Here is a 115,343-nt window from a genome sequence, read left to right as displayed (position 1 = left end):
CTCCTGTGATAGAAGGTTCTTTGGAGGGGAAAGATTTAAATAATTATTCGCTTAAATGGCAAGCAGTAGTGAAATCCGGTTCGGTGGATGGTGCGACAACCTTTGATTTGGACAGCAATCGGTTAGACTTGAAATATTTTGTGCAATTACCGGAAGCAAAATACACCGTTTATTTGCTGGTGGAAGATAAAACATCGGGAGTTACTTGGCGTCAAGGGTTTGATTTACAAGTGACCTCTGCCACCTATGAAGGTTGGTTGGTTTTGTCAGAGGATTCAGAAGGATTTTCGCATTTGGACATGATCTCGACCTCTACGCCTGAAGAAAAAATAATCAGAAACCTTTGGGCTGATAGTCCGTTGCGAGAATTTAAGGGACCGAAGTCGCTTCATTTGTTAGGAGGAATGTCTGCACCTCGTCCTGTTTATTTCCTTGCAGAAGAGGCGCAAGCAAAATTGGATGATGATGATTTCAGCTATGATTATGAAAATGATTTGATGTATGAGTTTGCAGAGTGGCGCGATGGTTTTGTTCCTACTTGTATAGTTGGAACTTATGGGGATTGTCGCCTTTGCATAGGAAAGGATGGTGTGTATGGAAAGGGGACAATAGCTGGAGCAATATACGGAATGCGCTTAAATAAACTTGATGGTGAGACGGACTATTTTGATGTTGCTCCAGCAATAGGAATGTCTGGTATTTATTACAACACTTATGGTGGTACTGCAATTTTATATGATGAGACAAATCAGCGTTTTGTACAGGTCACGAGTGATATGAATAAGGTGCAAAAGCCATCGGCAGAGGAAAAAGTATTTTCTTTTACTACAGGTAAAAGTTTTGTCCATATGTCTAACACGATGCATGGTAGTAAAGGGGAAACATATACAATATTGAAAGACAACGCCGGAAAGCTTTGGATATATGGAATAGAGGTTGGTAATTCTAATTACGTTGCTCAAGTGAGTGGGCATTATTATCAACTGGATGCTCCTGAGATCGAACGGGCAACAGCTTTTGCCGTACATCCGCGAGACTACGATTTGTATTATGCAGTTGATAACAAAATATATTGCTATAATATCAATTCAAAAGCATGCCGTTTGTTGCCCATTAAGATGGAGAGTGACGAAATTGTTACTCAGTTTTCAGGAGAGGAAATCACCATGTTGAAGTTCAATATTTTTGTAATGGGAGATTATTCGAAACCGGCAGGTAGTGGAGAAATGCAATATCGTTTAATTGTCGGTAGTAAGGAGACTATTGGTGATAATGCTTTGAAAGGTCATGTCCGTATGTTGGAATTACCTGTTACCTCTTCGCAGAATGCCTCTGTTTACCGTTCCTACGACGGATTCGGTATTGTGAAAGATGTCATATATCGTGAACGAAATTAGTACAACACAATAATGAAAATAATTCAATATATATTATTGGTCTGCAGTCTCTGTCTCTTTGATGAGATAGGGGCGCAGAACCGCTCCATCGAGTTCCGGGAAGGAAATTGGGAACAAATGCTAAAGATGGCAAAAAAAGAGAAGAAAATGATATTTGTCGACTGTTACACCTCTTGGTGTGGTCCTTGTAAAATGTTGGCAAAAAATATCTTCACACAAGATAGTGTAGCGGATTTCTATAACGTAAACTTTATCTGTTTTCAAATTGACATGGAAAAAGGTGAAGGTCCGGAATTGGCTCGGAAATATGGCGTTGCCGCTTTTCCCACTTTGTTGTATGTGGATAAAGACGGGATGTTGAAACATTGTGTAGTGGGCAACCAGCAAGCATCCGAATTTATTCAAAATGGTAAGAAAGCATTAAAAGGAGAACAAACTTTACTTGATTTCCAAATGCGCTATGACGCTGGTGACCGAGACCGTACTTTCGTAAAACAGTACATTGATGTGTTATTCAAGGCATATCGTCCACAGTTGCAAAAAAAGGTGGTTTCGGAGTATATCAATGGGCTTTCCGATACCGAGTTTTATACTCGTGAAACTTGGGATATTATTATTCGAAATCTTTCAGATCCTCTTTCTCCAATATTGAAAAAAGTGGCTGCAAATCGCTACCGTTTCTCTCATATTGTTTCTCGCGATACCATTGATATTTTTATGGATTACACTTTGAAAAGTGCCGTATCTAGTTTCGTTTGGTGGACGCCTGATAAAGGTGTATTCAATCAGCAACGCTATGACCAATTGCTTGCCTATCTTTTTACTCAGCCCCTGCCCAAAGTGCCCCAGTATGTGGCATCCCTCTATGCAGCGGCTTATTTGAAAACAGGAGACATTCGTGGTATGTTGGACGAAATGTATCGCTCCCTCCAATACGGTATTTTCTATACCCCGCAGGATAAGTTGGACTTTATTCGAAACTTCTTGCGTCATGTTGAGACTTGTGGAAATGAAACATTCATGAACGAGGCAAATGCTTGGTTGGATAAATTGATGGAATCAGCTCCTTCTGGTTATTACAAGTCTGAATACATGAAAGTGAAAGCTCGTATATTGAGAGTGCTGGGAGAGGTAGACGAAGCAAATGAATTAGAACAGCAGGCTCCGAAAGTAAGAATGTCATAATGAATCGTTTGTATTATCGAGGTGAAATATAAACTAAACGAGTAAAAAGGAGGTATCTCATAAAGAGATATCTCCTTTAAGTATCAATTTTTATGCGAATGAAGATATTCATCTATTTCATGTTCCAAGCTACCTAGTTGATGAAAGCCACTAGCGACGATAATCCCGTGCTGGTCCACCAGCACCTTGTGCGGTATTCCCCGGATAGCATACCAAAGGGCGACAGGATCTTTCCATCCTAACAGGTTGCTCCCGTCTATCCAAGGAATATTTTCTTCTTTATAAGCTTTTTCCCACGCCTCTTTATTGTCATCTAGCGACACGCTGACTACTTCGACGTCTTTTTCATGATAGACTTCATACATCTTTTTAATGGAGGGCATGGTTGCCCGACACGCCCCACACCAAGATGCCCAGAAATCAACAAGAACAAGCTTGTGTTTTTTATACACATCCGAGAATTTTATGGTTTCCCCGTTATGGCCTTTCATCTCGAAATCAATACATTGTTTGCCGGGGACATTTATTCTCGCGTACTTGATAAACTCGAAGTAACGTTGACAGGTTTCCGTTTTCTGTACCTTGGTTGAAAAACTTTTCAGTTCGGTTTCAAATTCATCTAAGGATAAGAAATTACGTACATAAATATCCAACACTTTCAAGAATCGTTCGTCATCTCTATTCTCTCGAATGGCGTTCTTGGCAAACTCGACCTTTTCTTTCACCAGTACTTGATGTTTTTTATAAATGCTGTCTTTGTAGCCTTGGGAAAAATCGTTTTCACCCCAAATTACTTTTCGATATTCATTCTCTTGTTTCTCGATGAGGGACATCTCCTTTCTGAACACCTCGTACTTGTCCTGTGCGAGTAGATTGGCGAGAGGGCAGAACGTTAAAATAATGATTATAAATATGTTCTTCATGATATTTCGGGATTAAATCATTCTTGTTTTTTAGCCACCGCTTGAAATTTACACTGGATCGTCGGGTAGATGGAAGATGATATTTTCACGTTCATAATTCCCCGTCGTCCGTCTTGGTTCTCGAAACCGATGACACTTCCGGTTGTCACTTCGACTTTATCCACGGCTTTCGAGAAGTCCATCCGTTCCAGTTCAGCGTCCCCAGCAAGGTCAAAATTGACAGCATCCAATGGGATGAACTTTGTCGTTCGCATGGTTGATGCATCATAATCCATTCCGTCTGCCACGAACAGGTTTTGCGTTTCCTTGTTGGCCGGGTTCAGGAAATAGTGTTTCCCGTCGCTTGCCGTGTAGGCCGCCACGTCGATCTCGTCCTTGTGTGTCCCGAAACTGCTATTCGAATAGGCCTTGTATTTTGCCGGATTAAAAAACATACTTCCTTGGGTTTTGCCGGCAAGTTTATACAACCATAACCAACTCGTGTTTCGAACATAGTTCACGATCTTGAACGAGGATTTTATACTTCCGGATTTTCCCTTGTCATTATACGCTTTGAAGGTCATGCTAAGCACTTCGCCCACGATGGCTTTGTCATTGGGTACGATAACGGGGTAAATCATCATCACGGTGGAAACGGGACGGGATAAATATCCCTCTTCGTCTACCGTCAGTTCCAGTGTTTCATCCACTAGAGCAAACCGGATAGAATCCTTCAATTCATTGAAATCATGGCTCTTTTCCACGATTTCAATGCGACGTAAAGTAGTCCCGTTGGTCGACGCTATGAACTTGGAACTTATCGTGTCTCCCGGCAGGGCTACCACCGTGTCAACCGTTTCCATTAACGCCATGCTTACTCCATCGGAGGGTTCCAACACGTCACCGAGTGAGCAGGCAACCATCAATGACATAATAATTAATGCTTGGAATCCGTTTTTTAATATATTCATTTTCATCATGTTGTCTGGTATTATAAAGGTTTTTGCTCTACTACGAAATTGTGTTCCAATTCGGCTTTCGGAATAGGGAAACATAATTGATCGTCATGCTCGAAGTTCGGGTTCATGTCCTTTAACTTTCGACGACCGCCCTCGGAATATCTCACGGCGAGGTAGAAAATGGCCCCGTTTTCCATCCCGATTTCCCGTACATTCTCCCGGAACACCTCTTCCAGCACGTCTGACAGGGAACTGTAATCGGCCGCCTCAAAAGTCGTGTTACCGGAACGAAGACGCAGGACATTCAGCACGTCCAGACAATCCTTTATGGAGGCATTCGTGCGAGCCATGGCCTCGGCCTTGATCAGGTACATCTGGGCTACCCGCATGTAGTACATCGGGCAATCGCCGGACGTGACGTAATGTTTCTTCCACACCTGCGTCTTTCGTGCAGCCGTCCCGTTGCCAAGCATCACGGAGTCGAAAGTCGCCTCATAACGCTTATCGTCTTGGGTCAGAATCTCGAAATACATCTCTGTCGGTTTATAGGTTGCACCACCGAACATTTTGAACAGGCTGCCCACGTTATCATCCATGCTAGGTGGAGTCTTGATATGTCTCGTGAACATCAACTCTTTTGAAGAATACCCGTTGGCAAAAATATCTCCGTATTTGTCTTCCAATCCGAACTCATCACTGGCAATCACTTCATTTGCCAATCGAATCGCTTCCGCATAGTCACCCTCTTCTCCGCGATTCATTAGAATATCCGCTTTAAAAGCTTTGGCCGTTGTCGCGCAGGAGCGGTATTTGGAATAAAACCGGGGACCGTGCAGTATCGCGTAGTCTAGGTCCTCGAATATTTTTTCATAACTCTCTTTCACGGAACTACGTCCCATGCTATTATTCGAGATGGATGAAGGTTCCAGACGGATGATCGGTCCGAGAGGGCTGTTTATATCCCAGAAATACCCGTATCTTCTTAGTAGGAACGCGTGGCCGAATGCTCGGGCAAATTTGGCCTCTGCCAGCATTTCCGTTTTCCGGTTCTCGCCAAATAGGTTCTCGGATAATTTTTCCACGTAATAGATGAAATTATTTGCCGCGTTTACCATCTTGTAAGCTAATTCCCAAGGATCGGCAACGTACGAGTATTCTTCAGTCAATTTGAAACCTAGCAGGCCGTCCGTCTCGAATGTTCCCCGGTAGGTCCCAGTTAATAATCCCGTGCGGTACTCGTTGTCGCAAATGTAATTTGCACTCATCGTCCCGTAACCCTGTAAATTCGAGAAGATGCCGTTTAACGCTGTTTCCGCGGAAGTCTCGTTCGTGATCGCATTTTCCCCGACTAATTCATGCGGGGGAAGTTCATCATCGAACATACTGTCACATCCCGTTATTGCAAAGAGAAACAATAAACTATATAAAAATATCTTGTTCATAATCAAATCATTTAATGGTTACTTTCACTCCGAAATTGAACGTTCTGGTTTTTGGGTAAGCCTCCGTGTCGACCGAGGCTCCTTGGATTGCATCACTGCTCCACGATTCGGGAGAGGGGCCGGGATAGGACGTGAAGGTATACACGTTATTTGCGGAGGCGAAAACACTGATGTTCCCGAATATCTTTGTCTTGTCCACGATATACTTGGGGAACCTGTATTCCAAGTTGACGTTTTGTATTTTAAGATACGAGGCGTTATAGACGGAGAAGTCTGTAAAATCATTGTTGTAGAAATCCAGCCGCACGCACGGGTAATTGCTATCCGGGTTTTCCGGGGTCCAGCGTTTCAGCGCAACGTCCAGCACGTTCGCTGTCCCCGTGGAGGCAAAACAGAATTGATTAGCCTCTGCCGTCCATGCCTTTTGCGCCCCGTAACTGAACGTTCCCTGCACGCTAAGGGTGAGGCCTTTCCAGCTTAAACGGGTGTTGAACCCTCCTTCGAAATCCGGGCGGGAACATCCTAACACGATTTTATCCTCGTGGTTCCCGTATACTTTATTTACCCGGCCGTCACCGTCCTGATCGACAAATTTCAAATCTCCGGGAATGGTTTTCCGGTAAGAATATTGCTCTTGATATTGATAGTCCGGGTTCAGTGATTCGTAGTAGTCAATTTCAGCTTGAGAACGGAATACCCCGTCAGTTTCAAATCCATAGATTAATCCCAGTGATTCTCCTTCCCGGATAACCGTGTTACTTAGGTAGGTCTGCCCGGGGGCAGAGATGTATTCCGCATCAAGTCCGGTAATTTTGTTTTTGTTCTTCCCGATATTGAAACCGAAAGACCAATTCCAATCCTTGTTTTGGATGATCGTGGCCGAGATGTCAAATTCTACTCCCTTGTTCTCGATGTTGGCGAAATTCACGCTGGTTGATTCCATCCCGGTACTCAATGCCATGGTGAAAGGGTATAGCAGGCCTTTCGTGGTCTTCTTGTAGAAACCTAAGGAACCTCTTATTCTCTGGTTCTTCAAAAAGCCGAAGTCTAACCCTAAATCATATTGTTTGGTCGACTCCCATTTCAATTCGTTATTCCCGATCTGGCTCGGTATCGTTGCCGGCATATTCTGATAATCGGTAGAGGAATACAAGGTTCTCCATCCGTATTCTCCGACCCAACCATTACCCGTTTTTCCCCATCCGGCACGGATTTTCAAAAAAGATAGTCCTTGGGAATCTTTCAAGAAGTTCTCCTCGGAAACGATCCACGCCGCCGCAAATGACGGGAAGGTTCCCCATCTGTATTTCGGGGAGAACTTGGATGAACCGTCCGAACGTATTGTCCCGGTCACGAGGTAACGATCCATGAATTTATACTCGATTCTTCCCACGAAAGATAATAGCACGGATCCGCTGGCACTACCGTTTACCGCCCCGTATTTATAGGGATTAGCTCCTTGCCATATTGCGTTCTGTACGTAGTCATCCGGGAAATCAGTCATGGATAGCGTGTAATACTCCTGTTCCTCGTCGTTATAATTACTTGCCAGCATGGCGGTTAATTTGTGATTCTCTCCAAAATCCTTCATGTAGGACAAGCGTATTTCGAGTTCTTTACTATCGGTTTTGCTATGTGTTTTTCTTCCGAAACCTTTTTGGTCTCCCCAGTAGCCGCTACCTGCCTGTGTGCGGCTGGACTGGTAAGCGTAACGTTCCCCCTTCCGGGTTTGGTACGTGTATTGGGTGATCAGGTTCAGTTCGGGTAAAATTCGAAATTCCAGATTTCCCGTGAGCCGTACGTTGTGATCTTCGCTCTCCGTGGTGTTTTCTTCCATTTCGATAATCGGGTTCACGACATAATAGGTGCGCCCTGAATAGAGATATGAATGTAAATACAAGGAACCGTCGTCATTGTAAGCCTTTATATCGGGACGGGCTTTCGCCGCGGTGGATAGGCCTGCATTATTGCTTAACCTGTCGGATAGAGTTCCGGAGACTTTCACGGTGGCCCGAATCCATTTATTAATATCGGCGTTGAAACCGATGTCATACGTGTATCTCTCGTAATTCGTTCCTTTCACTTGTCCCAGCTCATCCGTGTAGCCCAAAGAGGCGTTATACCCGAAGGAACTGCCGCCTCCCCGGATGGAAACTTTATGCTGCTGTTTGGAACCGTCCCGCATGATGTATTTCATCCACGGGGTATTAGCCTCCCCGAAGAAATCCGATGCGGCAAACGTTGCGTATTTGGAGTATTTGGTAATATCGTCATATCCTTCCGCTTTTGCTCCATTGCGGACGGCTTCCATGACTAGCATTTTGAACTCGTCCGTGGTCAACGTATTCACGTCGGAAACGAGGCTCGTTATGCTGTAATCATAGCTGTAATTGATTACCGGTTTCTGGTCTCGTCTGCCGCCTTTCGTCATGATCATGATGACCCCGGCTGCGGCTCTTGAACCATAAATGGCGGCGGAAGAGGCTCCTTTCAGTATGTCGATACTCTGAATATCATCCGGGTTCAACTCGTTGATGTCAAAATCACTTGTCATCGGGACGTTATCCACCACGATTAAAGGAGAGGTTGCCCCGCTTAGTGACGGGACGCCCCGGATCTCTAACCGGGCAGGGCTACCGGGCGCCCCGTCTCCTGCCAGAATACTCAGACCGGGAATCTGGCCTTGCATCATGTGGGCCACGCTTGTCGCTGTCGATTCTTCGATAATCTGGGAGTCAAAGCTTGCCACTGATCCGGTCAAATCTTTTTTGGTTGTTGTTCCGTAACCGATAACGACAACCTCTTCTACTTCGCTTACATCTTCTTCTAGCACGACATTCAACGTTTGTTGGCCGGTCCACTTTACCTCTTTCGTCTTCATCCCCACGAACGAGAATGATAGGACTAGAGAATCTCGTTTTTCCACGTTCATCACGTATTCACCTTTCACATCCGTGGACACTCCGACGGTTGAACCCTTTATCAAGATCGTCACTCCCGGTAGAGGGGTTCCCTCTTTGTCTTTCACGATTCCCCGGATGACGATGGTCTCTTTTTTCGTGTCATTTGTTGGACTTTCTGACATGGAAAGCTTGTTCATTTCCGGGTGATGCCTTGTGTAATTTGCGTTCGACAATAAGGGTAAACAGCATAAAAATGGTAATACGATAAGTCCCCATCCCTTTCGTCTTCGGGGAAATTTTGTTTTCACGAGTGCGAGTACTCTTTTTTGCCTCGCTTTTGTTTGTGGATTTTTTTTCATAATTTTGATTGTTAATTAATTTGAATTAGCGACGGGAAGATGTATTCGTGGCCTGAGAAACTTTGAATACTCTCCCGTTTTTATTTTCCTTTAAAACACCTTATAGGCTGTCATTGATGAGCTCCAAAATTATTCCTTTATAAAAATTAGAAATGATAAAGTCTGCAATAAATCAAGTAATTATCTATCGTAAAGAAAAAGATATTAGTCAAAAATATTTAACTGATTGCATGAATATAAGCTAGTCATTCATCTAAAAAATAGAAGATGGATCAACTAATAATGCCTATAGTCTTGATCATTTAAACATTATAGTAAAGATTTTAAAGTGCAAATTATGGGATTTAATGTCCCAAGGCTTACTATAAACCAATAGTAACACGTTTTTCAAATATAATTTTCCCATAGTTTCTTGATTTAGTTAATAATTTATAGTTCTATCAAATGTTGTTATTCATTCCGATATATTCAGGTTCAAAGGATTTTATCTGATCTCTTGAGCTTATATATCTATATAGTTAACATTAAGAAATCCCACAATATTAATAGTACAAAGGTAATACAGGGTAATAACCCCTGTAAATATTTTAATAAAAATATTTCCTTTACTATTAATTTTTTTCAAAATGATAACAACGGAAACTGAAAACAGAACAACCAAAACTGAGATCGAACTATACGTGATTAATAAAGTAAAAGAGTTGAGAAAAGCTGCAAATCTGAGCCAAGAAAAATTATCATTAGAGCTAAAATTAGACAGCTCTTTTGTTGGACATGCAGAGAGATTACAGCGAGAGGAAAAATATAATTTAAATCACATTAATGAAATCGCCAAATATTTTGATGTGCCTATTGCCAGCCTTTTTCCTCCTCAATATCTAAAAACAGATTGCATTGAAGAGTACTGGGAAAAGCATCCAAAACAAAGAAAAAAATATGATCCAAAACCGGAATAGTAGGCAGAACAAAAGAATAAGTTTGATACAAAAATGAAATAAAGAAATAATACTATCTTCTCCAATGCGATTCTTTAGTTGCATTTTCTAATTGAATCTACGATTTCCGGAATTGACAAAACATGGTTGATCAATTAATTTTTTTTGAAATGACACCAAAACAGGAAAATAAAGGAAAGATCAAGAACACGGAAATAGAACTTTATGTTATCAATAAAGTTAAAGAATATAGGATAGCTGCGAAAATGAGCCAAAGAAAACTTTGCATGGAATTGAGATTAAGTCCTACTTACGTATTTTATGCCGAGAGTCCCAAATATACTGCAAAATACAATTTAAATCAACTTAATGAACTTGCTAAGATTTTCAAATGCTCGATTGCAGATTTTATGCCTTCTCCTTACGTGGAAGTGGATACTATTGAAGAATACATGGATTTGCATCCCAAAGTAAGAATAAGAAATGAAAAGATGATAAAGGATGCAGAGGAAAAAGGACGGAAAAAGAGGGTGGAAAAGGAAAAGAAAGGCAAAGCGGAAAGGAAAAAGCAGTAATCTATTTGAACTGTTCGTGTCATTACCCTAATCCAACCCCAATAAAGCGGTAATTTAACCCAAATAATCTCGCTCCCTCAGAGATCATTCCATGCTTACTCAGAACTTAATCATTCCGTTATGTTTGAACTACGAAGAAGTTTCGAATGAGTTTCGAACAAGAGGGATTATTTCCCTAGGTTCTCCGTGGGATTTCCCCTAGTTCTGGCTTTATACCCTTGCTGCTACTTTCTTTCGCCCTACTATTACTTACATCCTATTATTATGTCTCCCTTATCTTTTCGTTATCTCTTCGTTTCTATAGCTATGCTTTAACAATCGGATAACGAATACATAACGGAGAGATACAAGAGAAAGTATTATGTATTAGAGTATTTGTTGAGATGCGTCTATTCTTGATCTGTAATTTTGTGATGAGAGGTTGGGGTGACTGAAATAGAGAGATGATTAGGAGCAAACTTTTTTAGGATAAGATATTAGAAACATATTCATATCTTATCTAGATTATATCTATTTGGGAGAGAAGATTTCTGATATTTTTCGTATGTTTATATATTATAAATTGATGCCTTATGACAAAAGAAAATGCGATCAAATTGTTTGAAGATAAAAAGATTCGAACCGTTTAGGATAATGAATCTGAAAAATGGTATATATCAATCATTGATGTTATTCAAGTTTTAACAGGGAATGAACGCCCTCGGAAATATTGGGGTGACCTTAAGCGTAAGCTAAAAAAGGAGGGGAGTCAGTTGTCCGATTTTTTCGGACAACTGAAAATGCAATCTTCTGATGGAAAATTTTACAAGACAGATGTGGCCGATGTCGAGCAACTTTTTCGTTTAATACAATCCATACCTTCTCCCAAAGCCGAGCCCTTTAAATTGTGGTTGGCAGAAATTGCACGGAAACGGCTGGAAGAGGTGGATGATCCGGAAAAAGGGATTGAACGGTTGATGGAATATTATCATCGTAAAGGTTATTCTGTCACTTGGATAAATCAACGTTTGAAAAGCATTGAGGTCGCAAAGGACTCGAACTCGTGGCACATTGATTAAGAGTCAATGGATCCACTTTTTGTCTGTGTTATCTTTTTTACTCCAATTCTCGTTTATATTGCTCAATTTTCTCTTTTAACGGTTGCAATTCGGTTTGTATGGTTGCCCATACCATTTCGTCGCTAATTTGATAATAACCGTGTACTAGGACATGACGCATTCCAATAATAATTTTCCATTCAATTTCGGGATGCTTTTCTTTAAATTCATTCGTGAGTAGATAGGCGGCTTCGCCAATAATTTCCAAGTTTTTGATTATAGCAAATCGGAGAATTTTATTGTTTTTATATTCTTCAAAACTGATATCTTTCGTGAACTCGAACAGATTGTCGATAGCCTCGATTATATGAGATAAACGATTAATATCTTTAGGCTTTTCTCTCATAGATTAATATTTTATCTTGTTCTGCCGAATCTTTCGCAAAATCTTTTAGTTGTCCCTCTTCCACGAGATCAATTTTCTTGCGGAGAAGGGATTGTAGAGCGTTCACGATGCTAATGTATTTAAAAAGAGTAACATTCGCACTCTTGTCAAAACGGACAAGTATATCAATATCACTTTCTTTTGATTCTTCCCCACGAGAGTAAGAGCCAAAAATCCATACCTTTTCCACGGGTTGTAGTGTGAAAAATTCTCTTAGTTTATTGATAATAGTCTGTTTCATACTATTGTTCTCTTTCTGCAAATATAGGCATTGTTGAGGACAAAACAAAAAGAAAACCACCTATGAAAATAGGTGGTTTCTTCGGTGACCTCGGTGGGACTCGAACCCACGGCCCATTGATTAAGAGTCAATTGCTCTACCAGCTGAGCTACGAAGTCTTCCTTGTTGCAAGGGCTTTTAACCGTTTTGCGGGTGCAAATATGCAACAATATTTTTTAATCTGCAAGAAAATTATTCTTTAATGTTGTGATAAACGTTAGTTACGTCATCATCTTCTTCTAATTTTTCCAGCAATTTGTCCACGGTTTCTCTTTGTTCGTCGGTTAATTCTTTTGTATCAAGAGGGATACGCTCGAATTCTCCGCTGACCATTTCATAGTGGTTATCTTCCAAATATTTTTGAATAGCTCCGAATGCTTCGAAAGAACCGTAGATGATCACGTGATTTTCTTCGTCCTCGAAGATTTCGTCGGCACCGTAGTCAATCATTTCCAATTCGAATTCTTCTAGGTCGAAGTTCTCCGGGCGGGTAATTTTGAACACGCATTTCCGGTCGAACAAGAAATCGAGGCTACCGGTTGTTCCTAAAGAACCGCCGTATTTATTGAAACAATGGCGTACGTTGGCAACGGTACGGGTGTTATTGTCGGTTGCGGTTTCTACCACGATGGCGATTCCGAAAGGACCGTATCCCTCGTAAACGATCTCCTTGTAATCAGAAGTATCTTTTGAAACGGCGCGTTTGATAGCTCTTTCGACGTTCTCCTTCGGCATATTTTCAGCCTTGGCGTTTTGGATAAGTATACGTAAACGCGTGTTATTCGCTGGGTCCGGACCACCGGCTTTTACGGCAATATCAATTTCTTTTCCTATTCTGGTAAACGTACGGGCCATATTGCCCCATCTCTTTAGCTTCCGTGCTTTACGGTATTCGAACGCTCTTCCCATATAATTGAATCTTATTTATATTACAATTTGAAACGCGAATTTAGTTTTTCTACTTAAAACAAAAAAGGAATTCAGCGATTTTGTGTTGAGAATGAGTTTCATTCCACGAGTTCTACACTGAAATCATCAATATATATTACTTCTTCGGGTGTGATCTCTTTACCATAGGTACGGATTTCTACCCGTAAAAGTTTGGCTCCTTCCGGGGCGGTGAATGATTTGCCGTTGAACACGTTGATCCAGCCGTTCGTTTGTTTTAGGTAACTTTGGGCTTGTATGGGTTTGTTGTGTTCTGCCGGGAGTGCAGTGCTTTTGGTTTTACGCCAGTAACAGTAATATTTCCACGGAAAAGAGGGAGAAGGGGCATTTACGTGCATTTTTATCTCGTAGCGTTTGCCGGTTTCAATTTCTACATCTTGGTACAGGTAAGTTTTACCTTGTAGGTAGGCCGCTTGTCCGGAACGGGCTTGGGTTCCCGTGATCTTGAGGGCGACACTGTCTTTCCCGTCTTTATAAAAATGCCAATGGTCGGGTTCTTTTTCCGGGTTACTCCATTCCTCGAAATCCCCGTTCCGTAATAAGCTTTCCCCGTTTCCTTGTATCCCGCCTTCGGTTAATTCCGGGAAATTACATTCCACGTGAATGGTTTGATTCGTGTCGATAGCTACCGAGAAGGGGATAATTTTTCGCTTTGGTGTGTTGTCTTCATCGTAGGTAACAGAAAGTGTGGTTTCCCCCTTTTTGGCGGGGAAGGTCCGAATCATTACTTTTCCTTGATGATCCACGGGTTTCGTGATCGTGCCGAAGGTGTTCGTGGTTGATCCGGAAAAACTGACCGAGGACGGGATGAAAGACAATTCTAGGTTTAGGTTGGATATTTCCTTTGGAATTGCGTGGAGAGAGACCTGTAATGTTCCTGTTCTCCGGAAGAGCCGGATCGGGGGAAGGGCATTTTTATTTTCTGTGATACTGACACATTGTAGAGCTGTGGAGATGTCACTGGCCTCTTGGTAAGTGTTTTCTTCATGTGGTAGGCAAAGGAACAAGTTTTCAAGTGTTTCTCCGGTTTCCGGAATAACCATGTTTCCCTTGGGAGCGTTGGCCACGAGGGCTAATCTGTATCTGCCCAGAGGGAGAGTAGCGTGAAGTGTGTTTTCATGAATGTCCGATGATGTAAACGTTTCATGACGGGCGATACGATTATCTCGGTCAATGGCAAACAGGTGCAAATGGTGTATGGAAAATTCCATGGAAGTGTTACATTCAAGCGGGATTCGTATCTCCTGCCCTTCCATGACTTTGCTTTTCTGACATGAAAAAAGTACAAACTGCGTTACCAGTAAAAATATTATTTTTCTCATTGTGTTTTTGAATTTGTAACTGGTAAACCTGCAACTTGTAACTTTTAGCAAGGTAAAGTCTTGTTAAAAAATGGAAATCCCGATGTTCGTGGTAAACCGTTCGAGTGTTTCGATTCCCATATACGAGTTCCCGTGTTCATTCAGTTCGGGACTCCACACGGCGATACTGAGTTTGCTCGGGATGATGGCTACCACGCCTCCTCCGACACCGCTTTTGCCCGGCATTCCTACACGGAAAGCGAACTCCCCGGATTCGTCGTAGAAACCGCAGGTCAGCATGAGTGCGCTAAGGCGTTTCGAGCGGCTCACGGTGAGGATATTCTCGTTGTTGTGTGGGTTGGTCCCGTGGTTGGCTAGGAACAGGAATGATTTTGCAAGATCCTCGCACGTCATGGCAATACTGCATTGATTGCAGTACACGTCGATCAGCGAGTCCACGTCGTTATCGATGTTACCGAAACTTTTCATGAAGTGTCCTAGGGCTTGATTCCGGCTAGCGTGTTCAAATTCGGACTGGGCCACCGTTTTATCATAGTAAATGTCGTCGTTTCCGGCCACGCTTCTCACGAATTGCAGGATGGCTTCTTTCGGTCGGTGGTAAAGATTCATCACTTTATCCGTAACCACGAGAGCCCCGGCGTTGATAAACGGATTACGCGGGATTCCCTGTTCGTGTTCCAACTGAACCAGCGAGTTAAACGGGGTTCCGGAAGGTTCCCGGCCCACGTATTTCCACAGGTCTCCCCCCATGTGGCGAACGACCATGGAGAGAGTAAAGACTTTCGAAATACTTTGGATGGAAAATTTGGTTTGGTAGTCTCCCGTGCCGACGATCTGACCGTCGAGAGTGGCTATGGCAATCCCGTATTGACGCGGGTTGATATTTGCCAAGGCAGGGATGTAATCAGCTACTTTACCTTGTCCGAAGAGGGGTTTTACCTCGTTATATATGTTGTCAATAACTTCCTTGTAATCCATTGCAAACGTTTTAAACGGGGGCAAAGATAAGAAAGTAAATGATTCATCGGTACGTGTTTATTTTATTTTTCGTACAATTTTGCCGGAATAGGTTTCCGTGAGATGTTCTTGAAAATATATGTTTTTGGGGACTTCGTAAGGAGATAAACAGGATTTGAGTCGGGATAGTAATTGCTGACATTCAGCCTCGTCCCAAGGGAGCGATTCTATGACAAGCACGGCTTTTTGTCCTAGCCGGCAGTCGTCTTCAGCCGTGATAAAGAAACGTTGGCTTAGAAAAGAGGCGATACGGGCTTCTATGCTTTCCGGAAATAGTTTTACTCCCCCGGAATTGATCACGTTATCATGGCGTCCCAACCATTCGAAATGAGTGGTGTCAACAAGCCGGACAATATCGTTCGTGATGAATCTCTGTTGTTGGAGATGCGGGGTGTTGATGATTAGGCAACCTCTTTCGTCCGTGGAGAAGGACACTTTTCCCAAGGCGAAATAGGCGGAGGATTTTCTTTCGCCATTGATTTCCCGTAGGGCAATATGCGAAACGGTTTCAGTCATGCCGTACGTGCCGTAACACCTTGTTGGTAGCTCTTGAAGGTGTTGTTCTAACGTGGGGGAGACGGCAGCCCCGCCAATGATCACTTGCTTGATGCGAGCGAATCGGGAACGAGTTTCCGGGTTGGCCAAGGTGGTTTCAACCTGCATGGGAACCATGGCGGCGAAGTCAATGTCGTCCTCGATGTTTTGCAGGGGAGAAGAGGTCGGTTTTATCGTGATCAGGTCGGCTCCCGAGAGGATGGTGCGGACGATCATCATTTTCCCTGCGATATAAGTCGGGGAGAGGCAAAGTAACAAGCGGGATTGAGGACCGATGTGGAAATATTCGTTTGTTAAGCTGGCGGATGCGATCATGTCTTTTTTCAATAACCGGATCTCCTTCGGTTTCCCCGTGGAACCGGAAGTATGCCCGATAACTTCTTCTTTTTCGTTGTACCATTCCTGCAAAAAGGCGATGACTTCCGGGTCAATATTGCCCGGAAGCATGTTTAAATCCGTGTACCGTTTACCGTTTAGTCTGATGTTCATGGCCTTTAAAAAGAGAGCGGGGATAAATTCCAGCTTGCCTGTGGGTTGTACCGGATGGTCGAGCCGGTTTGTTCCAAGGGTGAAGGGGTATTATTCGTGTAGAGTTGCCCCGTTCCCAAGCCTTGAGGTATGCCCGTGGGGTGACACTCCAAAATATAAGCTGTCCATTGTGCGATGGCATTCAACCCGATATTGGATTCCAGTGCGGAAGTAATCCACCAGCCGATGTTACGTTCTCGGGAACGGGCAATCCATTCCCATGAGCCTGAGAAACTGCCTAAAAGAGATGGTTTTATTACGACGTATTGGGGGCGAATAGTATCAAGTAGCTTGTCTTTGTTTAATCCTTCGATTCCGATCAATTCTTCATCTAGGGCAATCGGAATAGGGGTATTTCGGCATAGACGAGACATTTCTTCCCATTGTCCTTGACGGATGGGTTGTTCGATAGAGTGAATATCATATTGAGCCAATTGTTCCAGTTTCCGAGGTGCATCTTCCGGGGAGAAAGCTCCGTTGGCATCAACCCGGAGTTCTATTAGCTCTTTGCTGAATTGTGACCGAATCATGCGTAACAGGTCTAACTCTGCATCGAAATCGATAGCTCCTATCTTCAATTTAATGCAATGGAATCCGGCCTCCAACTTTTTGATAATCTGTTGGCGCATGGAATCTTTGGAACCCATCCAGATTAAACCGTTGATTTCGACATCTGTTTGTCCTTCGGTGAAAGGGGTGGGGTAAATGATGCGTTTACCTCCATTATTTAAATCCGCTATGGCGGTATCCAAGCCGAATTGGATAGAACTCCAATCTCGCAAGTAGCGGATGTCACGTAGGCTGCCGAAACCTTCGCAGGTTTCTTTTAATATTTTCTCGAATTCCGGGCGGTCGTCTGCACTTAATCCCCGAAACAAAGCACACTCTCCCAATCCGTATATTTCGGGTTGTTCTGACTCCCAGACTTTGACAAACCAAGTTTCTTTTTCCATGAGCACTCCCCGGGAAGTTCCCGCCGGTTGTTTGAAGTGCAGGTTATATTTTGAATAGGTTGCTTGTAACATGATGGATTGTGAAATTTGTAGGTCATGGGAATTTTGGGAATTTTTTGAAGTCCGGGTCTCGTTTCTCCAAGAAGGCGTTTTTACCCTCTTGTGCCTCTTCCATGAGATAGTACATCAGGGTGGCATCCCCGGCGAATTCCATTAATCCGTGTTGGCCGTCCAATTCGGCATTCAATGCCCGTTTGATCATGCGGATGGCCATCGGGCTGCGTTGCATGATGGTCTTGCACCAGTCCACGGTTTCATCTTCCAGTTGATCGAAGGGAACCACCTTGTTCACCATCCCCATCTCTTCGGCTTCTTTGGCGGTGTACTGGCGGCAAAGGAACCAGATTTCACGAGCTTTCTTCTGGCCCACGTGGCGGGCGAGATACGAGGAACCGAATCCCCCGTCGAAACTACCGACTTTAGGTCCTGTTTGTCCGAAACGGGCATTCTCGGAAGCGATCGTGAGGTCACACACGACATGAAGCACGTGGCCTCCACCTATGGCGTATCCGTTTACCATGGCGATGACGGGTTTCGGAAGAGAACGGATGGCTTTGTGCAGGTCGAGTACGTTGAGGCGGGGAACCCCGTTTTCATCAATGTAGCCTCCTATTCCTTTCACTTTCTGGTCTCCTCCGGAACAAAACGCTTTGTCCCCGGCCCCCGTGAGTACAACAACACCAATGTCACTCCGTTCCCGACAGATATTTATGGCATCCAGCATTTCGAAATTGGTTTGCGGGCGGAAAGCGTTATAAACCTCTTGGCGGTCAATGGTTATTTTAGCTATTCCTTCGAAGAATTCAAATCGAATGTCTTCATATTCTTTGATTGTAGTCCATTCTCTTTTTGACATATCCGGTATGTTATTTTTAGTTTTTACAAAGTGTAACGACAAATGTACATGATAATTTTTATTTTAACGTGGTTCGATATAAAGAATTCGCGTGATGGTACAGGGAAGAAAGTCATGGCTTTGTTCGTGGAAGGTCTATGTCTTCTTCGACGTTGGGCGGGATCATGAACATAGCATGAACATAGCATCTTCATAGCACGAACACTCGCCAGTGTTTTTGATGTGAAACTGATGTCAACGTGTTATATGGTTGGTGGTAAGGAACCCCGGAGGAAAGGTAGGATATTCCGGGCAATCCACCATACTATGATTAATATTAAGTACGTGTTGACGGCTATCGGGTGATGGCACATCCTTTTCAGCCGGGCCAATCTATTTCGGGGATCAAACCATTGCGTGATTACGAGAGCCATTAGATAAGGAAGAGAAAGAATAAGGAACGGGTTATACCCGAAAGCTCCTTTGATATTCAGGTGTAATAATTGATGAATTGCCCTTTGGCTACCACATGCCGGACAATCAAGTCCCGTGAACCAACGGAAGGGACATTTGGGTATAAATGCCGAATACTCGGGATCAATGAAGAACAGGATGATCCCGAGTAGTATAATTGATATGAGGCCTATTTTCTTAAAGTGTCCGAACGAATACATTCATTCGAATATTAATAATAACCTCCTCCCATCAGTACACTTGCTAATCCGCTGATGAACCCGATGATGACGGCGAGTACACCTCCACCTAATGCAAGGAAGAAAAATAATCTTGCCATGTTAGAAGCTTTTATCGCTTCCTCTTGCTGACCGGAATTCCAGAGGTTGTCCACTTTTGTGGCGTAGATGATAGATACAATCCCTAACGGTAAGCAACATAATACGGTCGATAGGATTGCCCAAATTAGCCAATTGTCCGGTTTGGAATTGTTGTTTACCGATGGTTGGGGCGGTGTGGGAGGAAATGGTGGGGGTGTGGAAGGCGTGGAGGTTGTGTTCGTGAACCATTTCGCGAGTTCGGGTACTTCTCCTGCCGGGAGCCATTGGGCCATACCGTTTTTCCACACGAGGGTGTTTCTCGTTACCCCGTTGCTAATTAATTCTTCGGGAGAAACCGGGCCTTTTTGTTCATTCTTTTCGTTCAGGTAAAAATAGTTTTCCATAGTTTAATAATTTACCATTTATATTCGCTTCGTAAATAATTTCCGTTAAAGTCGTAAATATCTTTGATATATCCCCCGTCGGCTTCGATGCGTTCAGAACCGGCGTAGGGTATGATGTCATTGTATTTGCAGGGAATAATGATTTTTCCTTTTTTATTGATTGCTCCCCAAACTCCATTCTGCACTTTACCGTCTTTCGTGAATCCACCGCGGTTGATCAGTGATATACCGTTTAATTCTTTACAGATGATAAATTGACAGGGTAATATCTCTTCTCCCTCTAGAGTATAGAGGCCTTCTTGGTCATCCATTTTCACGTGGAGGAGCGAGGTTTCCCGCCAGCGGGAAATTTTCGTGTACTCGCAAGGAACGATTACTTTTCCTCTTGGGGTATATAGTCCTTTTAGTTTCCCTGATTTAACCATGAAATTGTCGGTTGTGAGCCAAGTGTCAACATCATCGTATATACATGGGATAATTTCAGTTCCATCGAGGGCGAGTATCCCTTTTTGGTTGTTATACGTGGCCCGGTAGTAAGCGGGTGACCAGTAACTATTGGGTGCGATATTATCGTATATGTAGGGAACGATTTCCAAGCCGAATTTATCCATGACTCCGACTCCGGATCTTTTCTCTATGATGCAGCGATCGTACCGGAAACAATAGGCATGATTTAGTACTCCATAATAGAAAATGGAAAATAAGGAAGATAGTAAGAAGGGTAGAACTATCAGTGTTGTATTCAGTAGGTATTTTCTTTTTTTGTAAAACAGGGAAAAGATGATACCCAGTACCCCGATGATGAGGATGACAATACCCGGAACGTATGGGTAAATGTCAAACCACGAGGCGACAAACGCCGAAACAAATCTGCCAGCGAGTAAGAAGAGAATAGTGCCTAAGGTCGCGTATAAAATCAGGACAATCTGTACCACGCTGATTTGTGGTTTAGGAGGTGTGATACATTCATGTAATTCGGGAATATCCTTTGCCTGTACCCAGTTTGGCATACCTTCACGCCACACGGGTGTTTCTCGCGTGATTCCTTGTTGTTTAAGTTCATCTAACGAAAGCGGTCCGACCTGTTTGTGGGTCTTGTCCATGAAATAATAACTTATCCCCATAAATTAAGATAAAAAGAATAAACAAACGCTATCCCAAAAGTAGTAAATAAATGGATAAGTGTGCTGTTGGGGGAAGAAAAAATGAGATGGGGCTTTGGGCGGGGCTGTCCAAAAAGTTATTTTTCAAATTCCCTCCCCCCTTCGGGGTACTCCCCTTACTAATTTTAGATTTAATGATTTTAGATTTTAGATTTTAGATTTCCGCCACACAAAGCCGACGCTTCTAGATTTTCTACTTTCAACTTTTAGTTTTTATCTTTTAATCTTTATCTTTCTCTTGCAGAGGTAGAGTTGAAATACTCTCTGTCTTCGGAATGAATCACCAACCCCTCTTCTGTTTATAGAGAGAGTTAAAAATAGCTCTTCTGAGAAATTCTAGTTTCCCTTAGTTAATCCCTCAACGCTTGAAAATATCTTTTTAATATTTCTCCGTTTATTTTTCCGGGTGTGTGAACAACGAGAATGGCCGGTTGTTGTCCCGGTTGGTAGAATTCGGATAGTGCTGATTCTAACGAGGGTGCATCTGTTGCTCGGTACACCTTGAAACGATGAATTTCGGCAAGCCGTTCTATATCCACGTCGTGAGGGGTTTCAAAGAATTCTTCAACTTCTTCCAGACCGGAAGGACCTGCCAAAAAGCGGAATATGCCTCCTCCCCCGTTTTGGATAACGATGATTCGTAATGACGGGGGACAGTTTTTGATCCATAAAGCATTGGAGTCGTAAAGGAAACTGTTGTCTCCCACGATCAGCGTGGTGATCCCGTCGAATGTTGAGGCGGCACCCATGGCTGTCGAGGTACAACCATCAATACCACTTGTTCCCCGGTTGGCATCGGTACGGTCCACCTGCGTGTACCGGAAGAGTTGGGCGTAACGTATCGGGGTGCTGTTGCCTAGTTGTAAACGGCTCCCGGCAGGAAGTGCGGGAATGAGCATGGAGAAGGCTTTCAGATCACACCACGGGATACGTTTCAGGTAGTTATCGTGTATTTGTGTTGCTTTTTCTTCCCGTTGATGCCATTGGTGGGCATAACTGGACGGCAAACTGTTGGCTTTTATTTCCGCGGGTTGGAGTTGATCAAAGAACGTTCGGGTGTCCATGGGGACGTGGAGGGTCATGGACTTGTACGTGTCAGGCGGTGTCGACCGTTCATCAATATGCCAATGAGAATGTGGGGTATGTTCTCGGATGAAAGCCTTTATCATGCGGGAAACGATCGCTCCCCCGAACGTGATGAGTAGTTCAGGGGCGTAAGTCTCTACCTCTTCCGGTTGTATCGTGGAGATTACCCTGTCTATCGTGGAGATCACGAGGGGAATGGATAGATTTGTTACGCTTTCCGTTAAAACCACCACGTTGGGAAGGCTTGCCAGTAACTTGATATGTTGTTGTAAAACCGGGTCGGGTTCATGGAATCCGGCGATGATCATGACCTTGGGACAAAGGAAAAATTCCTCCCGCAGGTTTTGAGAGATTTCTGCGGTTAAGGAAGGGGTTTCTTTCAGAGTCTTGATCACCCGTTCTGAAGTTATGGATTCATGTTGAAAGCCGTACAGGGGTTCTCTCAAGGGAACATTGATATGCACGGGGCCTTTCCGGCCGTGTTGGGATAGATTGATAGCCTCGTTTACCAGACGATTGGTATGCCAGCGATCCTCGTTGCACGTGATGGCTGTCGGGAGCTGAAAGCTCTTTTTCACAAAGTTACATAATGCCCCTTGCTGTTGTATCGTTTGGCTATCGTCTTGATCTATCCATTCGGAGGGACGGTCTGCCGAGATCACGAGAAGGGGAATACCCTGGTAATAGGCTTCCGCCACGGCAGGGGAGTAATTCAATAAGGCGGTTCCCGACGTGCAGATGAGGGCAACGGTTTGTCCGGTTTGTTGTGCTATTCCCAGAGCGAAGAAGGCGGCCGAACGTTCATCCACGATGACATGATGTTTCAACCTTTTTTCCCGGGCAACAGACACGAGTAAAGGTGCATTCCGGGAACCGGGTGACAGAACGACTTCCTTGATCCCTTTTTGAACGAGTAGACTGATAAGAATTCGAACGTTTTCAATATCAGAATGTGATTTTTCCATAATTCATTTGACGTATGAGGTTTAGTAAAGTATCGGCTTTCTGACAAGTTTCCTGCCACTCGGTTTCCGGGTCGGAAAGAGGGGTAATGCCGCCTCCGACATACAACCGCAGGGCGTCATCGAATACTTCCATGGTACGCAGGTTGACAAACAAGTCAAATGCCCCGGAGGCTTGCAATGGTCCTAGGAATCCTGCATAATATCCCCGATCCCGTTTCTCGATCTCCGTGATGATTTGCATGGCTCTCTTTTTGGGTAGGCCGCAGACGGCCGGAGTCGGGTGAAGTTGTCCTACCAGTTCGTCAATCTGGTCGGCAGGGAGTTGTTCGTCACTTCTGAAAAAGGTACAGAGGTGAAAGACATTCCCGGCTTGTAACGTGATAGGTCCCTCGATTTCGAGATGGCGGGTAAAGAAATGTCTTAGCGTGTCTTGGATGTAGTCGGTCACGATTTGCTGTTCCTCGATGTCCTTGTCTCCCCATTCAGGTGGATTTTTTGCTGTTGCCACGGGTTGAGTTCCTGCCAGTGACATGGTGAAGAATCCGTTTCTGTCGTATTTGAGGAAAGTCTCCGGTGAGGCACCCATCCAAGCGCATTTACCCGGAATGGCGGCAAAGAACAGGAAGGCGTGGTGGTATTGTTTCATCTGTTCGAAGATCGCTGGCGATAGTCGGAGTGAATCGCAGGGTATCGTGATGGTTCTTGATAGAACGGCTTTTTTCATCCCTTCCCGTTTCAGCGTGTCGATCATCGTGCGTAGTTCATCCAAGTACTCGAAATGCTCGCAGTCTTGCTTGGTGAAAATACGTTCCGGGGTATTGAAAACCGTGTTTTGTAAATTTCGAATCGCTTCGCCGTCAGTCAGGTAGTCCGTGAATGAAAGATCGGCCTTGATGAAGAAGGGGAAACTCCAAGAGGAGTGATTGAAGGGGGTAATAACAAACCCTTTTTCTCCCCGATGTTTTTCGAACCCCTTGAATATCCGGGTATCGTTGGAGAGTTGAGCCCCGAAAACAACTTCACGCGAACCGGGTAAACGGTACGTGTAAAACGGGATGTTATTTCGCAGGCAGATGTTCTGCGCTTCTGCAACCGAGAGTCTGTTTTCTGTTTGTTCTATCATGGCATATCCTATTCTTACCGCAAAAATAGGCAAAATTATTCGCTGGTGATTCAATTGATGCAAAATGTAAGTATTTTTGTGGGGAGTGTGGCTGCGCCACGTTGCAGGTTGCAAGTTAATAAAGTTATTTTGTTTGAATGAAATGAATAAAGATAGGAGCGGGTATAAGTTTTTGGGTGGTTGGCGAGGACTTCGGGAGTTATTGCCGAATAATTTAGGGGCCTTCACACAGGTATTCGTTTCCTTGAAAAGTTATAATTTCCGTCTTTATTTCGGGGGACAATGTATCTCGCTGATCGGGACGTGGATGCAACAGATTGCCATGAGTTGGCTGGTGTTCCGGTTGACCGGATCGGTGCTTTTACTGGCGACGGTTACTTTTATGGCGCAAATCCCGATTCTCGTGGCTACCCCTTACATGAGTGTTTTTGTTGACCGGTTTGATCGACGTAAGTTGCTGGTGCTGACGCAATCGCTGTCTATGATACAGGCGTTGTTGATGGCTTTGCTCACGTTGACCGGGTTGATACAGGTGTGGCATATCATGATTCTGAGTTTATTGATCGGTTTGATTAATGCTTTGGATAATCCCACTCGACAGTCATTTTATCCGAGTTTGGTCCCGAAGGATAAGTTGAGTAACGCTATTGCGCTGAATTCTGCCGTGATTAATGGTTCTCGTTTGATCGGGCCTGCGGTGGGTGGAGTGTTGATCGGTTTGTTGGGAGAGGGCATTTGTTTCCTGTTGAATGGTATCAGCTATATTGCCGTGATTATTGCCTTGTTGATGATGCGGGTAGCGCCCAAGCGGGAGAGAACCGCGAAGCAAAAGGTGTGGGAAGATATGCGGGATGGTTTCCGGTACGTGGCGGGTAATATACCGATCCGTACGCTATTGCTTTTGATGAGCGCGATCAGTTTCTTCGGGTTACCCTTGATGACGTTTATCCCGGCTTACGTGAAAACGATCCTGCACGGGGAGAGCGAGATGCTGGGGCTACTACTTTCATGTATCGGTGTCGGTTCCTTCATTGCGGCCTTGTATCTGGCAGCCCGGAAGAGCGTGCTGGGACTGGGAAAAGTGGTGATGCTTTCCGGGGCATTGCTGGGGATCGGTTTGTCGGTGATGTCGTTTGTTACGATTCCTTGGGTGGCTGCCGTGCTATGCTTGCCGGTGGGCTTCACGATTATTGCAGCCGTGGCTTCTATCAACACGCTGTTACAGACCCTTTCCAGCGAGGATAAACGAGGCCGGGTGATGGGATATATGGCAATGTCTTTCACGGGTATGGCTCCCGTGGGCAGTATGGTGCTGGGGGCAATTGAAAAATGGATCGGTTTGCAAATGATTATCCTACTATCCGGGATTTGTTGTTTTGTTGCCGCTTTGGTTTTCGAATATTATCGCCCCTTGGTGCGTAGATATGCCCGTCCCGTTTATATTGAAAAGGGGATTATCAAGGAGATTGCCATTGGGATTGATTCCACGGAGGAACAACGGTTCTGATCCCTATTCGTCACTTCCTTTCAATACCGGAAGACTGATGTGGTATTTCACGGCAACGACCCGGGTTAAAATGACACTTCCGGCCGTGATGATCTGGGTAGTGATGTGTCCCACGGCAAAGAAGTCACAGGCGAAGTAAATTAATCCGCCTAGAATACAGGCAATAGCGTATATGTCCTTACGGAAGATAAGGGGAACTTCGTTGATAAATATATCCCGGATGACTCCCCCGACAGCTCCGGTTGTCATACCCATGATAATGGCAACCCACATTGGGAATCCTGCAACCAAACTCTTCTCGATGCCAACCACGGTAAATAGTCCCAATCCAATGGCGTCAAAGATGAAAAACGTGTTATTCAATCGGATGACATATTTCCCGAATATAATCACGAATAACAAGGCCAGTCCTGTAACAATTAGATAGGAGGGTTGGTGCATCCAAAAAGGAGTTAACCCCAGCATCAAATCTCGTGTCGTTCCGCCCCCGATGGCTGTTGCGGCTCCAACCACGTATGCCCCGAACCAGTCGAATCGCTTGGCTGATGCCAAACGTATTCCACTGATAGCGAACGCGAATGTACCGATGTAATCAATGATTGTAGTAAAATCAATATTCATATTCCTGTTATTTTTTGAGCCTGCAAAGCTAATAATAAAGGAATATCATTCGCCACGTATTTTGATGTTTTACAGCATGATAATAGGGTTTATAAACCTATTTTATACCCACTCTTCGCTTTTCACTTTCCCTTCCACGGAAAGTACGATCTTTTTGATCGGGATGTTACGGGAGGCCATTTCTCTCACTTTTAAAGCCATTTGCAGGAGGCCACCGCAACAAGGAACTTCCATGATGAGAACCGTGAGCGTGTCGATCCGGGCATCGTCAATCATGCTACGAAGTTTGTCCACGTAAGAATCGGTATTATGATCCAGTTTAGGGCAGGCAATTGCCAAAATCTTACCTTTCAGGAAGCGTTCATGAAAATTCCCGGAGGCAAAGGCTGAACAGTCGGAGGCCAGTAGCACGTTTGCCCTTTGGAAATACCCGGCTTGCGGGTTTAATAGGTGTAACTGCACAGGCCATTGTCGGAGTTCGGAGCCACCGGAACATGGGGTTACAGCGGGTTTCATGACAGGTTTTAATTCTCTTGCCATGGAACCGGGACATCCACATCCCAGTTTCGGTGTGGGGTGTAATTCTTGCAGGTTTATGGGGATGTTATGGCGTTTCAGATAGTCCAGTCCCTGTTTTACCAGCTCTTTTTCACCGTGTTCTTTCAGGTGACGTAAATGAGCTAGAATCACGTGTTCTCCTTTGGACACTATACGCTCCATAACAGCTTCTTCACTATATGGTTCCGCTTCCCGCTCTTCTAATTCGATGGCACCGACGGGACATTCTCCGATACAAGCACCCAGTCCGTCGCAGTACAAATCACTTATCATGACGGCTTTCCCGTCGATTAATTGTAAAGCCCCTTCGTGGCAACCTTTCACGCATAGCCCGCAGCCGTTACATTTTTCCTCGTCTATTTTTATAATTGTCCGTTTCATAATCAGTCGTTTTTGGTTCTAGGGCAAAGATACACGTGAAAATAGGGGAATTTTGTAATGAATATTACAGATGGAGCTCAAAAAACAAGAATAATTGTTTATGAATTTTAAATTGTAAAAAATAGAGAGAATGTATAAGTTCTAATTAATATCGTTTTTTTCTTTTTAGTATGATATACACTCTCTTTAGACATCATTCGTAGAGCTTCTGGGAGGTATTCGTGGAGGAATGAGAATAGAGTTTGTTTAATATCGGAACAAATTCGAATCAAAGACACTCACTGAACGTCTTTGAAACGTCTTTGATTCGAAAGTGAAACGTCTTTGATCCCTAAGTTCATCGAATCTTCTTCGAATTTCCTGCGGGTATTTATGGTATTCTCCAGTATCTCCTTGTACAAGAAACTAGGAACTTTTTCCTTTCGTACGAGGAGATACTGGGGAAGTGTTAACCTTCAATTTTGGAAATTTACTTGAATGCTTTTTTCAAGCGTTCCAGTCCTTCTTTTACCGTTTCGAGCGGGCAACCGATGTTCATGCGGAAAAAGCCTTCTCCCTCGGGGCCGAAATCCGTGCCGCTATTTAAGCCGAGTTTCGCCTCGTGGAGTAGTTTTTCCTGAATTTTCTCGTGGGATAACCCTGTCGCCCGGAAATCAAGCCAGAGTAAAAAAGAGCCTTCCGGGAGTATCATTTTTATTGAGGGTAACTCTTCCCGGAGAAATTGATCGGTAAACAGGATGTTCTTTTCGAGGTAACGAACCATTTCGTCCAACCAGGCGTCCCCGTGCTTGTAGGCAGCCTCTAGAGTGACGTGTCCGAAGATATTACCCAAATCCAAGTGCAGACATAAAAGTTCTTTCTCGAAGGGGCGACGTAATTCCGGGTTCGAGATCACGACAACGGAATTCATCATCCCGGCGATATTGAATGTTTTACTCGGAGCCATCATGGTCACGGTGATCGCGGCAATCTCCGGTGACAGGGAGGCCATTACCACGTGCTTGTGTCCGAAGAGGGCAAGGTCGGAATGGATTTCGTCAGAGAGGATTGTGACCCCGTATTGCAGGCATAACGCTCCGATTCGAGTAAGTTCTTCCTTGGTCCATACTCTTCCCACTGGGTTGTGAGAATTGCTTATTATCAGTAATTTTACTCCGTTTTTCAGTTTCTTTTCAACATCTTCCCAGTTAATCTGGTAATGTCCGTTTTCTACATTCAAGGTACTGCATACGAGTTCCCGGTTGTTATCTTTCACCACGGCATAGAATGGAGGATAGACAGGAGTAAAAATCATGACCTTATCATGTTCTTCCGTGTAAACTCGAACCCCTAATGCTAGGGCCGTGACGATACCGGGACTACTTAACAGCCAGCGGGTATCTACTTGCCAACCGTGGCGACGTGCCACCCAGTCAGCGAATGCTTGTTTGGCTTTATCACTTCGGAACGTGTACCCGAAAACTCCTTTTTCACAACATTCACGAGCGGCATCGAGAATTTCGGGGGCAACCTGAAAATCCATATCTGCTACCCACATGGGCAGAATATCCGTGCTACCAAACACATTTACAAGATTGTCGTACTTCACGCAACTGGTGTTCCGACGGTCTATTATCTGATCAAAATTGTACATACTTTTTTTATTTAATCGAGTAGCAAGTTATAAAACTCTTTTAAATATTTATACGGGAAATGTCGAAACATTTATTTCATATTTTGGTAATCGTTTCTTAACAATACAATTCTTCCTTTGTATAAGTAATTTAGGAATGAATATATGCCTAAGAAACAGCAACATTACAAAACAATCGTTCTTTCGGACATTCACCTCGGTTCTAAATGGTCGAAGACGAAAGAGGTTACCCGTTTTTTAAAACAACACTCTTGCGATACCCTTGTCTTATGTGGTGATATTATCGACGGGTGGTCGCTTATGCGAGGGAAAAACAGTAAATGGCGGCGGCGCCACACGAATTTTATCAAGGTGTTACTGGACATCTCTCATGACACGAAGATTATTTACGTGCGGGGAAATCATGATGATTTCTTGGATCGAGTGATCCCCTTGACCTTCTCGAATATTTCCGTGGTGAAGGATTACATCTACACGAGTGGGGATAAACGTTATTACGTGCTACATGGGGACGTGTTTGATAAAGTGACTTCTTCCATGAGTTGGTTGGCGAAAGTCGGGGATGTGGGATATTCTTTCTTGTTGTGGGCGAACAAGATTTACAATCGCCGTCGATTGAAGAAAGGTTTGCCCTATTATTCGATTGCCCGGGAAATCAAGTTGAAAGTGAAAGCTTCGGTTTCATATATCAGTGATTTCGAAAAACACATCGTGGATATTGCCGGGAAGAAAGGTTGTCAAGGGGTGATTTGCGGGCATATCCACTATCCGGAGAAGAAGATGATCGGGAACGTGCTTTACTTGAATTCGGGAGACTGGATGGAATCTCTCTCTGCCTTGACCGAGGATTACGATGGAAACTGGAACGTGTATATCGAAGAAAAGGCTTTGACAGAGGTACGAGATTCGGAATCTGAAACTGTATTACACACGGGATTAGCGGTATGAAGTATTTATTTATCGTTCAAGGAGAGGGAAGGGGCCATCTGACACAGGCCATTTCGCTCTCGCAAATGTTACGTCGCCATGGTCATGAGGTCGTGGAAGTGCTGGTTGGGAAAAGCAGTAACCGGGAGATTCCCGCTTTCTTTTTGGAGAAAATTGGGGCAAAGGTAAAGACTTTTACCAGCCCGAGTTTTTGTTATGGGAAAGATCACAAGAAGGTGAAACTGACAAAAAGTATATTACTTAATATCACGGTGAAGAAATTGCGGGAATATAGTAAAAGCGTGAATCTGATCCATCGTCACATTCAAAAGACGGAGCCGGATGTGGTAATTAACTTTTACGAGATTTTGGCCGGGCTGATGAACCTGCGTTTCCGGGAACATGTTCCTTTTGTCTGTATCGCTCACCAGTTTCTGATGAAACATCCTGACTTCCAATACGGGAACGGGACCGGAAGAGAAGAAATGTTATTGCGTCTGAATAACACGTTGTGTAGTATCGGGGCGACGAAAACATTGGCTCTTTCATTCTATCCCTTAAAGGATTTTTACCGGGAGAGAATGGCCGTCGTACCGCCACTTTTACGGGAAGAGGTGTTACAAGCTGACCCGCGGGATAAGGGATATATTTTAGGGTATATGCTGAATCCCGGGTATGCCGATGAGGTAAAAGAGTGGCATAAATCCCATCCCGATCAGGAGGCTCACTTCTTTTGGGACAAGAAAACTGCTCCTCCGGTTTTTCGGGTAAACGATCGTTTAACTTTCCACCGGATTAATGATGTCAAGTTTCTAGAATACATGCAAGGCTGTTCGGGGTATGTCACGACCGCCGGGTTTGAATCCGTCTGCGAGGCGATGTATCTGGGAAAGCCGGTCATGATGATTCCTACCCACGTGGAACAGGAAATCAATGCTGCCGATGCAGTTGGAGCCGGGGCGGGAATCGAGAGTACGACTTTCGATGTTTCCCGCCTCGTGGAATATATTCCGAGCCATAATGCAGATTCAGGGGTTTTTCGAGCTTGGGTACAATCTGCTGAAGAGTTGTTTATCCGGCATTTGACGACGCTGGTGTAGAAAGTTTATTTACCTTACAATCCATTTTTATGCAAAAGACTTTCAGGTTATGCCGGGTACATTAAACAAGCCTTGGAAAAGTAATTAAAAATGTTTACCTTTGAAGTAGGTAATCAAACGATTTAGTGATGGATAAATACATTCGATTTGACTGGGCCGTGAAACGCTTGTTGCGCAACAAGGCTAATTTCGGGGTGCTGGAAGGCTTGCTGACAGTTTTACTGAATCGCCCGATACAGATTCTTGACATATTGGAAAGCGAGAGCAATCAACAGGACGACAATGACAAGTTTAATCGTGTGGACATCAAGGCTCGGGATAGCGAGGACGAGATCATTATCGTGGAAGTTCAGGTGACGCGGGAATTATATTTCTTGGAACGAATTCTTTACGGTGCGGCCAAGGCCATTATCGAGCATATAGAACTGGGAGAACTTTACTCGGAAGTGAAGAAAATTTATTCTATCAGTATTCTCTATTTCGATATCGGTAAAGGTGATGATTACTTGTATCACGGCCAGAACACGTTCACGGGAGTTCACACCGGCGACCACTTACAGGTAACAATGAAAGAACGTGATGCCTTGGTTCGTCGTCTTCCCTCCGAGATATTTCCCGAATATTTTTTAATCCGAGTGAACGAATTTGACAAGGTGGCTGTAACCCCGCTTGAAGAGTGGCTGGATTATTTGAAAAACGATCACATCCGTCCGGACACGACCACACCGGGATTAAAAGAGGCAAGAGAAAAACTGGTTTACTATGATATGGATCCAAGTGAGCGGGCCGCTTATGATCGTCATGTGGATGCGATCATGATCCAGAACGACGTGTTGGGAACGGCTAAATTCGAGGGACTGGTAGAAGGTCGAGCAGAAGGTCGGGCAGAAGGCCGTACAGAAGGTATTCTTGAAGTTGCTCGAAACATGAAAAAGATGGGAATATCCGTGGAAACAATTATTCGAAGTACGGGATTGCGACCCGAGGAGGTCGAACAGTTATAGGTAATATATGAATGTATTTGATTTATTAATCGGAAATACGGGACAGGCTCTTCAACTGGTGTTCCAATTGGGATTTCTTCCGGTTGAAGAGAATTTCCTAGAATTGACAGACGAGCAGTATCGGCAATTTTCGGCAGAAGTGGGAGGCGTTGATGAAAAACTTTATATGATCGTCACTTCTAATGGACAGGATATTCTGGACGATGATTATAATGAAATCTCTGTAGTGACTGAATCAGAAAAGAATGGATTTTTAAATGCGACGGCAATTATAAAAAAATATTGTGCGGACAAAAATTTGGCTTCTGATAAAGAAAAATTGTGTTATGCCGCACATTGTTTACCCGATTGTTTTTCGAAAGGTACGAAATTTGAAAAATATCATAATCTTTCTGTTGATTAGGGGCAATAAAGTCAACTCGTGGGTATAATTTTGCCTTCAAGGATAGCTTGATATAAGGAATAACAAGTAGTCAACGCCTTAATTTTCCAAAATAAACTGGGTGTCTCTATTGATAAGACAGGAGGATTTGAGTGTAGATAGGGGTGAGGTATAGTCAAGAAAGGGAGCCTTATGGACTCCCTTCCCTTGCCTGATAGCATTTCATTATTTCTTAGCCAAGTCAATCAAAATTTCGAGAACTTGGATTGCACTCTTGGATACTTTGGTACCGGGACCGAATACGGCGATAGCACCCGCATCGAACAAGAATTGGTAGTCTTGGTGAGGAATAACACCACCCACGTAAACGAGGATGTCTTCACGTCCCAATTTTTTCAATTCTGCGATAACGGCAGGTACAAGCGTTTTATGACCGGCTGCTAGAGAAGATACTCCGACAACATGAACGTCGTTTTCAACGGCTTGTTTAGCGGTTTCTTCCGGGGTTTGGAACAACGGTCCCATATCCACGTCGAAACCAAGGTCTGCGTAACCCGTAGCAACAACTTTAGCACCTCGGTCGTGTCCGTCTTGACCCATTTTAGCGATCATGATACGCGGACGACGTCCTGTCATTTCTGCAAACTGGTCTGCCAGTTTTTTGGCTTTCTGGAAGTCTTCGTCTTCCTTGGCAATACTTGAATATACTCCGCTCACGGTTCTGATAACTGCTTTATAACGTCCTGCAACTTTTTCACATGCATAAGAGATTTCTCCCAAAGAGGCTCTCTTCTTGGCTGCGTCTACGGCCAATTCCAACAGATTGCCCTCGCCGGTTTCAGCACAACGAGTGATCGCATCCAATGCGGCATCCACCTCGGCTTGGTTACGGTTGGCTTTCAATTCGTGCAAACGACGGATCTGGGCTTCACGTACTGCCGTGTTGTCCACTTCAAGAATATCGATCGGATCTTCTTTTTCCAAACGATATTTGTTCGTACCCACGATGGTTTGTTCGCCACTGTCAATACGAGCTTGCGTACGAGCGGCTGCTTCTTCGATACGTAATTTTGGAATACCGGATTCGATAGCTTTTGCCATACCACCCAGTTTTTCAATTTCTTGGATGTGAGCCCAGGCTTTTTCAACCAATTCTTGAGTCAAGCTCTCAACATAGTAAGAACCTCCCCACGGGTCGATTGATTTACATACGGTAGTTTCATCTTGAATATAGATCTGGGTATTACGAGCGATACGGGCAGAGAAGTCAGTCGGAAGAGCGATAGCCTCATCCAATGCGTTGGTGTGCAAAGATTGCGTGTGTCCCAAAGCAGCTCCCATGGCCTCGATACAAGTACGCCCCACGTTGTTGAACGGATCTTGCTCGGTCAATGACCAACCTGAAGTCTGGCTGTGTGTACGCAATGCCAAAGATTTCGGGTTCTTCGGGTTAAATTGTTTAACGATCTTAGCCCACAACAAACGTCCGGCTCTCATCTTGGCAATTTCCATGAAGTGGTTCATACCGATAGCCCAGAAGAATGACAAACGAGGTGCGAATGCGTCGATGTCCATTCCGGCGTTAACCCCGGCACGTAAGTATTCCAAACCGTCAGCCAAGGTGTATGCCAACTCGATATCGGCGGTAGCACCTGCTTCTTGCATGTGGTATCCGGAGATAGAGATAGAGTTGAACTTCGGCATATTCTTGGAAGTGTATTCGAAGATGTCAGCGATAATCTTCATAGAGAACTTCGGCGGGTAGATATAAGTGTTACGCACCATGAACTCTTTCAAGATATCATTCTGGATTGTTCCTTGTAATTGGTCAAGAGTAGCACCTTGTTCCAATCCGGCAACGATATAGAATGCCAAGATAGGAAGTACGGCACCGTTCATCGTCATGGATACAGACATCTTGTCCAATGGAATTTGATCGAACAAGATCTTCATGTCCATGATAGAGTCTACGGCAACACCGGCTTTACCCACGTCACCGATTACACGCGGGTGGTCTGAGTCATATCCGCGGTGAGTGGCTAAGTCGAATGCTACAGACAAACCTTTCTGTCCGGCAGCCAAGTTACGACGATAGAATGCATTTGATTCCTCTGCGGTAGAGAATCCGGCATACTGACGGATTGTCCAAGGACGCATCGGGTACATCATGGAGTAGGGACCACGTAAATATGGAGGGATTCCGGCAACATAATCCAAGTGCTCCATCCCTTTTAAATCTTCAGCCGTGTACACGGGTTTTACCGGTATCAGCTCGGGTGTCAACCAGTTTTTCTCAATGTGATTAGCTTTTTCCCATTCTGCAGCAGCAGTGGTAGCTTTCTCTGTTGACTTGATATTTATATCTTTGAAATTTGGTTTCATCTTTCAATTTTTGATTTATGACAAATCGTCAATTACTTAATTCCCAATTTTTGTTGGTATGCTTTCAAGTCTTCCAGCACGTTACATTTCACGTGAACATAGTTCTTGATGCCAATTTCTTCTAGTTGGGGTCTGCATTCCGGGTTACCGGCAACAACGATGATTGCTTTGTCCTGCATTGCTGCATATACTTCCGGTGCGATAGTAGCGTACTCGTCATCCGAGCTACAGATTACCACGATATCAGCCTTGTTGTCCATGCATGCTTTAGCACCTTCTTCAACAGTCTTGAATCCGTTGTTATCCATTACTTGGAATCCTGCACAAGCGAAGAAGTTACAAGCGAATTGAGCTCTTGCTTTACGCATAGCCAAATTACCCATCGGGAACATGTAAACTACCGGGCGACGACCTTGTTCTTTTGCAAACAAGTCAGTTCTGATACGCATAGCTTCGAAAGCTTGAGTTCCACGGTAAGGTTTCAACGTTTCAACAACAGCGTCGGGAGCGGTTTTGTCTTCCGGCTCTAGGATGCAAGCACAAAGCTCTTTATCCATTTTCTCGTTGAAGTTCGGGAATTGGTTCGTACCCAAGAAGTTTTCTTTCCGGTTAGCGATGTCCTGATCTCTCTTCTGTGCTGTAGCTTTCACGGCAGCCTGTACGAATCCTGATTCAAGAGCTTTCACCATACCGCCTTGTTCTTGTACTTCCAAGAAGAGTTTCCAAGCAGCCTCGGCGATGAATTGGGTTAATTCCTCGATATAATATGAACCTCCGGCAGGGTCAACGATTTTGTCGAAGTGTGATTCTTCTTTCAATAACAATTGTTGGTTACGAGCTACGCGTTCTCCCAGTTCTGAAGGATGGCACTCGTAGATATAGTCGTACGGGTGAACCGTGAACGAGTCAACACCACCGATTGTTGCGGACATGGTTTCCGTTTGAGTACGGAGCATGTTCACGTTCGGATCGTATACCGTCTTGTTCCATTCTGATGTTTCAGCATGGATATTCATCTTGCAAACGCAGTCACAGCAAGGATTGTAAGCTTTCACGATGTGAGCCCACAAATAACGAGCTGCTCTTAATTTAGCAATTTCCATGAAATATTTGGAACCGGTAGCAAAGTGGAAACGCATACGAGGAGCGATGTCCTTCACGTCCATTCCTGCATCGGTTAATTTGTCAAGGTATTCTACTCCGGCAGCCAAGCTGAATCCTAATTCCTGAACGATGGATGCTCCCGAGTTATTGAAGACATATCCACCTACCTCAATGGTTTTGAAGTTTTTCAGTTCGGAAGTGCTTTCCGTGGTAGCCTTTACCACGCTGAACGGGTTCGGGTCACAGAATTTTCCTTCTAAAACGAGTTTGCTGATCGGATCGATATTGATACCTCCCTGTATTTTTTCAGGGTTGAAACCTTTCTCTGCAACGTACTCTTTGAACATATTCAAGATAGCAACTTTGTTGCAGCATACAACGAAGTTAATCTCGATACATTCCAAGCAAATATCTTTCAACAAGGCAGCCATATCGGCTTTCGTGAAGTTCTTGCAATTTGTAAGCACGAATCCGAGTGAGTCAACACCCTTGTTCAGAACATCCAACGCTTTCTTGTTCGCCTCAGCTACATCCTCTACCACGATGTCCTGACGAACGAGCCATTCGTTGTTGTTTTTCTTGTTACCTCTCACGAAAGGATATTCTCCCGGGAAGCATTCTAAGTTCTTGAGGTCTTTCATGTCCTCCAACCGGTACATCGGTTGTACGTTGAAACCCTCGTTTGTTCTCCAAACCAGCTTTTTATCGAAGTCAGCCCCTTTTAGGTCTGCAATGACTTTGTCCTTCCACTCTTGGGTGGTGTTGGGAGCAAATTCACTGAAAAGCTTTTCGTTTACATTCTCTGCCATAATAGATTTTTATGTATTTATTCTGTAACTGTTTGTTATTAAAAACGAAAGGCAAAATTAGCCGTTTTTGACAATAAAAAAAAGAAATTCTTCTTTATTTCGCCTCGTGAATCGGATTATAAGTCTTTTTAAGGATTTTGTGAATAGAATGTTCTATGGGTTATCGGGGGATGATGGAATGACAGGTATTTAAAGAAATATTGCAGGAATGTTGTTTTGCATAGAGAAATGGATAATGCACTGATATTCAATGAATCGTTTTGCATCCGGTCGTTATGGTTTCGATGAGTGTCTGTTCTAGGGAATAAAGGGATAAAACGGGTTTGGCAGGACTGATGTAAGGGAAGGTGAAAAGATGCAGTGGTGTATGTTGTATTTTAATGGCAAGGGGAAAATAGATGTTGAAAGTTTAACAAATGGGTGAAAACGTTACGCTTGTGTTTTGTAGGGGAAAAAATTATTTCGTAATTTGCGGTGTTAATTTAAAAAGCAAAAACAGATGAAGAAAATTAGAGCAGCCATCGTCGGGTATGGAAATATAGGTAGTTACGTGCTTGAGGCACTGCAAGCTGCCCCCGACTTTGAAGTAGCAGGAGTAGTACGCCGGGATGCGACGAACGTGCCGGCCGAATTGAAGGACTATGTTGTCGTGTCGGATATTGCTCAAATCAAGGATGTAGACGTGGCAATTTTGTGTACCCCAACCCGTAGTGTGGAGTCGTATGCCTCGAAAATATTAGCTATGGGGATTAACACGGTGGATAGTTTCGATATTCACACGGAGATTTCCGGTTTGCATAAACGTCTGGGAGAGGTTGCTAAAAAGCATGGGAAAGTATCTGTTATTTCCGCCGGATGGGATCCGGGAAGTGATTCTGTCGTTCGTGCCTTGTTAGAAGCTTGCGCCCCGAAAGGGATTACTTATACGAATTTTGGCCCCGGCATGAGCATGGGACACACGGTTGCAGTGAAAGCCGTGGAAGGCGTGAAAGCTGCGTTATCCATGACGATTCCGGTGGGAACGGGAATCCATCGCCGGATGGTGTACGTGGAGTTGAAAGAGGGGTACGATTTCAAACAAGTGGCCGAGGCGATCAAGACCGATCCTTATTTCGTGCATGACGAGACGCACGTGATGCAGGTGGAGTGTGTCGATAACCTGAAAGATATGGGCCACGGCGTGAATCTTGTCCGCAAGGGTGTTTCCGGCAAAACGCAGAACCAGTTGTTCGAATTTGACATGAAAATCAATAACCCGGCTTTAACCGGACAAATCCTCGTGGCAACAGCTCGTGCATCCATGAAACAACAGCCGGGATGCTACACGTTAATCGAGATTCCGGTGATTGATATGCTGTATGGAGATCGGGAGGAGTTGATTAAGCATCTGGTATAATTCATGTAACGTTCTTGTAGAGCATTTATAATGATTTTAAACTACGACTTTATGCTGTTTTTTCAGATGTAAAGTCGTAGTTTTTTTGTTCTCTTATTGGGTGGGTTTAGATCGTGGGTGTGAGAATGGGATGTGACTTGTCTATTTTTTTATTTTATTTTTTATATCTTTATCGTGTCGGATTTGGGGGTAACGTGCTTGCTCGGAAATTTGTATTTTCAAGAGAAGCAGGTGAGAGAAACCTATCGGGCCACTTTTGTTCGGAATTGGCGTGTTAAAACGAGTCGAGTAAAGGAGCGTGATTTCCCGAAGGAGAAGGCCACGATTACACTGGATGATCGGAGAGAATCGGACAATACGATTATTGCGGATGCGGTGAAGTGGATGAAGGTGAATAAATGAGAGATAAAAAGCAAAAGGTCATCCGATAAGGTAATTCGTGAATGTTAGAATGATTTTATACCAAAAGGTATTATACCAAAAGGTATAAAATTATTTCCTATAATTTGGTAAATCCTTGAATACTCATTACATTTGTAGAAAACAATTATTATGTTGGATTCACCTTTTCAATACGGGAAATTAGCCGCTGGTTCGACCTTTGTAAATAGGGTTAGGGAGAAACAAGAACTTAAAAGTAACTTGTATTCGGGCATTAACACGATGCTGATTTCCCCCCGGCGCTGGGGAAAATCATCTTTGGTGAAAGAAGCGATGAAAGAGCTGGTTGAAGAACGTCCTGATGTGCGAGTATGCTTTTTGGATGTCTTTACGGTACGAAGTGAGGAGGAGTTTTATCAACTTTTTGCAAAAGAGGTCATCAAAGCTACTAGTAATAGTTGGGAAACGTGGATTTCAAATGCTACGGAATTCTTAAAAACGCTCTCTCCGAAAATATCTATCGGTGTTGATCCGATGACTGATTTTTCTATCGGGCTAGAATATCACAGAGTGAAAGAAAATGAACGGGAGTTATTAGAACTTCCTGAAAAGATCGCTTGTTCCAAGGGAATTAAAATTATTGTTTGTATAGATGAGTTTCAAAGTTTGGCAGGATTGAAAAATTATGGGCATTTGGAAGGAGAAATGCGTAGCGTGTGGCAACACCATCAAAAGGTTAGTTATTGTTTGTATGGTAGTAAACGGCACATGATGATCGAAATTTTTAATTCGTCTTCCAAGCCTTTTTATCGATTTGGACAATTGATGTTTCTCCGGAAAATAGATGAAACTGAATGGATAAAATTTATCATGAATTCCTTTCAACGGACGGGGAAGGAGATTTCGACAGAGGATGCCGGATTGATTGTTGAGAAGGTGAAATCTCATTCTTGGTACGTGCAACAGTTATCTCATTTCGTGTGGAGTGCAACTCGGAAGGCAGTGACTGTAGAAATTGTTGACAAGGCGTTTTCGCAAATCGTGAATACAAATTTGCCTTTGTATGTTGCCGAATGTGAGGCTTTATCCATTACCCAGCTTAATCTTTTGATTGCTATAGCGAAGGGGGAGTCAATTCTTACGGGAGCGACGACGATGTCCAAGTATAAATTGGGAACGCCGCAAAACGTGTCGAAAAATAAAATCGTTTTAGAACAAAAAGATATTTTGGATAAAACGGTGGAAGGTTTTTATTTTCTTGATCCTGTATTCGAATTCTGGTTTAAGAGTGAATACGTGGATGGATAACGAATATTTACCATATAGGAAAAACTTTGGCGATTTTGTATCGAGGAGAGACAGACAACACGATTATAGTGAATATCGTGAAATAGGAAAAGTGCCTCAATAGGGAATTTAACTTAAATTGTGGCCCAAAAGCAAGAAACCATGATAAATGCTTTTACATTCATCATGGTCTCTTAGTGTAGGAAATGATTAAATACTTTTGATTATTCCTTAATTGCCTCCAACGTTTGTTTTCCCGTCAGTTCCTCCGGTAGTCCATTCTGTAATTGTGGATGAAAAGTTAACTCCAGTGGCGTTTACTGTAATTGTTAAGGTTGTTATTTTTCCGGGTAATAAAGCTAGATCCTTGATATCGTAATCTTTTGCTTCTGTTATATTGGCAAATTTAAGATTGATAGTTGTTGGGGCTACTGGTAAAATAATAAAATTTTTGGATGCAGAGGTTTCTGTCGTGCTGTATGTGACAGAGCCAAAATCAAGATCTATATTTGTGGGGGTTGCGTTTGCGGTTAATTCGGTACTTCCGTCTGCTTTAATTGTCATATCTAATTTTGAAGGTACGTTTATTTTGGCACTTTCTAGTACTCCGTAAAAGGAAAAAGCAGATTCGTTTTGAGCTATTACCTTTAATTGAAGTTGGGCTAGTTTATGTGCGAATTGGAAATTTACGGTTGGTGGTGTCGTGGAATAAGTTGTCGCGATAGCGGGAGCGACAATGATGTCTTCTTCTCCGGTTATCGTAAAATTGACTGTTCCGGAGGTGAGAAGGCCTTGTGGCCAATAGGCAATAAAATTTGCTGCATCTGTTGTTGATTTATAATATTGAGGATTTATGATGTTTTCAAATGTCCCATCTGTTTTTAAGTCAGCTGTGGTTGTTACATCTGAAATCGTGTTAAATGCGGGATTCGCTCCGTCTGTACCTCTTAGAATTTGTATGCTTGTTATGTTTGATACAGGATGACCGCTTCCGTCAGTAGTGATGGCAGCCCGGGATAACATATCGATACCAGCTCCGAATTTAATCTCTACCGGAACATTAGGATCAACGTCATCTTCGGATGTTTTAGTACAACTTGCCATAGCTGCTATGGCAAGAATTGATAGAATAAATTTTTTCATATCGTGAGCATTTAAGTTTTTTGCAAATGTGAGAGACTTGTCACGAAAGAGATGAGTAAAAAGTAAAATTCTGTTATAATTTTACCTTTTCGGTCGTGGATTGTACGAATTCCAAAATTTTTACGTATTCGAAATTGTTAAAGGGGGTCCACGTAACGTTGTTTCCATTGTTTTGGGGTGATGCCCTCGTTGAATTTGAAGGCAGAGATGAATGAGGAAAGGGAATTGAAGCCGGAAAGGCTGGCTACTTCCTGGATTTGCATATCCGGGTGTTGAATTAATAGAATCGTGGCTTTCTGTATTCGGTATTTGTTGACGAACTGGTAGAAACTGAAGCCGAACTCGTTGTTGATAACGTTCGAGACGTACGTGCGGTTTGTTCCCAGCAAGGCGGCCACGTCGGCTATGGTCAGGTTCCCGTTGGTGTATATTTCTTTTTCATCGAAAAGGTGGACGAGTTCATCCTTCATCTTTTCTCTTTTGATCCCGAGATTTTTCAAATACTTCTCGGGTAGGGCGGGAAAAACGGGGGATAATTCCGTTTCGCTTGTTGGAGCGGTGACAGGTGGCTCCGGGCAGGAATTAGGGGAAATGATTTCCTCTTCATGAATCTCCGCGTGTTGCTCCGTGTAACAGATATAAGGTTCGTTGAGAGCGTGGATAAACAAGTAAAAAGTGAATAATATGGAACTGATGTGGAATAGATAATCGCTCCAGATGGCTTGAAAACAAGATGCGAAAAGAGCTACAAATGCGAAAAATACAGCCAAAGGGATGGCTTGGTTTAGCCAGTGTAAATCGATGTTTTCCATGGAAGAATAATTCTCTTCCAGTCGTTGCATATGTTCTTGTTTCAAATGCAGAATGCGAAACGTGTATAGTGTGATCATGATGGCTTGAAGGATCAGGCTGGCGCAACGGAAAATAATTAAAGGTAAGTTGGCATTAAAGAACACGCCGTCCCCCGCAATTTTTTCTTGCAGAGGCGACAAAAAGAAACTGGTAATCAGTACCAAAATTCCCGGCATCAAGTGTGGCCAAATTCTTCGGGATGTCAGTTTTTCCGGTTTCGTGAGCTTGCGGAAATAGAAAAAATACAGGGGAACCAGAAACAAGTTAATGACAATATCAAAGATGGGTAAGCCCAGTTCACCCGTGATATATTTATGAATATCTTGTATCATGTTCGGGATGAAGATCAACCCCGAGAATGTGAAAATAATTCCCAGTAGCCTCCGTGGATGCATTCCGGCTTGTTCGCTGGGGACGGCCCCTTTGACTGTTAACAGCGTGAGGCCGCAAAATAGGGGAATGATAAAAGAAAGGACGTACGAAAAATACATCCAAAATATTGGAGAAGATATACTGTCATTCATCATATTCCTAGAATTTGAAATGCCGTCCTTTTATTTCACGGGACAAATATAATGAAATTATAACTATATGGATACGATCTTGATATTTTGAATAAAAGTTTGGAAGAATAAAAATAGATACCTTAAAAATTGACATCCTGCCGTAAACTTTGTACTTTCGTCCCCACTATAGATGACTTATAATGAATGATGAAAAGCTAAAGGAAGAAGTTCGCAAGGCTTGCGAAATTCTTAAAAATGGGGGGATAATTCTTTATCCCACGGACACGATATGGGGCATCGGGTGTGATGCCACGAACGAGGCTGCCGTGAAACGGGTGTACGAGCTGAAACACCGGGAGGATAGTAAGGCTATGTTGGTATTACTGGACGATGTGGGTAAGCTTGCATCCTACGTGGAGGTTCCGGACGTGGCTTACGAGTTGCTTGAAGTGAACGATAAACCCATGACAATCATTTACCCGAACGCAAAGAACTTGGCGAAGAATCTGATTGCCCCAGATCGAACCATCGGCATCCGGATCACCTCGGAGGATTTCACGAAATCCTTGCTTTACCGTTTCCGTAAACCCATTGTCTCGACGTCAGCCAACATCAGCGGGGAACCTTCTCCCCGGTGTTTTGCCGAAATCAGTGATGCTGTGAAAACTGCTGTCGATTACGTGGTCGATTTCCGTCAGGAAGAAACAACGAATCCCGCTCCCTCCAGTATCATCAAACTGGGTGTTGGTGGCGAGATTCAAATCATCAGAAAGTAATAACCCGAAGATTGAAATCGAGAGTGTCCCCACATTTTCAATTTTCAATTTTCAATTTTCAATTGTATTATGGCTCTTATTTTAAATATAGATACTTCAACAGATGTATGTTCCGTGGCGATTGCCCGGGATGGAAACGTGATTGCTTTAAAAGAGAATGACGAGGGATTTAATCATTCCACTTTATTAGGCGTGTACGTGGATGATTTATTAAAGGAGAACGACTTGACTGCTAGTGACTTGTATGCCGTGGCCGTGAGTATGGGCCCCGGTTCCTACACGGGCTTGCGTATCGGGGTATCTTTAGCCAAGGGGATATGCTTTGGTGCCGGGAAACCTTTGATTGCTGTTAGTACATTGGCAGCATTGGCAAATGCCGTGGCCCAAAGAGAGGACGAAGAGGCTTTTTATTGCCCGATGATTGATGCCCGTCGCATGGAAGTCTATACGGCAATATATGATCGGGAAGGAAATGTCGTGCGAGATATTCACGCTGAAGTGATTGAAGAAAATTCTTTTGCCGATTTATTATCTACCCGGAAAGTTTTGTTCTTTGGAAATGGGAGTGATAAGGTGAAGGAAGTCTTGAAACATCCGAATGCCGTGTTTATTAACGGGGTCTCGACTTCTGCGGCAAACATGATTGGGCTTGCAGAACGATACTTTGAAGCCGGTAAATTTGAAGATGTAGCCTATTTTGAACCGTTTTATCTGAAAGATTTCGTGGCTACCGTACCTAAACGGAAAGTTTTATAAATTAAAAGCTTTATCTTTGCTCTACTAAAAAAGAGAGATGGGCGATCCGCATGTAATAAAAAAAAGAGGTAAGCAAGAAGAAGAGGATTTTAAAATTCTTTTTCGGGATTATTTTGCCTCCATGTGTGTCTTTGCTAATCGTTACTTGGAGGATGGAGAGATGGCCCGAGACGTGGTTCACGATGTGTTTTGTGGATTATGGGAAAATCCATCGGAACTGGTGGGTGTTGCCAGCGTGAAAAACTATCTTTATACTAGCGTGAAGAATCGTTGTCTTGACGTGTTGCGTCGGGAGAATATCCATCATCGTTACGTGGAGTGGGAACAGGAAAATGAAAAAGAACGTGAAGAGTTTTTCGAGATAGAAACTTTGCGTGAAGATGTTTACCGGTTACTGGATCAGGCCATACAATTATTGCCGGAACGTACCCGGGAAATTTTGTTGTTGAAGTTACAAGGTCTAAAGAATCAGGAGATAGCAGATCAATTGCATATTTCCGTGAATTCGGTAAACACGTTAAAGGCAAATGCTTACAAGGTATTAAGAGACCAATTGCATGATCAATATTTCCTTTCATTGTTATTTTTTTTGAAAAAAGTCTGTTTTTGATTCACTAGTTTTTTTCATGAGTTCGTCTATGGGATGTATTAAGGATAATAGACGGATGTATGAATCTGAAATCAAATCATAAGGTATGGCTCGTGTTTGCCCAGTTGCTTGGAATGGAAACCGAGCAGGAACGGCGTCAATTGGACGAGATTGTCGTGCCTGATTCTAAAGAAAAATTATTACTTGACGAAATGTCTTCGGGGGAGGATTATTTGCGGCGGCGGCAAATGATAGAAGATATAGATGTGGATAGAGAGTTGGAACGGGTGATGAGGCCCCGTAGACGGCGATTATCAGTTCTGTTGGGGAGAGTAGCAGCCGTGTTATTGCCTCTTCTTTTAGGGGGAACGGCCATTTATGTTATGTATTCAAGAAATAATGCATCCTTGAAAAATGTAATTAGTTTGCACGATGTGGAGCCGGGGACCTTGGAGGCTGTGCTTGTCACGAGTGACGGGACATTGCGGGAATTACAGACAGCCGGGAACCATATTAACGAAAAGGATGGAAGTAAGATAATGGTCGATTCGGCTCGCTTGAATTATCAGGACAACAGACCGGAATCCGTGCAGGAATTGATTTATAATAAATTGCTCGTGGGGCGTGGGCATGAATATATGCTGATCTTGAATGACGGGACACGGGTGTGGATGAACTCGAAATCAGAATTAAGTTATCCGGTAGCTTTTGGGGAGAACGTACGTCGGGTACGTTTATCGGGAGAGGCTTATTTTGAGGTAACCAAGGATTCGGTTCGTCCCTTTATCGTGGAAGTTGACCGGGGATTTGAAGTGAAGGTGCTGGGAACGCATTTCAATATAAAGGCATATGACACGGATGATTCCTATGAAACGACTTTGGTTGAGGGGAAAGTGCAGGTTTCTCAAGGGCATAAAACAAAGATCACGCTGGAACCTTCGGAACAGATGGTGATCGGGAAAGACGGGCGTCACGAGGTACGGGTGGTAAACACGAGTTACTACACGGCTTGGCACGAAGGATGGTTTTATTTTAACGACGAGTCCTTGGAACAGGTGTTAACCATGATTGGTCGTTGGTATGATGTCGATTTCGTTTTCGTGAAGGAGAACCTGAAAGAGATCACCGTGACGGGGAAATTGAAACGTTTCGAGAATCTGAGCGTGATATTGAAGATGTTGGAAAGAACAACCGGAACGGAATTAATGTTGAAGAATAGAATAGTAAAGGTGGATAAAAAGAAATAACCGGGAATGGGTCCAATCATCCCCGGTTATCATTAATAATCAATAAATAATTATTATTTAGTCAAAAACAAAGTTATGAAAAAAAATGGAGAAACGCGCTATCTTCCGCGGGGAGGATGTGTGGAAAAATGGTTATTGTTTATGCGAAATTTTCTGATTATTTTTTTGATGAGTTCTATGTCTCTGTATGCTAATCAGGTGACCATGGCTCAAAAGATTTCGATTAAGGTGAATAACGTTAATCTGAAAGCGGTAATCGAGGCTATCGAGCAACAGACAAAGTTCGGTTTCCTTTATAACGAGAACGAGGTGAGACAAGTAAAAAACTTGTCTTTGAACGTGAAGGATATGGATGTGGTAAAGGTGTTGGACTTGGTGTTGAAAGGCAGTTCGTTGGTGTATTCCATCGAGCAGGAAACAATTCTGATCTCGGCGAGGGAACGTGTGGTGGGTGATACAATAAAACCGATGGAAGAATGGGTAATTCGAGGACGGGTAACAGACAAGAAAAATGGGTCTTTACCCGGTGTATCCGTGTACATAAAAGGAACCACGAAAGGGGTGGCCACTGATTCAAAAGGAGAATATAAATTGGTTTTGGCTCCCCAGAAAAATTTGGTATTGATGTACTCATTCGTGGGAATGAAAATGAAAGAGGTGCCGGTAAGTAAGCCGGGAGTGGTAAATGTCGTTTTGGAGGATGACGTGTCGGATTTGGACGAGGTAAGGGTTATCGCGTACGGGAAGACCACGAAACGGGAAATGACGGGTGCTATGACTTCGATCAAGGGCGAGGATCTTATCAGCGTTCCGACTTCAAATCTTTCCAGTTTATTGCAGGGGCGTGTTGCCGGGTTAGATGTTTCTAACATGAGCGGGGCGCCCGGTAGTGGGGGAACGGCAACTATTCTGCGTGGATATAATACTTTGAGTGCGGAGCAACGTGATTTCAGTTCTCCCCTGTGGGTGATTGATGGTGTACCCATCACGAATATGACTTCTTCTTTAACGGGGACAAATGCTTTGGCCGAGATTGATCCGGAATCGATTGAATCTATTGAAGTGTTGAAGGATGCGGCGGCTACTTCCATGTACGGATCACGTGCAGCTAATGGAGTCATCTTGGTTACCACGAAACGGGGTAAAAACGGGGAACGTTCCATACGGGCTAACGTGTCTTATTCATGGTCTTATATCCCTGAATACCCGACAGTTTTTGCCGGTAAAGAATCTCGGAGATATAAATTGAAAGCCTTGCAGAATTATCGTCAGGCTTATATGAATGATGATTATGAGGCGGTGTATCCTAAAAGTTATCAGGATGTTTTCGGGAAGTATGGAGGAGCTTATGATTATTTCTGGGGAAATGGTAGTGAATATAATGCAAAATATATAGATCAATTGCAGGATAGTTTGAATTCGTTTTATAATAACTCGACAAATTGGTTCAAGCGTTTCTTCCAAACGGGAAAAGTCATAACGGCCAACGTGCAGTCATTGTATGGAACGGATCGTTTTAATAGTAGCGTGGGAGCTGGTTTTTATGATGAAACGGGAATTTTGAGAAATAGTGGGTTCACCCGGTTTAACTTCATGACGAATTTGGGATTTAAACCCATTGAACGTTTTAATATAGAAGTTCATTTGTCTTTGGCATACGCCCGTCGTAAACGAAATCAAGGAGAGAGTAGTAACTTGATCATGGGAGACGGTCAAAATTTAGTAAATATTCCGAAGGTGCCTTTTGAAACGTCTCCATTTTTGCCCGCAAATTCCGTGGTTGAGGAATACGTGCTGAAAAATCAAAAAGGAGTGAAGGAGAAGAATGAAGATTTATTTGGTCGTTTGAGTGTTGCTTTAACTTATAATATTGCCGATTGGCTTCGAATCTCGTCAACGAATTCTATTGGATATACATTAAGTAAACAGAATACGTTTACTCCTATGGAATTGACCACGGATGGTAAGACGGCCACTCAAGGATCATTTTTGGAAAATCGAACTTTATTAACAGAAAATCTATTGGTATTTAACAAACAATTTAAGGATCATAAGGTAGAAGCTTTGGCAGGTATTTCCACGCAGATGGATGAGGAACATGTCGTTGGAGGAATCGCTAAAGGGGGGCCTAATAATCAGGTACATTATGCTAAAAACAAATGGCCGGCGATTGACAATAGTGGCTCAACACCTCAAGCATTGCAAGCGTATAGCTCTAATTATGAAAAAGACGTGATGGTGAGTTTCTTGGGAAGATTGACTTATAGTTACAAGCAAAAATATATTTTTGGGGCTTCCGTTCGTCGGGATGGTAGTTCAAAGTTCGGGAAAGGAAAACCTTGGGGAACTTTCCCGGCGGTTAGTGCGGCTTGGGTGTTCTCTGACGAGTCATTTATGGATTGGTGTGATTGGTTGGATTTTGGAAAAATTCGTGGTAGCTGGGGAGAGACTGGAACTCAATTTACAACTCGTTATTTAGCTTATGGTTCTTTGACAACAGGCTGGACGTTTATGGGAAATTCCACGATCGTACCGGAAGCGGCCAATGGTTTGTTGAATCCCAACTTGTCTTGGGAAACAACCGGGCAGTATAATATTGGAGTGGATCTGGATTTCTTGAATTACCGGCTGAATGTGGTATTCGATTATTATAATCGTTATACCGATGATATGATGTATGCGGTCCCGCTGCCGGGAAACTATTCTCCCATGACAACACAATACCAGAATGCGGGGGCTATTTCCAATAATGGGGTGGAATTATCGTTGAGATATGACATCTTTAGAAGAGATAATTTCCGTTGGAGGTTGAATTTCAATATTGCCCGGAACTGGAATAAATTCAAAAAAAGCCATAATGGCCGGGATTTAGGGACCTATATCATTGGTGAGCCATTAAATATTATTCGGAGATTGAAGACGCAAGGCGTTATCGAGTCCGAGGATCAGATTCCGTATAAATATAATGCTTACGGTGAAAAACAATATTTACATCCGGATATGTATGAAGGGGAACGCCAGTTCTACACGGTAGGAGATATGTATTATTATGATGCGAATGGAGATGGTTTGATTAATCCCGCTTCTGATGCTATCTATGTGGGGAGTCCTCTCCCGGAGGCCCAAGGGGGTATTATGACAGAATTGCAATGGAAAGGTTTTGATTTATCCATGAATTTTACTTATTCTTTGGGGCGTACGATCATCAATGCCGGGAAGGCAGAAGCTATTGCGGTGAATAGTTCCACGTTAGACGGTCCTATTTTGGAGGATATTCGTAAATATACATTCTGGGAAAAAACCGGGGATAAAGCGGACTTTCCCAGATTATCTTATGATGTTGGAAAAAATAACACGGGAATTTACAGTGATCAGTTCGTGGAGGATGTGAATTATCTTCGGATGAAGAGTTTTGTTCTGGGTTATACTCTACCGAAGAAAGTTACGGATCGTATGCGTTTACAAAAAGTTCGAGCCTATATCAGCGGGGAGAATTTATTTACTTGGACTAATTATTCCGGAATGGACCCCGAGGCCGTTGACTTGATGACTGGATTTGATAATGTTCGAAAATATCCGTTGAATCGGAAGTTTACTTTAGGTTTGTCAATTAACTTTTAATAGAAGCTATGATGAAGAGGTTTACAATTATACTATTTCTGCCGGTGATCATGATGTTACATTCCTCGTGTAACGGGTTAATGGATATAGAGCCGGAGAATTCAATGACTTACTATAATTTTTTCAAGACGGAACAGGATTTTGAGGGGATTATGCGGGGTGCTTATGAAACTTATCGCAGTGCTTACGAGTATTCCACGCCTCGTGCTATTTCCGGGGAAATTATGGACGAGTGTGATCAATATCTGACAAAGGCATTAAGAATACTGGATGCAACAACAATTAATAGTGACGTGACTGCCTGTTCTTGGTATAGTTACTATCAAGCAATTACACAGGCAATGATGGTGATCGAGAACATTGATAAAGCTGATTTACCCAAGGAGAGACATGATTACTGGTTGGGACAAGCGCTATTTTATAAAGCTTTATGCTATTTCGAGATCGTTCGGGATTGGGGAGATTGTCCATACGTTGCGACTTCTTACAAGGTCGAACCTTTAGCTCGTAAGCCGTGGAATGAGATTTTGGATATTGCTATTTCTGATATGAAACAGGCTACTACTTTGCTCGATGTTTGGAATAACTTGACAGATGCCAGCGGGAATAAGGTAACAACGAAACAAATCCCCGGGAAAGAAGCGGCTTACGCCATGTTAGCACACATGTACGCGTGGGAAGGGAGTCTGTTAAATAATAACGACACCTTGCAAAAGGCGATAGATGCGGCAACTTGGGTTATCGAGAAAGGTGGATTCACGTTGGCGGCCGATCCGGAAGAGGTATGCACGAAGTTGCTATTAGGTAAGCATCCCGAATCTATTTTTGAACTGGAAGTGGTGTACACGGACTTGTTGTGGATGGATGTTTACATTGACGAGGAATTGTATTACCAGAGTTACCCGATAGAGCCTAATTCGGAGCCGGGAGATATTGCTTGGAAAGATATGAAAATTAAAGCGGAGAGTGTGTTGAAAATGTACAAAGAGGGAGATAAACGAAGAGATGCTTATTTCTACAAACCGGCTGAAATGATTGATGTTGAAGAAACCGAGGGATGGGCTCTTATGCAGCGTAGAAGGGATATAGTTGAAGATAAAACATGGTCATCTCCTTCCATGTGGTTCCAGAATTTTGCAGGAAACGTTATACGTACCCGTTTGGCCGATATTCTTTTGCTGCGGGCGGAATGTTACGCCAAGTTAGGAAAAGATGATCTGGCAAAATCTGACTTGGATCGGGTAAGAGACCGGGCTGGGGCAGCAAGATATACCGCGGCAGAAGGACCTATTTATAGAGCCGTTTTTGAAGAAAGGGAGAAAGAATTACTTCTTGAGCGTCATCGTTGGTATGATATGGTACGTACGGGATACTGGAAAACGGATATGACCGAGGAATATGCAAAACTAACGGATCAAGATGTTGAGGACGGGGCGTTGTACCTACCTGTTCATTATAGTGCATTCAATTCCAATAAATTAATGCGTCAAACTAGATATTGGTTAAAGAGACAATAAAATGTGAAAGCTATGAATAAGATATTTATAATACTGCTGATGGTTTTTATCGGGTCAGCTTGTACGAAAGAAAATTTTATAGACACGGGAAAGGCTTCCGGAATTTTTGACGGGAATATACTGGAATACATGAAGAATGATCCGTACAACTGGGATTCAACCGTGGTCGTTATTGAATGGGCGGGATTGACTTCCTTGTTTGAAGGGAAAGATGCGCAATATCCTGAAATAACCTTCTTTGGCCCGACCAGACTTTCCATCCTGCGCTATATGTTGAATAATGGAATCGAGCGGATAAAAGATGTTGAGCCGGAAGTGTGGAAAGAGATGATGCTTAGATACGTGATTCCGGGGAAACATATGAAAGATAGTTTTGCTGTTGGCGACATTGATGATGGGGGTGACGAGTTTACAGCAATAGCGGGGAATCGCATCCGGGTTTATCGAAAATTGAACCCTTATAAGGATACTCCGGATGTAGGTGCTGCTACCTTGCATATACAATCCATTGATACGGGGTATTCCATCGTGATGATTGCATCCGCGGACATTGAGCCTGATAACGGGGCCGTGCATTCATTAGTGTATGGCTTTACATTTGGAAAATTTTAAAACAAAAGCATTATGAAACAGATCATATACATTCTATTCATGTTTTTCGCTTTCATAGCCTGTGATGACACAAAAGTCGGTTACCTGGAAGTGGATGAGGTCAGTTATGATCCTAACACGATGATCGTTCAAAAGAACCCGGATGAGGAAGAAGAGGCGGACCGGATTGAACGGAAATACCCTTGGGTGTCTTCGCCAATACAAGGGATATTGGGAACTTACCCGATTCATTATAAAATTGCAGGAGTACATACCAGTGATGGCGATGTTGAGTCTTTTTATAATGAAGTACAACTGAGAGGAGATAGTTGTTTTGAAGTACCTTTTGAGAATTCAATAAAGGAAGGGACTTACTATATTGACGTGAATATTTATAATCAAGGGTATTCCCTCGTGAGGGATTCGCTCTTTATTATCGTGGTGGAATAAGGTAACATGAGGGTGTGTCAAAAGTCATTTTTCAAACTCCCTCCCCCCCTTCGGGGTACTCCCTCTATAAACAGAGGGAGAGTTGAAATACTCCCTGTCTTTGGGATGAGTCACCAGTTCCTCCTCTGTTTATAGAGGAGGTGGCACGAAGTGACTGAGGAGTTTTTTTGAGGATAAAATACCTTTTGACACACCCTCTTATTTCTAAGAGAATATATGAGAAAAATAGTTTTATTATTGTTGTTGGGATTTGTCCAACTTTACTCTAATGCTCAATATAAAATGGACACCTCGGTTCCCTTGAACCCGGACGTGAAACATGGAAAATTGAATAATGGGTTGACCTATTTTATTTGTAAAAATAACGAACCAGTAGGTCAAGCTGACTTTTATATCATCCAGAACGTGGGTGCGCTCATGGAAAATGATGCCCAAAATGGGTTGGCTCATTTCTTGGAACACATGGCTTTCAACGGGACGGAGAACTTTCCCGGTAACTCGATTTCTGAAATCCTGAAAAAGTACGGTGTGAGCATGAATACACACGTGAATGCGCAGACCGGACATAACGAAACCGTGTATTACTTGGCAGGAATTCCCACCAAAGAAGAGGGATTAATTGATTCTTGCTTGTTAGTACTTCACGACTGGTCACGTTATATTACTTTTGATGAAAAGACGATCGACAAGGAACGGAAAGTTATTATCGAAGAAGAGAGGACAAGAATGGATGTGGGTGAGCGATTAAGAGCCAAGACGATGCCTGTGATGCTGAAGGGGTCAAAATACGTGAAACACAACATCATCGGGAACATGGATGTGATTCGGAATTTTAAACCGCAGACACTAATTGATTATTACAACGAGTGGTATCGTCCGGATTTGCAGGCTGTTGTCGTGGTGGGAGATTTTGACGTGGAAAAGATGGAGAAGAACGTGATTGACTTATTTTCCCGGATCCCTGCCGTGAAGAATCCTACGCCGCGTCCTTTTTATCCTGTACCTTTGAAAGGGGGTGTTTCTTATTCGTTAGTTCTTGATAAAGATGTCCCTTACTCTTTTGTTTCTTTGAATATTCTTTCGGAGACGACAAAACCGGAGTTAAAAAATCACGGGTATATGAAAGAGGCTTTGGTGGAAGCTTTGTATAGTTTGATGTTTCAAAACCGGTTGGCTAAACTGACACAACAGAAGAATACGCCTTGTCTGGCTGCTGATAGCCGGATGAATGCTTTAGTACGGGGTTACCGGGTTTACGCTATCTCCACGACAGCTGCTCTAAACCAAGAAGACAAGGCGTTAGAGTTAGTGTATAAAGAAAATGAACGCTTAAAAAGATTCGGTTTCACGGAAACGGAATTAACGGATGCAAAAAAGTTGTTACTAACCAGTTTTGATAATCTTTACAAAGATAAAGGTAAACTTTCAAACGGGCAGATTGCTGCAGAACTTCAATCTTATTTCTTGGAAAATGAACCGGCCCCGGGCTTGGAGTACTATTATCGTTTTGTCCAAACCATTATTCCCCAGATCACTGTGGAGGAAGTTTCTGCCAAGGCGAAAGAGTGGATCACCCGTGATAACATGGTCATTTCGATTGCTGGGCCTAAAAATGCGATTCATCTTACCAAGGGAGAGGTGCTGAATGTGTTGAAACGAGTCGAAAAAATGGATATAGAACCTTACGAGAAGGAGAAAACAACTGCCAGAAAATTAATGATCGGAAAACTGGCAGGGGGAAAGATCGTGGAAGAGAAAGAATTACTAACATTACATGCAAAGGAGTGGATGTTGGATAATGGAGCCCGTGTCTTGTTCCGGAAAGCAAATTACGAGAAAAATCAAGTGGAGGTAATGGCCTATAGTAAAGGGGGTGCCTCTTTGTATGGTAAAGATATGCTCCCGTCTGCCATGATGTTAGGTTCTTTCATGCCGGCTTATGGAATTGGAAACCTTAGCATGAAAGAGTTGCAACAATATCTTGAAGGTAAAAATGTGAGATTCCGGGTAAGCGTGGACCCTTTGTCGGAGTCTGTTCTGGGATCAGCCACTCCTCAAACCTTGGAGACATTGATGCAATTGATTTATCTCGGTTTTGAAAAGCCACGGTTCGATAAAGTAACACACGAACTGATGATGCAACAAGCGAGAGCCTCGTTTCAAACATCACGGGTGAATGATTCCTTGCAGATGATCATGAATAATTATAATCCGAGAATCGTGTTGTATAATCAGGATTTTCTGGATCAGGTTTCGTTGGAGAAAATAGAACGGATTTACAGGGATCGTATACAAGATGCCAGTGATTTTACTTTTTTTATCGTGGGAGACGTGGAGGCGGAACAAGTTCGACCGTTAGTTGAAAAATATATTGGTTCGATTAAATCGACTTACCGGAAGGAAAATTGGAAGGATAACGGGGTTCGTTGTCCGCAGGGTGTTACCCGGAAAGTAATCGAATTGGATGGGGAGAAAGCAAAAGCGACGGAAATTGCCATTTATTCCAAGGAGATGCCCTATACCGTGAAGGATAATATTTATTTGGGGATTTTGAAATCTATTCTTAATTCCCGTTGCCTGCAAAGAATCCGGGAAGAGGTAGGGGGAACCTATAATATTGATGTGCAAGGCTCGGCGGAGCGGGAACCGTATAACGTGTACGATCTTAGTATTAGTTTTGATTGTGACCCGGCTCGTTTGGATGAATTGAGGTCCATCCTTTTCAACGTGATAGAGAAAATGGTGAAAGAGGGTCCCCGGCAGGATGAACTCGTGCAGCTTGTGATTGCTATCCGGAACGCTTACAACGAGACGATGCAACATAATCCTTTTTGGATGAATGCCCTGATGATGCAAGCGCTCTATGATTTGGATATTACTGATCCTAAGAATCAGAACGATATACTTGATTATGTTACTCCCGGGGATATTCAGGAATTTGCACGACGTTTATTCGAAAATGCCAATTTGATGGATATATCTTTCGTAACGAGAGCGAAGTGAGATCGGCTGTTAGTTGAGTGTGTGTTGGGACGGGACTTTTTAGCCCCGTCCTTTTTGTTTAAAACGGATACTGTGTTACCTTTGTCTTTCTAAAATTAAGCATAAAATGCATCTTATGGATATAAAATTACTAAGCCCTTCATGCTGGTCAGATTACGAGTTAATTGATAGTGGTGCTTTCGAGAAATTGGAACGTTTCGGGCGGTACGTGATTGCCCGGCCGGAGCCGCAGGCGATATGGAACAAATCGCTTCCCGACGTGGAATGGCAGCAACGGGCGGATGCTTATTTCAAGAAGGATAAGAAAAGCGAGGACCGGGGAGAATGGATTTGCAAGCCTAAAATGCCACAGCAATGGTTCGTGAATTACCGTTACGGGGAGATGAATCTCCGGATGCGTTTGGGATTGACTTCTTTCAAGCACGTGGGGATATTCCCGGAACAGGCGGAGAATTGGAATTTTATATTCGATCAAGTGAAACGAATTGGTTCGGAGGCAAAAGTGTTGAACCTGTTTGCTTACACCGGGGGTGCTACTCTTGCGGCGAAGAGTGCCGGGGCGGATGTTACCCATGTGGATTCGGTGAAGCCGGTTGTTTCTTGGGCTAGGGAAAACATGGAAGCTTCGAAATTGGATGGTGTTCGCTGGATCGTGGATGATGCTTTAAAGTTCGTACAGAGGGAAGTACGTCGGGGTAAAAAATATAACGGGATCATTCTGGACCCTCCGGCTTACGGGCGCGGTGCGAATGGCGAGAAATGGGTATTGGAAGAAAATATCAACGAGTTGATCACCTTGTGTGGGCAATTGTTGGAAGGTTCTAATAGTTTCCTTGTGCTTAATTTGTATTCCATGGGGTTATCAGCCTTGTTGGCCCGGAGCATCGTGCGGCAGTTGGTCGGTGATTGTACCGGGGAACAATTCGGAGAGTTGTATTTTACCGATTCATACGGGAAATCGTTACCGTTAGGAGTTTATTATCGGTTGTGGCGTAAGTAGTGTGGTTTTATATTATTACTTTTGTATTTATAAAAGCAATAATATGACACAAAAGGATGCAATAAAGCTATTTGAAGAAAGAAAGATTCGTACAGTTTGGGATGAAGACCAAGAAAAGTGGTATTTTTCAGTTGTAGATATTGTTTCTGTATTGACAGATAGTGCTAATCCGACTGATTACTTGAAAAAAGTAAGAAAACGTGATTCTGAATTGGGATTGTTCATGGGGACAAATTGTCCCCAGGTAATGATGATGACCGAAACGGGTAAGAGGCGTAAAACACTTGCTGCAGATACGGAATCCCTTTTTCGAATTATTCAGTCGATCCCCTCTCCTAAAGCGGAACCTTTTAAATTGTGGATGGCACAAGTAGCTAAAGAACGTCTGGATCAACTGGAGGATCCTGAGTTGTCGATCGAGCAAGCCTTGTTAGACTATAAACGATTGGGTTATTCGGATAATTGGATAAACCAACGTCTAAAAAGTATAGAAGTGCGAAAGGAGCTTACTGATGAATGGAAATGTCGGGGAGTGAAGGAAGGTGTGCAATTTGCTGCATTGACAGATATAATAACGCAAGCTTGGGCTGGACTGACTACTCGAGAATATAAACAATTAAAGGGTTTAAAAAAAGAAAATCTTAGAGATAACATGACCAATATGGAGTTGATTCTAAATATGCTTGCAGAAGCGACGACAACCGAAATATCGAAAGAACGTGAACCGAAAACATTTGAAGAAAATCGACATATTGCGAATCAAGGAGGTCAAATCGCAGGTAATACTCGGAAAGAAATTGAAATTCAGACAGGTAAAAGTATAATTTCTCCATTAAATGCAAAAGATTATTTGCAACTTGGAAATTCGGAGAAGGATGATTAGTTTATTATTTGGGCTGGATTAAAAATCGGCTTACTTGTGTGATAATAGACGGATCGTATAAGAAAATAAAATCCTCATTTGGTGATTTGTGCTGATTTCCTTATCTTTGCACACTCAATGAAAAATATTAAATCTAAAAAATAAAATAAATGGCAACAACGGCTGATTTTAGAAATGGATTATGTATCGTTTTCAAAGACGATTTATACAGAATTGTACAGTTTCAACACGTGAAACCCGGTAAAGGTCCCGCTTTCGTGAGAACGAAGATGCAGAACATCAAAACCGGTCGTACCTTGGAAAATACCTTTACGTCAGGAGTGAAGATTGATGTAGTACGTATCGAGAGACGTCCCTATCAATTCCTGTATATGGAAGGAGAGGACTATATCATGATGCACACGGAAACTTTCGAGCAAATTCCTATTGCAAAAGATTTAATCAATGCTCCCCAGTTCTTGAAAGAAGGTGATGCTGTTGAAATGGTTGTACATGCCGACACGGAAACCCCGTTATATGTTGAGTTGTTGCCGACCGTTGTTTTGGAAGTAACTTACACGGAGCCGGGATTGAAAGGTGATACCGCTTCTTCCACGGCGTTGAAACCGGCAGAAGTAGAAACCGGTGCAAGAGTGATGGTTCCTCTTTTTATCAATACCGGTGAGAAAATTCGTATCAAAACGGAAGACGGTACTTACGTGGAACGTGTGAAAGAATAAAAAGATTGAGTGATTTATGATTGGCGATTCTGTGATTATATTCACTGAAAGAAATCACGGAATCGGCAATCGTGGAATCATGGAATAATATTAGATTTCAATTTCTCCTTGGGCCTTGACTTGGAGTTTTTGAATAACTTTTTCAGCGGAGTTTTGCTCCGCTTCTTTTTTTGATGCACCTATGCCTTGGGCCATGATGTCCTCGCCGATAGAGATTGTGCAGACGAATTTAGAGCGACGGGCATTACTTTCAATCGTTTCGATATTCAGGTCAATCTTTTGTTTTTGTGCCCATTCAATCAAGCGACTCTTGTAGTTTTTGTCAACGTACACGAGGTCTTCCAAGTTCACGTAGTGAGGGAAGATGTAATTCTCGATAAACGCTTTGGTTTTGTCGTATCCTTGATCCAAGTAGATGGCTCCAGTGAAAGCCTCGAATACATCACCGTAGATATGTTTGTTTTTGGAAATATCCGATTTGGCAATTACTTCCTCGCTCAACCCCATTTTGATGGCAATGATATTCAATGATTCGCGGCTCACGATCTTGGAGCGTAAGCGGGTCATAAATCCCTCGTCCTTGTTGGGGAAAAATTTGTACAGGATTTCAGCGACAATAGCTCCCAGCACGGCATCGCCCAAGAATTCGAGACGCTCGTAATTCAAGACGGTTCCGCTTTTCGTGTATCTGGACGCCGATTTATGTAACAATGCTAGGGTATATAAACCCTTATTACCGGGAACAAATCCCCATTCCGAAATAGACAATCCATAAAACTTTTCCTTCCTGTGAAGGTAAAGTTTTATGGATTGAATTATTTTACGAATCACTTCCCCAAAATTTTAGTTAGTGATTACTTTTTAAATACAACGCAAGCATTGTGTCCTCCGAAACCGAAAGTGTTACTGATGGCTACATTGATTTCTTTCTCTTGAGCCTTATTGAACGTGAAATTCAGCTTGGGATCCAGTTCCGGATCAAGGTTGCTGAAATTAATGGTAGGGGGTACAATGTTGTTTTTCACAGCCAGAACACAAGCGATCGCTTCCAAGGCACCGGCGGCACCTAATAAATGTCCTGTCATTGATTTGGTGGAACTGATGTTCAGATCATAAGCGTGTTCACCAAATGCTCTCTGAATGGCCTTAGGTTCTGCCACATCTCCGAGTCCGGTAGACGTTCCGTGAACGTTGATATAATCAACATCTTTCGGGGTTAGTCCGGCGTCTTCCAACGCGAGTAACATAACATCGGCTGCACCTTCTCCTTCCGGGTCCGGGGCTGTCATGTGGTAAGCATCGCAATTGGCTCCGCCTCCCGCGAGTTCCGCGTAGATGTGAGCACCTCTTTTTACTGCATGTTCGTACTCTTCCACGACTAGGCAAGCACCGCCTTCGCCGATAACGAATCCGTCACGGTCAACGTCGAAAGGACGCGAGGCTGTTTTCGGGTCATCATTACGAGTGGATAAAGCTTTCATGGAATTGAAACCACCTACACCCGGGGGGGTGATGGCTGCTTCGGATCCACCGGCAAGTATCACGTCTGCTTTTCCTAATCGGATCAGATTTAATGCATCTACTAACGAGTGTGCGGATGATGCACAGGCTGAAACCGTCGTGTAGTTCGGACCCTTTAGGCCTTCTTCTATGGCGATCATGGCTCCACCCATGTTGGCAATCATCTTGGGTATAAAGAACGGGTTGAATCTGGGAGTTCCGTCTCCTAATGCAAAAGTTTTGCATTCTTCGTAGAACGTATCCAAACCACCGATACCTGCACCCCAGATTACACCGATTCTCTTTCTGTCCTCTTGCGAGAAATCGAGTCCGGCATCTTTCACGGCCTCCCTAGAACAAATTAGGGCAAACTGGCTGTAAAGATCCATTTTACGGACCTCCTTCTTGTCGAAGTATTCCGTGGGCTCGTAGTTTTTAACTTCGCAAGCGAATTGCGTGCGAAATTTAGATGCATCAAAACGAGTAATAGGACCGGCGCCACTGACGCCACCTTTCAAGTTCTCCCAGAATTCGGCCACGTTATGACCCAAGGGATTAATAGTTCCAAGACCAGTTATTACTACTCGTTTGAAATTCATAGATAAAATATTAAATTATTGAGCGTTAGCTTCAACGTATGCAATAGCATCGCCCACGGTAGCGATTTTCTCTGCTTGATCATCCGGAATAGTGATGTTGAATTCTTTTTCCAATTCCATGATCAACTCTACCGTATCCAAAGAGTCAGCTCCTAAGTCGTTAGTAAACGTTGCTTCAGGTTTAACTTCACTTTCGTCAACTCCTAATTTATCAACAATGATAGCTTTAACTCTGTTTTGAATGTCAGACATAACTTTAAATTTTAATTAGACATTTTTTTAATTCACACTTGCGTCTACAAGAGACGCGCATAACTCTCTAAGTTCGGGGGCAAAGTTAGAGAATTTATTTTTCCTAGAAAATTTTTTGGCATGAATAAAGTTTTCTTATCTTTATGCGTTTGATTTTTAATAGATTACAGGATGAAAAAAATAGCAATATTTGCCTCTGGTTCAGGTTCTAACGCTGAAAATATCATTAATTATTTTAAAAATGACACCGAAAATGTCGTGAAAATCGTGTTTTGTAACAAACCCGATGCCTATGTTTTGGAACGGGCGAAACGTTTAAACGTACCGACATTTGTTTTCGGGCGGGAAGAGTTCTCTCATTCTGACTTGGTTTTGAATGAATTGAAACGATTGGATATTGATCTGATCGTGTTGGCGGGTTTTCTCTGGAAGGTGCCGGATGCCATTATTGAGGCCTATGAAAATCGGGTAATTAACATCCATCCGGCCCTGTTACCCTCTTACGGGGGCAAGGGTATGTACGGCATGAAAGTACACGAGGCGGTGATCGCTGCCGGGGAAAGAGAAAGCGGTATCACGATTCATTACGTGAATAATCATTATGACGAGGGGACAACTATTTTTCAGGCTAAATGTGAAATCGTCCCGGGCGACACACCAGAGATGCTGGCAACGAAAGTCCATGCCTTGGAATACGAGCATTTTCCTCGTGTGATCAAGGAATTATTAGAAAAGGGTTTATAAAGTTCATAAAGTCCATAAAGTTCATAAGGTGAATAGATTCTGTGGATTTGCGATTTTGCGACGTCAATGTCATTGGTTCGTTTTTATGCCTGAATCAACTTTGTGAACTTTACGGTTTTGTAAACTTTATAGACCTTGTGAACTTTATAAACTTTATGAACTAATTTGTTATGAGGAGGTTTATTCTTTTACTAGGCGTGTTGTTAGCCGGTTTGTGGGTGCAGGCCGGGGAGGCAAGGTTATTAAGGTTCCCGCATAGCGTGGGGGACAAGTTGGTATTCTCGTATGCCGGGGATCTTTATTTGGTTTCGGCCGGGGGAGGAACGGCCCGTCGGTTGACCTCGCACGTGGGGTACGAGATGTTTCCTCGTATTTCCCCGGATGGAAAATATATCGCCTTCACCGGGCAATATGATGGTAACACGGAAGTATTTGTCATCCCCGTGGAGGGGGGCGAACCTCGTCGCTTGACTTACACGGCCACGCTGAAACGGGATGATCTAGGGGATCGCATGGGGCCGAACAACGTGGTGATCGGTTGGACCCCGGATAGTAAACGGATTCTTTATCGTTCCCGGAGATATACTTTTAACGATTTTACCGGGCAACTGTTCACGGTCCCGGTGGAGGGAGGGATGTCCGAGGAAGTACCTTTAAAGAATGGCGGCTTTGCCTCTTATTCTCCGGATGGAAAGAAATTAGCTTACAATTATATTTTCCGGGAATTCCGGGCGTGGAAACGTTATCAAGGTGGTATGGCAGATGACATCCGGGTGTTTGATTTCAACACGAAGAAATCCGAGCGGATTACCGACAACGTGCGGCAGGACGTGTTCCCGATGTGGTCACCGGACGGGAATACTATATATTATATATCTGACCGGGGTGACATCATGAATCTTTACGCCTACGACGTGAACACGAAAGAGGATAAACAATTGACTTCTTACAAAGAATACGATATAAAATTTCCCGCGATAGGTGACAAGCTAATCGTGTACGAGCAAGGAGGGTATATTTACGGGTACGATTTGCAGAGTGGTAAGGAATCCAAGATCACGATAAACATTGATAACGATCAGGTTTATTCTCGTCCGACCTTGACTGATGTAAGCGGCCAGATTTCGAGTATCGCGGTTGCTCCCGGTGGGGAGAGGGTGGTTGTGGCTGCCCGTGGGGATATTTTCTCTTTGCCCGTGAAAGAGGGTATTACCTATAACTTAACCAATTCTTCCGATGCTAACGATATGCAGGTGGGGTGGTCACCGGACGGGAAATACATCAGTTACGTTTCCGACAAGGACGGGGAATTCAATATTTATCTCCGGGACGTGGCGACGGGAAAGGAACGGAAACTGATCAAGAATCTGAAAAGTTATATCTTCAATTATAAATGGTCCCCGGATTCCAAGAAAATTCTCTGGAGCGAAAAAGGAAACACGTTGAATATATCTGACGTGGAAAGCGGGAACCGGAAGATCGTGGAAAAATCGGGTATCCGTTCCATGACGTCCTATAACTGGTCTCCCGATAGCAAATATGTCACTTACGTTCGTCCGGAAACGACGATGGATAACATCATCGTGTATCATGTTGAAAGTGGCGAGAAACACCAAGTTACCGACGGGTGGTTCGGTTCCAGTTCACCGAATTTCAGCGAGGACGGGAAATACCTTGTGTTTGTTTCTGCCCGCACATTCTCCCCGACGTATGGACGGACGGAATGGAATCACGTGTATAATGATATGAATAAGGTGTACATACTGCCTTTGGCGAAAGATGCCCCGGTATTGTTCGCCCCTAAAAATGATGTTGTCCGGGTGGAGACAACCGTGAAAGAAAAGGATAAGAAGAAAGAGAGTGAAGACAAAGGTGTCGTGTATGATTTCACGAATTTGGAAAGTCGTCTTGTCGAATTGCCCGTGTTGGCATCGAATTACTATGGTAACGTGCATATGCTGGGGAACCGGGTATATTATAACCGGGGAGGCCGCACGCTGATTTATGATCTGAACGGGAAGAAAGAAACCGACACGGGTGGGGACATAGAGTTTTCTCCCGGTTACAAAAAGGCTATCGTTTCTTCGGGTTCTGCGTTCCAAGTGGAGGACCTTCCGGTGCTTTCCGCTAACGTGACTTCTCCCGTTCCCACGAAAGGGGTGAAACGGGTGATTGACTACCATCAAGAATGGATGCAGATCTATAACGAGAGCTGGCGGCAGATGCGTGATTTCTTCTATGCCAAGAATATGCACGGCGTGGACTGGGATCACGTGTACGAGAAATATAAAGTGCTGGTGCCTTACGTGAATCATCGTACGGACTTGACTTATATTATCGGGGAGATGATCGCGGAATTGAGTGTCGGACATGCTTACTCGATTAACGGGCGGGTTCCGATGCCCGAGAGAATTGATATGGGGTTGCTGGGTGCTAAATTCGTGAAAGATAAATCCGGTTATTTTAAAGTGACCGAGGTGATCGAGGGAGCCAACTGGGAAGCCTCCACCCGCTCGCCTTTGACCATGCCGGGCGTGGAGGTGAAAGCGGGTGACTATATTCTGGCCATTAACGGGAAATCGTTGAAAGAGGTAGATAACCTGTTCTCCGAGTTGATCGATATGGCTGGTAAGACGGTTGAATTGACCGTGAACACGACCCCGACCGAGAAGGAGGCCCGTAACGTGTTGGTTGTTCCGTTGGCTGACGAATCGAAATTGTATTATTATAATTGGGTACAGAATAATATTCGTAAGGTAAACGAGGCCACGAACGGAGAGGTCGGGTATATTCATATCCCGGATATGGGTGTTGACGGTTTGAACGAGTTCGTGAAACATTATTACCCGCAGTTGAATAAGAAGGCCTTGATCATTGACGATCGAGGAAATGGCGGGGGAAACGTGTCCCCGATGATTACCGAACGTTTGATGCGTACGCCGACTTTCTACACGATGCACACGAACCAAACTTCCGGGTCGGTAAGTCCGGTTGGTACGTTCTTGGGGCCGAAGGTGTTGCTGGTAAACGAGTATTCCGCCTCTGACGGGGATCTTTTCCCGTATCGATTCAAGTATAATCATTTGGGAACGATTATAGGTCGTCGCACGTGGGGCGGTGTTGTTGGATATAGCGGTTCGATCCGGGTGGTTGATGGCGGTTCCATCGTGACGCCGTCATACGCGCCGTTCGCGGCAGATGGCAGCGAGTTTATTATCGAGGGAACGGGAGTTACTCCTCACATTGATATTGAAAACGATCCTTATTTAGAGTATAATGGTGAGGATCAACAGTTAAATAGAGCGATTCAAGTGATTCTGGAAAAGTTAAAGACCGAGAAGAAGGAGATTCCGTCAATCCCCGCTTTCCCGAATAAAGCGGCAAAGAAGAAATAGTACCGATCATACGTGAGAATATAAAGAGTGTTTGGCTGTGATGCCAGGCACTCTTCTTTTTTTTAGTGTGTTTTTGTGATTTAACAAGGGGGATTAACCTTGAATAAATCCTTGTTAATACCTTGTGTGTGAATATAAAATGAATGTTTCATGATTACTTCTAGATCACTACCGGATAAACTAGTTTAAACATCCTATTAAAATTCTAATAGAACGCTATTATATATAGCGTTTTAATAGGGATTTAATAGCGTTTTAATAGCGCTTTACACGATAGTGATCCGCTAGATTTCAAGATGTGATCATAAAATATGTGTGATTATCAGTTTGTTTACCATTTATATACCGACAGACAACCGATAAGGTAGTTTTTAAAATTTTCGTACGGTGGGTGAAATGGGAATTTTATATTTCGTATTTTTGCACGATAAAATTGGACTGGGAAAATGAGTACGAAAGAGGTAGAGTGGGACGGGTTGCCTGTCCCGAAACGATACTGGGCGATTCTTGCCATTGCCATGGGAATTACGGTTTCCGTGTTGGACGGCACGATTGCTAACGTGGCGTTGCCGTCTATCGCGGAGGATTTGCAGGCGACGCCATCTATGTCAATCTGGATCGTGAATGCCTACCAGTTGGCGATCGTGGTTTCCTTGTTGTCCTTGTCTTCGTTGGGTGATATTTTGGGCTATCGACGGGTATATATCGGGGGATTGCTCATATTTAGCGTGACTTCATTAGCTTGTGCGCTTTCCAATTCTTTGCTGACGTTGACGGTAGCCCGTGTATTTCAAGGTTTTGGTGCGGCTGCTTTGGCAAGCGTGAATACTTCTTTGATCCGGATTATTTATCCCAAACGACATTTGGGGCGGGGAATGGGTATCAATGCGCTAGTGGTTGCCGTGTCGGCGGCAGGGGGGCCGACGATTGCGGCAGGAATTTTGTCTGTCGCCTCTTGGCAGTGGTTGTTCGCGATAAATGTTCCCATTGTTATCGTGGCTTTGATTTTATCTTTCCGTTTTTTGCCCGTGAATCCGGTAAAAAGAAGTGGGCGGAAGTTTGATTGGATTAGCGGGTTGATGAACGCTTTTACATTCGGGTTATTGATTTTCTCGATCGAGGGGTTCACTCACGGGGTGAGTTTGTCCGTGTTGCTCCCGGGGATTGGGGTGGTTCTGTTGGTTGGTTACTTTTTCGTGCGTCGCCAGTTGTCGCAGGAATATCCCTTGTTGCCTGTCGATTTGTTGAAGATACCGATTTTTTCGTTGTCTGTTGGGACGTCCGTGTGTTCTTTCGTGGCACAGATGCTGGCCATGGTTTCTTTGCCTTTCTTTTTGCAGCACACGTTGGGACTGGATGAGGTGGCGACGGGATTGTTGCTGACCCCTTGGCCGTTGGCGACGATGATCGCGGCTCCTTTGGCCGGGAGGTTGATCGAACGGGTTCATGCCGGGTTGTTGGGTGGTGTGGGATTGTCGATATTTTCCGCGGGATTATTTTTATTAGCTGTCTTCGCGGATCAGGTTTCCAACGCTGGGATTGCTTTGTTTATGGCTATGTGTGGATTCGGGTTCGGGTTATTCCAGACGCCGAATAATAGTATATTAATTTCTTCCGCGCCACAGAACAGGAGTGGCGGGGCTAGCGGTATGCTGGGTATGGCCCGTTTGACCGGACAGACTACGGGCGCTTCGTTGGTGGCATTAATGTTTGTTGTTTTTCCGGTGGACGGGACGTATGCTTCCCTCTATTTTGCTGGAGGGTTTGCCACGCTTGCTGCTATCGTGAGTTTTACCCGGGTTTCCTTGCCGGAACCGGAGATGCTGATGACGACGAAAAAGAAGAAGACAGTATGATTTAAAAAGAGGTTTCTACATAAGATTGTTTATTTAGAAAATACAGTTGTTGATTAATTCCGTAAATTTGTGTAATGGCGTTTTCAGCGTGTAACTAATAACAAATTTATGAAATCGAGAGATATTCTATTTTCGAGTCTATTTGTTGTTTTTTATTTGGTTCTCTTTTTTTCTGTAGAGGCGCAAGTTAAGTCGAGCAGGGGGACGTTGGGTTACACGTTCGAGGAGAAAAAGCGAGATGCACGGACTTCGGGAGATCCGTTTTTACAACGAGGGGACACGTTGTACTTGCTTTATGATTTGACGGATTCTTTGCAAATGAGAACGGGAGAAGGTGTTGAATGGTGGCAACGTTTCTTGACGAAGGAGGAAATTGCGATTGTAGAGGACCCTTCAAATGAAGATATGTTTGATCTTGGCGAACCGGATATGTTTCTTGTGCGGCGTTGGAAATTGAGTCCGAAAAAGGAATTGTCATCCGAGGAAATTAGAGAACTGACCTTGACGACACGTGACGAGGTAATTGCTTTTTATGAACGGGAAGTGAAACGAATGGCGGAGAGGAAAGCCAAGGATAAAGGATTTAAGATATACGTTCGGGTTTGGGGATCTTTTAACTTGGAATGGTATTTTGATAAAATATATATGATTATTCCAAAAACGGATAGTTCGGCTGTCATGTACGATATATATACCTTGTGAATTTATGATTTTTGAAAATGGGAGCAAGGCGAGAGTTTCGTTATAGTTTCTAGGAAATCTATATGAAAGCTAGGATTTTTGTCTAATTTTGCGTGATTGAATAAGAATGCTTAATTAGATCTATGGGTATAGAAAGGACATGGAAAACGATTGTTTTTCTAGGAGTTATATTCGTCGGGAGTGTGTTGCGCGTAGCAGGACAGGGGAACGATAGTCTGGTGAACGTGTCACCACGTAAGTTCGTGCATGGTTTGCGGGTGGAGGGACGTCCGGAGTATATTTTCCCGACAAGTTCTTTTCTGAAGGGGGCGAATGCCGAGGGGAGGATTATCCGGGGAGCTTTTTCCACTCACTTGAAATATTTGTTCCGTTATCGCCCGGGGAGTGTTGACGAGCGTATCTATGGAGATGTTTATCAAGGGATAGGGCTCGGGTTTTATAATTTTGGGGAATCCCGGCAGTTGGGAAATCCGGTTGCGTTTTATTTGTTTCAAGGGGCTCGTATCTCTAGTTTGGCTCCTTGGTTGTCTTTGCATTACGAGTGGAATTTTGGTTTGTCCGCGGGATGGAAACCGTATGACTCGTATTATAATTCGTATAACACGATGATCGGTTCGAAGGTGAACGCTTATATTAATGCTAATTTTTATTTGCGCTGGAGGTTGTCCCCGAGGGTTAGCCTGCTTTCGGGGTTGACGGTATCGCATTTTTCCAACGGGAACACGAAGATTCCTAATGCCGGGTTGAACACGATCGGGGGAAATATCGGGTTAGAGTGTAATTTCTACCGGAAGGATGATTTGAAGTCGTTGGAGAGGAAAGTGGCTTTGATCACACAACCTTTTCGACGGCATTTCACGTACGATTTTGTTTTCTTCGGTTCTTGGCACGATCGGCTGGTGAAGACTTCCGACGGATTTTCCCCTTCCCCGGAGGCTTACCCCGTGTTCGGGTTTAATTTTACCCCGATGTATAATTTGAATTATAAACTCCGGTTAGGCGTGTCTCTGGATGGGACGTTTGACGGGGGAGCTAATTTATACACGGATGGGGATGTGTACGGGAGTGTGGATAAGTCAGACATTGTTCGTCCCCCTCTAGGGGATCAGTTTGCCCTAGGGCTTTCCGGGCGGGCGGAGTACGTGATGCCCTTTTTTGTCGTCGGAGTTGGGATCGGGGCGAACGTGATCGGGAAGAATGATCTGAATATGTTCTACCAACTGTTGACGTTGAAAATAGCCTTGTCCCGTGCGGTATTTCTGCACGTGGGGTATCGTCTACAAAATTTCAACGAACCTAATTTCTTGATGCTGGGGATAGGTTTCCGGTTTAACGGGAAATATACCGCTTTTTAGAATTGTTATTCCCAGAATATTACTGAGAAGTTGTTGAAAATGTATTACGGTGAAAATAATTATCTTTTCAGCCCGATTTCCTTTTGGCTGGCATTATTTTGTACTTTTGTAAATAAAATGAGAGCCGAATGGATATAAGTCATAATTATGCGGAGGCGGTAAAAACTATAAAAGGAGCGATATTGCGTAGTCAGTATCGTGCTATTTCTTCTGTGAATAAAGAGCAACTTTCTTTGTATTATGGTGTAGGACAATATGTCTCAGAAAATTCTCGTGATGGATTTTGGGGAACGGGTGCTATTGAGACGATTAGTCAGCAATTACAGAAGGAATTACCGGGGTTGCGAGGTTTTTCTGCTGCTAATATCAAATTTATGCGCCAGTTTTATGAAAGTTGGAGTGGGCAGTTGAAATCGCTAACCGCGGTTAGCGAAGTGGAAAATGACAAATCGCTAACTACAATTAGCGAAATTGATACTTTTCAATTGGTGGGAAATAAAGATATTGATGGAGAAGTTTTTGATTTGTCCGTATTTTTGTCTCTTGGTTTTACACACCACATGATCATTGTCCGTAAGGTTCAAACGCTTACAGAGCGTTTGTTTTATATTCGCCAAGCTGTGGTAAATAAGTGGAGTAAAGAGGTTTTGACGGCAAAGATTGCGGATGACTTGTTTCATCATAAGGGAGAATTGGCACATAATTTCATTCAAACTATTCCGGATGTTCGACAATCATTGAAGACTATTGAAATGTTCAAAGATGAATATTTGCTAGACTTTATTAATGTGGAAGAACTTGGGGAACGAGACAAGGAGGATATTGATGAACGAGTGGTAGAGCGGGAAATTGTGCATAATATTAAAAAATTTATCATGACTTTTGGGCGTGATTTTGCATTTGTTGGTAATCAATATAAGTTGGAAGTGTTTGGTGTAGAACATTTTCCTGATTTGATATTTTTTAATCGGGAACTCAATGCATTGGTCGTGATAGAACTGAAAAAAGGGGCGTTTAAGTCTTCGTATTTAGGGCAACTATGTACCTATTTACGCCTTGTTGATGATCAAATGCGTAAACCACACGAAAATCCATCTATTGGGATAGTACTTTGTAAAAGTGCAGATAAGAAGTATGTAGAATATGTGATTCAAGATTATGATAAACCGATGGGAGTGGTCACCTATAAAACTTCTGATGATATGCCTGAAAGGTTGAAACAGGCGTTACCTGACATGGAAGAATTGAAAAAATTGTTGTAGTTGGGGATTAGTTTCCGGTTTAACGGGAAATATACCGCTTTTTAGAATTGTTTGTATTATACGGGGTGGTAGTGTCGGGATTTTTGGCTAAATTTGTGATATGCCTTTTAGGGGTGTGTTAATATTTAATTAAGTGTATATATGGCATTTACGCATTTTCATGTACATTCTCAGTATTCTATTCTCGACGGGGCGGCGAGTGTGCCCGGTTTGGTGGAGAAGGCGATTGCCGACGGAATGAAGGCAATTTCGTTGACGGATCACGGGAATATGTTCGGGATAAAATTATTCTACGATACTTGTCGCAAAAAGGGGATAAAACCTATTTTGGGGGTGGAGGCCTACGTGGCCCGGGTGTCTTTGTATAACAAGGAGAAACCGGTGGACCGTTCGGGAGAGCATTTGATAATCCTGGCCAAGAATCTGAAAGGGTATTTGAATTTGATCAAGCTTTGTTCTGCGGCGTTTGTGGACGGGTATTATTATCGTCCGCGTATTGATAAGGCTTTGCTGGAGAAGCATCACGAGGGGTTGATTATTTCGTCGGCTTGTTTGGGAGGTGAGATTTGCCAGAAGATTATGGCCGGGGATATCGAGGGGGCGGAAGCGGCTGCCTTGTGGTACAAGAATTTGGTGGGGGAGGATTATTACCTGGAGGTGATGAGGCATCCGGCAGAATCAGCCAAGGAGAGAGCGGAGGTTTACGATAATCAGGTGAGGTGTAACACGGAGATTCTGCGTATGGGCGAGAAGTTGGGGATCAAGGTGATTGCCACGAACGATGTGCATTTTCTGAATGCGGAGGATGCGGAGGCGCATGACTTGTTGATCTGTCTGAATACACGCAAGGATTTGGATGATCCCAACCGGATGCGGTACACGCGGCAGGAGTGGTTCAAGACAACGGCCGAGATGGAAGAGTTGTTCAAGGATATTCCACAGGTAATCGAGAATACACAGGAGATTGTTGATAAAGTTGAAGATTATAAACTGGATTCCGACCCGTTGATGCCGGTTTTCCCGATCCCGCCGGAGATCGGTACGGAGGAAGAGTACCGGAAGAAATACACGGAAGAGGATTTGTTCAACGAGTTTACCCGTAATGAGAAAGGTGAGGTCGTTATGAGCGAGGAGGATGCTCAAAAGAAAGTGAAGAAGTTGGGGGGATATGATCGACTTTACCGTATTAAGTTGGAGGCAGATTATTTGAAGGAGTTGGCGATGAAGGGAGCCGTGCGGCGATATGGTGAGAATATTCCACCGGATATTATGGAACGTTTGATTTTCGAGTTGCATATCATGAAGACGATGGGTTTCCCGGGGTACTTCTTGATCGTGCAGGATTTTATTCAGGCGGCTCGTGATATGGGGGTGATCGTGGGACCGGGGCGTGGTTCTGCCGCGGGAAGTGCCGTGGCGTATAGTCTGGGTATCACGAATATTGATCCGGTGAAGTATGATTTGCTGTTCGAGCGTTTTTTGAATCCCGATCGTATCTCGCTACCGGATATTGACGTTGACTTTGATGATGACGGGCGTCAGCGGGTGTTGGAGTGGGTTACACAGAAATACGGGGCGGATAAGGTGTCGCACATCGTGACTTTCGGTAGTATGGCTGCCAAGATGGCGATTAAGGACGTGGCACGGGTGCTGAAGTTGGATTTGTCGGAGGCAAACCGGTTGGCCAAGATGGTGCCGGAAACCCCGAAAATCACGTTGAAGAAGGCTTACAAGGAGAATCCTGATTTGGAAAAAGAACGGGAGTCCTCGAACCCGCTGGTAGCAAAAACGCTTCATTTGGCGGAAATTTTGGAAGGCTCCGTGCGGCAGACGGGGGTACACGCTTGTGGTATCTTGATCAGTCGTGACCCGTTGACGGAACATATCCCGATTATGCCGACGGAAGGGGAAAGTTTGATGACGACTCAATATGACGGTCACTTCGTGGAGCCGATCGGGTTGATCAAGATGGACTTTCTGGGATTGAGAACGCTTTCGATTATAAAAACCTGTTTGGATAATATAAAGAAATCCCGCCACGAGACACTGGACGTGGATGCGATTTCGTTGGAGGATAAAGAGACATTCGAATTGTTTTCAAGAGGGGAGACTACCGGTCTGTTCCAGTTTGAGTCGCCGGGAATGAAAAAGCATTTGAGGGCGTTGAAGCCGAACCGTTTTGAGGATTTGGTGGCCATGAATGCCTTGTATCGTCCCGGGCCTATGGAGTATATCCCGGATTTTATCAAGCGTAAGCACGGGGAGGCTCCTATCGAGTACGATCACCCGATGATGGAGCCTTACTTGAAGGACACGTATGGTATTACCGTTTACCAAGAGCAGGTGATGTTACAGTCCCGCGCATTGGGTAATTTTACCCGGGGTATGTCGGATACTCTTCGTAAGGCAATGGGTAAGAAACAGATTGACACGATGAACCAGTTGAAGACGCAGTTCATCGAGGGGTGTAATAAAAACGAGGAGTTCGTGAAGGGATGCAAGGAGATGGGGAAGGAGGTCAACCCGTTGGTTGATAAGATTTGGGGAGACTGGGAGGCATTTGCATCGTACGCGTTCAACAAATCGCATTCGGTTTGCTACGCTTATATTGCTTACCAGACGGGATTTTTGAAAGCTCATTATCCTGCCGAGTTTATGGCGGCCAACTTGAGTTGTAACTTGTCACAGATTGAGAAGGTTACGGTTTTCATGGACGAGTGTAAGCGAATGGGGTTGAGCGTGCTGGCTCCGGATGTGAACGAGTCGGATGATGATTTCACGGTGAACCACAAGGGAGATATTCGTTTCGGGATGGCCGGAATCAAGGGAGTTGGCGAGGCTGCCGTACACTCGATTATCCGGGAACGGAATGCTAACGGGGGGTACAAAGATCTTTTCGATTTCTTCGAGCGTTTGGATTACAAGACGGTGAACAAGAAGACGTTGGAAAATCTGATTACCGCGGGAGGGTTGGATAGTTTCGGGTTGGATCGGGCGCAGTATTTCTATATGCCTGACGGTCACACGACATTTCTTGAAAATCTGGTGAATTACGGGCAGAAAAAGCAACAGGATAGTTTGATGATGCAGGCGACGCTGTTTGGGGGGATGGATGAATATGACGTGAAAAAGCCTACCATTCCTTTGTGTGAACCTTGGACGGACGTGGAGAAGGCGCGTAAAGAGAAGGAATTGATCGGTATATACCTAACTTCTCACCCGTTGGATTCGTATAAGTTAGAGATCAAGGCGATTTGTACTCCTTTGGAGAGTCTGAGCAGTGATTTGAGTTCTTACAAAGACCGGGACGTGACGATTGCGGGAATTATTGTTGCCATGCGAGAGGGGAAGACGAAGAAAGGGAATGATTTTGGTATTTTGACAATCGAGGATTTCACGGGTTCTTACGAGTTACCTTTCTTCGGGGAGGACTATATCAAGTTCCGGAATTATTTTATTCTGGAGACGTCCATCTACATCAAGGGTAGAGTGCAGGAAAAGAAGTGGGGCGGGGCCGGAGAGCTGACTTTTAACGTGCAGAGCATGGATTTGCTGAGCGTTATCAGCGAGAACCTGATTCGCTCGATCACGTTGCAGGTGGACGTGGAAAAGCTGACACACGAGCTTGTGTTGGAGATACATAACCAGTTCGTGAACGAGAAGGGTGATCTCCCGTTGAATTTTATTTTGTATGACGGGACGGGACACCGGGTAAAGATGTTTTCAAGAACCTGTAAGATAGGGCGTTCGAGAGAATTATATGAATATTTTGAAAATAATGATGCTATTAAAATGAAAATTAATTAATTTCGCCATGTCAAAGCGTTGGATCATGGCGGAACTTAATCCAACGCTTTTAGCATGAATATTATTATAAACTTTAAAGATAGAAGTATGGCTATTGCAGTTAATGATTCAAATTTCGAGGAAGTTGTGCTAAAAGCAGAAGTTCCTGTTCTTGTAGATTTCTGGGCAGAATGGTGTGGACCATGTAAAATGATGTTACCCATCGTGGAAGAGATCTCTAAAGAGTTCGAAGGTAAGTTAGTGGTTGCTAAAGTGAACGTGGATGAAGGTTCTGCTGCTGCTAAGTATGGTATTCGTAACATCCCGACAATTCTTTTCTTTAAGAATGGCGAGGTTGCTGACAAACAAGTAGGTGCAGTACCTAAGACGACTTTGGTTTCTAAAATCAATGCACTGCTTTAAAATATTAAACCGCCGATCGGCGGTTTTTTTTGTTTGAATTTCCACTTGTAATTTGCAAAGCCGTAAGCTTAACTTGTAGCTCGTAACGGGAATGTCCAAAAGTCATTTTTCAAACTCCCTCCCCCCTTCGGGGTACTCCCTCTATGAACAGAGGGAGAGCTGAAATACTCCCTATATTCTGGGAGAGACACCAGCTCCTCCTCTGTTTATAGAGGAGGTGGCTGCGAAGCAGACGGAGGAGTTTTTTGAAATAAAATGACTTTTGGGATAGCTTCTAATAAAGAATGTACCCGGCCACTCCTGCCGCTATGATCATGAGTATCGGGTCCATTTTGAATTTGAAGGTGGCGATGAAGGCTATGGCGAAGATTATATAGCTTTTGTAGTCCACGAAGTTTTGTTTGTTCATCAATAACAACGCTGCTGCCCCGATAAGTCCTAAAACAGTGATTTTTAAACCTTGCATGGCCATTTCCACGTATTTGTTGTCCCGGAACATGAAAAAGAACTTGGAGATCGTGATCATGATGATCAGGGAGGGAAGACTGACGGCTATTGTGCAGATGGCTGATCCCCAGATGCTACCTGTTGCCGTGTAGCCGATGTAGGTGGCGGTGTTGAAGGCGATGGGGCCGGGCGTGCTTTGCGAAATGGCCACGATGTCCGTGAAGTCGGCCACGCTGATCCAGTTGTGGGTTTCCACGACGTCATGTTGTATCAACGAGAGCATGGCGTAACCGCCCCCGAAACCGAATAGACCGATTTTGAAGAAGGTGATGAAGAGGCTGATATAGAGATCAAGTTCTGACATGTTAATTGAAAATTGAGAATTGAAAATTGAAAATGGAGAACGGACTTTGTTTCATGACATTTTTAGAGTTTGTGGGTGATCTTGCCGTAGAGCAAGCCACCTAGGATGGCGGCGATGATGATATATATGGGCGAGAGGTTGAGTAACCAGACGAGGAGGGCGGCAACGACCGGGAAAATGATGGTTTTACGGGTAACACCTGCTGATTTACCCATTTTGTATAAAGGAGCGGCGATGAGGGCCACGACTGCCGGGCGGATGCCTTTGAATACTCGTTCTACTCCGGGGTTGTTTTTGAAATCCGTGAAAATGATGGCGATTAACAGGATTACGATGAAAGAGGGGAGGATGGTTCCGAGGCTGGAAAAAATGACCCCTTTAATTCCTCGTGCCTTGTAACCCACGAAAATGGCCGTGTTCAGTGCAATCGGTCCGGGGGCGGATTGGGCTATTGCCATCATCTCCACGAATTCGCTCTCTTTTAGCCAACCTTTTTTATCCACGACTTCTTGTTGGATGAGTGGTATCATCGCGTAACCACCTCCTAGCGTGAAAGAACCGATCTTGAAAAACGAGATAAATATTTGCCAGTATGAAGCCATAATTTTGCGTTATATATCAGTGGCAAAGATACGATTTCCCGACTAAAATTCTTAATATTGTAGTGTTGAAAACAGTGCAGATGCGTTAAAACCTTGTTGATTTTTGGAATGAGAGTTCAAGCCTTTGTACAGGCTCTGGTGAAGAATATACGAACTTGATGATTCATGTATGAAAAAAAGTACGAAAAGAAAGATAATTGTTGTTTTGGGCCTGTTTGTGGTAGTCGGCCTGATCGTGTGGTTCGGGATTTTCCGAAAGGTGGGGAGGTTTGATACTTTGCAGGCGGTACCCGTGGATGCGGTCTTTAAGGTGAATATTGTGTCTGTAAATAGCGTGCATGAACGGTTGCACCGGAATTTTATTTGGAAATCGTTGAAAAATTATCCCTATTTCGAGGAGTATCATTCGAATTTGCAATACGTGGATTCCTTGGCGAATACCTATCCTAAATTAAAAAGGATATTAACTGATCGTCCGGTAACAATTTCATGTCATCAGGTGGGGTTGAACAAATACGATTTCCTGTACGTTTGTGATTTGGGGAAATTGAATGTGATTCAGGTGTTTGAAACGTTACTGCTGAAATTGGTGCAGGATGACGAGATAAAAATAAAGACGATCAAGGACTCGAACGGGGAGATCCGGGAGATTCGCTGGGCTGACTGGCGATTCTTTTTCACGATTAAGGATAATCTGCTGATCGGTTCATCGTCTCATGCTCTGGTGGCTCGTTCTCTGGCTCGGTGTAAGACGAACAAGGAGGTGCAGGAAGTGGTGGTTTCGGGGGATATAATGCTTGATCTTGATCATCGGCAGTTGGGAAAATGGGTTACTTCGGTCATGGAGGCATCGGCGGTGGCAGATGAATTTTCATTGTTGAAAAATACCCGTTTGATGATGCAGTTGAATGATAAATCTCTTCGTTTTGTTGGGGAAACGAGGCCCGATCCTAATAAGTATTCTTTGTTGGATGTAGTTAGTTTCTTGGAAGGTGGTTCTTCTAACCTAGAGACGATCGCAGGTGAAAATACGGCAGCTTATGTTTCTTTTTGTTTTCCTTCTTTCAAGGATGCGGAAAATTTGCTGTTGGAGAATTACAAGGTGAATAGCCTGCAATCTTACACGGAAATGAAGAAATCACTGGATCGGTTGAATAAATTTCTGAATATGGACGTGCTGGAGGTGTTTACATCTTGGATTGGTGGGGAGGTGGCAATTATCAAACCCCGTTTGGAGAACGATCAGAAGGCGGATCATATCGTGCTGGCGATACGGGCAAAAGAGATTCATCTGGCCAAGGATCAAATGGCTTATCTGGCCGAACAGATTCAATGGAGGACTCCTATCCGGGAGAGGGCGATGGAGTTTAACGGACACACGATTCATTATTTCCGGTTAAAAGGTTTTTTCCAGCTTTTCTTCGGGGGGATGTTCGAACGGTTTGAACGACCTTATTATACATTTTTGGGTGATTATGTCGTTTTTAGTAATTCTCCTGCCACACTCGCCGAGATGATTAAAGAGTACGTGCTGGGAAACACATTGGAGAATGACGAGAAACATATGCGTTTAAAAGGGCAGTTGGGAAGTCGGAAGAACGTGTTCGGTTACGTGCAGACACCCAATACGTACGAGTATTTATATGATTCTTTCAAGGCGGGTTCCCAAGAAAGTTTGGAGAAGAACAGAGGGGCATTTCTGAGTTTTGAAACGATCGGTTTCTCGTTATCTAAGGAGGGAGGAATTTTTGAGACTCAAATTATAGCAAATTATAATGATAAGGCTCCCGAAGAGTACAAGATGCGAGAGTTGAATCGTCAGTTTGAGAATCAGATAAACAAGATCGAGGCAGGTTTTTATTATCCCGTGATTCCCGATAGTATTGCGGTGAGTAATCAAGAGTATTACGAGTACAAGTCGGAACAGGCCATTTTTAAAGGGGCACTGAAGGATGGAGAGCCGGATGGCGTGTGGTGCGTGTTTAATGTTGCGGGAAAGTTGCTCGGACAATTCCCGTATGGCGACGGAAAGATAGACGGGATTGCTCCGTTTTTTTACGAGAACGGGGATTTGTTGGCTCAAGTGACTTATAAAAACGGGCTGATTGCGGGATATAAGGAGTTTTTCCCGGACGGGACGCTTCGTACGGAGATCGCATATCGGAAAGGATTACGACACGGCACGGCAAAGTTTTATTATAATACCGGGCATTTGTTTTGTGAAGGACGTTACAAGAACGGGCGACAGACCGGAAAATGGCGGTATTATAAAGTAACGGGGGAAAAACTTTATTAATTTTAGATTTTAAATTTTAGATTGAAAAATTTAATGATTTCGTGGTTAAGAAATCGTAGGAGAGGTCACTGAACTATGGAATCATAAATTTAGTGAGTTCCTCAATTTAAAATCTAAAATTTAAAATCTAGAATTATAGGGTTTGTTTTAAGATCTTCACAAGCGAGTCTCTCGTTTGAATGAAACGAGGCATATTTTCCGGTGAGATCGGTTCTTTTGGGGGTGAACTCATTTTTAACGGGTTGATGGGAGTTCCATTTTTATATACCCGGAAATCCAAATGAGGGCCTGTTGCCAGTCCTGTACTACCGACATAGCCGATGACATCACCTTGTTTTACCCGTTTGCCCGGTTGGATCCCTTTAGCAAATTTGGAAAGGTGCATATATGTTGTGGTGTACACGCTGTTGTGTTTGATGGTTACGTAGTTTCCTCCACCGTTAGCTTGATAGGCTTTTTTCACGACAACGCCGTCCCCGATGGTGTGTACTTCCGTCCCTGTTGGGGCTGCATAGTCCACGCCATGATGCGCCCTGTATCTTTTCAGTACCGGGTGGAAACGGTTATTGGAGAAACCGGAAGAAATACGGGAATATTTTAAGGGGGCTTTTAAAAAGGTTTTTTGTAAGCTATTTCCTTCTTCATCAAAATAGGCCAGTTTTTCGTTTTGTTCAAAAGGAATGGCATAGAAGTCTTTGCCGGAATTGGTGAAAATGGCGGCTTTCACGTTAAAGTCTTGCAGGGGTTTGTCTTCCACGTATGATTGTTCGTAAAGGACACGCACTGAATCGCCTTTGGCAATGCCGTAAAAATCGATGCTCCATGCGTAGATATCGGATAGCGTGACAGCGAGCATGGGGTCTGCTTGGGCATCAACCATGGCATTCCATAGATTGGAGTTTATAATTATATTAGCTGTTTTCTCTTTGGTCACGATGTCTTTTTTGCCCACGTAAACATCCGCAGTTTCCTTGAAATCTATGACAACGTATTCTAAGGCATTTTTTTCGTAAATGAAAAATTCCGGGGTGCGAAGGCTGTCTTGTGCCAAGAAAAGAGTGTAGTTTTGACCTCTTCTGATACTTCGTACGTCAAAGATATCCTTGCAGCGTTGGGAGATTTCATGGATTTTGGCTGGTGATACCTTGTATTTGGAAAGGATTAAAGAGAGATTCTCATTTTTTCCCACGATACCTTCTTCTATAATAAAGTTTTCATCGGGGATACCGTATTTGTAATGAATTTGTTGTTGTTCGGTCGTGTCAACAACTTCCTCTACCGCACTAGCCTCTAATATTGCCTCTTTGTTTCCTCTGTTGCTGGGCCAAAAAATAATAATACCTAACACGAGCCCTATGGCTGCCCAAATCCAAATCCATTTCGTTTTTTTCATCTTTTCCGTTTGATTCCTAATGTTCACTCAAAATCCGGGATGCAAGTTAGGGGATTCCTCTTGAAACTGCAATAAGGAAGGAATGTTTTTTTATCCACATGATTTGCAATGTGTGAAAAGATTCTTAATGTTGTTATTAATAAAAAGTTAAAGTCATTTTTTTAATATTACTCCTATTAGTATTTTACTATTTTTGACAAAAAACAATATAAAAAAATGTTCCTGATTTTTTGGTGTGTATTTGTTTTTGAAGTGATGATGTAAAAGTTGAGAATGTTATTTTCTTCTGAAAATGCAAAATGGTGATTAATGTAATTTGATGTAAACCAACTTGTTAATGAATTTGAATATCTTAAAAATTTCATAAAGTTGATTTTTGAATAACACTAAATTGTTTTTGGAACGTCTTTTTATAAAGTTTATACCTGTTGTTGTAGATAATATTAATTTTAATAACAAGTTTATGGAAGAGCCAATTGTAAAAGTCGAACATTTGTCACATCGTTACAGCATCCAGTGGGCGGTAAGAGACATTAGTTTCGAAATCCCCCGGAGGGGGATATACGGGTTGCTAGGGTCTAATGGGGCCGGAAAGTCAACCACGATGAATATTATTAGTGGAGTTATCAAACAAACCGAAGGGCAGGTTTTTATCAAGGGTATTGATGCCCGTAAGAGACCGGTTGATGCGAAACGCCACATCGGTTTTTTACCGCAGAAGCCGCCTTTGTATGGTGATTTGACAGTGGAAGAATATTTGATTCACTGTGCAAGATTACGTTGGGTGGCCGATAAGGATATTATTCCGGCGGTGGATGAGGTGCTGGCAAAGTGTGGTATTACTCATTTCCGTAAACGTTTGATCAAGAATCTATCCGGTGGTTATCAACAGCGGGTTGGTATCGCACAGGCTATCGTTCATAAACCTGATCTGGTTATCTTTGATGAACCGACAAACGGGTTGGACCCGAACCAGATCATGGAGATCCGTCATTTGATCCGGGATATTGCCAAGGATCGTACGGTGATTCTTTCCACCCATATTTTGACTGAGGTTCAGGCCGTTTGTGATCATATCTTGATGATCGAGGAAGGTAAGCTCGTGTTTATGGGAACGGTGGATGAATTTGATAATTATATTATCCCGAATTCTCTCTATGTTTCAATGATAGATCCCCCCGTTGCCGACGAGTTGGCAAAGATCGAGGGAGTTCTTGGTGTGGAAGAGTTAGGAAACCGGAATTTCCGTATTCGTTTCACAGAAGCACAGGAGGTTATTGACCAGATCGTGAAATTAAGCGCTGCTAACGATTGGCGTTTGTCAGAGGTTCGGGTGGAGAAGAGTTCCCTCGATAATATATTCGCAGAATTATCTAAGAAAGCACATTAAAAAAATCGGGTTATGTTTAAAATGATATATAATATAGCGAGGACGGAATTGCAGATGTTGTTCTATTCTCCTGTGGCATGGCTAATTTTAGTCGTATTTGGGGTACAATCGGGAATGCTTTTTGCCGACCAGTTGGCCGGGCTTGTGAGTGCCCAAGAAATGGGATATGATATTCAAGGTTCCACGATCAGTATTTTTGCCAACAGATGGGGAGGTGTTTTCACCACGATGCAGAATTACCTGTATTTTTATATTCCTCTGTTGACCATGAGTTTGGTAAGTAAGGAGTTGAGTAGCGGGTCTATTCGTTTGTTGTATTCTTCTCCGATTACGAATACCCAGATTATCGTGGGAAAATTCTTCTCCATGATGATTTACGGTCTTATCATGATTGGTATTTTATTCTTGATTACCCTTTGTAGCTGGGCTATCGTTAAGGATTTTGAATTATCCATGGTTTTAACCGGGTTGTTGGGATTATACCTGTTGATCTGTGCTTACGCGGCTATCGGTATTTTCATGTCCAGTTTGACTTCTTACCAGATCGTGGCAGCTATCGGTACGTTTGCCGTGTTGATGGTATTGAGCATGATTGGAGGATGGTGGCAGGATTACGATTTTATTCGTGACGTGACTTATTGGTTGTCTATGCCGGGTCGAAGCGGTAAGTTTATAGCCGGTTTGATTTGTAGTGAAGATGTCCTTTATTTTGTTATCGTGGTATGTCTTTTCTTGGCGTTGACAATTATTCGCTTGAACTCGGTTCGTCAGAAAATTCGGTTCGTGATCACTTTGGGAAGAAATATCGGTGTTATTTTCTTGGCTTGTTTCTTGGGATATTTGTCTGCACTTCCGCAGATGAAACTTTACCATGATGCGACATCAACGAAAATGAACACGTTGACCCCGAATAGTCAGGATATCGTGGCGAAGTTGGATGGTGGTATGACAATAACTACTTACATTAATGCTCTTGATCCGGGTGCATCTTGGTATGCTGCTCCTTATTTTCTGAAACCGGATATGGAGCGTTTCGAGCAATATTTACGTTTCAAACCGGACATGAAGTTGAAATACGTGTATTATTATGATACCACGGCGAATCCCATGCTGGACAGAAGATTCCCGAACGCAACACTTCGCGAGAAGATGGTGGAGGTTTGTAAGATCTACGGTTTGGATTCCAACAAGTTTATGGCACCGGAGGAGATTCGAAAAATTATAGATTTGTCGGGAGAAAATAACACGTTCGTGCGTCAGATCGTTCGAGACAATGGTGAAAAAGCATGGTTGAGAATATACAATGATATGCAACGTTTCCCGAGTGAAAAAGAGATTTCAGCCGCTTTCAAACGGATGGTGATGGATCTCCCGAAGGTTGGATTCGTGGAAGGCCATGGAGAACGTAGTTATTCAGGTGGTAAAGACCGTGATTATAGTGCGTTTGCTAATGATAAGGGTTTCCGTTATGCTTTGGAGAATCAAGGGTTTGATGTTGCAAAAGTTACGATGGATCAGCAAGTGCCTGAGGATATTAATATTATCGTGATTTCTGATATGCGCGAGTGGTGTACCCCGGAGCAGGAGGCTAATTTACAACAGTATATTGACCGGGGGGGTAATTTATTCATCTTGGGAGAGCCGAAACGTAGAGACGTGATGAATAATTTGTTTGCCAAGTTCGGTTACGAGATGACAACAGGAGTGCTGGTTAAGAGAGACACGAACCTGCAAGCTGACGTGATTCTTTCCTACCCGACGAAAGAGGCTGATAGTATTGCTTATGATTTTGGGGCAATGCGTAGTCGTCGTATGGTTATCACGACACCTAGTACCGCCGGATTGGAGCAAATTGCCGATAAGGGTTACACGGTGACGAATATGTTCAAAACTGACACGATCGGTGTTTGGAATGAATTGGAAACGACAGATTTTATTGATGATACCGTCCGTCTGAACCCGGCTATCGGGGAGGTTGAGAAGATCTACAATACCGTGGTTGCGTTGTCCAGAAAAGTGGGTAATAAGGAACAGAAAATTATTTTGACCGGTGATGCGGATTGCATTAGTAACGGGGAATTCGGACGAAGAGTTCCGGGCGTTCGGACGGCAAACTTCTCGTTAATTACCGGAAGTTTCTTCTGGATGTCGGATAACGAAGTGCCTATTGACGTAAGACGTCCTGCCCTGCCGGATGATAAGGTGTATGTGGAAAAAACCGGAAGTAAGGTGATTAAATGGTCGTTTATGATCATATTGCCTCTATTGCTAGCGGGAATAGGTATCTTCTTGTGGATTCGTAGAAAAGGAAGATAAAAGATGCTGAGTTTATGATCGGGTAATTAGAAATCACCCGATCATAAATTGTAATGGTATTAAAAAAGATTCTATAATTTAGGGAGTTAAGAGAATTAAAATATGTATATTTGTAAGGATGTACATTTTTAATTTTCAATTTCAATTTTTAATTCATACAGGATGAGCTTTAAAATAGACAAACAGACGTTGGATGATCTGGCTATTTTCGGGAATAACCGAACGAAGTCTGTTTATGATATTTTCAACCGAACCCGTACGCGGGGTGGTGCGAAAATTCTTGAAGAGATGTTTTTATATCCCCTTTCGGATGCAGACCAGATTAACGAGAGGAGTGATGTGATTCGTTATTATCGTGATATTGAGGCAGAATTCCCGTTTCGTGGTGAGATTTTTGACACGATGGAATTCTATTTGGGTAACACGGACAGGCGTACACAGCTGATGACGCAGGATAACACGTTAGGACGGAAATTCAAGAATCTCGTTGGGACTGATACAGAGTATACCCAAATCCACAACGGGATTGTTTGTTGTATAGAGTTGTTGAACACGCTGGATGCCTTCTTGAAGAATTCCAAGGCGGATGCTGGTAACAAGACCATAGCGGAGTTGACGGCTAGTTTACGGGGGTTACTGGGTAACGAGAAGTGGTCCTGGTATGTTTCCGAGAAGGGAAAGAAGAAACTGGGTTACGAGCAGGCGGTGGTTTACGACCGGGTGTTGCGTTTCGAGGAACGGGATAAGCTGATGAAGATTTTGTATTACGTTTATTTGCTGGATGTTTACATGGCGGTGGCCAACGTGGCGAAAGAACGTGGTTTTGTTTTCGCGAAAGCTCACCCGAATGACAAGAACACGTTGGTTATGAAAGGTGTATTCCATCCTTTCCTTACGAATCCTGTCGGTAACACGATCACGGTGGACGAGAATAGTAACGTGATTTTCTTGACGGGAGCGAACATGGCCGGGAAATCGACTTTCATGAAGAGTTTTGGTATCACGGTTTTCCTTGCTCACGTGGGATTTCCCGTCCCCGCGAAGGAAATGGAATTTTCCGTTCAAAACGGAATGTTCACGACGATTAACCTGCCGGATAACTTGAGTATGGGATATAGCCATTTTTATGCCGAGGTTTTGCGGGTGAAGAAGGTGGCACAACAGGTTAGACAAACCCAGCATTTGATTGTGGTGTTTGACGAGTTGTTCCGCGGTACGAACGTGAAAGATGCTTACGACGCGACGGTTGCGGTGACGGAGGCTTTTGCCGGAATCCGGAATTGCACGTTTATCATTTCGACTCATATTATAGAGGCGGGAGAGGTACTGAAGGAAAGGTGTGATAATATTAATTTCGTTTATTTGCCGACCAAGATGGAGGGAAGTAAGCCTGTTTATACTTACACGCTGGCTCCCGGTATCACGGATGATCGTCATGGTATGATGATCGTGAATAACGAACATATTATTGAAATCATTAAAAATGGAGAAGCATGAGTTTTGAGACAGATAAACAGACCCTAGATGATCTGAATCTTCTGGGGAAATACAAGAATAATTCCGTTTACAGTTTGTATGTCGGGACGATCACCCGGGGAGGTGAACGAAAGATGGAGGATATGTTCCTGCATCCGTTGACAGATGCGAAGTCAATCAACGAGCGTTCTGCCGTGTTCCGTTATTTTAGAGATCATGATTTTGGTTTTCCTTTCGGGAAGGACGAGTTTGATGTCGTGGAACAATATATTGCCGGGGCTAGTGGAAAGCGTGCTTTTATGAATATGCTGCAAATTATGCGGGCAAAAGCTATGTTTTACATCAGCCATGATCCGGAATTCGGGATTATCCGGGATCGTATCGTGACGTCGATTGAATTTTTCCGAAAGGCCCGGACTTATTTTGACGAGTTGGGACGTGACGTGGCCGGTAATCCTTTCCAAAAGATCGCGGAACGCGGGAAAGCTTTGTTGATCGATAGCCGGGTGGCGAAGTTATTGGAGAATTCTCGTCGGGAGAATCCCGGTTTGATGGATATGATTTGTTTTGACAGGAATTTGCGGTGTATTTCTCACAAGAACTTCAAGGAGGTAATAGAGTTGTTACAGGAGATTGACGTGAACGTGGTGGTTGGTAGCGTGGCCCGAGAGAAGAAATTCTGCTTTGCGGAGGCGGCTGATGACGGGGAGATCTTGGTTGCGATGAAGGGTTTGCACCATCCTCGTATTGATGGGGCGATCTCGAATGATTTGGAGGTGACTGCCACGAAGAACGTGTTCTTCTTGACAGGAGCTAACATGGCCGGAAAGTCCACGTTGATGAAGTCGTTCGGTATCGCGGTGTACCTAGCTCACATGGGATTCCCCGTGGCGGCAACTTCCATGCAGTTTCGGATTCAGGATGGTATGTACACGTCTATTAACGTGCCGGATAATATTAACTTGGGTTACAGTCACTTCTATGCGGAGGTTCTTCGCGTGAAGAAGGTTGCTATTGAGGTGAGTCGTGACAAACGCTTGATCGTGATTTTCGACGAGTTGTTCAAGGGTACGAACGTGAAAGATGCTTTTGATGCCACTTTAGCTGTTACGGAGGCGATTGCGGAGAGAAAGAACTGTGCGTTCATGGTTTCTACTCATATCATTGAGGTAGGACAGGAACTCGGGAAACGTTGTAATAACGTGACGTTCGAGTATCTTCCGACCGTGATGAAAGGTAAGTTACCAACGTACACGTATAAGCTGGAGCAAGGTATCACGAGTGATAAGCATGGTATGATTATTATTAATAACGAGAAGATTATCGAGATTATTAAAGGAGAGGTTGCCTCTTAGTCTGGTAAAGATTTCAGAATAATATATTGATCCCGGGAATCGTAATGGTTTCCGGGATATTTTTTTGTTCGCAATTATAAATTGATTTCTATTCGCTTTTTTACTTTTAATGTGATTATATTTGTGTTCGTCAAAACGTAATGCAAGATCGATGTTGAATGAAATTGAGGTTGGTTTGATTTGTTTATCAGAGAGAAAGAAGTTTAAAGAGGTGTACGAAGAGTATTTTACCGCTTTGAAGTATTTCGCTATGCGTTACGTGAAGGATGAAGAGGTGGCTTGTGATCTATTGCAGGATATTTTTGTCAAATTGTGGGAGAAGGGAGATCGGTTCGAGAACGAGATGCAATTGAAGACTTATCTGTACCGGGTTGTCCGGAATCATTGCCTGACTTATGTTCGGGATACCCAAAGGAAAGAGAAACGTATGGAGGGTTTCGAGGTGGAAGAGACAGAGGAATCGTTTGTACACCAGATGATCGAGGCCGAGATATACGCTTTGATAAATGATATTTTCGAGGAACTCCCGGATGCTTGCAGGAATGTTTACATGAAGAGCTTGGAAGGTAAGAGCCATAAGGAGATTGCGGAAGAATTGCACATCGCTATCACTACGATTAAAAAACACAAGACGAATGCGAATAACTATCTGCGAGAGCGATTGAAGGGGCTGTTGTGCTTTATGATGTACTTGGGGATTTAATCATCATAAATCTTTTTTGAAAAAAAGTTCTTTTCAGAGTACTACCATTTTTACTTTTTGGAGTTCTTAGTAAAAGTGATAGTAAGAAATGATCATTTATTGATTGTCAAGGAAGAGAGAATGATGATAAACAAGGAGATTGAAAATTTAATAATTAAGGCTCTTTTCAAAGAGATTACGGATGACGAACAGCGACGGTTGGACGAGTGGCTGAATATATCTGAAGGGAATCGTATTTTCTTTGATCGCTTGCATTCCGAGAGGTATCTGAAAGGTGCGATCGGTGATCGTAACCGGGAACTGAGAAAGGAAGGTTGGAAGAGGTTGGAGGAAAGGACTATTGGTAAGAGGAGTCACAAGATCCGTATATTCGTGCTACGGGTTGCCGCTATGTTGGCTTTGCCTTTGTTGGTGGGAGGTATTATGTGGTACATATCAGAGCGTGGGGGAGCAGATTTGCCTTTGGCTAATCAGGAAATCAAGATAGGAGGTTCGAAGGCGGTGGTAACTCTATCGAGCGGGGAACAGTTGTCTCTTTTCGGGGATACAATCGTATGTGTGAATGATGGGTTGGCGACGTTGGTTAATATGAAGGACACGTTGAATTTTATGAAAAGTAATCATCCAGTCGTTGCTGATAATAGTTATAACGTGATTCAGATACCTCGGGGTGGGGAGTATATTGTGCGTTTGGAGGATGGAACAACTGTTTATTTGAATTCGGAGTCCGAGTTGAGAATTCCGGTACATTTTGGGAAAGGCGAGAGGTTGGTTTGGTTGACGGGGGAGGCGTATTTCAGCGTGAAACACGAGGCGGAGCGGAAGTTTGTTGTAAGAACAAACAAGGCGGATATAGCAGTGTTGGGTACGGAGTTCGGGGTGAGAGTTTATTCGGAGGAAGATGAGTTGCTGACCACGCTGGTGAAAGGTTCCGTCGAGGTAAAGAGTGATCATGATGTACACCGAATTATTCCCGGCGAGCAAGCTACAGTGGATAATACGGGGAAAATTGAGGTTCGGGAGGTGAACGTGGATGAGTTCGTGGCTTGGAAATCGGGACGGGTGGTATTCGTGAATGCTCGCTTAGAGGATATTATGGATGAATTACAGCGTTGGTATGATTTTAATGTTTTCTATTCGTCTCCGGAATTGAAAGAGCTACGTTTCACGATGGATATTATGAAATATAAGGAGGTTTCAGAGATATTCGAGTTGATGGAGAAGATTAAAAAAGTATCATTTAGCGTGAATGGAAATAATGTAATACTAAAATAAAAAGAGAGTGATACCGCAAATATCACCCCCTTGTAAGTCTTTAACAGACTAATGTAAAATCTAAGTACAAAGTTATGGAATTTAATTAAAAGAAAAAAGGAAAAGCTAAGTATTTCTGCCGCAAACAGAAAGACACGAAAAAGAGAAAAACAGACTAATGTAAAATCAAACAAATTACCTTTATGAAAAAAGAACGCAAGTGTTTCCGGGTTATTCCCCGGTGGCTATGCCATTTACTACTATCGGTGAAGATTGTACTGGTTTCAGTATCGTTTTCATTCGCGCAGCAGAACACGGATCGGGTGAATCTTGACATGAAGAATGCTTCGTTGTCAGAAGTATTTGACGAGATCAAGCGCCAGACAAAATTGAGTTTCATGTTCAGTAATGATGACGTGAAACACGTGCAACGGAAAGATTACGTGATTAAGAATGCAACGCTTGATGCAGCGTTGAAACAGTGTCTGGAAGGCACCGGGTTAGAATATGAATTAACCAGTAATCAAGTTGTTATTATTCGCAAAGCAGCCGTGAAGGCCGAGAAGATTGAACGGGTGACCTTATCCGGAGTGGTGAAAGATCAGAAGGGCGAGACGTTGCCGGGAGTGACCGTTATGATCAAGGGAACCACGTTGGGAGGAACGACGGATATCGACGGGAAATATGCCTTGACGGTACCCCTTTCGAAAGATATGGTTCTTGTTTTTTCTTTTGTCGGCATGGAGGCACAGGAGGTTGCTTATAGGGGACAGAGTAAGATAGACGTGACGTTGGCCCCTTCCGTGACGGAAATGCAGGAGGTTGTGGTTACCGGTATTTTTACTCGGAAGGCTGATAGTTATACGGGTGCTGTAACAACAATTAAAAAAGAGGAATTACAGCGAGTTGGTAATCAGAACATCCTACAGTCACTGAAAAATATAGATCCGGCATTTCAAGTATTAGAAAATAATGATTTCGGTTCTGACCCTAATAGAGCCCCGGAAATTCAAATGCGTGGAGCCTCCAGTTTCACGGATATGAAGGATAAATACCAGACTAATCCGAATCAACCTTTATTTATTGTTGACGGTTTCGAGCAGTCAATAGAGAAGGTGATGGATATGGATATGAACCGGGTAGCTTCTATAACGCTGTTGAAAGATGCAACGGCAAAAGCATTATACGGTTCTAAAGGAGCGAATGGCGTTGTGGTTATAGAGACTGTGGTGCCGGAGAAAGGAAAAATGCGAGTGTCTTATTCTGGGAACTTAAATATTCAAATTCCAGATTTGGGCAGTTATAATTTGGCGAATGCGGCCGAGAAATTAGAAATTGAGAAAAGAGCAGGTGTTTATACGGATAAATACGGGAATCCAATTACTCAGCAAGGATATGATGAGAAATACGAGGCTTATTATAAAGAAGTTCTACGGGGAGTGAACACGTATTGGTTGAATAAACCGTTACGGGTAGGGGTAGGTCACAAGCATACGTTGTTACTTGAAGGTGGGGATGATGCTGTTCGTTACGGGATTGATTTTCAATATAACAATGTTGCCGGAGTAATGAAAGGATCTAGTCGTGAAGTGATTTCTGTTGGTTTTAATATGCAGTATCGTTACAAGAGTTTGATCTTTTCTGAGCAATTATCTGTCACTTTTAACAAAGCGAAAGAATCTCCTTATGGGACGTTTTCCGAGTATGCCAAGTTGAATCCTTATTGGAGAGCTTATAATGATGATGGTTCCGTGAAAGAGATTTTAGGTGATTATGAGAAGGCTAATTTTCAAGGGACAAAACCAATTTACAATCCGTTGACGAATGCGGATATAAATACGAAAAATGAAAGTACGTATACGGATGTAACCAATAATTTTTATATCGAGTGGTTGGCATTTCAAGGTATGAGGCTAAAAGGTCGTTTAGGGATAATCAGTAAAAAGGATGATTCTGAGATTTTTTATCCGCGTGACCACACGATGTTTAAAGATGTGGATCCGGATTCAGAAGAATATTTTGAAAGAGGTTCTTACACGATGGGAAATGGGAAAAATTTCGAGTATAACGCAGACTTGTCGGCAAACTATTCGCGGGATTTCGGTAAGAATGTGATCTTTGCCAACACACAATGGAGTTTTAGCGAGCGAAAATATAATTATGTTGAATTTAAAGCTCGTGGATTTGCTAATGATAAGATGGACTATATTACTCATGCTAAAGAATATGCAGAAGGTGGTCCGACGGGTTCTGAGTCCTTGTCTCGTGAGGCAAGTTTTTTGATCTCCACGAACTACTCCTATGACAATCGTTATTTGTTTGATGCGACTTATCGAGCTAATGCTTCTTCTTTGTTTGGTAATGACAAGAGATGGGGACATTTTTGGTCAGCCGGTATCGGGTGGAATGTGCATAAAGAGCATTTCATGGAAAATGTGAGTGCGCTTAATCAATTGCGTTTCCGGGCTTCAACGGGGTATTCCGGTTCTCAGAATTTTAATTCTTATCAAGCGATAGCAACTTATAAATATTATAACGAGATCTATGATAATATTATCGGTTCTTACTTGATGGGATTAGCTAATCCTGATTTGCAATGGCAAAAGACTCAAGATAATAACATCGGGATGGATTTGACTTTATTTGATGCTTTGGATATCACTTTCGATTACTATGTCAAAAATACGAAGAATTTGTTGACTCCCGTATCTTTACCTCCTTCAGCCGGCTTTACTAGCTACACGGAAAATTTAGGGGAAACAAAAAATAAAGGACTTGAATTTAAGGTAAATTACCGTGTATTAAAAGATACGGATCAGGATATGTATCTGTCAGTTTTCGTCTCTGGAATGCATAATAAAAATAGAATCACGAAAATTTCAGATGCTTTGTCATTGATGAATAAAAGCAGGGATGAGGATAAGGCAAATGGTGGAGGTGGAAATCCGAACTTGGAAGATAATTCGGATATAACGAAACCTTCAGTGCGTTATGAAGAAGGGCAGTCTATGGATGCCATCTGGGCAGTACGTTCATTGGGGATCGATCCGGCTACAGGATATGAGGTCTTCCTTGATCGGGAGGGCAAAATGACGTATGGTTGGAAATCTGATAACCAAGTTGTTGTCGGGGATAAGCAACCGAAATTAAGTGGAACGTTTGGTTTTAATTTTGAATATAAAGGTTTTAGTGTGAACACTTCATTCTATTATAAATTGGGTGGTCAGTATTATAACCAGACATTGGTGGATAAGGTGGAAAACGTGGATATTCAGTATAATGTTGACAAACGTATGCTGACAGATCGTTGGACGACTCCCGGGGTCCCGGCTAAATTTAGGAAATTTGATCCTTATGCAGCTTTGACTCGTCCGACCTCTCGTTTTGTGCAGGATGTGCGTGAATTGCAAATGACCTCTTTGAACGTGGGATATGACTTCCGCTATTGGGGATTCTTGAAAAAGACTGGAATTGAAAGATTGAAATTGCAATTTTATATGAATGATGTTTTCAGGACCTCTACGATAAAGGCTGAAAGAGGTATTGAATATCCGTTTGCACGTTCATGTTCATTCTCTTTGCAAGCAACATTCTAATTTGATAATGGTGATAAAATAAGAAGTTATGATGAAGAAAAATATATATCGTTTACGAGTCGTGTGTGCGGTGATGCTTGCGTTATTTTGCACGACTTCATGTAATGACTGGTTGGAGGTGAAGCCCAAGACGGAAGAGGAGGCTGATAAACTATTCTCAACACTGGATGGTTTTAAATCTGCTTTAGCCGGAGTCTACATTGGTATGTCCCAGACAGAATTGTACGGGCGTGAAATGACATTTGGAATGGTTGGTGTTTTAGGACAAGAATGGGGCAGTGGGTCAGACTTGGGTAACCAATATAGTGCTTATAGTTATTTGTTAAATTATAATTACGAGCAGGTTGTGTCTAAAGCTCTGATTGATGCTGTTTGGAATAAAATGTACGAGGGTATTGCTAATGTTAATACTTTGATTCAATATTCCGATTTGAAACGGGAAGTATTGGGTGATTATTATGGAGTAGTGCGTGGAGAGGCTTTGGCTTTGAGAGCATATATGCATTTTGATTTATTGCGTTTATTTGCTCCGTATGATTTTAGCGCAGAAGCTAAGGTGGCCATCCCTTACGTGTTGGAGGCGAAACCGGCGATCGCACCTCAATTGACTCCAACCAAGTTTGTGGAATATGCCTTGAAAGACGTGGAAGCTGCTTTGGAATTGTTGAAATCGGATCCTATTCTTACCGGAGAGGATGTGTCTGGTGTGGATAATGGGTATTTAGCTAATCGGAATTTCCATTTGAATTATTATGCCGTGTTGGGATTAAAAGCTCGTATTTGTTTGTACGCTAAGGATGTAACGGCGGCTTATGGTGCAGCTAATGAGGTTATTTTAGCTCAACAGCAGAAAGGATTATTTCCTTGGGTAAAAACGGCAGATATTACGACGACAGAAGCAAACTTACGGGATAGAACGTTCTCTTCCGAGCATCTTTTTGCTTTTAATACGACGAAGTTAGAAGAGTATATAAAAGGATATTTTAGGGAAGCATCGCTTCCTCTTATGGAGCGCTTGATGCCGGGAGAACTTTACGAGGCGGATGATTATCGTACGGCTCTTTACGAGACTTATAGCGGGTTCGCTAACGTGTTGACGAAATTCTGGCAAATGGATAAGGCCTACGTTCAAGGACAAGGTTACGTGACCCCGAAACGGAATCGAATGCCAGCTATCCGGATTGCCGAGATGTATTACATTGCCGCAGAGGCATTGAAGGAGTCTAATATCGGAGAGGCATTGGAAATGTTGAATACTCTTCGTGTTCATCGCGGATTGATGAAATTGGAAAATCTGGATAAAGATCAATTACAGGAAGAATTGGGGCGAGAGTATTATCGTGAATTTATAGGTGAAGGTCAAGTATTTTTCTACCATAAGCGTATGAACACAAGTATAATTGCCACCGCAAATGCTGTTTATGTACTTCCGATGCCAGATGATGAGATTGATTTAGGTCAGCGTGAACAATAAAGATCAGAACTATGAAAAGGATATTAATTACGAGTATATTGGGTTTTCTTTTTTCGGGATTATTCATGTCCTGTCAAGAAGATGAAATTAAATTTTACACGGGGCCTGTTGCTATTAATATGACTGTGGATGGGGATGGGACTTTTGTAAGTAACGAGACGAACGAAGAGAAAACATTCAAAATAGAGTTCGCCGTGCAAGGAGAGGTCTCCGATCGGGATCGTGTGTTAAAGCTTGCTTTCGGAAAAGGACATACGGCGGTGGCCGGGACTAATTTCGATATGCCGATGGAGGTGATTATTGAAGCGGGGAGATTGGATACGATCATTGAATGTAAAGCCTATCGTGAGGGGTTGACGATGGAACCGCTGATGTTTGATTTGGTGGTGGATCCGAGTGGGGATTTTGTTGGAGGGGTGAATGATGAGTTGTTGGTAAAGTTAATGCTCGGTTATCCCACGAAATGGATTGATCCTTCCGGTTGGGCCGCTGAATATTGGCTAGGGAAATGTACTCAAGCAAAATATGCATTCGTTTTTGAACAACTGGGTACATTGGATCTAGGGCCTTACCAAGGTAGTTTTGGTTCTGGTTATATGGATTTAATGAATAAGTTTAACAAGATTCTGGAAACAGATCCTCGGCTTGATGATGATGGGAAAGTGATGAAATTTGGTCCGGGTTATTGATTAATCATGAAAAACGAATAGTATGAATACATATAGATACATTTTGTTTTCTTTATTGTTGTCGTTAGGATTGTTTTCATCCTGTTTTGACGATAAGGGAAATTACGATTATAAAGAAATCGGGGAGGCTGTGATTAAGGCTATTCCCGGCGTAACTGATAATGGAGATAAACTGGTTTGTCTAGAGAATGATGTTATTCGCCTAACTCCTGAGGTAGAATTCAAGGCGGGAACTTCGGCTTCTGATTATGAATTTATTTGGTTCCGCTATCCCAAAAATCCTGCCGGACAATCGGGACATTACGAACAGGCCGATACATTGGCAATGACTCAGAATCTGGAATATAAGGTTATAAATACGCCCCGGGAATACTGGTTGGTTTATAAAGTGAGGAACAAAGTAACCGGAGCGTTGACAGAACAAAAGTTCGAGTTTATAATTTCAGCCATTAGTGGTTGGATGGTTCTGGATGAAAATGCTAGTGGAAAGGCCGATATTCAGGTGATTCGGGATAAAGATATTGTTGATGGAGGTGATGGTCGGATCGTAAAAGATTACTTTTCATTTAATAATGAAGGAAAAAAGATGGAGAATGCACGTTTTATGGCAATCTGTCCTTTTAGTTCCCGTGCTAATTTGTATGTTTATTCTGATGCCGGAGCTTATATCTTGGATATGTCGACGTATAAAGAAAAAGCGGATAGTTATACTGATTTGTTTAGCTCTACCGTTACTTTAGACCAGATTAATCCCCAAGCGGAGCATTATGATATATATGGTGGAAATGTTGAGGTCCTTGTGAATAATTATAAGATATATACCGTGGCTTACCGTATGATGGGGCAAACTCAATTCGTGGCAGCTTCCGGTGTGTATGATTATACTGCAGCCCCGGCAATAGCCCCGATACGCATAAATGGAAGTGCAAATAGTGCTGCCTTGTTTGACACGAAAAATAATCGTTTTATCACGGTTGGAACTTGGGGCTCGATAACGGCTCCCGTGTCTACTGGAGGGGCTTTTAATACGGGAGCGATCGACCCGGCATTGAAGTTTGTATGTATGGGAGAAGGGAAAGACGGGGAAACTTGTATGGTAATGAGAAAAGAGGATTCGGGAGAACCTTATTTGTTCCGTGCTAGTTTCGTGGAGACGGATCCTGTGGCTTTGACCAGTGATAATTTGAATGGATTGAAGGATATGGGGGTATCGAAATATTATGCTTTTGGAACACGGGGAAATTTCATGTTCTATGCGACAGATTCAAAAGTGTATACTTGGCGCTATGGAAGTGAAAGTGCCTCGGAATTTATGACTGTAGGTGAAGGAGAGAAGATTGTTCAGATTAAAATGTATACGAACGTTTCGGATGCGACCTTTAACGGGAAAATTTTATTTGTAGCAACTCAAAAGGGGAATGAAGGTAAGGTTTATAAAGTTGTATTCAATGAAATGTCCGGTGTTGCGGAGAGTTCACCTGTGGAATATACAGGTTTCAATATCATAAAAGATATGTATTATAGATAAAAGGATATGGGGTTATGCGGACTTATCTTCGCATAACCCTTAGATATGAGGGACATGAAAAAATTGAATTTAATAAGTGGTGTTATCGTTTGTCTGTTAATGGGTTTTGTATCGCCTGTAAACGCTCAAAAATATAAGTCTGTTTTTCGGGATCTGACTTGGGAACAAGCTGCTGATTTGGCGCAAAAAGAAGGTAAAATTATTTTGGTTGATGCAATGATGCAGGCTCGTACTCTGGAAGATCAAAAAAGTAGAGAGGCCGCTGAACGTAAATTATTTTCTTCTTCAGGGATTCGGGATTTTTGTGATCAAAATATTATCGCTATTCATATTGATATGGGGTCAGAAGCTGGTAAAGCATTTGCTCCTAAATTAGTGATGAATATGTACCCGACATATGGTTTTTTTATGCCTAATGGGGATATTCTTGGAGTTATTAGTCCTTTTATTTTGGCTAAGAAGCCGGAAGCTTTCTTGGAAACCGGTCAAAAAGCGGTAAAGGCGGCAGAAGTGAAGAGAAGTAATAAACGTTCTATTATTTTTGAAGAGATTGGGTATAAAGAAGCGTTGGTAAAAGCGAAGAAGGAGAATAAGTTGATTTTTATTGATGCTTATACAGCCTATTGTCAACCATGTGTAATGATGGTGAAAAATGTTTTTTCTTTGGATAAGGTGGCTGATTTTTATAACGAACATTTTATCAATTTGAAATTAGATTTTGGGAAAGAAAAGGAGTTAGCAGAAAAGTATGGGACTAGGGGATATCCTGCTTTTGTTTTCGTGAATGGTGATGGGAAATTGGTACATTTGGCAGGAGGTTATACAGAGGCAGAACCTTTTATTGCTTATGGGCAGGAGGCTTTAAAAAAGGCAAAAGGGATTGAATTTTTCGAGGGAAACTGGAATCAGGCATTGGAAAAAGCCCGTCAGGAAAATAAATTGATTTTCATGGATTGCTATACGTCTTGGTGTGGCCCTTGTAAACAGATGGCTCAGACAACATTTGTCGATCCTGAAGTGGCAGTTTTTTTTAACGAGAAATTTATTAACGTGAAAGTCGACATGGAGAAAGGGGAAGGAAAAGAGCTGAAAGACCGATATCACGTGAAGGCCTACCCGACATTAAATTTTATCAATACAGAAGGAGCAATGGTGCATTGTGTGGTTGGTGGAATGAACGTGAAAGAGTTGTTGGAACAAGGAAATGTTGCTTTGAATGGTAAGGGGGTAGCGTTTATGCAACATGAATATGCATGCGGGAATAGGGAGCCGGAGTTTATTGAAACTTATTTAAATGTGCTTGATATGGCAAATCTGGGCGAGGAAGCTCAACAGGTGAGCCTAAATTATTTTGCCACGTTGGATCGAGGAAAATTGAATGAAGAGGCTTATTGGAATATATTTGTCAAGTTCGTCAATGATGTAAGTAGTGATCTGTTTCAATATGTTTATGCTAATCAGTCAGAGTTTATCTCTCGTTACGGGGAACAACCGGTAAAACGTAAATTATCTGCGGTATGGTCCATCGGTGCCAATAAGTTTGTCCATGAGAAAAACGGAGAAATGGTTCTGGATAAGAAAGGTTTTGATCGTTATGTGAAATGGATGAAAAAATCGAAAGTAGAGGGATGGGAAAGTATTGCTACAAGCGCCCGTATGTTAAATGCAGAAAAATTAAAGGATTGGAAAACATATATTGATTTGGGGGAAGTACAGCTAAAGAAAGGTAAAGTTTCCGATTTGATTTTATATAACTGGGGATTGCGATTGACTCAAAATTGTAAAGATAAAACATTACGGTTACGGGCTGCTCGGTGGTTTGACGAGGCTGCGGCTACATCTGCTAAAAGAGAGACCGAAGGGAAAGGGAATATGATGTCTTTTCGTACCTATTTTGAAAAACTGGCAGAAGAGCTTAAACAATAGGGTATGTTGTTGTTCGAAATTTAATGAATTAATAATGAGATAATATGAGAAAGATTTTAAGATTATTGTTATTCGCTTGTATGATGGTTAGTACAAGTAGTGTTTTCGCTCAAAAGACGATTACGATCAAGGGAAAAGTGAAGTTCCCTTATAATCGGTTCAATATGGAAATTGTTGAACGGCAAGGATTCGACAAGACGATTATCGATTCATGCAAGGTGAAAGATGACGGGACATACGAATTCAAAATGAAGGTGGATAAACCGGGTGTTTACACGTTGGACTGTCAAAAGTGGCAATCTGTACAATTCTGGGCAGAGGACGAGGATTTGGAAATTAATTTCAGGGGAGAGGACACGGCTAAGATAAAAATAAAGAACCCGCCTTACGTGTATATTAAAGGTGGACCGAACAATGAGGTCATGAATTTAATGAACTGGGATGGATACCGAGGATACCAGTTAATGATTGGTATCTCTCAAGGAGTATATCGTATTCCGGGGATTGATGATCAGGCAAAGCAGGAAGTTTCCGGTAAGTTTTACGATATGTTGGGCAATGAATCGAGAGCGAGAATGAGATTTTTGGCAGAGCATTATGCTGACCGGAATAGCGTGTTAGCTGTGTTGCCGTCTTTGAGGGGTGAGGAAAACGAGGAGTTGGTGCAACAAGTATTGTCTCGTTTGGAAAGTAAGAATCCGAATTATGCCCCTTTGTTGAAATATAAGGCAGAAATGGCTGAGGCGAAAGCTCAAAAAGAGCGTTTGGCTGAGGGGAAAGTTGCCCCGGAATTTTCATTCCCTACTCCTGATGGAAAGAAAAAATTAGGACCGCAGGATTTTAAAGGAAAGATTCTCGTACTTGATTTCTGGGCTTCTTGGTGTGGACCTTGCCGGGCTGAAATTCCTCACTTGAAAGAGGCTTATAAAGAGTATAGCAACAAGGGTGTGGCATTCTTTAGTGTTTCGATTGATAAAGATGATGCTGCTTGGAGAAAAGCCATGAAGGAAGAGAATATGCCTTGGACTCAAGCGCAGGCTCCGAAGGCTGGAAAAGACGTGATGAAACAATACCAGTTCTCGGGAATCCCTTATATTTTGGTTTTGGACAAGGAGGGGAAAATCGTGGCAAAGAATTTGCGGGGAAAGGCATTGACGGATAAGCTAGAGGAATTACTTAGTGGTAAAAAGAAGAGCGTGGCGATGCCCGCTATGGGAATGTAGTAAAAAAGGGGCAGGGGGATGGCGTGTAAGGTTGGGAGTAAATGCTTCTTCTTATCACACAGTTCTTTGCATGCATCTCCCTACTTCTTTTAGAATATATAATGGTAAAGGAAATGAGAATATTACTTTGTTTTGTATTGATGTGTTGCATGTCCGGATTGGCTTCGGCACAAATGACGGCAGCGAAGAAAATACCGCCTGCTATCGAGAAAAAGATTGTGTTGAAAGCATCTGCTCAAAAAGTGTGGGATTACATCTCGGAGCCGGCAAATTACAAGAAGTTTTCAGGTGTGAAGGAATTTACTTGCGAGGAGAAAGCTTTGAATGCTAAAATCGAGTTGACCGGGAAAGATGGTAAAAAAAGGAGTCAATATATCAGCGTGATTGATTATGATGTCTTCAAGATTTGTTATTTTGTCGTCCGATCGGATTACACGGGCGATAAACAGTGGGTTTATGCTTTTGAAGTTCATCCCAAAGGAGACAAAAAATGTGAGGTCGTGTTGTCTGTTTACAATGGGTTTGACGAACTTTCGCCAGAATTCAAGAAAGGAATGACCGAGGAGTTCGACACGATTATTGCCAGCTTGCAGAAGAAATTTAAATAGTGATATTACGAGAGGATGTTCAATTAAAGTTTTATGTAATGAAGAAATTATTTGTATTAATCGTTTTGATGGCCGGGATTGTTTGGGGCGCAGAGGCTCAAAGCAAGGGGATTACTTTCGAACAGACGAAAGAATGGAAGAAAGTTTTGAAAAAGGCTAAGAAAGAGAAAAAGTTGATATTTATCGATTGTTACACTTCTTGGTGCGGGCCTTGTAAGATGTTGTCATCACAGGTATTTACCCGTGAGGACGTGGGGAATCAGTTTAATGCGGATTTCGTGAACGTGAAGTATGATATGGAAAAGGATGCGGATGGTGTGATGTTGAAAGATAAATTTGAAGTGAAGGCCTTCCCAACTTTGGTTTTCGTGGACCCGAACACGCAGCAGGTGGTTCATAAGATGGTTGGGGCCGGTTCCGCCGAATGGTTAATGGAAGGTGGGAAGATTGCGAAAGATCCACAAAATAATTTGAGAGGCTTGACGAAGCGATACGAGGCTGGGGAGCGGAATACGGATTTATTAAGTCGTTATTTGACGGCGTTATCCTCTGCTTACATGCAGGAAAAACAAGGGGCTGTTGCCGCTGAATATTTGAATGCCTTGTCGGATGATGAGATTGTGACCAAGGATAATTGGGAGTTGATCAAAAAGAACGTGAGCGATCCATTATCAAAGCCTATACGTCAAGTGATTGCGAATATTGGACGTTTCTATGAAGTGGCCGGTAAAGAGGTGGTTGACTATAAATTGGAAAATTCGATCAAGGGAGCCGTGGCTGAAATTACGTATTGGCGTCCGGGAAACGGGGAGTTTGACGAGGCTAGAAATGGCGAGTTGATTAAATTACTTCAGTCTTTGGATTATGCTTTTATCCCGGGAGCTTTGGCTAGTTTATACACCGCCGAGTATGTTCGGAAAGGTGATTATAAAGGAATGTTGAATAGTATGCGTGAGGCATTCAAGTACAACGTGTTCAGGAATGGTGAAGAGCAAATGTATTTCCAAAATAATATCGAGGCGTTAGCCGGTTGTGACGACAAGACTCTCGTGCAGGAGGGAATCGATTGGATCGATGCCAGATGTACCCAGACAAAAGATTATTTTGCCAAAGCTAATTTGATGAATTCTAAAGCTCGCTTGTTGACCAAAAATGGGGATACGCTTGGAGCGGATAAGGCGAAAATGGAAGAAGAGAAATATAATGCAGAGGGAGAGAAAAGAAGTGGGGGAAAAGCAGTTAGAGCTATTCGAATGAATTAATAATGTTTTCTTTGTGTGATGAAGGCCGCCCACGCACGGGCGGCCTTGTTTTATTTATTTCTAGTAATTTTCGTGATAAACAGAACGAAAAGAGCGATTCCCACGATTGCTCCTATCGGGTAACTGATAGAAGGGGAAAGATACAAGCCACCCACTTTGTAAGGGGCTATCAAGAAATAGGTCGTACATACGATACTTAAAAACGTGGCGGGGATAGACATCATCCAATGAGCTTTTCCTTTTTTAGCCAAATAGGTGGCTGCGGTCCATAGCGTGATGGTGGCTAACACTTGGTTCCCGATGCCCACGTATTTCCATATCGTGGAGAAATCCACGTTACAAAGTAAATAGGCGATGATGAATATCGGGATAGAAACGATAAGACGATTCTTGATCGGTTTTTGGTTGAATTTTAAAGCGTCAGCAATGATCAATCGCATACTACGGAATGCTGTGTCTCCGGATGTAATCGGGCAAACAACAACCCCGATAATAGCGATAATCGCGCCAAAACGTCCTAACCACGAATTGCAGATTGCATCCACGATAATCGCAGGCGTTTTTCCTGCCGTGGCAGCGGCATTCAGGCCTTCCGCACCTCCAAAGTATGCCATGGCAGCGGTAGCCCAGATCATGGCCACGATTCCTTCTGAAATCATGGCTCCGTAAAAGATGGGGCGCCCATATTTTTCATCTGTCATACAACGTGCCATCATGGGAGATTGCGTGGCATGGAACCCGGAAATGGCCCCACAGGAGATCACGATAAATAGCATCGGGAAAAGAATGTTATTTGCCGGATCTGCGTGCATATTTTTCATCGTGTCGAAGGTTAATTCTTCGAGATAGAGTTTTCCGGAGAATCCCCCGTAAAGTAAATAGCCGCCCACCGCGACAGCCATGAATATTAATGCCAGCCCCATGAAGGGGTATATTTTTCCAATAATTTTATCGATGGGGAGCAACGTGGCAAGAATATAGTAGGCAAAGATAACATATAGCCAAGGTGTCATACTCATGTTTGTCAAGTTGCCGAGTAAATCCGCCGGCCCGTTCACGAAAGAGACCCCCACGGCCAATAACAAGAATCCTGTGAAAAATGTCATGAATTTACGCACGTTATTTCCAAGGTATTTCCCGACAATGTCAGGTAGGCTTGTTCCGTCGTGGCGGATAGAAAGCATACCGGAAAAATAGTCGTGAGTCGCTCCCATGAAAATACAACCGATCACGATCCACACGTAAGCCATCGGACCGTAAGCCGCTCCTAGTATGGCCCCGAAAATAGGTCCTAGGCCTGCGATGTTCAAAAACTGGATAACGAAAATGCGCCAAGGTTTTAGCTCGTGATAATCCACGCCGTCTGCTAGGCGTTTGACCGGAGTCTCTATTGCGGATGAGGCTCCGAAAAATCGTTCAACAAATTTACCGTAGGTAAAATAAGCAACGATTAATAGACCGATAGAGATAATAAATGTTAGCATTTGCTTGGAATTTTTTCATGATCACAAAGTTATAAAAAATGTAGTATATTATAATTCTTGAAAATGAAAAAAGAAATGGCGATCAGTCAGGCTGTGTGTAGGTGTTGAGGTTGCTCTGGAGCTGATCGCCCGGCCAAGGGACACGATATTGGTATAATCCGTTTTACAGGAAAAATAGGAACAGATTCCCTGTCTGACATTCCGGATTATTTCTGGATGTGGAATTGGATGTGGCCGTAGATGATATAACAAATCATTGTTATGTAAATTAATGTGTTTTTCATTAGACGTTTGTTTGTAACAAAATTAGGCAGAGCTTTGTGAATTCGGATAGAAATCCGGGTGGAAATTTATGTAGATCTTTTCTAAATAGATCGGGAAGATGGATTTTTGTATCCATTTTTGAAAATGTTGATTTATATTGACATACATCAGTTCGATTTTTGAAACAAAAAGCGCTGAGAGCTTTGTTAAGTGAAAAATGGTCTTGTTTTTTACAAATTCATCTTGGAAATTTTTCTCCGTAGAATTGAGTTTTTTATCTCAGAAGAGAAGAAGTACATTTGCATTTATTTAGAAAAAAACATATCTTAGTCGGGGGAAATTAAAATATCCCAATATGTTTTCGTCCGAAATGTCTATCCAAAGGCGAAAGTATGCTGATCGGCAAAATCCTGAGGCGTTTTTCGATAATATGGTGGAAGTTTGATAGGTTTATGATTATAGTTGATGATTATAGAACGAGATAAAATGAAACAGGAAGTTTTACATGATAATTTATTGAAAGCCATCCGGGAGAAGATTCCTCATGAAGAAAATTTGGCAAATGTTTTAGGGAACTTGTTATGTATTGGCAAAGAGGCCATTTATCGGCGCCTACGGGGGGATGTCCCGTTTACCTTGTTGGAAACGGCGCAAATTTCTAAAGAAATGAATATCTCGATTGACGGGATTTTGGAGTCGGTTTCGCCTAAAAGTCGGCCCTTCCAGTTGAAATTGACGGAATTTATCAACCCGTTGGAAATTGATCTTGATATGATGGATAATTTTGTGGATGTTTTCCGTTCGATTGAGCCGAATGCTTATTCCGAGGCGGCTTCGTCTACCAATATCCTTCCACAGGCGCTTTATTTGAAATATAAATTCCTGACTCGTTTTTACCTGTTCAAGTGGAAAGCCCAGCATGACGGTTTGAATGCCGTGCAGCCATTGCACGAGATTATTTTCCCGGAGCGGATGGTACAAATTCAAAAGAATTTTGTTATAGAAACCCAGCGGGTAAAGGATTCTTGCTACATCTTTGATAACATGATCTTCGTGTACTTGATTAACGACATTAAATATTTTTCGAGTGTGAATTTGATTTCTGATGATGATGTACGCGAATTGAAAGAGGAATTATATCAGTTCTTGGATTACACGGAGCGACTAGCTGCCCGGGGAAAATTCGATAACGGGAACAGGATCAGTTTCTACATATCCAATATTAATTTTGACACGACCTACTCGTATGTCCAAACCCGGAAGTGTAAGTTGACATTAATAAAAGCTTTTACCTTGAATTCTGTGGCTTCTCTGGATGACAAAACGTTTGATAGCGTGAAAAACTGGATTTCATCGTTGAAGCGTTTTTCTACCTTGATCTCGGAAAGTGGTGATTTGCAACGTATTCATTTCTTTCGAAAACAACGGGAGTTGGTTTCGACATTATAATTTATTGAGAAATAACTCATACCTTTGGATGTAGGCCGGACGTAAATTTGCGATCTGATGCTTGTTATCATTTAAAGACGTTCGGGGGAACGAGAGTGTATGTGGCTGGGGATACTGAAGATATTCCGGAAATGCAAGACTTGAAGGATATTGATATCGCTTTTCTGCTTGTAAATCAACCTTACACGATGACGGTTCCCCAAGCGGATCGTGCGGCACTGGTGATAAAACCTAATGTCCTTTACCCCTATCATTACGGGGGAGACGAACGTGGAAGAATTGAAATCTTCCTTGAAAGATGTTGCGGGAATTGATGTACGAATCCGGCAGTTGCAATGATAAGGAAATAAGAGGGAGAAGACTTAGAATTCTCCCTCTTGTCAAATCTTTTATATCACTTCAAATAGGAATTTGAACGAGGGACTATTTACCATATCCTTGGCAGCATTTCCAGCGTAGGTTTCTCCGTTTGCGAGGTTTAATTTCTTGACAGGTGCCCCCGCGGAAAAGTCCAGATCTTTCATGTTAATCCAGAATACATTGGGCGTGATCGTGGATTCGAAGAAATATACTTTATTTTTTTGGTCTGCGACCGTTCTCCAGCGGGTGGAAGAGATATTAGGTTGAGCCGGGGTAGAAATCCCAAGCGGAACCGATACGTTTCGTATAACGCTAAAAACTCCGGCTACAGCCTCTCGTTGATTGTCGGTTTGTGGGATGACATTGATGTAAAATGATGCCCTGACAAAACGATCTACTGCCCGGTTGGTCCCCGGTAGCATCACTAGGCCCCCGATTTGTTGCCAGTAATTATTTAGCGTGATTTGTTGTTCGTAAGAGGGAGAGTTTGTCATGACCTGATATTCTTTCCCCTCGTGTATGATGAGTTTTCCCTTGATGTACTCAAATATGGCACTATTCCCCGATGCGTCGGAAATGGCTAGGTGTAAAGTTGATTTCGCCCCGTTCGGCATATCCGGAGCGTCTATCCGGAATGTCTCTTTGCTTAACTCTTTTACGGCCTCATCCACGGTTGCAAAATTGTCAAGCACGTACTGCGTCCAGATGCTGATCCCCATTGCCGGACGGGTGTCGTTTGGACGGTAATAATCGGATTCTGTCAGGTATAGGAGATTGGCGACCAAACCTTTTTCATTCATCCCGTCGGAAGTACCGATGTCGTATCCCGCCGTGATGACACTTCCATATTTTGATTTCCAATGAATCGTGTTCCCCTTGTCCGCCCCCGCTCTTTCAATTCCTCTGGGGAACACGTAAATATTGGATTTTAAATCTTCTTTCCAGTCCATGGTTCGGCCTGTCACGACCATCCCGTTTTTACCTAGGTATACCACACGGGTACAAGCCTGAGTGTATGTTGTCAGCATTCCTGCTATCAATAATGTTACAATAAATAATGTTTTCATTTCTATCCTTTTTGATTTATATATTAAACGGATAGAGCGTGTAATAAGTTCCTCAAAAGTTATACAAGATGATAAAATTCATATATTTGCTATAATTTAAAACCTAAAACCTAGATTATGGAAAACAAATTTTGTCAGAGTTGCGGGATGCCGATGACGGCAGAGGAACAATTTGGTCGTAATGCTGATGGTTCCAAGAATGGAGAATATTGTTCTTATTGCTATCGTGACGGGGCTTTTACTGAAGATTGTGCGATGGACGAGATGATTGACCATTGTCTGCAATTCCTTGATGAATTTAATAAAGATATGGAACATCCTTACCAAGGAAGTGCTCTACCCCTGAGCTACAACAGCAACTATTTGATATATAGTTGCTTTGTTTAATGCAATCATCTTTATTTTTATATGGGGGACAAAATTAGATAGTTGAAATTATTAATATGTCAGTATGTCAGATTCATAGTTCAACTTAAAATTATTAAAGTGATTGATTTTTTACTTAGTTGTAAGGAAAATTTCTAAGTAAATTCATGAGATAATAAGTAAAAATGATGTTCTACTGATTATCTCATCCTCTACACTTCAATGGTATTTATATCTTATATATTACAGATTGAAGTGTTGGTGGTTGGTATTTAGCTAGTGTTGCTCATAGGTCATTATTTTTAAAGTTATTGATTGGTTTTGATTGTTGTGAAGGGGAATAGGAATTTAATGGAAAAGAGGGATCAAATTTAAAAATGACTGCTCTAACAAATCACAAATGGGGATTAGTGAGTAAAAAAACAGCCATATTTCTACTCAAAAAAGAGTTTGATATGGCTGTTTTATTGTTCGCAAGTAGGTTTCAAATTGAAAGCTATCTTTTCCTAAATTTGAACTTTGCCTTTATTTATGATTTATTCCACATAAGTGATATGGTACAACTGATTTAGTTTTTTATTTCCACCTTTCATTAGGTATTCTTTTATGGTAGAAACATACCCTTTTTCATCAAACTCATATTCGTACTCATATCTTTCCCAATAGCTTCCTGTATGCGTACATGATTTTAATAGATTTTTACTTATTTTACCACAATAATCAGCTATAGATATACCATCTTCCCATAAATAAAGTATCTGTGCAAGATCTATATTACTTTTATTCTCATATTCAGTATAGTATTCATATTCAGCACTATCTTCCTGATCTGTATATTCTTTTGATATGATGTTTCCGTCTTTCCATGTATATATTGTTCCATCTTCTGTTTCGTAATCCATTTCTTTAATCATTTGACCAGAATTATCATATTCATAAGTATATTCTTTTCGCCATTTTTCCTGATCCCAATAATCCTCTGAAATTACGTATCCTTTATCATTTAATGTAGATATTTCACTAAGTTCCCCATCATAGTAGTATGTAACTTTTTTTTCTTGTCTTGATATTGTACAAATTTCTTTATAATATCCATTTTCGATTTTTGTAATATATCCATCTTTGTCATAGTCGAATTTTATAAAAAATTCATATCCATGCTCTGTGTGCATTTCTCTAATCAATCTTTTCCCATTTTTGCCAAAATTTTCATTGTCATTATCATCATCAGAACATGACACCCAACAAGCTGCTAAAGCAACCATAACTAATAAAGTAAAAATCTTTTTCATAGTGTTAAATTTGAATTTTGTAAATAATTGATATTAAGAACAATATAAATGTTCTATTATTTTAAAGTATGCCATTCCCCTTTATCGTAAGTAAGCGATTGTTCATGCAGGAAATTTTTGAACTCTTCTTCACTTTCTTTTAGGTTTATATCTTGAATTTCTAAATATTCAATATCCTTGCATTGAATCATTTGTAGTAACAATTCTTTTATCTTTTCAAATTCTTTAATAGGATAGTTCTCATTGCCAATTTGGAATTGAAATATAGAACTAGAAGATAGTTTGGGTTGGAGTTCTATCACTTTATTGTTTTTTTCAAAAAAGTCTCCAATGGAATTGAATAGCCAACCTTGGGACACCAAAAAATCATGGAGCTTTTGTTTGGTTTCTTCCAATTTTTTTATCCCTTTCCAAGAAAGTTTAACTTCAAAAATGTCATGCACCTTTTGCATACAACTGGATATTATTTACCCCAATCCCCCAAGGGTGATTAATATAAATAAAGAAGTGTGGGAATTGCTAGTTTATTTTACAAGAGGTATCGCCAATAACCTACACTGATAAAATCACACTCAAACAAAAGCCAATTAATAACAATAAAAATCAGTAATTTAAACAGCATTTGCCGACATTCTAGAAACTTATTTTTGTCTTTGTTTTTATTATTTTTGTGTCATTTTTGTTACTCGTTTGTTACTCGTCATTGTCGGGTAACAAAAAATGACTATCTTTGTAGTGGTAACAATTCAGAAAACATCATGGCAAAGAAAAAGAAAGCGGTCAAGGCCAAGGAGCCTATTAGACTACGATTCAAAGAGCTTGCAAACGGTAACAAAAGCCTGTACTTGGATATTTACAGGGATGGTAAACGGCAGTACGAGTTTTTAAAACTCTACCTTATTCCAGAAACAGACGAGACAGCTAAGGTAAGGAATCTAAACACGCTACAAGCGGCAAACGCTATCAAGGCTCAAAAAGTCATAGAACTAACAAACGATGAGGCGGGAGTGGTAAAGACTACCACACGATCAAAAATGCTTCTAATAGACTGGATGAGGTATTATAGTGATCACAAGTTAAAAACGGGGCAAAGTGCCGCTTTCCACGTTCAAATAGATAAAGCGATCAAACATTTAATCAAGTACAAGGGTGAAACCGTCACCATGAAAGAAGTTGATAAAGCTTTTTGCTTGGGCTTTATTGACTACCTGAACAATGCCAAAAGGAAAGATGGTAAACTCATGGCCAAGGTCACAACGGCAGGTTATTTTAGGTGCTTGAATTGTGCCTTGAACTTTGCCGTGAAGGAAGAAATAATACCCTACAACCCCATCACAAAAGTAAATTCAGATGATAGAATAAAGATCCCAGAAAGCACACGTGAATACCTGACCGTTGAGGAAATAAAAAAGCTGATCGGCTCAACGTGTATCAACGAGCCAACCAAACAGGCTTATTTGTTCAGTTGTTTTTGTGGGTTAAGGCTGGGTGATATTCAGGCGTTAACATGGGGAGATATTATTCAGGATGGCGAGCAATACCGGGCAAAAATAGTGATGAAGAAGACCCAAAAGACCCTTTATTTACCCCTGTCTGGTGAGGCTTTAAAATGGATGCCAGAACGGGGCGAGGCCAAAGATACCGATAAGGTTTTCTATCTACCATACCCCACTTATATCAACGTGGTATTAAAAACGTGGGCGCAAAATAGCGGGATAAACAAAACGATAACTTTTCACACTGCAAGACACAATAAAAATTGTATCTTTCAAGCTATGAGATAATTAACAGAGAAACAAAACAGACTTGTTAACGGTTTAGAAACCAGCGAACTTCTATAATCTGCCTCATTTTGCATCAAGCGAAAGAACGTCCTTACTTTTTGCAAAGGTACAAAACAGTCCCCGTCTTTGCAAAATTTCCCGCAATTTTATTTCGCCCGCAAATTTTATCCTCCATCATTTTTCCTGTTCTGAAAACGGCTTCCGGCTTGATGTGCGCAAGCCCATTTCAGAAGCAGCACAAGCAAAGAAAAGCCCACGACGACCACAATGTCACCAGTGACACTGCCATCGTCGCGGACACTTCTTTTATGTGCTTGTGCTGAACGGCCAAGACCGTCTTATTCGTTTTTCTTTTTTCGTTTCCGTTGTCAGCCGGAAATGCCGCCGGATGCAGGACACGGCAAGCGTGAATCTGCTCCTGCGACTATTCCCGGCTGTCATGTGTGGCCTGTCTTCCAACCGTCTTGCCCTGCCGTTGCCAATCGGAGCAATGGCAGGCAAGACCATTTTCAGACAGATGCCGCCGGAGGAACACCCGCGACCGCAAGCCATGCCCGCATGACAATGACGGTCACGGGACTTCCGTCACGGCGGCAGGAAAGCGAGGCTTTCCCTTGTCAGTTGCGCCGCCCTTTCGATTTTCCTGTGGCGCGTTGCGCCATTTCACATACTTCCCCCTTTTCCTTTCCGTCTCTCCAAGTGTATGCCAATGTCCCCATGCCGCCATTCCAGACGGCATCAGTGGTCATTTTCGTTGCAGGGGCAAAGGTAAAGACGGGATTAGGAACACAAATTTTTTAGCCACAATCTCCACACTTCGCAGGCTCAGGTAGTATTCTGTCGAAAAAATTTGCTGAACCTACTCCCCTGACCTTTGCTTTTTCCCCTGAAACGAAAACGACCGGTGCGCGGTCGGAAGACGTCACAAGGAGACATCGGACATACGGAGAGGCGAAAAGAAAAAGGACTCGACCCGACCTCCCCATCCGAGCAAGACAAGTAACAACAATCTAAAAATTGGAAGATATGAGAATGACATTGAACGACATCGGAAAGGCTATGCGGAGCGTATTGTCCGCAATGGTGAGAGCAGCATGGGGCATTACCCTTTGCGCAGGAGGTTTGGCGGTGGGCATCGCAGGGGAAATCCTGCTGGGTATGTTGAACTTCATGTTCGGCATCCTCACCGCCCTGCTTTCAGTAGTGGCAGCTATCGGAATTTTCATTTGGTTATTAACCCTTTAATTCATACGGATATGGCGAAAAGACACAGCAAGACAGTGGCACAACAATGCAGGTATTACGAGGTGGACAACATCTTCGAGTATATGGTAGAGGTGTGCATCAACGGTAACTTTTCCTCATTCAGGAGGTTGTACCACGAGTTGAACAAGGAGGCAAGAAAGGACTTCATCGCCTTTCTCATCTTGGAATGCCCGCCCCAATACCACATAGAGATTTTACAGAAAACCGTATAACCATCTTAAATTACAGACAATGGAAACTTTTGACTTTTATATGGATTGCAAGGTAACTTGCTGGGAACGTACCCGCTTCTCCATCAAAGCGAACAGCTATGAAGAAGCCAAATCCATCATTCTTTCATGGGAAGATAAAGACGTGAACAGCCATATCGGTATGGACGAGAACGTCATCTATTGCGACTACGAATTGAACCCCGAAACGGTGGAAGGACTGTCCCCTGCGGAAAACGACAACAACCCTACGATGGAAATCTACGGACGGGATGACGAGTTGTTTTATCACAATATGTTGGACGAACAATAGAGCAAAGTTATGAGAACGGAAACGAGGAAATACGAAGTTTACAAGGTGGACGAGCTTTCGGACAAGGCGAAAGAGAACGCCTATTGGAAGTGGTTGAAAGGCTTTGAATATGACGCATCCGACAACAGGGCAACGTTGAAAGCCTTTGAGGAGATTTTCAAGGTAAAGGTAAGCAGGTGGAATTATGATGCCTGTACCTATAATTTCCAATTCATCTCAAATTACAGCGGGGAAGAGGAAGAACTGTGCGGTGTGCGGTTGCTGAAATTCATCGTGAACAACTATTGGCACAACCTTTTCAAGCCCAAGACCTATTGGCACAAAAAGGACTTCCACAAACAGCGCAGAAGTCGGATATCCGTAACCAATGATTGTGTGCTGACGGGTTATTGTGCGGACATGGACATACTGAAACCCATATACGACTTTCTGAAAGTCCCCGACAAGCATACGAACTTGTATGACTTGATGAATGACTGCATCGACAGCTTTTTCCGCTTTTGCAGGGATGATGTGGAATATGCTAGCAACGAGGAAGCCTTTGAGCGTGATTGCGAAGCCAACGAATACGAGTTTTTATCCAACGGAGAATTTTTCAAATAACTAAAATACATACAGATATGAACGGAACAGACCATTTCAAGCGGACCATCCAAGCCTATTTGGACAGCCGTGCGGCGGAGGACAAGCTGTTTGCAGCAAGTTACAGCAAGCCGAACAAGAACATGGACGATTGCATCACCTATTTGTTGCATTGGGCGAAAAGCCAATGCAATGGAGGCAACGGCATAGGCGTTACCGCAGGGGAAGTCTTGTCGCAAGCGGTACACTATTTTGACGAGGACGACATCGACATCGGCAAACCAATCCCGTGCCAAGTCATGGTATGCGGAGTTGAACTGACGGACGAGGAAAAGGCGGAAGCAAGGCAGAGAGCCATCCGCCAATACCAAGACGAGGAACTGCGCAAGATGCAAAACCGGAACAAGGCTAAGGCGAACCAAAAGACAAACGCACAACAAGTTGAACTTTCATTATTCTGAACCTATGAAACCCAAGACACCCATACAGAAAGAAGTCATCCGTCTGAGCGCAACCCTGCCCGAACTGACAAACGCACAGAGAACCTACGCTTTCCACCATTGTTTCAAGCACTACGGCAGGCGGACTGCAAAAGGCGTCATTACCTGCACGGAGTGCGGACACGCATGGAAAAGCGGACACAGCCTTGCCGACACGCTTTGCGGATGCACCTGCCCGAACTGCGGCACGGCATTGGAAATCACGGACACCCGAAAGAGGGTGTTCGTGGACAACGAGTATTTCTCCATCATCACCACCTGCAAAGGCTACCAGGTAATACGTTTCTTTTTCGTCAGGAGCCGTCAGAAAGTCGGGCAAAAGGCGGAGTATTCCATCTTTGAGGTGGCACAGCGGTGGATTGCTCCTGACGGCAAGTCCGAGACAGTGGCAAGGTTGCGTGGCTTTTCACTTCTCTACTACGACTTGTGGAACGAGGACAGCCCGATGGAAATCCGCAGGAACAACCAGCATAAGGTGTATGACATTGACCCGATATGCACCTATCCACGCCGACGGATTATCCCCGAAATTAAGCGAAATGGCTTTGACGGCAACCTGCACGGCATACTGCCTTACGACTTCTTCAAGGCTATCCTTTCGGACAGCCGTGCGGAAACATTGCTGAAGTCGGGCAACATCGAACACTTGCGCTATTTCCTCTCCCGTCCGCAGGTACTTGACAGATGTTGGAACTCGTACAAGATAGCCATGCGGAATAAATATGCCATAACCGACATCTCATTGTGGTGCGACCTCGTATATCTCTTAGAGAGATTGGGAAAAGATTTGCGCAACCCCCGTTTCATATGCCCGCCCGATTTCAAGGCGGCTCACGACCTGTATATGGGGAAACGGCAAGTCCAATTGGAGCGTGAACGGCAGCAGCAACACAGGGAGTGGGAAGCCGAGCGGTTGGAGCGTGAGCGGAAGCGTCTGGAAGAAATGGCGAAAGAGAAAGACGAGTATATCCGAAAGAAAGCCGCATTCCTCAACCTTGTACTGACGGACGGTCTAATCATCGTCAAGGTGCTGCAAAGCGTGGACGAGTTCTACGAGGAGGGGAAAGCCATGCACCATTGCGTCTATGCCAACGCCTACTACAACAATGAGAACTCCCTGATACTTTCCGCACGGATAGACGAGCGACGCATCGAGACAGTGGAGGTGGACTTGCGGACATTAAAAGTGGTGCAGAGCCGTGGCGTATGCAACTCCAACACCGAATACCACGACCGCATCATCAAATTGGTGGAGGACAATGCCGAGCAGATACGGAAACGGATGAAAGAAGCAGCGTAATCGTTTAACAACTTAATACTTATTGATATGGAAGTGAGAATAGAAAACATGATTTTCGGGTGGCACGAGAAACTGCCTGAAATGTTCATCGAATTGTTGAACACGCTTGTACTGACAAAGGACGAGCAGGATGTAAGGGGGGTAATGGAGGTGTTCGCCCGAAAGAAACTTTTCAACGCCCTTTTCGCATTCGGGTATGGCGCACACCATCTGTGGGTGACACAGAAAAAGGCATCCGACCCCGACCAATGTTTGGAGAACAGATTACTGATTGTTGAATTTTAATTGATAAGGCTATGACAACAAGAATGACTATTAACGGAGTAAGCACCTGCACGGCAGGTGAGAAATACGAGAAATTCCAACTGAAAATCGGGCGCAAAGTCCGCACGATGTACCAATATGACTATCGGGACACCACAACGGGAGAACTGTTCTCCTGCGTGAAACCCACATTGGACGAGTGCAGGCGGTTGCGTGACGAATGGATTAAAGCGAAGGAGGGCAGACGATGAGCGCAGGATATGAAACGCTGATAGTGACGTTCAGCGACCCTATCAAGGTTTTGGACAATATGTTCGCCGATGCGGACGCATGGGGAACGGACAGCCTCAAAGGATGGGTGGAGGACTATGAAAGTACGAGGTTTACGCAGATAAACGGGCATACGGCAGTCATCACTTCCGAATACAACATGCCCTGCGTAAAGGAATGGCTCACACGCTGCACGGCTATCGCCGACATAAAGGAATTTTGAGTGCGTGGCGGTGGAAACACCGCCCACACTCCATTCGTAACAACTGAAAAAACAAGCGAAATGAAATACTATTTCATACTGACAGACGGCAGGGACGCATGGGTGCAGTTCGTTTACCTGCCCACGCAAGATGAAGCGTCCGGTTATATCCGAGATTTGCGGAGCGTGGGAATATCCGTACACGGGTATAACCTTTGGAACAAGGACACACGCCCCATTGCCGAGCGCACACTTGAGCGTGTGCTGCAAAGGATAAAGCGGTAAAATCGGGCGGCAGGCTTGCCGCCCGCTACTTTCTTTCATGAGCAGGTCGGCGGATAAGAAAGTAGCAAAGAAACCGTTGCCCCCATCTTCGATAAGATGGAAAAATCCAATGAAGTCATTAATTATATATCCCAGTCTGGTTTGATAATTGTAGGATAACGTTGTTGCCTGACAATCTTTAATTTTTCTATATAATATAAATATATCTCTTTGTATGAACCAAACCCCGGTTGCTGCATATCCTCTTTGATGGATAAGCCATCAAAAACAAGAAGCCATAATCTTAAAGCAACCCCTAAATAGCCCCAAAGAAGATCCATTTCGTGCAATTCCAGTTTAGTAACCAAATTTTCTATTCGAACATCCATATCTGGATGGGTTCCACCACCAGAAATAGAATCCTCTCCCATTAATAAAAGGGCTGCTAATGTAGTTGCAATTCCTGCCTTATAGGTTCTTCCCCATGCAGAGTTATATTCAGTTTGAATAAAGCTAATTGCCATATCATCTGCTGCAATTTCATCATTTATTGAACGAGAAAGCGTTTGCTGTATTTGTGTATGCCCCAAATAATTATGTGAAAACTCGTGAGCATATATAAATGCTATTGCAGCACAATAGACATCATTCGCATGGCTTATAATATTTTCAAATTGCTGCGGATTACAGATATTTGGAGTAACCCAATATGCATCTCTATTAAAGTTATGTAATAATTGCCGTCCTCTGAAAAAACAATCATTGCCATATTCTACATCTATCATATTGGGCTTATATCCATTTTTATTAATACCAACAGCATCCATCATAGGGATATGTATAACATTTTCAAAATATGCGATAAGATAGACACAAACAGACCATAAATACTGACAGAAATTTTCGTTGATATATATATGATTTAATTTATTATTATCTTTTTTAATTTCCGCAACATCACTAATAGCTTTCTCATCTCTTATGAAAGTAAATCGGCGAGAAAAATTATTGCTATTGCAATCATTTTTTACAGCATCTAATAACTCAAAAACTTTTTCAATATATTGAATAACATCATCAGATAACTGTTCTACAGGTAAATAATAGATTTCTTTCGGCTCTTTCATTTTTCGAAAATTTATTTGTAAAGATAATATGTTTATTTGTATTGGAAGCAAAAATTCCTTGCGAAATTATTTACCGCAAGGAATTTTAATCATATCACGGAATATATAGCAACGCAAATTCTGTTTTTCTTCGATTGAATAGCATGGCGTGCTGCTTTCCTTTGTACCGGCAGTAAGCGATATATTCACGGTAAATGTCTCGATTCCCGGCTTCCAGCTTGCGGATGAGTTTGCTTTTCGGGTGTCCGCCGTGACCAAGCAATACCCCTTGACCCACATTGAAACTTAATACGGTAAGAAGCAAGGCATCTTTACCAAATTTGCGGAACAGCTTGTAGCGCACCGCCAAATCCTTGCGGAGCAGGGCTTCGGCTTCCGCCTCCGTCATGTCATAGGAAAGGTTTTCGTTGGGCAACCTGCGATGCCCGTAGCCGTAGTAGGGGTAATCGGAACGGTCGTGCAGTCCCTCGTACTTTTTTATCAGTTCAACGGCGATGTCAGCCTTGGGATGATTGTTAAACGATGCCAGCAGTTCCGCCATGCTGTCCGTGTCTTGTGCCGGCAGGCTGCCACAGAGGGCAGCCGCCAGCAGCAGGAGCAACGCCTTGCGCATCATCGGCTGGCGTTCAAGGTGTCAGACACAGCGACGCCTCCCTCCGTTTCCGCGTCCGAGTCGTTGTTGAACTCCAATTCCCACTCGCAGGCATTGCCGAAATTGTCCTCCACCGTGATGGTCAGGCTTTGCGACTCGTCGCACTCCGAGGTGTAATATAGGCGGAATTTTTCGTTCTCCAGCAGGTAGCGGTCGTTGGGCTGCAACACCAAGCCGTTATCCAGCTTCAACGTGCCCTCCCCGTCGTATTGGAAATAGCGGATGGTATAGACCGCCCCGTCAAACTCGCCCTCGCGTACCAGTTCGCAACGGATTTCCGCCGTCTCGCCCTGCGCCAGTTCCTTCGGCACGGGCATGGCTTCCACCGTGAACGGATAGGCTTGCGTCACGTCCAAATCGTCATCGCAGGCGGTGAAGCATACAGAGAGCAGCCCCAGACAAAGGGTTGCCAATGATTTTACTATGTTTCTTTTCACTTTCCGTGTATTGTTTAATTTGTTCATGTTCATAACCGTTACATTTTAAGTTTGATGTTCTTGTTGTTCTTCTCGTTTTGTTTCAGACGGCTTTGCAGATACTCGTTCAAGTCCTTGCATCCGCCGTAGATGCCGGAGCAGTCCGACACCCTTTCGCCGTAACGTGTGCGCAGGGCTTCCAATGTCCGCCGCCCGGCTTCGTCGTTGTCAAGGTGGCACCGCACCGTTCCGTAGCCGTCCAGATGCCGGTACGCCCTCGCCACATTGGACACCGAGTTGAGGACAAGGTGGTCCTCCCCGCCGCCGATGCCTAATGCACGGGCGGAAAGGTAGTCCACGAAGCCCTCGTACACGTTGCAAACGGCAGAGCCTGACGGCAGCAGGGTGACGTCCTTTGGCGGCACACAGCCCTTGAAGAACGGGTTGCGTATCTCGTAGCCGCCACCGCAGTTGCCGAAAGCCACGGCGAAATACCGTTTCCCGTGCGTGGAGTAGCGCATCTCCTTGCAGTTCGCGATGGCTATGGCGGACGGTATGCCCCTTTCTTGCAGGTAATGGAGTAACGCCCGGCTCTGCAAGGGCAGCACTTCCACGTCCTCGAAGCTGTGTCCGGCTGGTTGCCGCACTTCGGGGGTGCGGCGTTGCTCATAGTCCTGCAACGGCATGTCCGCCACCTCCGCCACATACCTCGCCTGTGTGAGGAAGTCGCCGCTTTGGATGAACTCCCCCGCAAGGGCGAAGATGTTACCGCCCTTGCCCTCGCCAAAATCAAACCAGAGGTTCTTTTCCGGGTTTACCTTGAAGGAAGGCGTGTGTTCCTCCCGGTACGGCGACCTGTA

The 115,343-nt window shown here is 43.2% G+C and carries 100 protein-coding genes, 1 tRNA gene and 2 pseudogenes (2 of these 103 only partly in view); 62 read left to right on the top strand and 41 right to left on the bottom strand.

Annotated elements, in window-relative coordinates:
* Together R8806_RS13965 and R8806_RS13960 are read left to right on the top strand one after the other, a co-directional pair.
* Nucleotides 1–1,397: the 3' portion of a PKD-like family lipoprotein gene (locus R8806_RS13965; protein WP_124316675.1), read on the top strand. The gene continues 172 nt to the left of window position 1, outside the view; only the last 1,397 of its 1,569 coding nucleotides appear in the window; the start codon falls outside the window, past its left edge; its stop codon occupies nt 1,395–1,397.
* A gap of 12 nt (nt 1,398–1,409) precedes the next feature.
* Nucleotides 1,410–2,582, top strand: coding sequence for a thioredoxin family protein (locus tag R8806_RS13960; protein ID WP_124317515.1), 1,173 nt, complete (start codon nt 1,410–1,412; stop codon nt 2,580–2,582).
* Between the two features lie 83 nt (nt 2,583–2,665).
* Here R8806_RS13960 and R8806_RS13955 read toward each other — a convergent pair whose 3' ends face one another.
* The 4 genes from R8806_RS13955 to R8806_RS13940 are packed head-to-tail and all read right to left on the bottom strand — an operon-like array spanning nt 2,666 to nt 8,970.
* Nucleotides 2,666–3,505, bottom strand: coding sequence for a TlpA family protein disulfide reductase (locus tag R8806_RS13955; RefSeq protein ID WP_124317514.1), 840 nt, complete (start codon nt 3,503–3,505; stop codon nt 2,666–2,668).
* 17 nt (nt 3,506–3,522) lie between these two features.
* A complete protein-coding gene (locus R8806_RS13950; protein WP_124317513.1) occupies nt 3,523–4,464 on the bottom strand; it encodes a hypothetical protein in 942 nt (313 codons plus the stop codon).
* An 11-nt stretch (nt 4,465–4,475) separates the two neighbouring features.
* A complete protein-coding gene (locus R8806_RS13945) occupies nt 4,476–5,885 on the bottom strand; it encodes a RagB/SusD family nutrient uptake outer membrane protein (RefSeq protein WP_124317512.1) in 1,410 nt (469 codons plus the stop codon).
* A 7-nt stretch (nt 5,886–5,892) separates the two neighbouring features.
* Nucleotides 5,893–8,970, bottom strand: coding sequence for a SusC/RagA family TonB-linked outer membrane protein (locus tag R8806_RS13940; protein ID WP_164719758.1), 3,078 nt, complete (start codon nt 8,968–8,970; stop codon nt 5,893–5,895).
* Nucleotides 8,971–9,773: 803 nt separating this feature from the next.
* Between R8806_RS13940 and R8806_RS13935 the strand changes: the two genes are divergently transcribed.
* From R8806_RS13935 to R8806_RS13925, 3 genes and pseudogenes are all read left to right on the top strand, one after another.
* A complete protein-coding gene (locus R8806_RS13935) occupies nt 9,774–10,103 on the top strand; it encodes a helix-turn-helix transcriptional regulator (protein ID WP_183312871.1) in 330 nt (109 codons plus the stop codon).
* Between the two features lie 122 nt (nt 10,104–10,225).
* The gene (locus R8806_RS13930; protein ID WP_229782968.1) at nt 10,226–10,657 is read left to right on the top strand and encodes an XRE family transcriptional regulator; all 432 of its coding nucleotides are present in this window, start codon (nt 10,226–10,228) and stop codon (nt 10,655–10,657) included.
* Nucleotides 10,658–11,304: 647 nt separating this feature from the next.
* Nucleotides 11,305–11,715, top strand: a pseudogene (locus R8806_RS13925) (BRO family protein); the annotation flags it as partial.
* Between the two features lie 37 nt (nt 11,716–11,752).
* On the opposite strand, the gene R8806_RS13920 reads toward R8806_RS13925, so the two are convergent.
* The 14 genes from R8806_RS13920 to R8806_RS13855 form a co-directional block, all read right to left on the bottom strand.
* Nucleotides 11,753–12,100 (bottom strand): HepT-like ribonuclease domain-containing protein, encoded by a 348-nt coding sequence (locus R8806_RS13920; RefSeq protein ID WP_124317254.1) that lies wholly within the window; start codon nt 12,098–12,100, stop codon nt 11,753–11,755.
* A complete protein-coding gene (locus R8806_RS13915; protein WP_124317255.1) occupies nt 12,084–12,380 on the bottom strand; it encodes a nucleotidyltransferase family protein in 297 nt (98 codons plus the stop codon). Before R8806_RS13915 ends, R8806_RS13920 begins: the two co-directional genes overlap by 17 nt.
* Nucleotides 12,381–12,465: 85 nt before the next feature.
* Nucleotides 12,466–12,538 (bottom strand) — tRNA-Lys (locus tag R8806_RS13910).
* Between the two features lie 73 nt (nt 12,539–12,611).
* Nucleotides 12,612–13,328 carry a YebC/PmpR family DNA-binding transcriptional regulator gene (locus R8806_RS13905; RefSeq protein ID WP_087419310.1) on the bottom strand — a complete coding sequence of 239 codons (717 nt, stop codon included), beginning with the start codon at nt 13,326–13,328 and terminating at the stop codon, nt 12,612–12,614.
* Nucleotides 13,329–13,426: 98 nt separating this feature from the next.
* Nucleotides 13,427–14,689 carry a FimB/Mfa2 family fimbrial subunit gene (locus tag R8806_RS13900; RefSeq protein ID WP_124317256.1) on the bottom strand — a complete coding sequence of 421 codons (1,263 nt, stop codon included), beginning with the start codon at nt 14,687–14,689 and terminating at the stop codon, nt 13,427–13,429.
* Nucleotides 14,690–14,752: 63 nt separating this feature from the next.
* Nucleotides 14,753–15,667, bottom strand: a complete 915-nt coding sequence (locus R8806_RS13895) for a glutaminase (protein WP_124317257.1) — start codon at nt 15,665–15,667, stop codon at nt 14,753–14,755.
* A gap of 57 nt (nt 15,668–15,724) precedes the next feature.
* Complete coding sequence (locus R8806_RS13890) at nt 15,725–16,750, bottom strand: AMP-binding protein (RefSeq protein WP_124317258.1); 1,026 nt, start codon at nt 16,748–16,750, stop codon at nt 15,725–15,727.
* A gap of 5 nt (nt 16,751–16,755) precedes the next feature.
* A complete protein-coding gene (locus R8806_RS13885; protein ID WP_124317259.1) occupies nt 16,756–17,814 on the bottom strand; it encodes an o-succinylbenzoate synthase in 1,059 nt (352 codons plus the stop codon).
* A 22-nt stretch (nt 17,815–17,836) separates the two neighbouring features.
* Nucleotides 17,837–18,658, bottom strand: a complete 822-nt coding sequence (menB, locus tag R8806_RS13880; RefSeq protein ID WP_087419323.1) for a 1,4-dihydroxy-2-naphthoyl-CoA synthase — start codon at nt 18,656–18,658, stop codon at nt 17,837–17,839.
* Between the two features lie 242 nt (nt 18,659–18,900).
* Nucleotides 18,901–19,311: a DUF2752 domain-containing protein gene (locus R8806_RS13875; RefSeq protein ID WP_124317260.1), complete on the bottom strand. Its 411-nt coding sequence runs from the start codon at nt 19,309–19,311 to the stop codon at nt 18,901–18,903.
* Between the two features lie 11 nt (nt 19,312–19,322).
* Nucleotides 19,323–19,814: a CD225/dispanin family protein gene (locus R8806_RS13870; RefSeq protein ID WP_124317261.1), complete on the bottom strand. Its 492-nt coding sequence runs from the start codon at nt 19,812–19,814 to the stop codon at nt 19,323–19,325.
* 11 nt (nt 19,815–19,825) lie between these two features.
* A complete protein-coding gene (locus R8806_RS13865) occupies nt 19,826–20,938 on the bottom strand; it encodes a WG repeat-containing protein (RefSeq protein WP_124317262.1) in 1,113 nt (370 codons plus the stop codon).
* 389 nt (nt 20,939–21,327) lie between these two features.
* Nucleotides 21,328–23,028 carry a 2-succinyl-5-enolpyruvyl-6-hydroxy-3-cyclohexene-1-carboxylic-acid synthase gene (menD, locus tag R8806_RS13860; RefSeq protein ID WP_124317091.1) on the bottom strand — a complete coding sequence of 567 codons (1,701 nt, stop codon included), beginning with the start codon at nt 23,026–23,028 and terminating at the stop codon, nt 21,328–21,330.
* The gene (locus tag R8806_RS13855; RefSeq protein ID WP_087419329.1) at nt 23,009–24,151 is read right to left on the bottom strand and encodes a chorismate-binding protein; all 1,143 of its coding nucleotides are present in this window, start codon (nt 24,149–24,151) and stop codon (nt 23,009–23,011) included. Before R8806_RS13855 ends, menD begins: the two co-directional genes overlap by 20 nt.
* A 142-nt stretch (nt 24,152–24,293) precedes the next feature.
* Here R8806_RS13855 and R8806_RS13850 point away from each other — a divergent pair, with 142 nt between their 5' ends.
* Nucleotides 24,294–25,658: an MFS transporter gene (locus R8806_RS13850; RefSeq protein ID WP_124317098.1), complete on the top strand. Its 1,365-nt coding sequence runs from the start codon at nt 24,294–24,296 to the stop codon at nt 25,656–25,658.
* A gap of 3 nt (nt 25,659–25,661) precedes the next feature.
* On the opposite strand, the gene R8806_RS13845 is transcribed toward R8806_RS13850, so the two are convergent.
* The 3 genes from R8806_RS13845 to R8806_RS13835 all read right to left on the bottom strand — a co-directional run bounded on the left by R8806_RS13845 (nt 25,662) and on the right by R8806_RS13835 (nt 28,851).
* Entirely contained in the window at nt 25,662–26,279 is a 618-nt protein-coding gene (locus R8806_RS13845) for a trimeric intracellular cation channel family protein (protein WP_124317092.1), read from the bottom strand.
* 102 nt (nt 26,280–26,381) lie between these two features.
* The gene (locus R8806_RS13840) at nt 26,382–27,218 is read right to left on the bottom strand and encodes an ATP-binding protein (protein ID WP_124317093.1); all 837 of its coding nucleotides are present in this window, start codon (nt 27,216–27,218) and stop codon (nt 26,382–26,384) included.
* Between the two features lie 469 nt (nt 27,219–27,687).
* On the bottom strand, nt 27,688–28,851 hold the full coding sequence (locus tag R8806_RS13835) for a MalY/PatB family protein (protein WP_124317094.1): 1,164 nt from the start codon (nt 28,849–28,851) through the stop codon (nt 27,688–27,690).
* 144 nt (nt 28,852–28,995) lie between these two features.
* Between R8806_RS13835 and R8806_RS13830 the strand changes: the two genes are divergently transcribed.
* The 4 genes from R8806_RS13830 (at nt 28,996) to R8806_RS13815 (ending at nt 32,285) form a co-directional block, all read left to right on the top strand.
* Nucleotides 28,996–29,799, top strand: coding sequence for a UDP-2,3-diacylglucosamine diphosphatase (locus tag R8806_RS13830; RefSeq protein ID WP_124317095.1), 804 nt, complete (start codon nt 28,996–28,998; stop codon nt 29,797–29,799).
* Nucleotides 29,796–30,878 carry a glycosyltransferase family protein gene (locus R8806_RS13825; RefSeq protein ID WP_124317096.1) on the top strand — a complete coding sequence of 361 codons (1,083 nt, stop codon included), beginning with the start codon at nt 29,796–29,798 and terminating at the stop codon, nt 30,876–30,878. The genes R8806_RS13830 and R8806_RS13825 overlap by 4 nt, the downstream gene beginning before the upstream one ends.
* 128 nt (nt 30,879–31,006) lie before the next feature.
* On the top strand, nt 31,007–31,882 hold the full coding sequence (locus tag R8806_RS13820) for an Rpn family recombination-promoting nuclease/putative transposase (protein ID WP_124317097.1): 876 nt from the start codon (nt 31,007–31,009) through the stop codon (nt 31,880–31,882).
* Nucleotides 31,883–31,889: 7 nt separating this feature from the next.
* A complete protein-coding gene (locus R8806_RS13815; RefSeq protein WP_124318043.1) occupies nt 31,890–32,285 on the top strand; it encodes a hypothetical protein in 396 nt (131 codons plus the stop codon).
* A gap of 204 nt (nt 32,286–32,489) precedes the next feature.
* Here R8806_RS13815 and scpA read toward each other — a convergent pair whose 3' ends face one another.
* Both scpA and mutA read right to left on the bottom strand, forming a co-directional pair.
* Nucleotides 32,490–34,646, bottom strand: coding sequence for a methylmalonyl-CoA mutase (gene scpA / locus R8806_RS13810; protein WP_124318042.1), 2,157 nt, complete (start codon nt 34,644–34,646; stop codon nt 32,490–32,492).
* Between the two features lie 32 nt (nt 34,647–34,678).
* Nucleotides 34,679–36,559 carry a methylmalonyl-CoA mutase small subunit gene (mutA, locus tag R8806_RS13805; RefSeq protein WP_124318041.1) on the bottom strand — a complete coding sequence of 627 codons (1,881 nt, stop codon included), beginning with the start codon at nt 36,557–36,559 and terminating at the stop codon, nt 34,679–34,681.
* Nucleotides 36,560–37,058: 499 nt separating this feature from the next.
* On the opposite strand from mutA, the gene R8806_RS13800 reads away from it, so the two are divergent.
* From R8806_RS13800 to R8806_RS13790, 3 genes are all read left to right on the top strand, one after another.
* Nucleotides 37,059–37,955 carry a diaminopimelate dehydrogenase gene (locus R8806_RS13800; RefSeq protein WP_087419353.1) on the top strand — a complete coding sequence of 299 codons (897 nt, stop codon included), beginning with the start codon at nt 37,059–37,061 and terminating at the stop codon, nt 37,953–37,955.
* A gap of 231 nt (nt 37,956–38,186) precedes the next feature.
* The gene (locus R8806_RS13795) at nt 38,187–38,357 is read left to right on the top strand and encodes a hypothetical protein (protein WP_167513912.1); all 171 of its coding nucleotides are present in this window, start codon (nt 38,187–38,189) and stop codon (nt 38,355–38,357) included.
* 150 nt (nt 38,358–38,507) lie between these two features.
* A complete protein-coding gene (locus tag R8806_RS13790; protein WP_229782969.1) occupies nt 38,508–39,644 on the top strand; it encodes an AAA family ATPase in 1,137 nt (378 codons plus the stop codon).
* Nucleotides 39,645–39,854: 210 nt separating this feature from the next.
* Here the strand turns inward: R8806_RS13790 and R8806_RS13785 are convergent, their stop codons facing one another.
* Both R8806_RS13785 and R8806_RS13780 read right to left on the bottom strand, forming a co-directional pair.
* Nucleotides 39,855–40,766 (bottom strand): fimbrillin family protein, encoded by a 912-nt coding sequence (locus tag R8806_RS13785; protein ID WP_124316765.1) that lies wholly within the window; start codon nt 40,764–40,766, stop codon nt 39,855–39,857.
* A 137-nt stretch (nt 40,767–40,903) separates the two neighbouring features.
* Nucleotides 40,904–42,145 (bottom strand): AraC family transcriptional regulator, encoded by a 1,242-nt coding sequence (locus R8806_RS13780; RefSeq protein ID WP_124316766.1) that lies wholly within the window; start codon nt 42,143–42,145, stop codon nt 40,904–40,906.
* Between the two features lie 179 nt (nt 42,146–42,324).
* Between R8806_RS13780 and R8806_RS13775 the strand changes: the two genes are divergently transcribed.
* From R8806_RS13775 to efp, 12 genes are all read left to right on the top strand, one after another.
* Nucleotides 42,325–42,900, top strand: coding sequence for an L-threonylcarbamoyladenylate synthase (locus tag R8806_RS13775; RefSeq protein ID WP_124316767.1), 576 nt, complete (start codon nt 42,325–42,327; stop codon nt 42,898–42,900).
* A gap of 69 nt (nt 42,901–42,969) precedes the next feature.
* On the top strand, nt 42,970–43,656 hold the full coding sequence (gene tsaB, locus R8806_RS13770; protein WP_124316768.1) for a tRNA (adenosine(37)-N6)-threonylcarbamoyltransferase complex dimerization subunit type 1 TsaB: 687 nt from the start codon (nt 42,970–42,972) through the stop codon (nt 43,654–43,656).
* Nucleotides 43,657–43,693: 37 nt separating this feature from the next.
* Complete coding sequence (locus R8806_RS13765) at nt 43,694–44,266, top strand: RNA polymerase sigma-70 factor (RefSeq protein ID WP_124316769.1); 573 nt, start codon at nt 43,694–43,696, stop codon at nt 44,264–44,266.
* Between the two features lie 59 nt (nt 44,267–44,325).
* The gene (locus R8806_RS13760; protein WP_124316770.1) at nt 44,326–45,492 is read left to right on the top strand and encodes a FecR family protein; all 1,167 of its coding nucleotides are present in this window, start codon (nt 44,326–44,328) and stop codon (nt 45,490–45,492) included.
* A gap of 75 nt (nt 45,493–45,567) precedes the next feature.
* Nucleotides 45,568–49,113 (top strand): TonB-dependent receptor, encoded by a 3,546-nt coding sequence (locus R8806_RS13755; protein WP_124316771.1) that lies wholly within the window; start codon nt 45,568–45,570, stop codon nt 49,111–49,113.
* A gap of 8 nt (nt 49,114–49,121) precedes the next feature.
* Entirely contained in the window at nt 49,122–50,630 is a 1,509-nt protein-coding gene (locus R8806_RS13750; protein ID WP_124316772.1) for a RagB/SusD family nutrient uptake outer membrane protein, read from the top strand.
* 12 nt (nt 50,631–50,642) lie between these two features.
* Nucleotides 50,643–51,242 carry a fasciclin domain-containing protein gene (locus R8806_RS13745; RefSeq protein WP_124316773.1) on the top strand — a complete coding sequence of 200 codons (600 nt, stop codon included), beginning with the start codon at nt 50,643–50,645 and terminating at the stop codon, nt 51,240–51,242.
* A gap of 12 nt (nt 51,243–51,254) precedes the next feature.
* Nucleotides 51,255–51,671: a hypothetical protein gene (locus tag R8806_RS13740; protein ID WP_124316774.1), complete on the top strand. Its 417-nt coding sequence runs from the start codon at nt 51,255–51,257 to the stop codon at nt 51,669–51,671.
* 216 nt (nt 51,672–51,887) lie between these two features.
* The gene (locus R8806_RS13735) at nt 51,888–54,674 is read left to right on the top strand and encodes a M16 family metallopeptidase (RefSeq protein ID WP_124317588.1); all 2,787 of its coding nucleotides are present in this window, start codon (nt 51,888–51,890) and stop codon (nt 54,672–54,674) included.
* A gap of 115 nt (nt 54,675–54,789) precedes the next feature.
* Entirely contained in the window at nt 54,790–55,674 is an 885-nt protein-coding gene (locus tag R8806_RS13730; protein WP_124317589.1) for a class I SAM-dependent methyltransferase, read from the top strand.
* Nucleotides 55,675–55,717: 43 nt separating this feature from the next.
* The gene (locus tag R8806_RS13725; RefSeq protein ID WP_118303006.1) at nt 55,718–56,557 is read left to right on the top strand and encodes a BRO-N domain-containing protein; all 840 of its coding nucleotides are present in this window, start codon (nt 55,718–55,720) and stop codon (nt 56,555–56,557) included.
* 149 nt (nt 56,558–56,706) lie between these two features.
* Nucleotides 56,707–57,276 carry an elongation factor P gene (efp, locus tag R8806_RS13720; protein ID WP_027200891.1) on the top strand — a complete coding sequence of 190 codons (570 nt, stop codon included), beginning with the start codon at nt 56,707–56,709 and terminating at the stop codon, nt 57,274–57,276.
* 90 nt (nt 57,277–57,366) lie between these two features.
* Here the strand turns inward: efp and rnc are convergent, their stop codons facing one another.
* From rnc to R8806_RS13705, 3 genes are read right to left on the bottom strand one after another with little or no spacing between them, the layout of a single operon-like run.
* Nucleotides 57,367–58,107 (bottom strand): ribonuclease III, encoded by a 741-nt coding sequence (gene rnc, locus R8806_RS13715; RefSeq protein ID WP_229782970.1) that lies wholly within the window; start codon nt 58,105–58,107, stop codon nt 57,367–57,369.
* 23 nt (nt 58,108–58,130) lie between these two features.
* Nucleotides 58,131–59,375, bottom strand: a complete 1,245-nt coding sequence (gene fabF / locus R8806_RS13710; protein WP_087419369.1) for a beta-ketoacyl-ACP synthase II — start codon at nt 59,373–59,375, stop codon at nt 58,131–58,133.
* A 15-nt stretch (nt 59,376–59,390) separates the two neighbouring features.
* Nucleotides 59,391–59,627 carry an acyl carrier protein gene (locus R8806_RS13705; protein WP_027200888.1) on the bottom strand — a complete coding sequence of 79 codons (237 nt, stop codon included), beginning with the start codon at nt 59,625–59,627 and terminating at the stop codon, nt 59,391–59,393.
* A gap of 171 nt (nt 59,628–59,798) precedes the next feature.
* On the opposite strand from R8806_RS13705, the gene purN reads away from it, so the two are divergent.
* The 8 genes from purN to trxA all read left to right on the top strand — a co-directional run bounded on the left by purN (nt 59,799) and on the right by trxA (nt 73,150).
* Entirely contained in the window at nt 59,799–60,371 is a 573-nt protein-coding gene (purN, locus tag R8806_RS13700; protein WP_151411722.1) for a phosphoribosylglycinamide formyltransferase, read from the top strand.
* A gap of 170 nt (nt 60,372–60,541) precedes the next feature.
* On the top strand, nt 60,542–63,766 hold the full coding sequence (locus tag R8806_RS13695; protein WP_164719864.1) for a S41 family peptidase: 3,225 nt from the start codon (nt 60,542–60,544) through the stop codon (nt 63,764–63,766).
* 446 nt (nt 63,767–64,212) lie between these two features.
* Entirely contained in the window at nt 64,213–65,622 is a 1,410-nt protein-coding gene (locus R8806_RS13690; RefSeq protein WP_124317864.1) for an MFS transporter, read from the top strand.
* A 108-nt stretch (nt 65,623–65,730) separates the two neighbouring features.
* The gene (locus tag R8806_RS13685) at nt 65,731–66,324 is read left to right on the top strand and encodes a hypothetical protein (RefSeq protein WP_151411720.1); all 594 of its coding nucleotides are present in this window, start codon (nt 65,731–65,733) and stop codon (nt 66,322–66,324) included.
* A gap of 122 nt (nt 66,325–66,446) precedes the next feature.
* Entirely contained in the window at nt 66,447–67,679 is a 1,233-nt protein-coding gene (locus R8806_RS13680) for an acyloxyacyl hydrolase (RefSeq protein ID WP_124317069.1), read from the top strand.
* A gap of 128 nt (nt 67,680–67,807) precedes the next feature.
* Complete coding sequence (locus R8806_RS13675; RefSeq protein WP_124317070.1) at nt 67,808–68,941, top strand: PDDEXK nuclease domain-containing protein; 1,134 nt, start codon at nt 67,808–67,810, stop codon at nt 68,939–68,941.
* A gap of 141 nt (nt 68,942–69,082) precedes the next feature.
* Entirely contained in the window at nt 69,083–72,748 is a 3,666-nt protein-coding gene (gene dnaE, locus R8806_RS13670; RefSeq protein ID WP_124317071.1) for a DNA polymerase III subunit alpha, read from the top strand.
* Nucleotides 72,749–72,835: 87 nt separating this feature from the next.
* Nucleotides 72,836–73,150 (top strand): thioredoxin, encoded by a 315-nt coding sequence (gene trxA / locus R8806_RS13665; protein ID WP_027200880.1) that lies wholly within the window; start codon nt 72,836–72,838, stop codon nt 73,148–73,150.
* A gap of 274 nt (nt 73,151–73,424) precedes the next feature.
* Here the strand turns inward: trxA and R8806_RS13660 are convergent, their stop codons facing one another.
* Both R8806_RS13660 and R8806_RS13655 read right to left on the bottom strand, forming a co-directional pair.
* Nucleotides 73,425–73,961: a chromate transporter gene (locus R8806_RS13660; RefSeq protein WP_124317072.1), complete on the bottom strand. Its 537-nt coding sequence runs from the start codon at nt 73,959–73,961 to the stop codon at nt 73,425–73,427.
* A 62-nt stretch (nt 73,962–74,023) separates the two neighbouring features.
* Nucleotides 74,024–74,563: a chromate transporter gene (locus tag R8806_RS13655; protein WP_124317073.1), complete on the bottom strand. Its 540-nt coding sequence runs from the start codon at nt 74,561–74,563 to the stop codon at nt 74,024–74,026.
* A 169-nt stretch (nt 74,564–74,732) separates the two neighbouring features.
* Between R8806_RS13655 and R8806_RS13650 the strand changes: the two genes are divergently transcribed.
* Nucleotides 74,733–76,859 carry a toxin-antitoxin system YwqK family antitoxin gene (locus tag R8806_RS13650; protein WP_151411718.1) on the top strand — a complete coding sequence of 709 codons (2,127 nt, stop codon included), beginning with the start codon at nt 74,733–74,735 and terminating at the stop codon, nt 76,857–76,859.
* 133 nt (nt 76,860–76,992) lie between these two features.
* Here R8806_RS13650 and R8806_RS13645 read toward each other — a convergent pair whose 3' ends face one another.
* Nucleotides 76,993–78,252, bottom strand: a complete 1,260-nt coding sequence (locus R8806_RS13645) for a M23 family metallopeptidase (protein ID WP_124318424.1) — start codon at nt 78,250–78,252, stop codon at nt 76,993–76,995.
* A gap of 463 nt (nt 78,253–78,715) precedes the next feature.
* Here R8806_RS13645 and R8806_RS13640 point away from each other — a divergent pair, with 463 nt between their 5' ends.
* The 14 genes from R8806_RS13640 to R8806_RS13575 all read left to right on the top strand — a co-directional run bounded on the left by R8806_RS13640 (nt 78,716) and on the right by R8806_RS13575 (nt 99,052).
* Entirely contained in the window at nt 78,716–79,642 is a 927-nt protein-coding gene (locus tag R8806_RS13640) for an ABC transporter ATP-binding protein (RefSeq protein ID WP_087419776.1), read from the top strand.
* A 12-nt stretch (nt 79,643–79,654) separates the two neighbouring features.
* Entirely contained in the window at nt 79,655–81,958 is a 2,304-nt protein-coding gene (locus R8806_RS13635; protein WP_124316747.1) for a Gldg family protein, read from the top strand.
* A 162-nt stretch (nt 81,959–82,120) separates the two neighbouring features.
* Entirely contained in the window at nt 82,121–83,455 is a 1,335-nt protein-coding gene (locus R8806_RS13630) for a MutS-related protein (protein WP_124316748.1), read from the top strand.
* Entirely contained in the window at nt 83,452–84,789 is a 1,338-nt protein-coding gene (locus R8806_RS13625) for a MutS-related protein (RefSeq protein ID WP_124316749.1), read from the top strand. The genes R8806_RS13630 and R8806_RS13625 overlap by 4 nt, the downstream gene beginning before the upstream one ends.
* A 151-nt stretch (nt 84,790–84,940) precedes the next feature.
* Nucleotides 84,941–85,492 carry an RNA polymerase sigma-70 factor gene (locus R8806_RS13620; protein ID WP_124316750.1) on the top strand — a complete coding sequence of 184 codons (552 nt, stop codon included), beginning with the start codon at nt 84,941–84,943 and terminating at the stop codon, nt 85,490–85,492.
* Nucleotides 85,493–85,612: 120 nt separating this feature from the next.
* The gene (locus R8806_RS13615) at nt 85,613–86,767 is read left to right on the top strand and encodes a FecR family protein (protein WP_124316751.1); all 1,155 of its coding nucleotides are present in this window, start codon (nt 85,613–85,615) and stop codon (nt 86,765–86,767) included.
* A gap of 182 nt (nt 86,768–86,949) precedes the next feature.
* Nucleotides 86,950–90,342 (top strand): SusC/RagA family TonB-linked outer membrane protein, encoded by a 3,393-nt coding sequence (locus R8806_RS13610; protein WP_124316752.1) that lies wholly within the window; start codon nt 86,950–86,952, stop codon nt 90,340–90,342.
* 28 nt (nt 90,343–90,370) lie between these two features.
* Complete coding sequence (locus R8806_RS13605; protein ID WP_124316753.1) at nt 90,371–91,816, top strand: RagB/SusD family nutrient uptake outer membrane protein; 1,446 nt, start codon at nt 90,371–90,373, stop codon at nt 91,814–91,816.
* Nucleotides 91,817–91,827: 11 nt separating this feature from the next.
* Nucleotides 91,828–92,505, top strand: coding sequence for a DUF4843 domain-containing protein (locus tag R8806_RS13600; protein WP_124316754.1), 678 nt, complete (start codon nt 91,828–91,830; stop codon nt 92,503–92,505).
* A gap of 22 nt (nt 92,506–92,527) precedes the next feature.
* Complete coding sequence (locus tag R8806_RS13595) at nt 92,528–94,033, top strand: PKD-like family lipoprotein (protein ID WP_151411716.1); 1,506 nt, start codon at nt 92,528–92,530, stop codon at nt 94,031–94,033.
* A 54-nt stretch (nt 94,034–94,087) separates the two neighbouring features.
* A complete protein-coding gene (locus R8806_RS13590) occupies nt 94,088–95,959 on the top strand; it encodes a thioredoxin family protein (protein ID WP_164719645.1) in 1,872 nt (623 codons plus the stop codon).
* 44 nt (nt 95,960–96,003) lie between these two features.
* Nucleotides 96,004–97,182, top strand: a complete 1,179-nt coding sequence (locus R8806_RS13585; protein ID WP_124316900.1) for a TlpA disulfide reductase family protein — start codon at nt 96,004–96,006, stop codon at nt 97,180–97,182.
* 113 nt (nt 97,183–97,295) lie between these two features.
* Nucleotides 97,296–97,790 carry an SRPBCC family protein gene (locus R8806_RS13580; protein ID WP_124316899.1) on the top strand — a complete coding sequence of 165 codons (495 nt, stop codon included), beginning with the start codon at nt 97,296–97,298 and terminating at the stop codon, nt 97,788–97,790.
* Between the two features lie 38 nt (nt 97,791–97,828).
* Entirely contained in the window at nt 97,829–99,052 is a 1,224-nt protein-coding gene (locus R8806_RS13575) for a thioredoxin family protein (RefSeq protein ID WP_124316898.1), read from the top strand.
* A 50-nt stretch (nt 99,053–99,102) separates the two neighbouring features.
* Here R8806_RS13575 and R8806_RS13570 read toward each other — a convergent pair whose 3' ends face one another.
* Entirely contained in the window at nt 99,103–100,536 is a 1,434-nt protein-coding gene (locus R8806_RS13570) for a carbon starvation CstA family protein (protein ID WP_124316897.1), read from the bottom strand.
* A 750-nt stretch (nt 100,537–101,286) separates the two neighbouring features.
* Between R8806_RS13570 and R8806_RS13565 the strand changes: the two genes are divergently transcribed.
* Nucleotides 101,287–102,249 carry a hypothetical protein gene (locus tag R8806_RS13565; protein ID WP_124316896.1) on the top strand — a complete coding sequence of 321 codons (963 nt, stop codon included), beginning with the start codon at nt 101,287–101,289 and terminating at the stop codon, nt 102,247–102,249.
* A 68-nt stretch (nt 102,250–102,317) separates the two neighbouring features.
* Nucleotides 102,318–102,588, top strand: a pseudogene (locus R8806_RS13560) (MBL fold metallo-hydrolase); the annotation flags it as partial.
* 50 nt (nt 102,589–102,638) lie between these two features.
* Here the strand turns inward: R8806_RS13560 and R8806_RS13555 are convergent.
* The gene (locus tag R8806_RS13555) at nt 102,639–103,676 is read right to left on the bottom strand and encodes a linear amide C-N hydrolase (protein ID WP_124316895.1); all 1,038 of its coding nucleotides are present in this window, start codon (nt 103,674–103,676) and stop codon (nt 102,639–102,641) included.
* A gap of 117 nt (nt 103,677–103,793) precedes the next feature.
* On the opposite strand from R8806_RS13555, the gene R8806_RS13550 reads away from it, so the two are divergent.
* Nucleotides 103,794–104,063, top strand: coding sequence for a zinc ribbon domain-containing protein (locus tag R8806_RS13550; protein WP_124316894.1), 270 nt, complete (start codon nt 103,794–103,796; stop codon nt 104,061–104,063).
* A gap of 515 nt (nt 104,064–104,578) precedes the next feature.
* Here the strand turns inward: R8806_RS13550 and R8806_RS13545 are convergent.
* Both R8806_RS13545 and R8806_RS13540 read right to left on the bottom strand, forming a co-directional pair.
* Nucleotides 104,579–105,334, bottom strand: a complete 756-nt coding sequence (locus R8806_RS13545) for a DUF4595 domain-containing protein (protein ID WP_151411714.1) — start codon at nt 105,332–105,334, stop codon at nt 104,579–104,581.
* 56 nt (nt 105,335–105,390) lie between these two features.
* Nucleotides 105,391–105,786, bottom strand: a complete 396-nt coding sequence (locus tag R8806_RS13540) for a hypothetical protein (protein WP_124317462.1) — start codon at nt 105,784–105,786, stop codon at nt 105,391–105,393.
* Between the two features lie 306 nt (nt 105,787–106,092).
* Here R8806_RS13540 and R8806_RS13535 point away from each other — a divergent pair, with 306 nt between their 5' ends.
* Complete coding sequence (locus R8806_RS13535; RefSeq protein WP_124317461.1) at nt 106,093–107,118, top strand: site-specific integrase; 1,026 nt, start codon at nt 106,093–106,095, stop codon at nt 107,116–107,118.
* 306 nt (nt 107,119–107,424) lie between these two features.
* Here R8806_RS13535 and R8806_RS13530 read toward each other — a convergent pair whose 3' ends face one another.
* Both R8806_RS13530 and R8806_RS13525 read right to left on the bottom strand, forming a co-directional pair.
* Nucleotides 107,425–107,670: a hypothetical protein gene (locus R8806_RS13530; RefSeq protein ID WP_183312870.1), complete on the bottom strand. Its 246-nt coding sequence runs from the start codon at nt 107,668–107,670 to the stop codon at nt 107,425–107,427.
* Nucleotides 107,671–107,689: 19 nt separating this feature from the next.
* Complete coding sequence (locus tag R8806_RS13525) at nt 107,690–107,857, bottom strand: hypothetical protein (protein WP_173022975.1); 168 nt, start codon at nt 107,855–107,857, stop codon at nt 107,690–107,692.
* 287 nt (nt 107,858–108,144) lie between these two features.
* On the opposite strand from R8806_RS13525, the gene R8806_RS13520 reads away from it, so the two are divergent.
* From R8806_RS13520 to R8806_RS13475, 10 genes are read left to right on the top strand one after another with little or no spacing between them, the layout of a single operon-like run.
* Nucleotides 108,145–108,363 carry a hypothetical protein gene (locus tag R8806_RS13520; RefSeq protein WP_004322004.1) on the top strand — a complete coding sequence of 73 codons (219 nt, stop codon included), beginning with the start codon at nt 108,145–108,147 and terminating at the stop codon, nt 108,361–108,363.
* Nucleotides 108,364–108,374: 11 nt separating this feature from the next.
* Nucleotides 108,375–108,596 carry a hypothetical protein gene (locus R8806_RS13515; protein ID WP_004322005.1) on the top strand — a complete coding sequence of 74 codons (222 nt, stop codon included), beginning with the start codon at nt 108,375–108,377 and terminating at the stop codon, nt 108,594–108,596.
* A 19-nt stretch (nt 108,597–108,615) separates the two neighbouring features.
* Nucleotides 108,616–108,906, top strand: coding sequence for a hypothetical protein (locus tag R8806_RS13510; protein ID WP_004322006.1), 291 nt, complete (start codon nt 108,616–108,618; stop codon nt 108,904–108,906).
* A gap of 9 nt (nt 108,907–108,915) precedes the next feature.
* Nucleotides 108,916–109,509: a hypothetical protein gene (locus R8806_RS13505; protein WP_004322007.1), complete on the top strand. Its 594-nt coding sequence runs from the start codon at nt 108,916–108,918 to the stop codon at nt 109,507–109,509.
* 17 nt (nt 109,510–109,526) lie between these two features.
* On the top strand, nt 109,527–109,949 hold the full coding sequence (locus tag R8806_RS13500) for a PcfK-like family protein (RefSeq protein ID WP_004322008.1): 423 nt from the start codon (nt 109,527–109,529) through the stop codon (nt 109,947–109,949).
* 4 nt (nt 109,950–109,953) lie between these two features.
* Nucleotides 109,954–111,288 (top strand): PcfJ domain-containing protein, encoded by a 1,335-nt coding sequence (locus tag R8806_RS13495; protein ID WP_004322009.1) that lies wholly within the window; start codon nt 109,954–109,956, stop codon nt 111,286–111,288.
* Between the two features lie 27 nt (nt 111,289–111,315).
* Complete coding sequence (locus R8806_RS13490; RefSeq protein WP_004322010.1) at nt 111,316–111,573, top strand: hypothetical protein; 258 nt, start codon at nt 111,316–111,318, stop codon at nt 111,571–111,573.
* A gap of 11 nt (nt 111,574–111,584) precedes the next feature.
* Nucleotides 111,585–111,803 carry a DUF3873 family protein gene (locus tag R8806_RS13485; protein ID WP_004322011.1) on the top strand — a complete coding sequence of 73 codons (219 nt, stop codon included), beginning with the start codon at nt 111,585–111,587 and terminating at the stop codon, nt 111,801–111,803.
* Nucleotides 111,800–112,045 carry a DUF6956 domain-containing protein gene (locus R8806_RS13480; RefSeq protein ID WP_004322012.1) on the top strand — a complete coding sequence of 82 codons (246 nt, stop codon included), beginning with the start codon at nt 111,800–111,802 and terminating at the stop codon, nt 112,043–112,045. The genes R8806_RS13485 and R8806_RS13480 overlap by 4 nt, the downstream gene beginning before the upstream one ends.
* A gap of 60 nt (nt 112,046–112,105) precedes the next feature.
* Nucleotides 112,106–112,309 carry a hypothetical protein gene (locus R8806_RS13475; RefSeq protein ID WP_008156960.1) on the top strand — a complete coding sequence of 68 codons (204 nt, stop codon included), beginning with the start codon at nt 112,106–112,108 and terminating at the stop codon, nt 112,307–112,309.
* Nucleotides 112,310–112,431: 122 nt separating this feature from the next.
* Here R8806_RS13475 and R8806_RS13470 read toward each other — a convergent pair whose 3' ends face one another.
* The 4 genes from R8806_RS13470 to R8806_RS13455 all read right to left on the bottom strand — a co-directional run.
* Nucleotides 112,432–113,415 (bottom strand): phage exclusion protein Lit family protein, encoded by a 984-nt coding sequence (locus tag R8806_RS13470; protein WP_004322013.1) that lies wholly within the window; start codon nt 113,413–113,415, stop codon nt 112,432–112,434.
* Nucleotides 113,416–113,509: 94 nt separating this feature from the next.
* Nucleotides 113,510–114,031, bottom strand: a complete 522-nt coding sequence (locus tag R8806_RS13465) for a glycoside hydrolase family protein (RefSeq protein WP_004322014.1) — start codon at nt 114,029–114,031, stop codon at nt 113,510–113,512.
* The gene (locus R8806_RS13460) at nt 114,028–114,537 is read right to left on the bottom strand and encodes a DUF3872 domain-containing protein (RefSeq protein WP_004322015.1); all 510 of its coding nucleotides are present in this window, start codon (nt 114,535–114,537) and stop codon (nt 114,028–114,030) included. Before R8806_RS13460 ends, R8806_RS13465 begins: the two co-directional genes overlap by 4 nt.
* A gap of 5 nt (nt 114,538–114,542) precedes the next feature.
* A protein-coding gene (locus tag R8806_RS13455; RefSeq protein WP_007841022.1) for a toprim domain-containing protein crosses the window boundary here: on the bottom strand, nt 114,543–115,343 show its 3' portion. It continues 93 nt past the right edge of the window; only the last 801 of its 894 coding nucleotides appear in the window; its start codon lies off the right edge, out of view; it ends in the stop codon at nt 114,543–114,545.

The organism is Butyricimonas faecihominis (assembly GCF_033096445.1).
Classification (GTDB): Bacteria; Bacteroidota; Bacteroidia; order Bacteroidales; family Marinifilaceae; genus Butyricimonas; species Butyricimonas faecihominis.
Note: the sequence above shows the minus strand (reverse complement) of the source record. Positions and strands in the feature narration are given on the sequence as shown.

Coding starts and splice junctions, on each gene's coding strand:
- R8806_RS13850 (WP_124317098.1), top strand. CDS start 24,294: ATGAATAAAGATAGGAGCGGGTATAAGTTTTTGGGTGGTTGGCGAGGA.
- R8806_RS13540 (WP_124317462.1), bottom strand. CDS start 105,786: ATGCAAAAGGTGCATGACATTTTTGAAGTTAAACTTTCTTGGAAAGGG.
- R8806_RS13660 (WP_124317072.1), bottom strand. CDS start 73,961: ATGTCAGAACTTGATCTCTATATCAGCCTCTTCATCACCTTCTTCAAA.
- R8806_RS13575 (WP_124316898.1), top strand. CDS start 97,829: ATGAAGAAATTATTTGTATTAATCGTTTTGATGGCCGGGATTGTTTGG.
- R8806_RS13495 (WP_004322009.1), top strand. CDS start 109,954: ATGAAACCCAAGACACCCATACAGAAAGAAGTCATCCGTCTGAGCGCA.
- R8806_RS13825 (WP_124317096.1), top strand. CDS start 29,796: ATGAAGTATTTATTTATCGTTCAAGGAGAGGGAAGGGGCCATCTGACA.
- menD (WP_124317091.1), bottom strand. CDS start 23,028: ATGGAAAAATCACATTCTGATATTGAAAACGTTCGAATTCTTATCAGT.
- R8806_RS13895 (WP_124317257.1), bottom strand. CDS start 15,667: ATGGATTACAAGGAAGTTATTGACAACATATATAACGAGGTAAAACCC.
- R8806_RS13900 (WP_124317256.1), bottom strand. CDS start 14,689: ATGAGAAAAATAATATTTTTACTGGTAACGCAGTTTGTACTTTTTTCA.
- R8806_RS13960 (WP_124317515.1), top strand. CDS start 1,410: ATGAAAATAATTCAATATATATTATTGGTCTGCAGTCTCTGTCTCTTT.
- R8806_RS13905 (WP_087419310.1), bottom strand. CDS start 13,328: ATGGGAAGAGCGTTCGAATACCGTAAAGCACGGAAGCTAAAGAGATGG.
- scpA (WP_124318042.1), bottom strand. CDS start 34,646: ATGAAACCAAATTTCAAAGATATAAATATCAAGTCAACAGAGAAAGCT.
- R8806_RS13515 (WP_004322005.1), top strand. CDS start 108,375: ATGGCGAAAAGACACAGCAAGACAGTGGCACAACAATGCAGGTATTAC.
- R8806_RS13630 (WP_124316748.1), top strand. CDS start 82,121: ATGAGCTTTAAAATAGACAAACAGACGTTGGATGATCTGGCTATTTTC.
- R8806_RS13855 (WP_087419329.1), bottom strand. CDS start 24,151: ATGATAGAACAAACAGAAAACAGACTCTCGGTTGCAGAAGCGCAGAAC.
- R8806_RS13470 (WP_004322013.1), bottom strand. CDS start 113,415: ATGAAAGAGCCGAAAGAAATCTATTATTTACCTGTAGAACAGTTATCT.
- R8806_RS13685 (WP_151411720.1), top strand. CDS start 65,731: ATGAAATCGAGAGATATTCTATTTTCGAGTCTATTTGTTGTTTTTTAT.
- R8806_RS13845 (WP_124317092.1), bottom strand. CDS start 26,279: ATGAATATTGATTTTACTACAATCATTGATTACATCGGTACATTCGCG.
- purN (WP_151411722.1), top strand. CDS start 59,799: ATGAAAAAAATAGCAATATTTGCCTCTGGTTCAGGTTCTAACGCTGAA.
- R8806_RS13705 (WP_027200888.1), bottom strand. CDS start 59,627: ATGTCTGACATTCAAAACAGAGTTAAAGCTATCATTGTTGATAAATTA.
- R8806_RS13945 (WP_124317512.1), bottom strand. CDS start 5,885: ATGAACAAGATATTTTTATATAGTTTATTGTTTCTCTTTGCAATAACG.
- R8806_RS13460 (WP_004322015.1), bottom strand. CDS start 114,537: ATGAACATGAACAAATTAAACAATACACGGAAAGTGAAAAGAAACATA.
- R8806_RS13565 (WP_124316896.1), top strand. CDS start 101,287: ATGAAACAGGAAGTTTTACATGATAATTTATTGAAAGCCATCCGGGAG.
- R8806_RS13790 (WP_229782969.1), top strand. CDS start 38,508: ATGTTGGATTCACCTTTTCAATACGGGAAATTAGCCGCTGGTTCGACC.
- R8806_RS13610 (WP_124316752.1), top strand. CDS start 86,950: ATGAAAAAAGAACGCAAGTGTTTCCGGGTTATTCCCCGGTGGCTATGC.
- fabF (WP_087419369.1), bottom strand. CDS start 59,375: ATGAATTTCAAACGAGTAGTAATAACTGGTCTTGGAACTATTAATCCC.
- R8806_RS13490 (WP_004322010.1), top strand. CDS start 111,316: ATGGAAGTGAGAATAGAAAACATGATTTTCGGGTGGCACGAGAAACTG.
- mutA (WP_124318041.1), bottom strand. CDS start 36,559: ATGGCAGAGAATGTAAACGAAAAGCTTTTCAGTGAATTTGCTCCCAAC.
- R8806_RS13865 (WP_124317262.1), bottom strand. CDS start 20,938: ATGGGGATAAGTTATTATTTCATGGACAAGACCCACAAACAGGTCGGA.
- R8806_RS13480 (WP_004322012.1), top strand. CDS start 111,800: ATGAGCGCAGGATATGAAACGCTGATAGTGACGTTCAGCGACCCTATC.
- R8806_RS13640 (WP_087419776.1), top strand. CDS start 78,716: ATGGAAGAGCCAATTGTAAAAGTCGAACATTTGTCACATCGTTACAGC.
- R8806_RS13520 (WP_004322004.1), top strand. CDS start 108,145: ATGAGAATGACATTGAACGACATCGGAAAGGCTATGCGGAGCGTATTG.
- R8806_RS13885 (WP_124317259.1), bottom strand. CDS start 17,814: ATGTTACAAGCAACCTATTCAAAATATAACCTGCACTTCAAACAACCG.
- R8806_RS13725 (WP_118303006.1), top strand. CDS start 55,718: ATGACACAAAAGGATGCAATAAAGCTATTTGAAGAAAGAAAGATTCGT.
- R8806_RS13785 (WP_124316765.1), bottom strand. CDS start 40,766: ATGAAAAAATTTATTCTATCAATTCTTGCCATAGCAGCTATGGCAAGT.
- tsaB (WP_124316768.1), top strand. CDS start 42,970: ATGGCTCTTATTTTAAATATAGATACTTCAACAGATGTATGTTCCGTG.
- R8806_RS13760 (WP_124316770.1), top strand. CDS start 44,326: ATGAATCTGAAATCAAATCATAAGGTATGGCTCGTGTTTGCCCAGTTG.
- R8806_RS13840 (WP_124317093.1), bottom strand. CDS start 27,218: ATGAAACGGACAATTATAAAAATAGACGAGGAAAAATGTAACGGCTGC.
- R8806_RS13915 (WP_124317255.1), bottom strand. CDS start 12,380: ATGAAACAGACTATTATCAATAAACTAAGAGAATTTTTCACACTACAA.
- R8806_RS13475 (WP_008156960.1), top strand. CDS start 112,106: ATGAAATACTATTTCATACTGACAGACGGCAGGGACGCATGGGTGCAG.
- R8806_RS13780 (WP_124316766.1), bottom strand. CDS start 42,145: ATGATGAATGACAGTATATCTTCTCCAATATTTTGGATGTATTTTTCG.
- R8806_RS13930 (WP_229782968.1), top strand. CDS start 10,226: ATGGTTGATCAATTAATTTTTTTTGAAATGACACCAAAACAGGAAAAT.
- R8806_RS13605 (WP_124316753.1), top strand. CDS start 90,371: ATGATGAAGAAAAATATATATCGTTTACGAGTCGTGTGTGCGGTGATG.
- R8806_RS13775 (WP_124316767.1), top strand. CDS start 42,325: ATGAATGATGAAAAGCTAAAGGAAGAAGTTCGCAAGGCTTGCGAAATT.
- R8806_RS13585 (WP_124316900.1), top strand. CDS start 96,004: ATGAGAAAGATTTTAAGATTATTGTTATTCGCTTGTATGATGGTTAGT.
- R8806_RS13485 (WP_004322011.1), top strand. CDS start 111,585: ATGACAACAAGAATGACTATTAACGGAGTAAGCACCTGCACGGCAGGT.
- R8806_RS13820 (WP_124317097.1), top strand. CDS start 31,007: ATGGATAAATACATTCGATTTGACTGGGCCGTGAAACGCTTGTTGCGC.
- R8806_RS13525 (WP_173022975.1), bottom strand. CDS start 107,857: ATGCCGTCTGGAATGGCGGCATGGGGACATTGGCATACACTTGGAGAG.
- R8806_RS13500 (WP_004322008.1), top strand. CDS start 109,527: ATGAACGGAACAGACCATTTCAAGCGGACCATCCAAGCCTATTTGGAC.
- R8806_RS13815 (WP_124318043.1), top strand. CDS start 31,890: ATGAATGTATTTGATTTATTAATCGGAAATACGGGACAGGCTCTTCAA.
- trxA (WP_027200880.1), top strand. CDS start 72,836: ATGGCTATTGCAGTTAATGATTCAAATTTCGAGGAAGTTGTGCTAAAA.
- R8806_RS13835 (WP_124317094.1), bottom strand. CDS start 28,851: ATGTACAATTTTGATCAGATAATAGACCGTCGGAACACCAGTTGCGTG.
- R8806_RS13745 (WP_124316773.1), top strand. CDS start 50,643: ATGAATAAGATATTTATAATACTGCTGATGGTTTTTATCGGGTCAGCT.
- efp (WP_027200891.1), top strand. CDS start 56,707: ATGGCAACAACGGCTGATTTTAGAAATGGATTATGTATCGTTTTCAAA.
- R8806_RS13625 (WP_124316749.1), top strand. CDS start 83,452: ATGAGTTTTGAGACAGATAAACAGACCCTAGATGATCTGAATCTTCTG.
- R8806_RS13800 (WP_087419353.1), top strand. CDS start 37,059: ATGAAGAAAATTAGAGCAGCCATCGTCGGGTATGGAAATATAGGTAGT.
- R8806_RS13755 (WP_124316771.1), top strand. CDS start 45,568: ATGAAAAAAAATGGAGAAACGCGCTATCTTCCGCGGGGAGGATGTGTG.
- R8806_RS13600 (WP_124316754.1), top strand. CDS start 91,828: ATGAAAAGGATATTAATTACGAGTATATTGGGTTTTCTTTTTTCGGGA.
- R8806_RS13740 (WP_124316774.1), top strand. CDS start 51,255: ATGAAACAGATCATATACATTCTATTCATGTTTTTCGCTTTCATAGCC.
- R8806_RS13765 (WP_124316769.1), top strand. CDS start 43,694: ATGGGCGATCCGCATGTAATAAAAAAAAGAGGTAAGCAAGAAGAAGAG.
- dnaE (WP_124317071.1), top strand. CDS start 69,083: ATGGCATTTACGCATTTTCATGTACATTCTCAGTATTCTATTCTCGAC.
- R8806_RS13935 (WP_183312871.1), top strand. CDS start 9,774: ATGATAACAACGGAAACTGAAAACAGAACAACCAAAACTGAGATCGAA.
- R8806_RS13950 (WP_124317513.1), bottom strand. CDS start 4,464: ATGATGAAAATGAATATATTAAAAAACGGATTCCAAGCATTAATTATT.
- R8806_RS13635 (WP_124316747.1), top strand. CDS start 79,655: ATGTTTAAAATGATATATAATATAGCGAGGACGGAATTGCAGATGTTG.
- R8806_RS13555 (WP_124316895.1), bottom strand. CDS start 103,676: ATGAAAACATTATTTATTGTAACATTATTGATAGCAGGAATGCTGACA.
- R8806_RS13680 (WP_124317069.1), top strand. CDS start 66,447: ATGGGTATAGAAAGGACATGGAAAACGATTGTTTTTCTAGGAGTTATA.
- R8806_RS13870 (WP_124317261.1), bottom strand. CDS start 19,814: ATGGAAAACTATTTTTACCTGAACGAAAAGAATGAACAAAAAGGCCCG.
- R8806_RS13940 (WP_164719758.1), bottom strand. CDS start 8,970: ATGTCAGAAAGTCCAACAAATGACACGAAAAAAGAGACCATCGTCATC.
- R8806_RS13590 (WP_164719645.1), top strand. CDS start 94,088: ATGAAAAAATTGAATTTAATAAGTGGTGTTATCGTTTGTCTGTTAATG.
- R8806_RS13675 (WP_124317070.1), top strand. CDS start 67,808: ATGGATATAAGTCATAATTATGCGGAGGCGGTAAAAACTATAAAAGGA.
- R8806_RS13570 (WP_124316897.1), bottom strand. CDS start 100,536: ATGCTAACATTTATTATCTCTATCGGTCTATTAATCGTTGCTTATTTT.
- R8806_RS13645 (WP_124318424.1), bottom strand. CDS start 78,252: ATGAAAAAAACGAAATGGATTTGGATTTGGGCAGCCATAGGGCTCGTG.
- R8806_RS13465 (WP_004322014.1), bottom strand. CDS start 114,031: ATGATGCGCAAGGCGTTGCTCCTGCTGCTGGCGGCTGCCCTCTGTGGC.
- R8806_RS13695 (WP_164719864.1), top strand. CDS start 60,542: ATGAGGAGGTTTATTCTTTTACTAGGCGTGTTGTTAGCCGGTTTGTGG.
- R8806_RS13550 (WP_124316894.1), top strand. CDS start 103,794: ATGGAAAACAAATTTTGTCAGAGTTGCGGGATGCCGATGACGGCAGAG.
- R8806_RS13615 (WP_124316751.1), top strand. CDS start 85,613: ATGATGATAAACAAGGAGATTGAAAATTTAATAATTAAGGCTCTTTTC.
- R8806_RS13730 (WP_124317589.1), top strand. CDS start 54,790: ATGGATATAAAATTACTAAGCCCTTCATGCTGGTCAGATTACGAGTTA.
- R8806_RS13690 (WP_124317864.1), top strand. CDS start 64,213: ATGAGTACGAAAGAGGTAGAGTGGGACGGGTTGCCTGTCCCGAAACGA.
- R8806_RS13530 (WP_183312870.1), bottom strand. CDS start 107,670: ATGGCTTGCGGTCGCGGGTGTTCCTCCGGCGGCATCTGTCTGAAAATG.
- R8806_RS13505 (WP_004322007.1), top strand. CDS start 108,916: ATGAGAACGGAAACGAGGAAATACGAAGTTTACAAGGTGGACGAGCTT.
- R8806_RS13620 (WP_124316750.1), top strand. CDS start 84,941: ATGTTGAATGAAATTGAGGTTGGTTTGATTTGTTTATCAGAGAGAAAG.
- R8806_RS13595 (WP_151411716.1), top strand. CDS start 92,528: ATGAATACATATAGATACATTTTGTTTTCTTTATTGTTGTCGTTAGGA.
- R8806_RS13735 (WP_124317588.1), top strand. CDS start 51,888: ATGAGAAAAATAGTTTTATTATTGTTGTTGGGATTTGTCCAACTTTAC.
- R8806_RS13830 (WP_124317095.1), top strand. CDS start 28,996: ATGCCTAAGAAACAGCAACATTACAAAACAATCGTTCTTTCGGACATT.
- R8806_RS13650 (WP_151411718.1), top strand. CDS start 74,733: ATGAAAAAAAGTACGAAAAGAAAGATAATTGTTGTTTTGGGCCTGTTT.
- R8806_RS13750 (WP_124316772.1), top strand. CDS start 49,122: ATGATGAAGAGGTTTACAATTATACTATTTCTGCCGGTGATCATGATG.
- R8806_RS13875 (WP_124317260.1), bottom strand. CDS start 19,311: ATGTATTCGTTCGGACACTTTAAGAAAATAGGCCTCATATCAATTATA.
- R8806_RS13545 (WP_151411714.1), bottom strand. CDS start 105,334: ATGAAAAAGATTTTTACTTTATTAGTTATGGTTGCTTTAGCAGCTTGT.
- R8806_RS13535 (WP_124317461.1), top strand. CDS start 106,093: ATGGCAAAGAAAAAGAAAGCGGTCAAGGCCAAGGAGCCTATTAGACTA.
- R8806_RS13580 (WP_124316899.1), top strand. CDS start 97,296: ATGAGAATATTACTTTGTTTTGTATTGATGTGTTGCATGTCCGGATTG.
- R8806_RS13655 (WP_124317073.1), bottom strand. CDS start 74,563: ATGGCTTCATACTGGCAAATATTTATCTCGTTTTTCAAGATCGGTTCT.
- R8806_RS13510 (WP_004322006.1), top strand. CDS start 108,616: ATGGAAACTTTTGACTTTTATATGGATTGCAAGGTAACTTGCTGGGAA.
- R8806_RS13920 (WP_124317254.1), bottom strand. CDS start 12,100: ATGAGAGAAAAGCCTAAAGATATTAATCGTTTATCTCATATAATCGAG.
- R8806_RS13890 (WP_124317258.1), bottom strand. CDS start 16,750: ATGAACATCAGACTAAACGGTAAACGGTACACGGATTTAAACATGCTT.
- menB (WP_087419323.1), bottom strand. CDS start 18,658: ATGTCAAAAAGAGAATGGACTACAATCAAAGAATATGAAGACATTCGA.
- R8806_RS13955 (WP_124317514.1), bottom strand. CDS start 3,505: ATGAAGAACATATTTATAATCATTATTTTAACGTTCTGCCCTCTCGCC.